Origin of the sequence: Bacillus sp. AR2-1 (genome assembly GCF_008368755.1) — a bacterium.
Lineage (GTDB): Bacteria > Bacillota > Bacilli > Bacillales > Bacillaceae_G > Bacillus_A > Bacillus_A wiedmannii.
In genome coordinates this window covers 1-115,343 of the sequence record NZ_QORY01000028.1, presented here as the reverse complement: position 1 = coordinate 115,343, position 115,343 = coordinate 1, and the positions used below count along the sequence as shown (strand labels likewise).

The following is a 115,343-nucleotide window of genomic DNA, read 5'->3' as shown; positions in this document are numbered from 1 at the left end:
TTAAAAGTTCAAGGTGCTCCTTCAGTATATATAAACGGAAATCTTGCAAACCCTGATTTCGATAGTATGAAGAAGGCGATTGATAAAGAATTGAAAAAGTGATGAGATACTCATCACTTTTTCGACTTTTTTCGATAAAATTCTTGCTTCCGTTTTTTTTACATGCTATACTACTTTACATAAGTTATTCTAATATCTTATATTTATTTCATATTTGCGGGTGTAGTTTAGTGGTAAAACAAGAGCCTTCCAAGCTCTGGTCGAGAGTTCGATTCTCTTCACCCGCTCCAAGTTTTATTAAATGTTTTTCTATAAATTGTGATCAACGCAGTGTTTCGTTTCTAAGATAAACGAGGCATTGCGTTTTTTAATGTTTGAAAAACATAATTGTATGCGAAAATAGAAGTAAAGAATAGTATTCCAAAAGTGAATTGCTAACCAATATAGTCGTTACATAAGGGATGGATTCATCTGAGGAGGCGATTAGGAATGGATTTTGAACAATTAAAGCAAGATGTCATTGCGTATAGTAAAACAATTGGTATAGATAAAATAGGCTTTGCTAGTGCCTCACCATTTGAGGAATTAAAGCAGAGGTTAATCCAGCAACAACAATTAAATTATCAATCGGGATTTGAAGAGTCTGATATAGAAAAGAGAACGAACCCACAGCTTCTACTACCTGGTGCAAAATCAATTATTGCGATTGCATTAGCGTATCCTTCAAAATTAAAAAATGCACCATTAAGTAAGCGCGGAGAACGCCGCGGTATTTTTTGTCGTGCCTCTTGGGGACAAGATTATCATCTTGTTTTACGAGATCGTTTGCAAAAATTAGAAGCATATTTAATCGAAAAACTTCCCGATATAGAAGTTAAGTCAATGGTTGATACGGGTGAATTAAGTGATCGAGCTGTTTCGGAGCGTGCCGGTATTGGATGGAGTGGTAAGAATTGCGCTATTATTACACCTGAATTTGGTTCGTATGTATATTTAGGAGAAATAATTACAAACGTTCCCTTCCCACCAGATCAGCCGATAGAAGATCAATGTGGAAGTTGTACAAAATGTATTGATGTTTGTCCTACAGGCGCTTTAATACAAGGAGGACAGTTAGATTCGAAGAAATGTATTGCATTTTTAACACAAACGAAAGGATTCCTACCGGAAGAATACCGCGACAAAATAGGAAATCGTATTTATGGATGTGATACATGTCAGACTGTTTGTCCGAAAAATAAAGGAATGGATTTTCATAATCATCCTGAGATGGAACCAGATCCTGAGTTAGTTAAGCCGTTATTAACACCACTTTTAACAATTAGCAATCGTGATTTTAAAGAGAAATATGGAATTATGTCTGGTTCATGGAGAGGTAAAAAGCCGTTGCAACGAAATGCAATTTTGGCACTTGCGCATTTTAAAGAGGCATCAGCAATTCCAGATTTAATTGGTGTTATGAAAGACGATCCAAGACCAGTACTTCGCGGAACAGCAGCATGGGCACTTGGGAAAATTGGTGGAGATGGCGTGGGCGAAGCTATTGAAAAAGCGATGCAACGTGAGAAAGATGAAGAGGTTCTTCATGAAATGAATCGCGGACTTGAATTGTTAGCGCAGAAAAAAGAGTAGATAATATCTCCCTTCTTCATATTGTAATATGGGAGGGAGACGAAATGGTTGTAAAAATAAATATTGAAAAGCAAGTACAACAATTTTTAGCATATGTAACAGAGAAACGAACAAATGTAGATGGTATTGCTGAAGATTTATTACAAATAGCACAGAGAAAGAAACAATTGTTTCAAAAGCGTAATGCAGAGATAGTGAAAGCAACTGCGGATGTTTCTTTCATGAGACAATTAAATAATAGCAATCATCAAGAAATTGATTATCAAATACATTTTAAATATTTAATTAAGCATAAAGAATTATTTTATATCGAAGAGGAACAACTAAAACGAAGAGTTTGTTTAAATAATAGTCGGGTAATAGGTGATTATGCTATTGAAGTGCCAGAAGCAGTTGGAATGAGTGAGACGTTAGAAAGGGAAGTTACAAAAGAGAAGTATGGTTCTTATCAGTACAACCGTTTAGAGGCGGTTAAATATGCAGAGCGTTGGTGGGATGATCGAAACCCTGTATATCGTAATTTCCCTGATAATTGTACGAATTTTATTTCTCAATGTCTTCATACTGGAGAAGTACCAATGAATGGATATCCTAATATTCGCAAAGGATGGTGGCAAAGGGAGAATCAGTGGAGTTGGAGCTGGGCTGTCGCACACTCTTTTTATTGGTATTTGTCAGGTGCTACAACAGGGCTTCGAGCTGAAGCGGTAGAAAGGCCAGAGGACCTTATTCTTGGTGATGTCATCGCTTATGATTTCGAGGATGATGGTAGGTGGAATCATACGACGATTGTAGTAGCAAAAGACGCAGATGGTATGCCACTTGTAAATGCACATTCAGCGAATAGCCGTCGGCGTTATTGGAACTATGAAGATTCTAGTAAATATACACCACAAATGAAATATAAATTCTTTCATATTATTAATGGGTAGAGATTTTTCGCTCAAGTGGTATAATACGTAGTAGACAAAAAACAGAGGTGAATATCGCGTGGGAGTACATGTTGTTTTATATCAACCAGAAATTCCAGCAAATACAGGGAATATTGCTCGTACTTGTGCAGCAACTGGAACAGAATTACATTTGATTAGACCGCTTGGATTTTCAACGGATGATAAAATGTTAAAGCGTGCAGGATTAGATTATTGGCAGCACGTGAAAGTTACGTATTATGATTCAATTGAAGAATTTTATGAGAAAAATAAAGACGGTGAATTCTTCTATTTAACAAAGTATGGCGAGAAAGCTCATACAGCATTTGATTATAGCAAACGTGAGAAGGATTACTATTTTGTATTTGGAAGAGAAACAAACGGCTTACCAGCTAATGTAATCGAAGAAAATTTCGATCATTGTTTACGTATTCCAATGACTGATAAAGTGCGCTCATTAAATTTATCTAATACAGCAGCTATTTTAATTTATGAAGCATTCCGTCAACAAAATTATCCGGGATTAGATTTAGAAATTGTTTATTAAAAGTCGCCATATGGCGACTTTTTTTCTAAAAATAAAAATAATATGTAATCATACATTTAAAAAAGGGTACATATTCATATAGAATGGGATATATGAATAAAAATAGATTAGACGGGTTGAGATAAATATGAAGGAACAATATAATAATCAAAATACCTTTTTAAGTATGATAGATATGGATTTAATAAGAAGAGGACTATTACATGCTATTCAAGATTTAGTATTTATTGTGAAAGTTATGGATGAGGAAACCTTTAAATATATTTATGTAAATAAGATAGGTATGGATTATGCGAAGCTAGGCGAAGAATGTTATGGAAAAACGTTTGCTGAAGTATTATCAGAAGATACGGCGGAAATATTGCGAGTGCAATATGCAAAAGTAGCGAGCGAAGCGAAAGCACATACCTTTTGTGATGTAGTTAGTTTACCAAAGGGTGAGTTACATTATGAATCTTCACTTAATCCTGTATTCGACGAAGAAGGAGTATGTCAGTTTATTATTTGTATTACGAGGGATATCACAGCTCAGATTGAGGAAAAGGCAGAGATAGAGGAAAAACAAATGTTGTTTAAGTCGTTATTAGAATATAATAATGACTCCATTATATCTATGGATTCTATAGGTAGAATTACATATGCAAATCCAGCAACGTATGAAATATTTGGATATCGATATGAAGAATTACATAATAAATTTATTTTTGAATTTATTAATAAGGAATATGAAAAAGATTTTCAAATTATATTTAAAGGAGCCCTGCAAGGAAGGGCAAAACAAATTGTTTCAAGGAAATATGTTCATAAAGAAGGGTACGAGCTCTATATTTCTTTGAGAACTATTCCGATTATTGTGAACGCCGAAATTGTTGGGGTATATATTGTTACGAGGGATGTTACAAGGCAAGTATTGAATGAAATGCGAACAGAATATTTAGCTTATTATGACCAATTAACAGGATTAATGAATAGAATTTCATGTGCAAATAAGTTAAATGTTTTTTTAAATGATAATACAGAGTTTGCACTTGTTTTTATAGATTTAGATGAATTTCACCTTATTAATGATACTTTTGGTCATAAAGAAGGAGATAAAGTATTACAAAAAGTTACAGAATGTTTAAGCAGTCTTCAAATAGACGGTATGCACTTATTTAGAGAACACGATGATCAATTTGTTATGTTAATAGAAAATATAACGAAAGAACGTGTAGAGATAGTTGCAAAAAGCATACTAAAAAAGATTAGTGAACATTTTGTAATCGAAGAAGAGGACGTCTATTTAAGTGCGTCAATCGGAATTGTAATGGCTCCAACAGATGGAGAGGATGAAAAAATATTATTCCAAAGAGTTGATGCTGCTTTGGAAAAAGCAAAAGAAAAAGGAAAAGGGCATTATCAGTTTTATTGCAGTGGATTAGATTGTGAGCGTGAACAAAGATTTATAATAGAAAACCAATTGCATCGTGCTATAGAAAAAAATGAATTCTGCTTGTATTATCAGCCACAAATGAATATTGAAACGAAAAAAATAGCGAGTATGGAAGCTTTAATAAGGTGGGAGAATAAAGAATTGGGATTTGTCTCTCCCAATCAATTTATTCCGCTAGCAGAAAGAACAGGATTTATTATTAAGCTTGATGAATGGGTAGTAAATGAAGTGTGTCGGCAAATACGTGAATGGTTAAATAAAGGATATGAAGTTGTCCCGATTGCAGTTAATATTTCAGCCAGGCACTTTCGCTCGATTACATTAATAGAGATGATTACACGGGCGTTACATAAGTACAATGTACCAGCTCATCTATTAGCGATAGAGGTTACAGAAGGAGCCCTTATGCATAAAGACATATCGAAAAGGGTATTGCTACAATTAAAAGAACAAAATTTAAAGATTCATTTAGATGATTTTGGGACGGGATATTCATCTTTAAGTTATTTAAAAACGTATCCAATTGATACGTTGAAAATCGATCGTTCTTTTATGGAAGGTATACATGTGGATGAACGTGATACGAATATTACAGCTGCAATTATTCATTTAGCTCATACTTTGGAATTGAATGTAATTGCAGAAGGTGTAGAAAAGGCGGAACAAATACAATTTTTGAAGGAAAAGAATGTGAAGTTTGTGCAAGGTTATTATTATAGCCGACCTTTATCAAAATATGATGTGGAAAATGTGTATTATAAATGATTGATAAAAAAAGTGATGTGCTAAGAAGCACATCACTTTTTTTGTGTACCGGGTTTATCATTGTAACCAGATGTGAAAATAGCTGTAAGAAATGTGAGTGATACACCTAAAATTAATAATAATTTCATACTAATATCCCTCCTATTTTTCAGTTTACGAATCTTAAATATGAATCAAAATGTATGTAAGGTTCTTGGAAGAAAAGAATTTATTTAAAATGAATAGAGGTGTAAAAACTTTAATACCTATATTATACAGAATTTTCTTTGAATTTTGGAGAGAATTTTATAGCACTACTGTATATTTCATTTTGATTTAAAGAATGTTTAAGGACATCCTAGCATACCTTTTATAATAATCCGATTGAACAAGGAGATGGGGGAGGAGCTATAATGGATATTCTAAAAAAGATTGAACAGCATCGAGCAGCAGAAGAACGGTTACAATGGGAAGGTACGTTTGCGGAGTATTTAGAGCTTGTGAAGGAAAGACCATGGGTGGCTCAAACAGCACACTCTCGCATTTACAATATGATAAAAGATGCTGGAATCGAAGAAGTAGATGGTAGAAGAAAGTATAACTTCTTTAGTAATCAGCTATTTGGATTAGAGGATGCTTTAGAACGTCTTGTGGAGGAATATTTTCATCCATCTGCAAAACGATTAGATGTTAGAAAACGTATTTTATTATTAATGGGTCCTGTTAGTGGCGGGAAATCAACATTAGTTACGATGCTGAAACGAGGATTAGAAACATATTCACGAACAGATCGAGGCGCAATTTTTGCAATTAAAGGCTGCCCAATGCATGAAGATCCACTGCATTTAATTCCGCATCATTTACGGGATGATTTCTTTGGTGAGTATGGAGTTAGAATTGAAGGGAATTTATCGCCATTAAACGTAATGCGTCTAGAGCAAGAATATGGTTCAAGAATTGAGGATGTAGTTGTAGAGCGTATTTTCTTCTCGGAAGATCGCCGTACAGGGATTGGTACATTTAGCCCGTCTGATCCTAAATCACAAGATATCGCCGATTTAACAGGTAGTCTGGACTTTTCAACAATCGCAGAATATGGTTCAGAATCAGATCCACGAGCGTATCGCTTCGATGGAGAATTGAATAAGGCAAACCGTGGGATGATGGAATTCCAAGAGATGTTAAAATGCGACGAGAAGTTTTTATGGCATTTATTATCGCTTACGCAAGAAGGGAATTTCAAAGCGGGAAGATTTGCGCTTATTTCAGCAGATGAATTAATTGTAGCGCATACGAATGAAACGGAGTATCGTTCCTTCATAGCAAACAAGAAAAATGAAGCATTGCACTCAAGAATTATTGTAATGCCAGTTCCATACAATTTACGAGTGAGTGAAGAAGAACATATTTATGAAAAAATGATTCGTGAAAGTGATGTATCCAATGTGCATATTGCACCGCACACACTTCGCGTTGCAGCAATGTTTACGATTTTAACTCGTTTAAAAGATCCGAAGCGTCCAGATATTGATTTAATTAAAAAGATGCGTTTATATGATGGAGAAACGGTAGAAGGCTATAATGCGATTGATGTAGAGGAGCTGCAACGTGAATATCAAGATGAAGGTATGAGAGGTATTGACCCTCGTTATGTTATTAACCGAATTTCTTCTACAATTATTCGAAAAGAGGTACCATCTATTAACGCATTAGATGTACTTAGATCGCTCAAAGACGGGTTGGATCAGCATCCGTCAATTAGTAATGAAGATCGAGAGCGTTATATGAATTTCATCTCATTAGCGAGAAAAGAATATGATGAAATTGCGAAGAAAGAAGTACAAAAAGCATTCGTGTATTCATATGAAGAATCAGCGAAGACACTTATGGATAATTACTTAGATAACGTTGAAGCATATTGCAATAAATCGAAATTACGTGATCCATTAACAGGTGAAGAAATGAGTCCAGATGAAAAGCTAATGCGCTCAATTGAGGAGCAAATTGGAATTTCAGAAAATGCTAAGAAAGCATTCCGTGAAGAAATTTTAATTCGCATTTCTGCTTATGCGCGTAAAGGAAAACGCTTTGATTATAATTCACATGAGCGTCTTCGCGAAGCGATTCAGAAAAAACTATTTGCTGATTTAAAAGATATAGTGAAAATTACAACATCAACGAAAACGCCAGACGAAAATCAGCTTAAGAAAATCAATGATGTTGTTGCACGCTTAATTGATGAGCACGGCTATAATTCTTCATCTGCGAATGAATTATTACGCTATGTAGGTAGTCTGCTAAACCGATAGTTTGATAACAAAACGCTGTCTCTTGTATTTTGCGGGACAGCGTTTTATTATCCATTTATATGTGTAAAGTGTCATACCTTGTCCAAATGTAATAAATTAAGATACAATTTCATGAATTTATTGTCAATTATTTTTACAATATGCATATGATAGAGTAACCAACCATTCATACGAAAAAAGCCAACACAATACAATATGTTGCAAAGTGTAAATGTGTGCAACTATGCATTGTGTTTCTTTCTTATCAACGGCTGAATATTTCTTTCTAGTATGTGAGTGGCAAAATTTTGTTTAGGATGCTCGGAGTATTATATGAAAAACGTTATATATGTTTATGGGATGAATTTCGATGGGCAGTTATCTTTCATTCTAGCTTGCACAGTATAAAACAAAATTTCTAGCTTACTGTTCATAAGGGAAGACAATTACAGTAAGGAGGGAAAGAAATGGGTGAAGAAAACCAACCAAATTATACGATTTCACAGGAAAACTGGTCCCTCCATCGCAAAGGATATGACGACCAACAACGCCATCAAGAAAAAGTACAAGAGGCAATTAAGAATAATTTACCCGATCTTGTAACAGAAGAAAGCATAGTTATGTCTAATGGTAAGGATGTTGTAAAAATACCGATTCGTTCTTTAGATGAATATAAGATTAGGTACAATTATGATAAAAACAAACACGTTGGGCAAGGAAATGGTGACAGCAAAGTTGGTGATGTCGTTGCGAGAGATGGATCAGGTGGTCAAAAGCAAAAAGGACCAGGAAAAGGGCAAGGAGCAGGGGACGCGGCTGGAGAAGATTATTATGAAGCTGAAGTCTCTATTTTAGAATTAGAGCAAGCATTTTTCAAAGAGTTAGAGCTGCCTAATTTAAAGAGAAAAGAAATAGATGAAAACCGGATTGAACATGTTGAATTTAATGACATTAGAAAGACTGGATTATGGGGAAATATCGATAAGAAACGAACGATGATATCCGCATATAAACGAAATGCGATGCGTGGTAAAGCCTCTTTTCATCCGATTCACCAAGAAGATTTAAAGTTCCGTACTTGGAATGAAGTATTAAAGCCAGATTCAAAAGCTGTTGTATTAGCGATGATGGATACGAGTGGATCGATGGGAATATGGGAGAAATATATGGCACGTAGCTTCTTTTTCTGGATGACGCGATTTCTACGAACGAAGTATGAAACAGTAGATATTGAGTTTATTGCCCATCATACGGAGGCAAAAGTAGTTCCAGAGGAAGAGTTTTTCTCAAAAGGAGAAAGTGGCGGAACGATATGTTCTTCTGTATATAAAAAAGCACTCGAGCTAATTGATAATAAATACTCACCAGACCGCTATAATATTTATCCATTCCATTTTTCAGACGGTGATAATTTAACATCAGATAATGCTAGATGTGTAAAGCTTGTCGAAGAGTTAATGAAGAAGTGTAATATGTTTGGATATGGGGAAGTGAACCAGTACAACCGCCATAGTACCCTCATGTCAGCCTATAAAAATATTAAAGATGAGAATTTTAGATATTATATTTTAAAGCAAAAAGCAGACGTATTCCATGCGATGAAGAGCTTTTTTAAAGAAGAAACCGGAGAAAAAATGGCATAACCCCCTTAAAAAGGGGTTATTTTTTTGTTAACTTTTTATTTTTTTAGTTGACATTGATAATGAAAATCATTATCATTTATTCGAGATATGATTACATTTAGATTTATATATTTTGGAGGAGATGTAAAGTTGAAAAAAAATAAAAGAAAACATATAAATGCGATGATTATCGCTGCGGCGTTATCACTTCCATTTGCCACGTATTCAACGCCTGCTTTAGCGGCAGTAGCAATTGAGGCTAATAAAAAGGGCTATGCTTTAGAAGATGGTACATATGATGCTGTTATGAAAGCATATAAAGATAAAACGAATGAGGAGTCTATGGCAGCTGTTTATATAAAGGATCCTAAGTTAACGATTGAGAATGGAAAGAAAATGGTAACGGCAACGTTAAGTGATAGTGATTTCTTCAAATACTTGAAAACAGAAGATATTCATACTCCTGGTGTGTTTCATGATGTAAAAGTAATATCAGAAGATAAAAAGAAAAACGGAACGAAAGTGATTCAGTTTGAAGTAGGAGAATTAGGAAAAAGATATAATATGCAAATGCATATTTATATTCCGACAATGGCCTATGATAATAAATATCAAGTGCAGTTTGAAGTAAATGCTTTAAATTTAGAAAATAATGTTCCAGAAAAGCAAAAGGAAAATAAAGAGGATCAACAGGATGAAGACGGAAATGTAATATTAGATAAGCAATTACAAAGGCATATTAATAAGTATAATTTAAATAGAGAGAATCTAAATACGCCAATAACTAAGGAAGATTTATTAAAAGTTAAATCTTTAATAGTCGTTGAAGCGAAAAGTAAAGGAATACAAGACGTAACTGGTTTAGAATATATGACGAACTTAGAAACCTTAACATTGGAAGAAGTTAAGTTAGAAAATATACAATTTATCTCGAGTTTGAGACAATTGAAATCATTAAGTATAACTTATGGTGAACTTAAAGATATTGGACCTTTGGCTGAGTTAGAACATATCGAAAGTTTAAGCTTGAGAAACAATAAAATCTCGGATTTAAGCCCATTGAGTCAAATGAAGAAGATCAAAATGCTAGATTTAAATAGTAATTATATAAAAGATATTAAACCATTATTTACAGTAACAACTTTAAAGACTTTGACTGTAGCAAATAATCAAATTAGTAATGCTAATCTTGCTGGGATTGAGCAATTGAAGAATGTGAAGAGTTTATCTTTAAGCAACAATGGACTGACTAATATTGAACATATTACACCAATGAAAAAGTTAGTAGAGTTAGATCTTTCTAAAAATGAATTAGAAAACATCGAACCTGTATCAAGATTGTCTACCGTACAATCACTTAATTTAGAAGAAAACTATATCTCAGACATAACGCCACTTAGCCACTTAACAGGTTTATACGATTTAAAGCTAGGGTCAAATGAAATTCGTGATGTTAGACCGGTTCAAGAGTTAGGGAAAAGAATGTACATTGATATTCAAAGACAAAAAATCTTTTTAGATGATGTAGAAAAAGATAAGGAAGTTAAAATACCTATCTATAATTTACAAGGAGAGCCACTCGATACTGTTCAATTAAAGAATGGAGATGGAGTAGTTAATAATGGTTCTGTTAAATGGAGTACTACTGGTGAAAAAACATACGAATTTCTGTTGGATATAAAACCAGAAGAGAATCGTATTAAGTTTAATGGAACAGTAATTCAAAATGTTGTTGAAAGGTTAGATGAAATAAAAGGAAATGATGAACAAAAGGAAAATATAATTCTTGATAAAACTTTACAACAACATATTAATAAAGAGAATTTAGGTAGAGAGAATTTAAACGCTCCTATCACAAAAGAAGATTTATTGCAGATTAAAAAATTAGAGATACTTAAAGAAAAAGGGGAAAATATAAAAGATATAACAGGTTTCGAATATATGATGAACTTAGAAAAACTTACTTTAGAAGGAGTAGGTTTGAAGAATATTGAATTTATCTCAAACTTAGAAAAGTTGAACGATGTGAATGTATCTCATAATCAGATTGAAGATATAACACCACTATCTTCATTAAAAAGTTTACAGTGGTTAAATCTTGCTGATAATCAAATTAAAGATGTTTCAGTTCTTAGCCCAATGTTAGACCTACTCAGTTTAAAATTAGCTGGAAATGAGATTCGTGATGTAAGGCCGTTAATACAATTAGGCCAATGGTTTTCAATTGATGCCGGCAGACAGAAAATCTTTTTAGATGAAGCAAAAGTAAATGAAGAAATTCAAGTTCCTGTATATGATTTAGAAGGAGAAATTATTGAGAATATTAAACTGACAAGTGAGGGTGGAACATTTAATAACCGAGTAATAAAATGGAGTACTCCAGGTGAAAAGGTGTATAAATTTGATTTAGATTCGGATGAAATTAGTATAAGTTTTAACGGAACAGTAATCCAGAATATAGTTGAAAAAGAAGAAGAAAAAGAACCAGCAAAAGAAGTTGAAGAATCAAAAGAAGAGCCAAAAGAACCAGCAAAAGAAGCTGAAGAATCAAAAGAAGAAGTAAAAGAACCAACAAAAGAAGTTGAAGAATCAAAAGAAGAAGTTGAAGAACCAAAAGAAGAAGGGAAAGAACCAACAAAAGAAATTGAAGAATCGAAAGAAGAAGAAAAAGAGCCAACAAAAGAAGTTGAAGAATCGAAAGAAGAAGAAAAAGAGCCAACAAAAGAAGTTGAAGAATCGAAAGAAGAAGAAAAAGAGCCAACAAAAGAAGTTAAAGGATCGAAAGAAGAGGTAAAAGAACCAACAACAGGAGTTGAAGGATCGAAAGAAGAAGAAAAAGAGCCAACAAAAGAAGTTGAAGAATCGAAAGAAGAAATCAATCAATCGGCACCAGTTCAAGAACAAAACGTGAATAATCAAGTTGTGAAAGAAAAAGTAGTAGAGAATCAAAGCATGAAAGAAAATAAACCAGTTGTTAATAAAGAAGAAGAAAGTAAGAAATCGCTAGGAGCAACAGGTGGACAAGCGAATACATCAACTTTACTTTCGGGTGTAGCATTAGTTCTTTCAGCACTGAGTATGTTTGTATTTAGAAAGAGATTATTTAAGAAATAAAAACGTTTTATCTTATTATAATGTAAAATAATTATGTGAGTTTTTGAGAAGACATTATCATGGCGATTTCATTTTGAAATATGCTTATGATGATGTCTTTTTTAGAAGGATATAAATGTAAAAGGTGTAAATATATTAGAGAAGGAGGAGAGGTTATGCATGTCAGTTCTATTTTGAAAACTGAAGAGGTGGCATCATTTATTGCAAGTATGAATAAAGATGCTACTCATTATGTTGGTTATTGTGGAGACGAGAAAGAGGAGTTATTACAGACAATTATCCATGATTTTTCTGATATAGGATGGGAACAATCTTTTGTTGTTACTTATGAAAATAATAAAATAATAGGTGTATTAGGATTTGATGTGGATGAAGTGAAAAAATGTGCAGAAATATGGGGGCCGTTTATTATTGTAGAGAATTGGGAAGAAGTTGCTTTACATATGTGGAAGGAACTTATAGAAAAGATGCCTTTTCATATTGAGAAATTTTATGGTTTTTATCATGTGGAAAATAATAATTGTGCTCGCTTAATGAAGGATTTACATGCTAAAGAACAAGATCGACATAGTATTCTCATTTTAAAAAACATTCCAAGAAAACGTGTTATATGTAATGTAGAAGAGGCTTTACCAAAAGTATTTGAGCAGTTTATCGCTTTACACAATAATGTTTTTCCTAATACATATTATGAAGGAATTGAAATTATCGAACGTTTAAGTGATACGAATAAATTATTTGTAAGTATGAAGAATGATAAGTTAGAAGGTTATGTATATGTTGAAGTAAATCCGGAGTTTCAAGAAGCGAATATCGAATTTATTGCAACGACTGAAAATAGTAGAAGAAAAGGTGTTGGAGAGCGCTTATTACAAGGGGCAATTCAGTATATTTTCTCCTTTCAAGGGATGAGAGAGATAGAACTATGTTTGAATACGAATAATGATGGTACGATGAAGTTGTACAAGAAAGTAGGTTTTGAGGAGAAAGCATGTTTACAACACTATATAATAGAGTAAAAACCCATTCGTATGAAAATTATATTTCATACGAATGGGTTTTATTTAATTTATTTTGCAGCCCTCAGTAATAATGGATTCAGGACTAATCGGAGGACCGAATTCTTCTTTAGGAGAGGTGCTAATCGTTACATAACCTTCTTTATTTTTTGCGGAACTTCTTTTGCTTGTAAATTAACATCTTCTTTTCGAAGCTCCTTAAAGAGCGAAATGACCATAAGAACAACTACGATAGAAAATGGTAGCGCGGCAATTATAGCTGCTATTTGCAGTGCATTTAATCCTCCAGCTTGTAATAAAATAGCAGCAATTATCGCGATTGTTAATCCCCATATAAGCTTTAAACTATTTTTCGGTGATAAGCTTCCGTTACTCGTTTGCATTGAAACAACAAATGTTGCCGAGTCAGCAGAAGTAACGAAAAATGTGGCTACTAAAATTAACCCGATAATTGTTAAAAATGTAGAGAACGGTAGGTGTGAAATAACAGCAAATAATCCAATCTCTGTACCATTTTTTGCGATTTCATCAGCTATACCAAGCGATTGGAACATTTCCATATGGATAGCGGTACCGCCAAATACTGCAAACCAAAATGTACAGATAAGAGTTGGGACTAATACAACTCCAATAATAAATTCTTTTATTGTACGCCCTTTAGAAATACGAGCGATGAATGTACCGACGAATGGAGACCAAGAGATCCACCATCCCCAATAGAAAATAGTCCAGTTTTCAATCCAAGAAGAAGATTTTTCATTAAATGCTCCTAAATTTAATCCCATACTAGGTAAAGCTCCGATATAAGAACCGAGTGTAGATGTGAAATATTTCATAATAAATACAGTCGGTCCTAAAAGTAAAAAGGAGACGAGTAAAATACCTGCAAGAGAGAAATTTAAGTTACTCAAATATTTAATCCCACGATCTAAGCCTGTTTGTGCACTTGTTAAATATAAAACAGCGAAGATGGCGATAAGTACAAGCTGTGTAAGTACAGTGTTATGAATAGAAGGGAATAAATAGCTTAATCCTCCGGCGATTTGTTGAGCACCAATCCCAACAGATGGCACAATACCGAATACTGTGGCTAAAACAGCCAAAATATCGACTGTTTTTCCGATAGGAGAATTTTTCGATCGATTAAATAATGGAGTAACTGTAGCCCCAATTGTGCTACCTTTTTGTTTACGGAATGTGAAATATGCAATTGTTAAAGCAACCATCGCGTATAGTGACCACGGAAAGAGTCCCCAGTGGAAAAATGAATATTGCATAGCGAGTTTGGCGCTTTCCTCTGTACCTGCTTTTCCTGTTAATGGATCTGTAAAATGTGAAATCGGTTCAGTGATTCCATAAAAGAGCAATCCAATTCCCATTCCTGCTCCAAACAACATGGATAGCCAAGATGGATAACTATACTGTGGTTTTTCTCCATCTTTACCAAGACGAATAGAACCGTACTTAGAAAATGCTAAATAAGTGGCTAAAATAATCATTGCGGTCATAAGTAGAGAGTAAAACCATCCAAATTTATTGAGGATAAATGAGTTTAAGGAAGATGTAACACTTTGCAAATCATAGCCTTGTATCCAACTTGCCGGGGTAATTCCCCATATAATGAATAATGTTGTTAGCAAGATGGAGATATAAAATACACTGTTTTCTTTTTTTATCATAGAATCCCACCTTTGTTTAATAAAGTTAACAATTATATTAACTATAACAATTAAAAGGTTAATTGTCAAAAAATTCGATTTTTATCTTGTGTAAAAGGACAGTTTAATCGCTATGGATTCATAATTATTGGAGGTTAGATAAAGGTAAGTCTGTTCACGATATGTACAAAATATAGGAAGAAATAATATGAAATATTGCATTTTATATTGTTGTATCTAGATTTTATGTTAAATTCTTCAAGGGAATATATAAATAGGGGGCAATGATATGAACAAGAAATCAAAGATTAATAAAGTGATGCTTAGTATTAGTACAATGGCGCTATCGTTAGGAGCAATTCAAACGAATGTATCAGCAGAAGAAAAGGTGCCATACAATGTATTGCATTCGAAACCAGTTGGGATTGAAAAACCAGTAGATGAGATTGGACATGTTTCTAAAGCAGAGGAAACATTATCGTTTCAAGAACGTTTAAAAGTAGGAGACTTTTCACAGCGACCAGCATCTATTATGAAGAGCTCAGAAGTAAAGCAAATTAAAGAAAGCTATTCAATGGCTGATTTAAACAAAATGAATAATCAAGAATTGGTTGAAACGCTAGGAAGTATTAAATGGAATCAAATTACAGACTTATTTCAGTTCAATGAAGATGCAAAGGCTTTTTATAAAGACAAAGGGAAAATGCAAGCAGTTATAGATGAATTAGCTCACCGAGGTAGTACGTTTACGAAAGATGATTCAAAAGGAATTCAAACGTTTACAGAAGTGTTACGTTCAGCTTTTTATCTCGCATTTTACAATAATGAATTAAGTGATTTAAATGAGAGAAGCTTCCAGGATAAATGTTTACCTGCTTTAAAAGCAATTGCAGCCAATCCAAACTTTAAGCTTGGTACATATGAGCAAGATGCAGTCGTATCTGCATACGGTAAATTAATTAGTAATGCTTCAAGTGATGTGGAAACGGTTCAATACGCATCGAATATTTTAAAACAATACAATGATAATCTTCATACGTATGTAGACGATCGTATGAAAGGACAAGCTGTATACGATATGATGCAAGGTATTGATTATGATATGCAATCTTATTTATTTGAAACTCGTAAAGAAGCAAAAGATACAATGTGGTACGGGAAAATAGATGGATTTATTAATGAAATAAATCGTATTGCTCTTTTAAATGAAGTAACACCAGAAAATAAGTGGCTCGTTAATAATGGAATTTATTTTGCTAGTCGTTTAGGGAAGTTTCATAGTAATCCAAATAAAGGTTTAGAGGTTGTTACACAAGCAATGCATATGTATCCGCGTTTAAGTGAGCCGTATTTTGTTGCAGTAGAACAAATTACAACAAATTATAACGGAAAAGATTATAGCGGTAATACGGTAGATTTAGAGACGATACATAAAGAAGGAAAAGAACAGTACTTACCAAAAACGTATACATTCGACGATGGATCTATCGTATTTAAAACAGGAGATAAAGTATCAGAAGAAAAAATTAAGAGACTATACTGGGCTGCAAAGGAAGTAAAAGCACAGTATCATCGTGTAATTGGGAATGACAAAGCATTAGAGCCAGGTAATGCAGACGACGTATTAACGATAGTAATCTATAATACTCCAGACGAATATCAGTTAAACAGACAACTGTATGGATATGAAACAAACAACGGTGGCATTTATATAGAAGAAACAGGTACATTCTTTACATATGAGCGTACGCCAGAACAAAGTATTTATAGTTTAGAAGAGTTATTCCGTCATGAGTTTACTCATTATCTTCAAGGGAGATTTGAAGTGCCAGGTTTATTTGGAAGAGGAGATATGTATCAAAATGAGAGATTAACTTGGTTCCAAGAAGGAAATGCAGAATTTTTCGCAGGATCTACTCGTACAAATAATGTAGTACCGAGAAAGAGCATCATTAGTGGATTATCATCTGATCCTGCAAGCCGTTATACAGCAGAGCGCACATTATTTGCTAAATATGGTTCTTGGGATTTCTATAATTACTCGTTCGCATTGCAATCTTATTTATATACACATCAATTTGAAACATTTGATAAAATTCAAGATTTAATTCGTGCAAATGACGTGAAAAATTATGATGCCTATCGTGAGAATTTAAGTAAAGATTCTAAACTAAATAAAGAGTATCAAGAGTATATGCAACAGCTAATTGATAATCAAGATAAATATAATGTACCGGAAGTAGCAGATGATTATTTAGCTGAACATGCACCAAAATCGTTAACAGCAGTAGAGAAAGAAATTAGTGATACGTTGCCAATGAAAGAGGCAAAAATGACAAAACATAGCTCCCAATTCTTTAATACATTTACATTAGAAGGCACATTTACAGGTAGTGTAACAAAAGGTGAATCTGAAGATTGGAACGAAATGAGTAAACGAGTAAATGAAGCACTAGAACAACTGGCGCAAAAAGAATGGAGTGGCTACAAAACTGTTACAGCATACTTCGTCAATTATCGTGTGAATAGTTCAAATGAATTTGAATATGATGTAGTCTTCCACGGTATCGCAAAAGATGATGGAGAAAATAAAGCTCCAACGGTTAATATAAATGGACCTTATAATGGGCTTGTAAAAGAAGGAATTCAATTTAAAAGTGATGGCTCAAATGATGAAGATGGAAAAATTGTTTCTTATTTATGGGAATTTGGAGATGGCAGCACAAGTGCAGAAGTTAATCCAATACATGCATATGAAAGAGAAGGAATTTATAAAGTAGCGTTAAGAGTAAAAGATGATAAAGGTAAAGAGAGCAGAAACGAAACCACTGTTACGATTAAAGATGGAAGTTTAACAGAATTAGAACCAAATAATCGTCCAGAGGAAGCAAATCGTATCGGGCTAAACACTACTATAAAAGGTAGCCTTATCGGCGGAGATCACACCGATGTTTATACATTTAATGTAGCATCAACGAAAAATATCGATATTTCCGTTTTAAATGAGTATGGAATCGGGATGACATGGGTGCTTCATCATGAATCAGATATGCAAAATTATGCCGCTTACGGTCAAGCTAATGGAAATCATATAGAGGCAAAATTTAATGCAAAACCAGGTAAGTATTATTTGTATGTATATAAATATGATAATGGCGATGGAACGTACGAATTATCAGTAAAATAAGTGCTTTTCCAATGTATGTTTAACTTTACTTTTTGTGGAAAATAGTATATTATATAGATATATAATATATCGGTTATTTACTAGGAGGAGCCTGTCACAATAGGTTTCTCCTGTTCTTTTTTAGGGGCCTGTCTTACAGGCCTTTCTTTAAAGGGTAAATAACTGAAAATTAAGAACTATAATCTTTGAAAGAGGTGGGCATACACATAACAAAAAAGGGATTGTTTAAGAGAGGGGGATAAGAAATGGCTTTGTTTGGTTATCCACTTGAAACAATTTATTTATACGGATTTATTATTGCTACTATACTCACTGTTATTTATATCTTTTTTGGAGATATATTTGAATCCATATTTAGTTTTGGAGGCGGATCTGTATCCGTTGTTACTTTATTACTTAGTTTTTTCGCCATGTTATGTGGACTTAGTTATATAGGAGAATATTTATTTTCCTTTAATAGCATTCTTATTTTCGGGTCTGCATTTGCTATATCCTTTATTGGTGTTTTCATAATGAAAATATTAATTTTAAAGCCGATTGCAGAAGCAGAACAAAACACTGTGCAGCGTATGGATGAATTTATTGGTTGTAAGGGAGAGGTCATTACGACTATTCCTACAGAAGGGTTTGGTGAAGTATTAATTTCCTCCCAATTTGGAAACAATGCAATCCTAGCTAAAACAGTTGGAAAGAAAGATATTTCACAAGGAACTGAAGTTATTATCGAGGGAGTCCAAGATGGTGTTCTGCTTGTACAGAACATTGCTTATTCTTTAAAGAAACCAAAATTATAAGGGGGAATTTACATGACGATTCCATTAATTATCGGTGGAGTATTACTCGCAATTTTAATTCTACTCATTTTAGTATTCATTACAAAGTATCGAACAGTTGGACCAGATGAAGCATTAATTGTTACTGGAAACTGGCTTGGTGGCGGGAAAAATGTAGTTACCACTGATGATGGAAAGAAGATTAAGATTATTCGTGGAGGCGGTACTTTCGTAGTTCCGATTATGCAAAGAGCAGAGCCTTTAAGTCTATTAAACTACAAATTAGAAGTGGGAACACGTGATACGTATACGAAACAAGGTGTACCGATTACAGTAAATGGTGTTTCTATTATTAAAGTAGGGTCTACCATTGAAGAAGTTTCTACAGCAGCTGAACAATATTTAGGAAAAGAAACAGAAGAGTTGAAAATAGAAGCAAAAGAAGTTTTAGAAGGGCATCTACGTGCTATTTTATCTTCTATGACAGTAGAAGATGCCTATAGTAATAGAGAGCAATTTGCTCAAAAGGTACATGAAGTAGCTTCTACAGATTTAAAGAAGATGGGACTTCGCATCGTTTCCTTTACAATTAAAGAAATCATGGATAAGAACGGTTACTTAGATGCACTTGGTCAGCCACAAATTGCGATGGTTAAGCGTGATGCAACAGTTGCAAATGCAGAGCGTGAAAAAGAGGCGCGAATTGAAAAAGCTCGTGCTGAGAAAGAAGCGAAAGAAGCTGAGTATCAACGTGATGCACAAATCGCTGAAGCTGAAAAACATAAAGAGTTAAAAGTACAATCTTATAAGAGAGACCAAGAACAAGCTCGCGCAGATGCAGATCTTTCCTATGAATTACAACAAGCAAAAGCGCAACAAGGTGTTACAGAAGAGCAAATGCGCGTTAAAATCATTGAGCGTGAAAAGCAAATTGAATTAGAAGAAAAAGAGATTGCGCGTCGTGAAAAGCAATATGATGCAGAAGTAAAGAAAAAGGCAGATGCAGATCGCTATGCTGTTGAACAATCAGCAGAAGCGGAAAAAGTAAAACAAATGAAAAAAGCAGATGCAGATCAATATAAAATTGAAGCGGAAGCAAGAGCACGTGCAGAAGAAGTTCGTGTAGAAGGTTTAGCGAAGGCGGAAATCGAAAAAGCGCAAGGTCAAGCAAAAGCAGAAGTACAAAAAGCACAAGGTACAGCGGAAGCAGATGTTATCAGATTAAAAGGTTTAGCAGAAGCGGAAGCAAAACAAAAAATTGCAGAGGCATTTGAGTTATATGGCCAAGCGGCGATTATGGATATGGTTCTTAACATGCTTCCAAGTTATGCGAAGGAAGTTGCAAGCCCACTTAGCAACATTGATAAAATTACAGTTGTCGATACAGGTGGCGGTGGTAAAAATAGCGGTGCCGGAAAAGTTGCAGGTTATGCGACTGATTTAATGGCAACGATGCAAGAAACATTAAAAGCTTCTTCTGGCATTGATTTAAAAGAGTTATTAGAAGGATTTGCTGGAAAAGGAGCAGTACAACAATTATCAAACGATAAACCTGTTGTATCTGTAGTAGAAGATGCGAAAAAAGAAGTAGAAAAAGATAAAGAATAGTAAAGCGGGAGGAACCTCTAGTAAGTGAGATACTAGAGGTTCTTCTGTGAATTATAATATTTCGAATAATATACATTTTTATATATTGTTTTAATTATTTAATTTATATAGAATGAAAAAGGTATGTATCAACTCTTCAATAGAGAAAGAGATAGAGAGTCGCATTGATACATTTGAATCGTATGATTTATATAAAGAAATTAAATGTAAAACAATTACATTTAAAACGGTATGGAGGGGTAGAAATATGTTTCAAGGGAAATTAAGGAGTAGTAGTTTAAAAGCAAAGTTACTTGTGTCATTTGTTATCATTTTGATTCTTCCAAGTATTGTAATTGGTTGGACGTCTTATCAGCAAGCGAAGACAAACTTTAATGAGACGATTTCACAATCGGCGAAAGACAATATAAAAATTTTGGATAATGTAATTAATAAAGAATTGGATAGTAAAAAAGTAGATGCAGTTTATTTTACGAAACTATTTACACAATCAAGTTACCAAACGGATCAAATACAAAATATCCAAAATAAACTAGAAGAATATAATAAGTTACATCCAGAACTGGAAGCCATCTATACTGGATCCAGTAATGGACAGTTTATTCAATCACCGTCTATTCAAATGCCAGAAGGATATAATCCTACAGAAAGAGATTGGTATAAAGAGGCAGTGAAAAAAAGTGGAGAAGTAATTATTACAGCTCCATATAAATCAAAAACGACAGGAAATATTGTTATTACAATAGCAAAACAAAATGAGGATAAGAGCGGTGTTCTTGGTATTGATTTAATTATTAATGATATCGTAAACACTTCAAAGATGGTTAATATCGGTAAAAGTGGATATGTAGCAATTTTTGATCAAGATAAAAATGTGGTAGCACATCCAACGATGAAGCCAGGTGATAAGGTAGAAGAGAAACTTGAAAAAGAGTTGTACAAACAAGAAACAGGTGATTTTAATTTCAGATTAGATGGTGAAGATCGTCATATCACTTTTAAAACAAATAAGATAACTGGATGGAAAATAGCAGGAATTATGCCTGCAAAAGAAATTATTGAGGCTGCTGAACCTATTTTCTATAAAACGATAACTGTTATTGGTATTTCATTAATAATTGGCGGGATTTTAATTTACTTCATAATTGCTTCTATTATTAATCCGTTAAAACAACTTGTTATATCGTCGAAAAAGATTAGTGAAGGCGATTTAACAGAATCCATTACAGTTCATTCTAAAGATGAAATTGGACAGTTAGGAGAAAGCTTTAACGAGATGGCAGCATCATTACAGAATGTCATTTCCAATATAAATACTTCAGCAGGTCATGTAGCGGCATCTTCAGAAGAATTAACAGCTAGTATGAAGCAGACGAGTGAAGCAACGGAACAAATTACACAAGCGATAGAGCAAGTGTCGAGTGGAGCGGAAATACAAACGAAAGAAGTCGAAGAAGGCGCAACATTATTAGAAGAAGTTACAGAAGGAATTCAACGTGTGGCAGACAGTTCTTCATTAGTATCCACAGCATCTATGTATACGAAGAAAAAGGCTGAAGATGGTGGGAAGTTAGTTGAACAAACGGTGAATCAAATGCAATTAATCCATGAGTCTGTTTCACAATCAGATAAAGTTATTGTTTTGCTAGATGATAAGTCGAAACAAATTGGAGCAATCCTTGAGGTAATTCAACATATTGCAGAGCAGACAAATTTATTAGCATTAAATGCTGCAATTGAGGCTGCGAGAGCTGGAGAACAAGGAAGAGGATTTGCAATTGTAGCAGATGAAGTGCGAAAGTTAGCAGAACAATCAGGACAGTCTTCTACGGAAATTGGAAAACTAGTAAAAGAGATACAATTTGACATAAAAGAAACAGTAAGCTCTATGAAGCAAGTTGGAACAGAAGTACAATCAGGACTTGTAGTTGCAAATGAAACGAAGCAAAGCTTCGCTGAAATATTGAAGTCTACAGATGATACAGTTGTACAAATTGATAGTATGGTAGAAGTAGCGGAACAAATGACAGTAGATGCAAAACAAGTTAGTGCATCTATTAATGAAATTGCAGCTACAATTGAAGAAAATGCAGCAAGCGTTCAAAATATTGCTGGTTCTTCAGAAGAACAATTAGCTTCGGTAGATGAAATCAATGCAGCAGCAGTTCATTTATCGCAAATGGCAGAAGAATTACAAGAGATGATTGGGAAATTTAAAGTGTAATAAAAAATGTTAAGAAACGAGGTAGTAATTGTACTTCGTTTCTTTTTTTGTGAAGATAAAAATAAAGAAATATAGAGTAACCGTGTTATGATTAGTTGTAATCGCAAAAGACTGTAAATTCATTAAATTCTATCTTTAATTATGTTAGGGGAATGGTTTTGAAATTTAAAAAGTTAAAACTACAACCGAGAATCACAATAACAATTAGTACACTTATTCTAGTCGTACTTCTATTAACAAGTTATTTATTTTATTACATATTGTCTGAAACGGTAGAAGAGCAAATTGGGAAACGGGCTTTGCATGTTGCGAAAACAGTTGCTGCTATACCTGAAATAACGGAAGCTTTTCAAAAAGAAAACCCAGCTTCTATCATTCAGCCAATTGCAGAAAAAATTCGAATTGATACAGATGCTGATTTTATTGTAGTTGGAAACAAAGAGGGGATTCGATATGCACATCCTAAGCGAGATAAAATAGGAGAAGCAATGGTTGGTGGAGATAATAAAGGAGTTCTAGTAGAAGGAAAATCTTATATTTCGAAAGCAACTGGATCATTAGGTCCTTCATTACGCGGCAAAGTTCCAATCCGTAATCAGGAAAATGAAATTATAGGCGTGGTGTCTGTTGGATTTTCAATGGATGATATTCATGGAGCGGTAGAAGTATATGGAAAGCGTGTATTTTGGATTACAGTAATAGGTCTTTTAATCGGGATAATTGGTTCTATATATTTAGCCGGAAGTATAAAAAGAATGATGTTTGGGATGGAGCCAGAAGAAATTTCATCTTTATATGAAGAGCATAGTACAGTGATTCAATCTGTACGTGAAGGGATTATTGTCATTGATTATAATGGCATGATTAGTTTAGTCAATCAAGCGGCTTATGATATTCTTTCGTTAGATGAACAGCGTAATATTATTGGAGAATTTATTTTAAATGTAATTCCTAATTCAACGATACTAGATGTACTTCAAACTGGTGAAGAACAGTTTGATCGTCAATTAAATATAAAAGGGCAGGCTGTTATTGCGAACCGTCTACCTATTAAAGTAAAGAATAAAGTAACTGGCGTTGTATCGAGCTTACGTTTGAAATCTGAAATGGATCAGTTAACAGCAGAGTTATCTCAGACGAAGCAATATACAGAGGCATTACGAGCGCAAACGCATGAATATAACAATTTGTTGTATACGCTTTCGGGGCTTATCCAGTTAGAATCATATGAAGATGCTTTAGAGCTTATTCATAAGGAAACAGCGGTATATCAAGATTTTGTTCAATTTATTATGAAGCGAATTCAAAATCCATGGTTAGGTGGAATTTTAATTGGATTCTATAATAGAGCGCGAGAGTTAAAGATTGATTTTATGCTAGATCGAGAAAGTAGCTTAGATAAATTAAGCCCGCATATTGAGAGTAATTACGTCGTTTCTATTTTAGGAAATTTAATTACGAATGCATTTGAAGCAATTGAAAGAAATGAAGAGAATGATAAGAAGGTAAGGATGTTTGTAACTGATATTGGAGAAGAGATAGTAATTGAAGTGGAAGATTCAGGACAAGGGATTCATGATGAAGTCATTACTAGCATATTTTATAAAGGCTTCTCGACGAAAGAAGGCGGGAAACGAGGATATGGATTAGCAAAAGTGAAAGAGTTAGTAGAAGATTTAAATGGGAGTATTGCAATCGAAAAAGGGGATTTAGGTGGTGCATTATTTATTATTGCATTACCAAAAGAGAGAGGCGAATTGTAATGGGTGAGGAGATTGAAGTATTGATTGTAGAAGATGATATTCGAATTGCGGACATTCATCGTCGTTTTACTGAAAAGATTGAGGGATTTAAAGTAATTGGAACAGCAACGACTGGAGAACAAGCGAAAGAATGGCTAGAGTTTGTGAAGCCACAACTCGTTTTATTAGACGTGTACTTACCTGATATGCAAGGAACCGAACTTGTCACATATATTAGGAATAATTTGCATGATACAGATATTATTATGATTACAGCTGCTTCGGAAACAGATGTAGTGAGGCACGCTCTACGAGGCGGAGTAACAGATTATATCGTAAAGCCACTTATGTTTGATCGATTTAAAGCGAGTTTGGAAAGTTACCAAAAAAAGATTGTGCAGTTAAAAAAAACTAATCAATTATCTATAGAACAAATTGAACATTTATGGTCTCAAAGAGGCGTAAAGGGAAATGAAATAGAATATGCCCCGAAAGGGATAGATCCTTTAACTTTAGCAAAAATAAAAAAGCATATGTTAGCAGTTGATGAAGAAGGTATTACGGCAGAAGTGTTAAGCTCAATGGTTGGGGTAAGCCGATCAACAGCGAGGCGTTATTTAGAGTATTTAATATCTGGAAAGAAAGTTCATGCGGAGCTTATATATGGGAGTGTAGGGAGACCAGAAAGAAGGTATTTTCTTGTTTCTTCATAACAAAAAAACAGTAGAGAATTACATTTCTTCTACTGTTTTTTTACGTCTTATATTGGAATAATTCCGATTACAATTCCCGTAATTAACATCACCATTGTCGTTCCAACAGCCCAAAGTAACGTAAAGCGTTGATGTTCACCAAAATCAACTTTGGCCATTCCGACTAATAAATAAGTGGAAGCGACAAGAGGACTTAATAAGTGAACAGGTTGCCCGAGTAATGAAGCACGTCCCATTTCAGCTGCACTAATTCCGTAAGCAGCGGCAGCTTTCGTTAAAATAGGTAATACTCCGAAGTAAAATGCATCATTGGACATGAAAAATGTGAACGGCATACTAAGAAGAGCTGTAATAATCGGTAATTGTGGTCCAAGAGCGTCTGGTATAAGAGTGACTACACTTTGAGCCATTGCATCTACCATTTTTGTTCCTGATAAAATACCAGTGAAAATTCCAGCGGCAAATACGAGAGAAACAACGGCTAATACGTTTCCTGCGTGAGAAGCAATACGTTCTTTCTGTTGTTCTAAGTTCGGATAGTTAAGCATAACAGCAATGGCGAAAGCGATTGTAAATAAAACAGGTAACGGCATAACTTCTAGTATGAGACAGACAAGTAAGGTAACAGTTAATAAAAAGTTAATCCATAGAAGTTTAGGGCGTTTATGAACGGCAGCTTCTACTGTGGCAGCTTGCTCATCCATCGTTTGCATTTGTTTTAAGTATTGTACATCCATAATTCCTAATCGTTTTCTTTCTTTTTTGCCAAGATAGTAAGCAACGAAAACGACCCAAATTGCACCAGCGATCATTCCTGGTATAAGTGGTGTAAAGAGCTCTGATGCGTCTAGTCCAAGAGCACTCATAACCCGAGCTGTCGGTCCGCCCCACGGTGTAAGATTTGTCACTCCTGCTCCTAACATAACAACCCCAGCTAATATAAGTGGATTCATTCCAAGGCGTTTATATAATGGGTACATTGCGGAAACCGTAATCATATACGTTGTTGTTCCATCCCCATCTAATGAAACGATAATAGTAAGAATCGCTGTACCAACAACAATTTTTAAAGGATCTCCTTTTACAAATTTCAAAATCCTACTAATGACAGGATCGAATAAACCGCTATCAATCATAATTCCAAAATACAAAATAGCAAACATAAGCATAATACCAGTAGGTGCTAGTTTTTGAATTCCTTCTAACATCATAGGTCCCATATTTGCATAAAAACCGCCAATTAATGCGAAAGTAATTGGAATTAATATTAATGCTACTAGTGCTGACATACGTTTCGTCATAATTAAAAACATAAAGACAAATACCATCGCAAATCCAAGTAGTGCTAACATGTAATCTCCCCCTCAAGAATGATTGCGCTTTCAAAATGTAACGAAAATTCAGAAAAAGTGTTTTTTATTTATCATAAAAGCATTCATTCAAATGGTAAATAATTTGAAAAATAACATCATTAGAAGCATAATTTTTATTTTGGTCATTTTGTTCACGGTAGTTAATTTGAATTTTTAAAAAGTAAGCTGCTCTCCGTAAGAATGGTAGAATAAGATGAAAATATTGAAGTGTGAAATAGGGAGTAGATTTTATATGAAAACGAGAATTGAAGAGATTTATAGTTCTTATGAAGGAAAAGTAGAAGAGATTTTTGTTAATGAATCTTCTTACGTATATGAGTGGGAAAATTTAATGATGATCCGAAAAAATAACGGTGAGCTTGAAAAAGTTGCGGTCGGTATTAGTGGAAATATAAGGTTAGTAAATGTAGTTGTTGGTCAGCAAATTAATACAGATACATTATTAGTTAAGTTAGAAGACGATTTATTAATTACAGGTTGTGAATGATGAGAGATGTGTAGAAATGGCTACACATCTTTTTTGGTCTTTATATTACAAAAAGTACATTATTTTTTCACAAATCTCACACAACTTTTTGATATGCTCCTTGTGGAAGATACGGTTAGGGAGGAAGTAAAATGAGAACAAAGTATGTGACACTTGCTATATGCTTATTCTTGGTCTTTACAATAGTAGGATGTGGTAAGAAACAAGCAGAGGCTGTAGCAATTGATGAGAAACATGATAAGTGTGATATTTGCCAAATTGGGGTAATGGATAATCAATTTGCAACAGAAGTCATTTTAGAAAATGGAAAAGCGTTAAAGTTTGATGATATCGGTTGTATGTATAAATGGATGGAGATTAATCCAGGTGAAAAGACGAAAGAAAAATTTGTTCGAGATTATGATTCGAAAGAGTGGATTTCGTTAGAAGATGCGACTTACGTATATGATAAAACAATAACGACACCGATGGCTTATAATGTCATTTCATTTGAAAATAAAAAGGATGCAGAAAACTTTGTGTCTAACTATAAAGGGAAAGTTCTTTCATATAAAGAGCTAGCAGAGCATAAATGGGAAATGAATAAAGAGATGATGGGGAACCCGAAAAAGGGAAATCACGGTGGTCATCATTAATACTAAAAAAGACAACTACATAAGTTGTCTTTTTTAGTATTACTCAGGTGCAAATATAGAAAAGGTGTAAAAATTTTAGAAGAACGGTTACAATGGAATATAGTAACCTAAAGCAATCATTTATGTACTTTTTAGAAATGTATACAAATGCGGTAAAATCGTGCTAAACTAATTGCTTCATAATGTTAATGATGAGGCCATCAGGCACATCATTCCAATAGGTTGAGAAACATAGTATAGGTTTTAAGATAATCCGATTAAAGAAGGAATATAAAGGGCTTATGGATAAATGTACTCAAGAAGAGTTATTGTATGTGATGGAGGAATGGTTAAGAAAACATTATCTTTCATAGGAGCTGTAGTTGTGAGAAAACAAAAAATTTTATTATGTATGTTATTAGGACTTTTAATGACGGTAGTGGCTTGCGATAAGCAAGAGGAGCCAGAATCGAAACCGGTTCATGTGAAAAACGAAAAGAAAAAAGAAAAGCATAAAGAACAGGAAGAACCTAAAGAAGAAAAAAGTATAAATTTAATGGACAAACAGTTGCTACTTTCTGCGACTCTTGGAGACACGGAAACAGCTATGAAGCTGATTCAAGATGGAGCCAATATAAACGTAGAAGGTGACAACGGAGAAACTCCTATCCTTGCAGCAACGTATCAAAATCATGTAGAGACAGTTAAAGCATTAATTGGTGCAGGTGCTAATATTGAAAGGAAAGATGAGAAACAAAGTAATCCATTTCTTTATGCAAGTAGAGAAGGATATACAGACATTGTAAAGCTACTAATTAATGCAGGGGTTAATACGAAAGAAACTACTAAATCAGGTGGAACAGCACTCATTTCTGCATCTGAACGTGGCCATGTAGAGGTCGTAAAAGAGTTATTAGAGCATACAGATATTGATGTGAACTATAGAAATGATCGTGGTGGAACAGCTGTAGTAGAAGCAATCGTATTAGGAAATGGTAGTGAAAATCATAAGAAAGTAATTCAAATGCTTATTGACCACGGGGCAGATGTAAATATGGCCAATAAGGAAAATATTACGCCACTGCAATATGCTGAAAAAAGAGGTTTTAAAGATATTGCAAATATGTTGAGGTTAGCTGGAGCGAATGAAGTCGTACAGCCACAACCACAACCGGTGGAATAACAAGATAAAGAAATAAAAAGTACGAAATAATCTCATTTAGATAGACAGAATGAAGAAGTCATTTAGTATGATGGATTCAGTAATGTGTATTTGAATGGGATTTTTGTTTTGAAAAAATTGTTTGAAGAGAGGGTATAGTAAATAAGGAGGATAAAACAATTTAAGCCGAGATTTTACTTGTTTATAACCAACTAGGAATAATAAAGTGTGTAAATGAACATGGCAATAAGAAAGCCGTATCCCAAAAAAGGATACGGCTTTTTTTACAAGGAGATAAGGGATCAAAAAAATGAAGAAGTCTTATCTCTTTTATATGAGTAAAGGGTCTAGAATGAATCTTGTCCTTTTCATTATTTATTTAACTCCATTGCAACTTGTTTGCCATTTACGAAAACCTCTGCCACCGCTACTACAACTTCCATCACTTTTTTCATGTCTCATCTCTCCTTGTTTTTTGTTTCATTTCTTACTTTTAGTATAAGGAAATATAGCACTTGCAACTATCGAATTGGATGACAAGAGACTTACATTGTTGTAAGGACAATCGTTTTATTTGTAATAAATGTGATTTCGAATATGGATTCAGAAATTTCTGTTGTTTTGAACTATAATTAGAAAGAGAGTGGCTTAGAAAGAAGGGGATAATATGAAAAGAATTCTTGTTATTAGTGATATTCATGGAGAAATAGAAAAGTTCGAACAGTTATTAGAAGAAGCTCAATATGATGCAAGACAGGATCAATTGATTTTATTAGGGGATTATGTAGATCGTGGTCCCAATGCGCGTGCTGTAATTGAAAAGGTAAAAGCGTTAAAAGAAGAGGGAGCCCTCGTTCTAAAGGGTAATCATGAAGATATGATGATTAAAGCGTTAACGACTGATGAAGAACGTTCATGGAACCATTGGGTAAAAAGGAATGGTGGAGATAAGACTTTATACAGCTATGGCTTTGTAGAAGAAGATATTGTGGTTAATGAAGAAGCCTTCCAAAAACCAATTTTACAATCGCATGTTTTAGAGGAACATGTAAAATTTATTCAAGAATTAGATCATTACATTGAAACAGAAGAGTATATATTTGTACATGCCGGTGTTGAGCCATTGAAGCGAGTTTCGGAATGTGAACCATATACGTTAATGTGGATACGTAATGAGTTTCATAGTGGGTATAGTGGTGAAAAGGTTGTTGTATTTGGTCATACGGAAACAAAAACGTTTCATGGTAGTGAGAATTGCGGCGTGTATTTTGGGAGTAATCGTATTATAGGGATTGATGGCGGTGCTGTATATGGTGGCCAGTTAAATTGTTTAGAATTGCCGAGTAAAAAGGTGTACGTAGTAAAAAGTTGAAAGAGATAAGGGGAGTCTTATTTCTTTCAATTTTTTATTAAGAAAAATTTAAGAAAGAATTTTTATAATAAATCATTCAAATTTTATATTGAGAAAAACGTTAAAATATAATTATAAATAGAATTGAACAATATGGTGGAAGGTGAGAATATGCGCTTACTCGTAGTAGAAGATAATGCTTCTTTATTAGAGTCTATTGTCCAAATATTACGCGATGAATTTGAAGTAGATACAGCATTGAATGGGGAAGATGGATTATTTCTAGCGTTACAAAATATATATGATGCCATTTTACTTGATGTGATGATGCCAGAAATGGACGGTTTTGAAGTAATTCAAAAAATACGTGATGAAAAAATTGAAACACCAGTCCTATTTTTGACAGCGAGAGACTCTTTAGAAGATCGCGTGAAAGGCTTAGACTTTGGTGGGGATGACTATATCGTTAAGCCATTTCAGGCTCCAGAGTTAAAAGCGAGAATTCGTGCTTTATTACGACGAAGCGGTAATTTAACAACAAAGCAGACTATTCGTTATAAAGGGATTGAACTGTTCGGAAAAGATAAAGACGTTCAAGTAGATGGACAAAGTACGAAGTTAACATTAAAACAATATGAGCTTCTAGAGTACCTTGTTCAAAATAGCGGAAAGATTTTAATGCGTGAACAAATTTTTGATCGTGTTTGGGGATTTGATTCAGATACGACAGTAGCAATTGTAGAAGTGTATGTACATCATTTACGTAAAAAATTAGAGCCATTCGGTTATCAGAAAGATATTCAAACTGTTCGAGGTATTGGATATATATTAAAAGAACAATGAAAAAGGGAAGCATGTTTCAGAAAACACGCATTCGATTGACTATATTGAATTCATTAGTATTTATTATCTTGATAGGTGTATTAGGCAGTATCATTTATTCATACACATATAATCGTATTTATAATGAAGTAGATAAATCGATAGGAAAATCCGTTCAGCATAGAAAGAATTCAGATGATAAAAAACTACCTAAAAAAATTAGGGGATATCCTCCGATTGGGGATCCAAGGATAACGGAGTTAACTTGGCTTGGAAACACAGTGGAGATAGGTATTGAAAACGGCAAACGCCGTTTTATCTTTGAAGATAATTTGGAAAAGTTTTCTCCAAAGAAATTAGGAACTTTGCAAGATATAGAAGTGCAAGGGCAATATTTTAGAACGTTTGCATTTCAACAAGATACAAAAATAGTTCAAATTGTACGCGATATAACAGCTGAAAAAGAAATGTTAAATACTTTATTTTTAATTCTTGTTATTGGTTGTAGTGTAGGAAGTTTATGTGCAATAGGCATCGGCTTTTTCTTAGCCGGCAGGGCACTCATACCCATTCAAAATTCGTGGGAAAAACAGCAGCAATTCGTTTCGGATGCATCACATGAATTAAGGACACCACTTGCAGTTATTCAATCAAAAACGGATGTGTTATTCCAGTCACCATCTGCGACAATAGAAGAAAAAGCGATGGATATTTCTACGATTTCAAAGGAGTGTAGACGGTTATCTAAGCTTGTAACTAACTTATTATTGTTAGCACGTTCGGATTCTAATCAAATTGAGATGGATAAGAAAACATTTGAAATGGATAAATTGTTAGAAGAAATAGTAGATCCATATAAGGAAATTGCTTCATATCAAGAAAAAGAGATGATATTGAAAGTAGAACATGACATATCATTTATGGGTGATAGAGAGAGAATTCATCAAATGATGGTCATATTGTTAGATAATGCGATGAAGTATACAAATGGGGGCGGACATATTCAAATCGATTGTACGCAAACGAGCAGCTCAATTCATATACGAGTGAAAGATGACGGGATAGGGGTTAAAGATGAGGACATCCCAAAATTATTTGATCGTTTTTATCAAGGTGATAAAGCGAGAAGTGCGTCAGAAGGAGCGGGATTAGGCCTTTCAATCGCAAATTGGATTGTAGAAAAGCATTATGGGAAAATATTAGTAGATAGCAAATGGGGAGAGGGTACTTGTTTTGAAGTGAATTTCCCTAAAAACCAAAGAATATAAGTGAGAAGACGATCTTGTTTTTACAAGGTCGTCTTTTTTTAAGGGAAAGTTAAGAAACTATTTATAACATGTATGATATACAGAAAGTTCGCCCTATGAAGAAGCGATTATAAAAAGGTATTTGAGCAGATTATATCGATCATAATGTTATTTCGATTATGTATAGGGAATGATGGAAAAGAAAGTGTAAGAGGGAGGAATTAATTTTGAAAAAGAAAATGATGACGGTATTCACTATTGGAGTAATGAGCTTAAGCATATTAGGGGGTGCCTCTCCTTCTGAAACATCACAAGGAAAGACAAATTACACGCAGCGCAGTAAAGAACAATTAAATAATGGGAAGATACATGCGGTGCATACAGAAGAAAAGGCGGAGAATCTAGGTATTGAAACGGAAGGGAAAGAACAAATTACGCTAGAAAAAGAAATTCATGAGACGGAAGTAGGAAGAGAAGCTGAACAGTTAGGAATTTCGATTGAAAGAAAAGACGTTGGAACTCTTTCAGAAGAAATCTATGAAACAAAAGTGAAGCAAGAAGCGTTAAAGCTAGGTATATCTATAGAAAATACAACGATTGTAAATTTAATTAATCAAATTAATACGATTAAAATTAATGATGAAGCGGATAAATTAGGCATTTTGACAAATGGAAAAGAAATAGAAGACATTGCGGAAGAAATCTATGGAACGAAAGTAAGAGAGGAAGCAGGGAAGTTAGGTATTTCACAAAAAGGAAAAGAGATAGAAACGTTAGCGCAAGAAGTGTACGAACAAAAAGTGCAGGAAGAAGCAAAAAAATATCATATTGATTTGTATGGTAAAGATATATATCAAGTATTAAGCGAAATTAATGAACAAAAAGTGTTACAAATGGCAGATGAGCTTAATATGGATAAAACGAATATGAACGTTCAAGAATTAGCAGAAAAAATTAAAAAAGATCAGCCTGAAAAAGGAAAAGAACTAAATTTTGTACCGGTGATTCGCACGGATGCTGACGCGTTTTATTCTTATTTAACGAACTAAAAAGGGCGTGAGAGTGATACGGAGATGGAAGTGGTATATATGTATGGCTTTACTAGCTATAGCAGTATGGAATGTATATAAAAATGGCATTACAAAGTATGTGGAGAAGTTAACATTCTTCAATATACAAAGCGGAAAAGAAGCAGATTTTAGTAATAATGATGAAAAGGTCATCTTATCGAATGTACCTTTAATTCAGCAATTACCAGAGCTAGATAGAGGCTGTGAAGTGACTAGCTTAGCGATGATGTTACAATATGCAGGCATTACAGTGGATAAGATGCAATTAGCAAATGAAATAAAGAAAGTTGATTTTATGAACGATGGTGTACGTGGGAATCCGAATGAAGGATTTGTAGGGAATATTTATACCTTTTCTGAATCTGGATATGGTGTATATCACGGACCACTTTTTCAATTAGCGAAAAAGTATTTACCTAATAAAGCTGTGGACTTAACAGGGAAGAGTATAGAAGAACTTTATAAGAGTGTAAAATCAGGACAACCGGTAGTTATGATTACGAATGCAACATTTGCGCCATTAGATGAAGATGAATTTACTACATGGGAAACAAATAGCGGAGATGTTTCTATTACGTATAATGAACATTGTGTAGTACTGATTGGATACGATGAAGAATTTGTATATATTCGGGATCCTCTCGAGGATAGCCTAGATGTAAAAGTGCCGAGAGGAAAATTTGAAAAGGCATGGATGCAAATGGGGAGTCAGGCGATTAGTTATGTGAAAAGCTCTAAATGAATTAGTAAGGAAATAGATGTAAGGAACTGTAAGAGGAGTTTTTGTGGGTGTTTTTTGTTAAGAAATAAGAGAACCTCAGCTTATTATATAAGCTGAGGTTCTCTTATTTTTTATGATTAAATATTTAGAAGTAGTGAATATGTAAAAATGCATAGTTGACAAAAAAGAAATAAGAGAACCTCAGCTTAAGCTGAGGTTCTCTTATTTTTTATGATTAAATATTTAGAAGTAGTGAATATGTAAAAATGCATAATTGACAAAAAAATTACATGTTATCATTATATATTGTTTTATATATGTTACTTGTATAAAATTACACAAGTATCCACATTACATAAAGGAGGATTATTATGCAAAAAATATTTAACTGGGTTAAATGTATGAGTATTAAGAAAAAATTAATCATTTCATTTTTTCTTATTTTAACTATACCAGGACTTATTATCGGTGGTGTTTCATATCAAACTGCCAAAACAAATTTTGAACAACAAATTACAGGTAAAGCAAAGGAGAATATTTCAGTTTTAAATACTGTTATTTTTCAAAATATAGAAGAGAAATTTGTTGATGCGGCGTACTTTGCAGACATTTTAACAGAGGATACATATCCAAACGGACAAGAAGAAATAGTAAGAACGAAGTTAACGCAATATATAAAACTTCATCCAGAAGTAGAAGGTATTTATATTGGAACACAGGCAGGAAAGTTTATAAGAGAACCATTTATCCAAATGGCTGATGGGTATAATCCAACAGATAGATCTTGGTATAAAGAAGCACATGAAAATAAAGGGAAAGTAATTGTTACTGCACCATATCAATCAGCATCTACTAAAAATATGGTAGTGACAATTGCTAAAGAAGTAAAAGATGGTAAAGGTGTTATAGGAATTAACTTAAATTTAGATAACATCTTAAAAATTTCCAAAATGATTAACATTGGTGAAAAAGGTTATGCAGTTATTCTAGATCAAAATAAGCAAATTGTTAGTCATCCATCTAGAAAACCAGGTGCAAAAGTTACTGATCCGTGGATTAAACCAATTTATGAAGAAAAACAAGGAAATGTGTCTTATACAGAACAAGGTGATAAAAAGAATTTAATCTTTGCAACAAATGAGAAAACAGGATGGAAAGTAGTCGGGGTTATGTTCGACGAAGAAATTACCGAAGCTGCGAATCCAGTGTTTTATAAGACTTTGATTGTTATTGCTATAGCTATTGTATTTGGTAGTGTATTAATTTATTTCATTACAAAGTCTATTACAAGACCATTAAGAAAAATAGCTGACTCGGCACATAAAATTAGTAAGGGAGATTTGACAGAGAAAATTACAATCCATTCCAAGGATGATATAGGGAAATTAGGGAATTCATTTAATGAAATGTCTGCCTCTTTACAAGATGTGATTACTCAAATTAGTTTTTCAGCAGAACATGTCGCTGCATCGGCTGAAGAGTTAACAGCGAGCGTACAGCAAGCAAATGATGCGACAGATCAAATTACAATTGCAATGGAACAAGTATCAGGTGGGGCTGAATCACAAAGTCAAGGTGTTGAAGAAGGTGCGGCTACATTACAACAAGTAAATACAGCAATTCAAGATGTAACTGGAAGCGCGGAATCAATTTCTATCTCCTCATTACATGCGAGAGAAAGAGCTGAAGAAGGGGAAGAATTGGTTGAACAAACAGCAAAACAAATGCAGTCTATTTCTAAATCGGTATCCGAGTCAGATGCTATTATTAAACTTCTTGATGAGAAATCAAAGCAGGTAGGAGCTATTTCTGAAGCGATTCAAAACATCGCTACTCAAACGAACTTATTAGCTTTAAATGCGGCTATTGAAGCGGCAAGAGCAGGTGAACAGGGCAGAGGGTTTGCTATTGTAGCTGATGAGGTTAGAAAATTAGCGGAGCAATCAGGAGAATCATCTGGAGAGATTGCAAATTTAATTGCAGAAATTAAGGCGGATATTGAACATACTGTTAAGGCGATGGATAATGTGAATGGAGAAGTTCAACAAGGCCTTGATGTTGTAACAAAAACGAAAGCAAGTTTTACGGAAATTTTAAGTTCTACTACACATATTGTTTCTCAAGTTAATCAAATGGTAGAAACAACGAAGAGAATTGCTGGAGATGCAAATGAAGTGACAAATGCTATTGATGAAATTGCAGCGGCTGCAGAAGAAAATACAGCTAGTATGCAAAGTGTTGCTGCTTCAACAGAAGAACAAGTGAATTCAATGGAAGAAATTAGTTCAGCTTCGCAAAACTTAGCTGGGATGGCCGAAGAACTACAAGCGATGACTAGTAAATTTAAAGTATAATAACAGCAGATAAGTAAGGTGATATTATTTTCACCTTACTTATTTTTCTATTCAGCAATTAGGGGAGTCATTAACGGGATGAAAAAAAGAAAAAGACTATGGAATTTATGGAAAACGATTACATTGTTAGTTTGTACAGTTGTAATTTTTTCTTTACTTGTGACAGATATATTAATTAGTCATAATGTAGAACGGACGACGGAGGATAGCCAAGCAGAGAAAGCAAAAACAATTGCACACATTGTGGCGAATGATTCAATTGTAATCGATGGTTTGATTGGGAAGGCAGATACTTCTGCAATCCAAACGTATACAAATAGAATATTAAAAAATACAGGTGTTCAATTCATTGTAGTTATGGACATGAATGGAATAAGAAAATCACATCCAAATCCTCAAAAAATAGGCTATCATTTTATTGGGGGAGATGAAGGGCCTGCATTGAAAGGAAAGGAACATGTATCGCTGGCAGAAGGAACTTTAGGTATTTCAATGCGAGTGTTTGTACCTGTATTTTCTGAAACAGGTGAACAACTTGGAGCGGTGGCCGTTGGTATTTCAGCAGATAATGTAAAAGAGAGAGTTAGGGAAAGTAGACATATCATTTACATTGGTGTCGGAGTTGGAGTACTAGTTGGAATTATAGGAGCAATATTGCTAGCTAGACATATAAAGAAAAGTTTATTCGGTCTTGAACCTCACAGGATAGCGAAAATTCTTGAAGAAAGAAATACGATGCTACAATCTGTAAAGGAAGGTATTATTGCTGTAGATAAAGAAGCCAATGTAACTTTAATAAATAATGAGGCAAAACGATTGTTTAAGAAAAGTGGACTTGAAGAAGATTTTATCGGTAAAGATGTTGAGTTGTATATGCCTAATTCACGTATAAAAGAAGTATTACAAACGGGAGAGGTACAATTAAACGAAGAACAAAATATTTATGGAATTACGATTGTGACGAATCGTGTTCCTTTATATGTAAAAGGAGAAATAGTTGGTGCAATTGCAACATTTCGTGATAAAACAGAGGTTAGAAAATTAGCAGAAGAATTAACTGGTATTAGACTATATGCGGAAGCATTACGGGCACAATCGCATGAATTTATGAATAAAATGCATGTCGTATTAGGACTTACACACATGAAGCAGTATGAAGAATTACAGAAGTATATAAGCGGTATGGTATCAGAGCATCAATATGAAATTGGTGGGGTTATGGAGAGAATAAAAAGTCCAGTATTTGCTGGTTTTTTACTTGGGAAACTTAGCTATGCTAGAGAGAAAAATATAAAATTAATCATAAGTGAAGATTCTTACATGCCGGAAATAGATGATGAAAGTATTATTCATGAACTAATTACGATTGTCGGAAATTTAATTGATAATGCATTAGAGGCAGTGATGAATTGTAAAAAGAAGCAAGTTGAACTTGAGATACAATATGGGGATACATTAATCATTACAGTACAAGATACGGGGAAAGGTATACCAGAAGAAGAAATAGGGGCATTATTTACGAAAGGTTATTCCACAAAGGGAGATAACCGTGGTTATGGTTTGTATCTTGTAAAAGAAAGTATACAGCGAATAAATGGGGAAATTCATATGCATTCATTAGTAGGAAAGGGAACAACGATAACAATTGAAATACCTAAAGGTAGGGATGAGAGGCAAATATGATTAAAGTTTTAATTGTAGAAGATGACCCGATGGTAGCAATGTTAAATACGCATTATTTAGAGCAAGTAGGAGGGTTTGAACTTGTTCAAGCAGTTAACTCCGTTAAAGAAGCGATAGAAGTATTAGAGGAATTACGAGTAGATTTAGTATTACTTGATATTTTTATGCCTGAAGAAACTGGATTTGAGCTTTTAATGTATATTCGGAACCAAGAAAAAGAAATCGATATTATGATGATTTCAGCTGTACATGATATGGGGAGTATTAAAAAAGCATTACAATATGGTGTAGTAGATTATTTAATTAAACCATTTACATTTGAACGATTTAAAAAGGCGTTAACTATATATCGAGAAAAGCTTACTTTCATGAAAGAACAACAAAAAATTAGTCAATCGGAATTAGATTCGTTAATTTTGCAAAAAGAAAAAAGAGAGCCTACTGTCACTAAAGAGCTTCCGAAAGGATTAACGAAGCAAACGATGCAATTAATTTGGCAAAAGATCGAGTCGCTGAATGGACGAGCGTTTACAACAGATCAAATGGCGCAATTAGTTGGAGTTTCAAGAGTTTCTATTCGAAAGTATGTAATGTTTTTGACTGAAATTGGAGTATTAGAAAACGAAATGGTGTATCAACATGTAGGAAGACCAGTGAGTAAATTAAGATGTATTGACCAAAATAAAATAGAGTTTTACGTATAAGCGACTTATTATAAGTCGCTTATACTTTTTTTAATTACAAAATCAATTACAAAACTTACAAAAACTATTTTTACTATTGAAAGCGTTTTAATATTGTTATTAAGAAAACAAGGAGGTGCCATATGGGAATTCAAAAGAATGTGGAAGCGGTATCATTTTCTGGAGGAAATGAAGTACAAAGAGAATCTTTCGCTTCTAAAATTATGAATGTAAAAATCGGTGTTATACCTTTACCGTTATATGTAGTATTGGCTGCTATTATTTATGGGGCATCTGTATATAATAAATTGCCAGCAGATATGATTGGTGGATTTGCAGTTATTATGATCATGGGTATTTTCTTAGGCGACATTGGAATGAGAATTCCAATTTTAAAAAATATCGGCGGCCCGGCAATACTTTCATTATTTATTCCATCATTACTTGTATTTTTTAACTGGATGAATCCAGCTTCAATGGAAGCTGCGACTATGTTAATGAAAAAATCGAACTTTTTATATTTATATATTTCTTGTTTAGTAGTCGGAAGTATTTTAGGAATGAATCGTAAAGTATTAGTACAAGGTTTCGTTCGTATGTTTATACCTTTAGTAGTAGGGACGTTAGCTTCTGTAGCGGTAGGATTATTGGTCGGTTCACTATTTGGATTTGAAATGAAGCAAACATTCTTCTTTATCATCGTACCAATTGTGAGTGGTGGTATTGGGGAAGGGATTTTACCATTGTCGCTAGCTTATAGTGATATTTTAAATGAATCATCAGCAACGTTTGTATCACAACTTATTCCAGCGGCTATTATTGGAAATATGTTCGCAATCGTGAGTGCAGGGTATATGAAGCGTTTAGGTGAGAAGAAACCGGAGCTTAGTGGTAACGGTGTATTAGTGAAAACAGACAATCAAGCAGAGTTATTAAAAGAACAAAATACAGAGAAGCCAATTGACTTCTCATTAATGGGAGCAGGTTTATTAATTGCGTGTACGTTCTTCATCTTCGGAGGATTTGCTTCTAATTTCATCGGTATTCCTGGGGCAATCATTATGATTTTCTCAGCAGCACTTGTGAAATACTTTAAATTAATGCCAGCAAAAATGGAGCAAGGAGCATTCCATTTATATAAATTCATTTCGAAGAATTTAACTTGGCCGTTAATGGTTGGATTAGGATTGCTATATATTCCGTTAAAAGACGTAGCAGCAGTTCTTTCAGTAGGATATGTTGTTGTGTGCGCATCAGTTGTTCTTACAATGGTAGCATCAGGTTTTCTTGTAGGGAAAGTGATGAAAATGTATCCAGTTGAATCAGCAATTGTAACGGGATGTCACAGTGGTTTAGGTGGAACTGGAGATGTTGCTATTTTATCAGCTTCAAATCGTATGGAATTAATGCCGTTTGCGCAAATTTCAACACGTTTAGGCGGGGCAGCAATGGTTGTAACAGCGACAATTTTATTGAAAATGTTTTCATGATCAAACAAGCTAGCTATATTCATATAGCTAGCTTGTCAATTTAAGGGGAGATTATAAGTATGTTAGATAATCAAATTAATGAAAGATCATTGTTACTGCATAAAGAATTAGTAGGGAAAATTGAAATTACAAGTAAAGTAGAAGTAAATTCAGCGGATGATTTAAGCCTGACATATACACCAGGTGTAGCGGAGTCTTGCAAAGCAATTGCGGCGGATGAAGAAACAGTGTATGACTATACGGCACGCGGTAATATGGTGGCAGTTATCTCAGATGGAACAGCGGTACTTGGTTTAGGGAATATTGGACCGAAAGCAGCTATGCCTGTTATGGAAGGGAAGAGTATTTTATTTAAGAAATTTGCGAATGTAGATGCTTTCCCGTTATGTTTAGGTACGACTGATGTGGATGAAATCGTTACTCTTGTGAAAAATTTAGAGCCTACGTTTGCAGGAATTAACTTAGAAGATATTGCGGCACCACGTTGTTTTGAAATTGAAAAGCGATTAAAAGCAGAAACAAATATTCCTGTATTCCATGATGATCAACATGGGACCGCTATTGTCGTCTTAGCAGCTGTTATTAATGCATTAAAAGTTGTTAGCAAACAAATGGATAATGTGAAAATTGTTATTAACGGTGCGGGTTCGGCAGGAATTGCAATTGGAAAATTATTATTAAAAGCTGGTGCAAAGCGCATTACGTTAGTTAGCTTAGAAGGTATTGTTTGTGAAGGTGAATCATGGATGAACGAAGCACAAATTGAAGTTTCCAAAAAGACAAATCGAGAATATGTGCGTGGAACGTTAAAAGAAGCGATTCATCAAGCTGATATTTTTATTGGCGTATCTGCTCCTAACGTATTAACGAAAGAACTTGTACAAACGATGAATGAGAAAGCAATTGTGTTTGCTATGGCGAATCCAATTCCAGAAATCTTCCCAGAGGATGCATTAGAGGCTGGGGCAGCTGTAGTAGGAACCGGACGCTCGGATTATGCGAATCAAGTAAATAATGTATTGGCGTTCCCAGGGATATTCCGTGGTGCGTTAGATGTGCGCGCGACTGATATTACAGAAGAGATGAAATTAGCGGCAGCATATGGGATCGCTAACATCATTACGGACGAAGAACGTAATGCGAATTATGTAATCCCGAATCCGTTAGATAAAAGAGTTGTTCCAAGTGTTGCGGAAGCTGTAGCGAAAGCGGCCATTGATTCAGGTGTGGCGCAAATTATGAAAATACCAAGTTATTAATAGCTAAAAGCAGTGCCTAAAAAGGCACTGCTTTTTTGAGATAAGAAATCAAAATAATGAAGAAGTGTAAAATTATTTATTTGTGTGTCTTCACTATTTATTTAATTCCATTGCAACTTGTTTACCATTTACTAAAACCTCAGTTACTGCTACGATCACTTCTATCATTTTTTTCATCTCTCATCTCTCCTCATGTCATTTCTTACTTTAAGTATAAGAGAAGGGAGATACTTCAACTATCGAAGTATATGACGTAGAAATTACATTGTTGTAAGAAAGGGTTTTAGTTTTGTCACTTTACTCAGCGGTAATTAAAAACTGATCATAATATTTTTCATTCACATATATATTTAATACCCATAATCCAGATGAAGGTAGTGACATAGTGAGAGGGAGTTCGTTTGTAGTAGAATCAATTGTATTTGAAGTAGTCCAAGTTGGTTTGGAAGTTTCTTGTTGAAAGAGTACGGGTGTTGGAGTTATTGATCCTTGCTTTAGTGCAATAATAGATAGTTTTCCAGTTGGCATTTCAGGATCTAAAAAGTACCACATCATTTCATTTTTTTCATTTGCGATAATAGGGCTATCAGCCATTGCGATTTTTTCTTCGATACCTTTTAAAGGTATTTTTTCTTGTATGAAGGAGGGTGTTTCTTCCCAATTTACATCTTTTAAAACGCTAAGATGAAAGAAGGAAGGTGCATTAACTTGAGTGGATGACGTGGCGATAGCTTCTTTTTTAGGTACTTCTGAATCAGGCTGCGCTTGTGTGCATCCAGCGATGAGAAAGGAGAAAAGTAGCATAGTTCCAATTTTTTTCATGGTGTCACACTCCTAAATTTTATTGTTAGTGTAATTGTATTTGCTAGAAAGCGGGACAATTCCTTTAAAGTATAAAAAGAGGTCGTAAGTTTTGTACGACCTCTTTTGACATTTTCTATATTTGTTCAGTTGAAAAGGTAGGTTCATTCTCTTTTTGTGGCATCGTTAAGAAAATAACAGAAAGAACGATACATACGCCGCCTAATAATTGATATGCTCCAAAGGATTCATTTAGCCAAGCGATTGAAACGATGGCAGCTACAAGTGGTTCAATGCTAGATAAAATGCTCGTTTCTGTTGCTGCTAAATATTTCAGACTACCGATATAAAGGAGGAAAGAAAGAGTGCCACTTATGATGATAAGAATAAGCATAGAAAAAGTTTTTGATGTAAAAGTTTGTGAAAGTTGATTCCATTCAAACGAGCGATTACAAATAAGCAGGGCAATACCGCCAATTAACATTCCCCAGCCAATTACTACAGTTGTTCCGCATTCTTTAATAAGAGAGGCTGGATGAAGGGTATAAAATGCAAATCCAATTGCAGTTAATAGACCAAAAATAATGGCTTCTTTTGATAAAACAATATTTTCAATTGAACCATTTGTAATAATAAAGTATGTCCCCGTTAGTGCTGTTATAATTGCGAGCAGTTGCATAGACGCTGGGAATTTTTTTTGTCCAAATGCGACATAAATGGTAATAAGAACAGGGCCAAGAAATTGAAATAATGTCGCTGTAACGGCGTTACTAATATGAACTGTTTCAATAAAGGCGTATTGCGCACCAAGCATGCCGAGAATAGAGAAAATAATAAGTTGTATAGAATGTCTAGGATGTTTCCAAATTTGAAATATGTTTTGTTTCTTTATAAGTAAGAAAGATAAAATAAATATTCCCGCAAGCAACAAGCGAATTGTTAAAAAATCAATTGAGGATACATTAGTATGCTGAAATAGCCACTGAATCATTGGACCAGATAATCCCCATAATGTAGCCCCTATAATAATCATAATGAGTCCGATACGTCTACCATTGTTCATTATCATGTTTCTCCTCTCCGGTATTTGATTTTTTATGTGTGACATGATAAAAGGAATTATATATAACTTCTGGTACTGTAAAAAGTATCAGATTTTAGTTTTATTAAGGGGTCAGATATTATGTTAGAATTAACGCCTAATTTAAATGTGAATAGTAAAAGAGCATTGTACGTGCAATTGTATGAGTATATAAAAAAAGAGATTAAAGATGGAACGATTCCGGCTTTAACAAAATTACCTGCAAAAAGAAAGCTGGCAAGCTATTTACAAGTGAGTAAGAATACAGTAGAAGCGGCTTACGAGCAATTACTTGCAGAAGGTTATATTGAGTCAGCATCGAGAAAAGGTTATTTTGTATGTAAAGTTGAACAAATGATTTATGTAGAAGGAAGTGAAGCGAAAGTAGAAGAAGTACCGTTTCGGGAGGAGAACTATACATTTGATTTCACCCAAACAGGGGTTGATACGAATACGTTTCCGTTCACTACGTACCGCAAGCTTATAAATGATGTATGGCAACCACATAATAATGAATTGCTTTTTCTTGGACATCCTCAAGGGGAATTGAGCCTGAGGGAGGAAATTGCCAACTATTTGTATGAATCTAGAGGTGTGCGTTGTTCAGCTAGCCAAATTGTATTAGGGGCGGGAACACAAATATTAGTGAAGTTACTGTTTCAATTGTTAAAGGGAAGTAATTATGCTGTTGAAAATCCAGGTTATCATAGGAAAATGGTCGTTTTTGAACAGGGAGAGAAGAAGGTTCAAATGTTGTCTTTAGATAGAGACGGAATTTGTATGGCAGATTTAGAAAATAGCGATGCGAATGTTGTATTTGTAACTCCATCTCATCAATTCCCATATGGAATGATTATGCCTATTACGAGAAGGACGCAGCTTTTACAATGGGCGAAGAAAGAGGAAGACAGGTATATTATTGAAGATGATTACGATAGTGAATTTCGTTATTCAGGAAAGCCAATTCCGGCACTACAAGGTTTAGATACAGATGGGAAAGTTATTTATATGGGGACGCTCTCAAAAGCTTTGTTGCCCTCATTACGGATGAGCTATATAGTATTACCGAAGAATGTAATTGAAAAATATCAAAAGGAATATTTGTTTTATACACAAAGTGTTTCAAGAATGGACCAAGAAGTGATTAGAAAGTTTTTAAATGAAGGCTATTGGGGAAAACATATTCATAAAATGCGCGTCGTCTACCGAAAAAAGAGGGATCGACTTGTTTTTGAAATAGAGAAGTATTTCTCTAATCGTGTTGAAGTGATAGGAGAAGATTCTGGATTACACATTTTATTAAAAGTGCATAATGGAATGCGAGAAGAAGAACTAATTAAAGAAGCTGCAAAATATAGTATTAAAATATATCCTGTTTCTACGTACTATAAAGACGGTACTGCGCCTGAAAATGTAGTTTTACTTGGGTTTGCAATTTTATCAGAAGACGAAATTGCGAAAGCGGTTCAATTATTACATAAGGCATGGTATACAAGAAAGTAAAAAACATCCTCCAGGCATGAGGATGTTTTTTATTATTTATTTTCATCTAAGAATAAGACCATATGCTCTTCGTCCCAATACTGTCCGTTATATTTCAGTGAACGTTCTTGTACACCGAATGTTTTAAAACCTAATGATTCATAAAGTTTCTTCGCACCATCGTTGCCAACAACAACATCAAGCATAACTTGTTCTACTTCTAAAGATTTAGCAAGTTCAAGACATTCTTTAATAAGTGCTTTTCCTGCTCCAAGTCCGCGTGCTTTTGGAGACACATATACAGAACCAATTTTAGCTTTATGTTCTTGTTTTACATATGGTTTCGTTTCCAGCGTTGCAACTCCGATTAATTGTCCATCTTTAAATGCACCTAGCGTATAGTTTTCATCTTGTGCTAATTTTTGTGCTTTATATTCAATCGCACACTCTTTATTAATAATATCTTCATAAGAAGAGCTGAAAGCTTCAGGGTTTTGCTTTAATCCTTCTACACGAAGTTCTAAGTAAATTTCTGCTTCATCTTTTGTTAATACATGGATATCCAATTATATCACCCTCCAAATCTTTGCAAATGTACCTTTACCCCGCTATTTGCGGGCAGTAAGAATCCAACTTTAAAATCCGGCGAATGCGCGGATTTTAGGTGGGAGATAACTGCCCGATTGGTTAAAGTTTTACTTTATTTTATATTGAAATAAGAATAATTTCAAAAGGTTAGCTTATATGAGCTGATTTTATGAACAAAATAACACCAGTAGTGTTTACTACTACTGGTGTTTTCACACGCATCTTATTCAAAAGGTAGCTCGATTCTAAAGTTTGTTCCTACTCCTAATTGGCTTGTTACTAGAATGGAACCGTTATGCAATTCTACAATTTCTTTTGCAACAGCTAGCCCGATACCTTTTCCTCCAGTAGCTCTCGTTCTCGATTTATCAACACGATAAAAACGATCAAAAATATGCGGGATATCTTCTTCAGGAATACCTTCTCCTTCATCGGCTACACTTATTGTAAAAGAATCTGTTTCTGTGAGTACGCGTATCGTAATAGTAGTGTTTTCTGGCGAATGTTGATAAGCGTTGTGTAATAAATTTAACATAACTTGTTCCATACGTCTTTCGTCTATGCAAACTTCTAAATCATCTTTGCAATATACATGGAGTTGCATTTGTTTATTTGTTAATGTTGTTTTTGTTTTTTCAACCATTCGTTCTAAAAATGGTTGAAGAATCACTTTTTGTTTTTTTATAACAAACTGGTGTTGTTCTAATTGCACCAGCATAAATAAATCTTGGACGAGATCGGTTACACTATCTGTTTCATCCTCAATGATTTGTAAGTATTCTTCACGCTCTTCTTTCGTTAAAGAGTCTCTCTTTGCTACCTTCGCATAACCTTTCATATAGGTTAATGGAGTTAATAGTTCATGGGCAACACTAGCGAGAAATTCATTGCGTTCTTTTTTCATATAAGTCAGTTCACTAGATAAATCTTCAATCGTTTTTGCTAAACTTCCAAGTTCATCATTCCGTTTAATACCTAATTGAATTGGCTTATTTAACTTTGACATTTTTTCTGTTGCCTTCTTCATTTTTATAAGCGGTTCTGTAATAACACGAGAAAAAACAAAGACAGAAATAGTCGTTAAAATAATTGTTAAAACACTAATGATAAGAAATTGGTTCATGAGTTTAAGTAACATATTTTCTAAGAAAGATGTTTTTAATAACATATATAACTTTCCTTGAAACTTTGTTGTGTTAAGTTGGCTTACTGTTGTGATGAATTTTGATTTTTTCCAGTTTCTTTCAACGATTAATCCGCTTTCTGGGACAGATTCTGTTTTACAAGTAAGTTGTTTTTGCATTTCTTTTGTTACGGGTTCTGAGGTGGAAATAATTTTGCCGTTATGGTCAGTAATAATGATAGCTATATCGGAGTTAGAAATTGATTCCGATTCAACTAAGTGTGCAGCCGCATTCGCAATATCGAACTCGGGGTACACGGGGCGTTTAGGATTTTTATTGTGTTCAGCGTGTTGCATTTCTTTATAATATTCATCCCGTCTCTCGCGACTTTTAATTTTTTTACTATAGCGATTACCTTTTTCTAAAAGAGCAAGTGTTTCTTCCTCAATCCGCATTGTTGAAATGCTTTTGTAAAAAGAAACGAAAGCAATTGTTTCAATGCATAAAGCTAATATTAAAAAGTATGTCCCGATTTTAAGTGAAAGTTTACTCATTTTCTCACCATACCTTATTCATAATAAAGGGTCAGTGGTACGATATTTTCCACTGACCGAAGTAATTATTCACTTTTCCATTTATATCCGACTTTATAGACAGTTTCTAAGTAATTTTCAACTGGAAATCCTTTTTTGCGTAGTTTATCACGGATATTGCGAATATGTGAATCGATTGTTCTATATTCAATGTCTGTTTCATAACCCCAAATTTTTTCGATTAAATCATCTCGGCTATAAGCACGGTTTGTATTTTGTAAAAATAGTCCAAGTAACGAAAATTCGATAGGAGTTAGTGAGATTTTTCCGTCATATACTGTGACAGTATGTTTCGTTTTATCCCACTCAATACCATTGAAGCTAACGAAGCCGTCTTTCTTTGTACGGCGTAATATAGCCTCGATTCTTGCGACTAATACATGCTCATCAAAGGGTTTTGTAATATAGTCATCCGCGCCCATAGTGAGGCCTTTCACCATATCGTAATTTTGATTACGAGCTGTTAGCATAATGATTGGAACGTTGGAAATTTGACGGATTTGATAGCAAGTATCCCATCCATCCATATTCGGCATCATTACATCTAACAAAATAATATCGAAGTCTTTTTGTTCTATTAACTTTAGTGCTTCAAGGCCAGAGGTAGCTTTCATACAAAAATAGCCACGAGGACTTAAGAACAGATCTAATAATCGTAACATACGTTCTTCATCGTCTACTAATAAAATTTTTACCATAATCTTGTGCACCCCAAACTGTTCATTCTACTTGTATAGTTTACATGAAAATGATAAAAAACTCTTTTTATGTGATTGAGTGGAAGAGTGATTTCTCGCTCAGAGTAATTGACATAAAAAATGCACTAGTTTTGCACAACTATTTTTTATAATAGAAAACGTAGCGACACAAAATACCCTATGTTGCGACATAACGTCATGTCATTTTATTTATAAAATGACAATTCCATTCTATTGTGTATGTGAGATAGAGAGGGTTTTCGTATTCACCTCGCATCGGATAAGAAAAATTTCCTATCTCACACTTTTTTTAAAAGGAGATCATACACATGAATCCAAAAGAAGAAATTTCAAAAAAAGAAAAGCAAGATCGTAATACGGTTGTCATGTGCATTACCGTATCTATGGTTATTATTATAAGTTGTGTAAATAAAATTTTGGGGATTTTATAATATAGAAAAAGCTTATTGCTTCTTAAGAAGCAATAAGCTTTTTTTCGTTATTAGGGGAATAGTTTTATATAATAAACCAAGGTAAAATTGCTAAACCAGAAGTTACAATTGCTGTAGTAAATATTAAAAGCATAGCTCGTTTGTTTTGTTTCATGTCACATTCTCCTTTATATATCAATTGAATGCTATACGTTCATTTCATGATTGGTACCTCACTAATGAAAGTGTCACTTTACCCCGCATTAATGGGCAGTAAGACTTCCATCTAAATATTTAATGGATGCGAAGAAGTTAGATGGAAGATCAACTGCCCATAAAAGCCCGATTGGTGAGGGCTAATACTCAGTGGAGGTAAAGCTTTCCACTGAGTAAAGTTTCACTTTATACTTTTAGTATAATGAATGGAAAGGTTTGGTACGATCGATAAAGGTGACATGAAGATTACATTGTTGTAATGAAAAAAGCACCTTCCTTAATAAGAAGATGCTTTTAAAAAACTATATTGAAGTATTAATCATTTAAGAACAGAACCATATGTTCCTCGTCCCAATATTGCCCGTTATGTTTTAATGAACGCTCTTGTACGCCGTAAGTTTGGAAGCCTAATGACTCATATAATTTTTTTGCGGCATCGTTACCAACTACAACATCGAGCATAAGTTGTTCTACATGTAATTTATCGGCATTTTCGATAATTGCTTTAATTAGAGCTCTTCCTGCTCCAAGGCCACGCGCTTTTGGGGAAACAAAAACGGAACCGATTTTTGCTTTATGTTCTTGTTTAATGAAAGGCTTTGTTTCTAAAGTAGAAATGCCGATTAAATCGTTATCTTTGAAGACCCCTAGAGTATACTTATCCGGATTGCTTAATCGTTTTGCCATAGCAGCTACAGGATCCTCATGTTTAAGAACATCTTCATAAGAAGAGCTAAAAGCTTCCGGGTTCTTCGTTAAACCTTCCATACAAACTTTTAAATATATTTCTGCGTCCTCTGTCGTTAATAAGCGAATTTCCATAGTTATAACCTCCTTGGTCGAAATAAATCCATTACTTCAATAAGATTGTGTATGCGTTTTGTTAACAGTCTCTTTTAATTTGTAAAAGAATGAAAAGATATATGCTACAATGTTTTGTTTTTAATATGTAATGAAATTATATATTAACTTCATTAACTATTCAAGTCTTTAATATATTACGTTTTTATAACTAAAATAACTCCTCAACCGAGGAGTTATTTTAGTTATTCGATTGATAACCATCAATTCGATGTGGATGTGTGTAAATATTGCAAGATTCATTTCTAATAAATCCTACGACTGTAATGCCTAAATCGTGAGCAAGTTGTAATGCTAATTTTGTTGGAGCGGATTTAGATAGAACCATTTCACATCCGATTTTTGAAACTTTGAGTAAAATTTCGGATGAAATACGCCCGCTAAATGCGATGATTTTTCCTTTAACGGATATATCGTTGCGTAAACAATGACCATATATTTTATCTAATGCATTATGTCTTCCAATATCCATTCTTGATAGGAGGATATTGTTTCGATCACATAGCGCGGTATTGTGAACCCCACCGGTTTGGCGAAAGGTAGTGGAAGATTGTTGTAAAGTATTCATTAAGTGAAAGCATTCTTCAGGAGTAATTTTTACATGTATATCATGTAAATCTTTTGCTTTTGCTGCATCGTTAACGAAAATAAAACCTTGTCTACCTTTTCCACAGCAAGAAGTGATGTATCGTTTATTATATAAAGTTTGATAGAGTGGATTTACTTTTGATGATGTTACATGGACAATTCCGTTATCTTTTTGCACCCATAGTTCTTCAACATCTTTATAGGAAGCAATAATTCCTTCAGAAATTAAAAAACCAATTACCATATCTTCAATATAATTTGGTGTGCATACAACTGTTACATATTCTTCACCATTTAATTTAATAGTAATAGGAGATTCTGTAACAATCTCATCCAGTTGTTTTGAAAATGTACCAGATTGATAGCGTACAATTGTATAAGTCTCTTGCGTAGGCCCCATATTTAATTCCCCTTTTATATGTATTTCTCTCCCATATTTATCATAAAACAATGGGGAAATAAAAACACCTATTAGCAAGGAAATCACAGATTATTTTGGTTATTATTGTATATGTACGATATAATAGAACTGTAGAATAGTGATATTTTCAAGCTTTCGTAGTTATACCTTATAACATCTAGAATCGACTTCATAAGAAAAGTATTCGGACAGAGCGTTCAAAAATATGTACAGTAATGCGATTTTGAAAACGGATTCATAATTGTGTTGTACAGTTGGTTGTAAGGAGAGGGGAAACTATGGCAGAACAGACAGTCCGTGTAACCGTGGATGGTAAAGAATTTTCCACATCGGGTGAAAAGACGATACTACAATTATTTAACGAGAGTAATTTGGAACATCCTCAAATTTGTCATGTACCAGAAGTAGATCCAATTCAAACTTGTGATACGTGTATTGTAGAAGTAAATGGGAAGTTATTACGTGCTTGTTCAACGAAATTAGAGAACGGTATGCATATTGAAAGACAGTCCCAGCGTGCAAAAGAGGCACAGACTGAGGCAATGGATCGAATATTAGAGAATCATTTATTGTATTGTACCGTTTGTGATAACAATAATGGTAACTGTAAAGTCCATAACACGGTACATATGATGGGAATTGAAGAACAGAAATATCCGTATGAGCCGAAAGTAAGTGCTTGTGAAGTGGATATGTCACATCCGTTTTATCGGTATGATCCAAATCAATGTATTGCTTGTGGACAGTGTGTAGAAGTATGTCAAAACTTACAGGTTAATGAAACTATATCGATAGACTGGAACTTAGATCGTCCACGTGTTATATGGGATCATGGTGTAAGCATAAATGACTCATCTTGTGTAAGTTGTGGGCAGTGTGTAACAGTATGTCCATGTAATGCGTTAATGGAAAAAACAATGCTAGGTGAAGCTGGGTTCATGACTGGATTAAAACCAGATGTGTTAGATCCAATGATTGATTTTGTAAAGGATGTAGAGCCTGGATATAGTAGTATTTTAGCGGTTTCAGAAGTAGAGGCTGCGATGCGTAAGACGAAAGTTAATAAAACAAAAACAGTTTGTACATTTTGTGGTGTCGGTTGTTCCTTTGAAGTATGGACAAAAGATCGCCATATATTAAAAGTGCAACCTGTTTCAGATGCACCTGTTAATGGTATTTCCACATGTGTAAAAGGTAAATTTGGATGGGACTTTGTAAATAGTGAAGATCGAATTACGAAGCCATTAATTCGCCAAGGAGATATGTTTGTTGAAGCTTCATGGGAAGAAGCATTAGAAGTTGTTGCTTCTAACATGCAGCATATTAAATCTCAATATGGCAGCGATGCATTTGGATTCATTTCTTCATCGAAAGTAACGAATGAAGAAAATTACCTTATGCAAAAACTAGCCCGACAAATATATGGAACGAATAATGTGGACAACTGTTCTCGTTATTGTCAATCTCCAGCGACAGACGGTTTATTTAAAACTGTCGGTATGGGCGGGGATGCTGGAACAGTGAAAGATATAGCTGAAGCAGGCCTTGTTATTATCGTTGGTGCGAATCCAACAGAAGGACATCCTGTACTTGCTACGAGAGTAAAACGTGCTCATAAATTACACGAGCAAAAACTGATTGTAGCAGACCTTCGTAAACATGAAATGGCAGAGCGTGCGGATCTATTTATTCATCCGCGCCAAGGAACGGATTACGTATGGCTTGCAGGTATTACGAAATATATCATTGATCAAGATTGGCACGATAAAAAGTTTTTAGCTGAAAATGTGAAGAACTTTGATGAATATAGCAAAATGTTAGAAAAGTATACGCTTGATTACACAGAAGAAATTACGGGGATTTCTAAAGCTCAGTTAAAAGAAATGGCCCGTATGGTATATGAAGCAGATGGTACTTGTATACTTTGGGGAATGGGTGTAACTCAAAATACAGGAGGAAGTACGACATCAGCAGCAATTTCAAATTTACTACTTGTTACGGGTAACTATCGTCGTCCTGGTGCAGGTGCATACCCATTAAGAGGGCATAATAACGTACAAGGTGCTTGTGATATGGCAACATTACCAAACTGGCTTCCTGGTTATCAAGCAGTATCAGATGATACGCTTCGTGCGAAATTTGAAAAAGCATACGGTACAACTATTCCGAAAGCACCAGGATTAAATAATATTGCAATGTTACTTGCAGCGGAAGAAGGAAAACTACGCGGTATGTATGTCATGGGTGAAGAAATGGCTTTAGTCGATTCAAATGCGAACCATGTGCAACATATTTTATCAAATTTAGACTTCCTCGTTGTTCAAGATATGTTCTTATCAAAAACAGCTCGTTTTGCTGATGTTATTTTACCGGCAGCACCAAGCTTAGAAAAAGAAGGAACGTTTACGAATACAGAGCGCCGTATTCAAAGATTATATGAAGTATTGAAACCGCTTGGTGATTCCAAACCAGACTGGTGGATTTTGCAAAAAGTTGCTCGTGCACTGGGCGGGGATTGGAATTACGAAAGTCCAAGTGAAATTATGGACGAAATCGCATCACTTGCACCGTTATACTCTCAAGCGACGTATGACCGTCTAGAAGGATGGAATAGTTTATGTTGGGGTAGTCATGATGGTAGCGATACACCGCTATTATATGTAGATGGATTTAACTTCCCAGATAAACTTGCTCGTTTATCATTAGATGAATGGGTACCACCGGTTGTAGCGCCAGATGAGTATGATTTACTTTTAAATAATGGTCGTATGCTAGAACATTTCCATGAAGGGAATATGACGAATAAGTCGGCTGGTATTTTATCTAAAGTATCTGAAGTATTCGTTGAAATTTCACCTGAACTCGCTATAGAGCGCAATGTAAAAGATGGTGGTCTTGTAGAATTAGCATCACCATTTGGGAAAATTAAAGTACAAGCGCTTATTACTGATCGTGTAACGGGGAAAGAGCTATATTTACCAATGCATGCAACAGTAAATGAAGAGGCAATCAATATTTTAACTGGGACGGCAACAGACCTTTATACGTGTACACCAGCATATAAACAAACGATGGTGAAAATGCGTGTGTTACGTGAAAAAGGAAATCGTCCGTTACCATCTTCAAACCCGCGAGATAAAAAGCGTAATCCGCAAAATGGTGTTGAAATCGAGCAAAAGTGGCAAAGAAAACAATACGTATCACTTGTGGACTAGGGGGCGGAGATAGTGGCGAAAGAAATTACGTTAATTAAAAAGAAAGTTGTAACAGAGGAAGAACAGAAACAGCAATTAGCAGATGAACTTCTACATGAGCTATCTAATAATCGTGAAGCAGTAGAAGAAACGATGCAGCTTTTAGCACAGTTGCAGAAGGCTGGGATATTAGATGCAGCGATTAGTTTACTTGCTGCGAAGGAAGATGTTTCAAAAATCGCTGTGGAGCAATTAAATCGTGAACCCGTTAAAAATGCACTCAACAATATGATGGGGGCGGGGGAAGCGCTATCTGCAGTTGACCCAGAAGTAACGAAGCAAATCACATCGAGTTTAGTTACTGGATTGCAATTTGCAACAGATGAATTAAATAGTGGTAAAAAAACAAAAGTGATGGATTTCTTTAAAGTGTTAAAAGATCCAGATATCAATAGAGCCATTACATTCGGTTTTAGCTTCTTGAAAGCATTTGGGCAAGGATTAGAGAAAAAATAGGGTAAATGAAAAAGTGATGGGACGTAGCCATCACTTTTTTCATTGTATGTATAAGAGTGTTCATGTTAAGCGGAATATATTATTATTAAAAAGATGGATTAGAAATGGAAATATGGAATCCATCTCAAATACCGTTTTAGAATATGGAGGAATATATGCAACACCGTAAAAGACTATCTATACCAGGAGTAATGAGACATTCCTTTCAAACTGTTAGATTTGCTTTTTGGAATGTGTTAACATTCCAACTTGCTTATAAATTGTTAGCAGCGATTGTGTTTATCCCACTTTTCGGTATTATTTTCAATAAGTTGTTGTACTTTGGTGGGTATGCAAACGCAACAAATGATGAGTTATTAGCATTTTTGAAAACACCATACGGGATTTTGGCGATTTTAATTTTATCTATATTGGCATTGTTTCTTATATTTACAGAGTTTGCAGTACTTATTATCATTTCGTACTTCGCTCATAAAAGGCAAAAGGTGAGACTACGTCCAATTTTGTATAAAACAGTAACGTATTTACCTTCCCTGTTTACATATTGCTTACCCGGATTTGTTTTGTATGCAGTTGTACTATTACCACTATTAAGTATGGGATATAAATCTGCATTGATTCCTGAAATTCAAATTCCTAATTTTATTACAGGTGAACTATTTAAGACAACAATGGGGCAAGTTGGATATTATACTTTCTTTGCTGTAGTTGCCTATTTAAATCTTCGTTGGATTTTTGTTTTACCTATTATCGTTTTAGAGAAGAAGCCGTTCCGTACGGCAGCACGAAAAAGTGCGAACTTAGTAAAAGAAAGCTTCTTTAAAGTATTGTTCTTTTTAGTAGGTTTTTTCATATCTGTAGGAATCGTCTTTCTTTTATGTGTAGGAATTTATTTACTTTGTCTGTGGGGAGTGTATGAATTTACGAACCCAGAAGGGACATTTGCACTACTAGCAGAGTCAACTATTTCAGTCTTCTTAACAAGTACATTGTACCTATTTAGCTTTATTATGACGCCGTTTTATATTATGGCGTTAACAAGATTGTATTTACAAAAGGTTGCGGTCGAAGATGTTTTATTAGAAGAAGGATTAGATTATTCGAAAACGAAAGCAGATAAATGTTTCTTCCAAAAACATCGTTGGAAATTTATTGGCGTATATATTGTAGGAATTATTACTGCTGGAATGGTTGTTGCCTTCATTGTTACCTTTATTACAAACACATATAAAGAACCAATTATTATGGCTCATCGTGGTTATATTTCAAAAGGTGTAGAGAATACGAAAGAAGCTGTGCAGGGAGCTATTGATGCGAAAGCAGACTATGCTGAAATTGATGTACTGCAAACGAAAGACGGTGAACTAGCAGTTATACATGATTTGAAGCTAAAACGTCTTGCTAATGCTAATGTTCATGTGTCAGATTTAACGATGGATGAGTTAAGGCAGCTTACTCTTAGTCAAGACGGATTGTCAGGACAAATCAGTACACTTGATGAGATCATTAAGCTGTCAAAGAACAAAATCAAACTTAATATTGAAGTGAAGCTTCATGGTGGCGAAAAAGATTTCGTAAACAAAGTATTAAAAGTGATTAAAGATAATGAATTTGAGAAACAATGTGTCATTCAAACGCTACACTATCCGCTTATTAAAGAGTTTAAACGTGCAAATCCAAATATAAAAGTAGGATATATACTGTATGCAAGTAGAGCCAACTTAAAGAATGTGAAGGCTGATTTTTATGTAGCAGAAGAATACATGTTAAATAAGAAATTAGTAAAAGAAGCAAGAAAGTTAAACAAGCCGATTTACGTATGGACGGTAAATGATATGGAAAGTTTAAAGGGATATTATAAATTAAACGTAGATGGTATCATTACCGATTATCCTGAAGATGCACGTGAAACAATTAAGATGTTAAAAGAGCAAGAAGCGGAAGAAAGTGATCTGTTTGATAAAATTAGTGAAACAACAGATGATTTATTTTCCAAGTTATTTATAAGTTATCCAGCTGCTGGCTAAATGCCTGCAGCTGTTTTTTTAGGAAAAGAATATATCTCTAAAGTATTGTGTACAGTAATAAGTGTATATGTATACGTCGATACTTAGGTTTCTTACATTGTTACATTATTGTCGAATAATAAATGATTACTTCTTATTTTTAGGGCGTATAATAAAAATAGAGTGATAGATAATGAAATGGCATGAAGATGCTAATAGAATCAATGTTCCATATATTTACACTATTCTAAATATATAAACTTTAAAAAAATAGTATGTTAGCGTTTTCATAACTTTTAAGTTATGCTAGAATAAGGACATAAGTTATTAATTATTACAAAAAGAAAAAAGAATCTCTTTTTTCTGTTAATTATAAGGGGGCATTTCATTATGCGTATTGGGGTACCAGCAGAAATTAAAAACAACGAAAACCGTGTGGCAATGACACCAGCAGGTGTTGTACATTTAATTCGTAACAATCACGAAGTATTCATTCAAAAGGGTGCAGGTTTAGGATCTGGTTTCACAGATGCTCAGTATGTTGAAGCGGGAGCAAAAATTGTTGATACAGCTGAAGAAGCTTGGAACATGGAAATGGTTATGAAAGTTAAGGAACCAGTTGAAAGCGAATACAAACACTTCAGCGAAGGTTTAATCTTATTCACATACTTACACTTAGCTCCAGAACCAGAATTAACAAAAGCATTAATCGAAAAGAAAGTTGTTTCTATTGCATATGAAACAGTACAATTAGAAAACCGTTCTCTACCATTACTTGCACCTATGAGTGAAGTAGCTGGTCGTATGGCTGCACAAATTGGTGCACAATTCCTTGAGAAAAACAAAGGCGGTAAAGGTATCTTACTTGCAGGTGTTCCAGGGGTTAAACGTGGTAAAGTAACAATCATCGGTGGTGGACAAGCTGGTACAAATGCTGCTAAAATTGCAGTTGGACTAGGTGCGGATGTAACAATCATCGACTTAAGTGCAGAACGTCTTCGTCAATTAGATGACATTTTCGGAAACCAAGTAAAAACTTTAATGTCTAATCCTTACAATATTGCAGAAGCTGTAAAAGAGTCTGATCTTGTAATCGGTGCAGTATTAATCCCAGGTGCAAAAGCGCCAAAACTTGTAACAGAAGAAATGATTAAATCAATGGAACCAGGTTCTGTTGTTGTAGATATCGCGATTGACCAAGGTGGTATTTTCGAAACAACTGACCGTATTACAACTCATGATAACCCAACTTACGAAAAACACGGCGTTGTTCATTATGCAGTTGCAAACATGCCAGGTGCGGTTCCACGTACATCAACTCTTGCATTAACAAACGTAACAGTACCATATGCAGTACAAATTGCTAACAAAGGCTACAAAGAAGCTTGCCTAGGAAACGCTGCATTACTAAAAGGTATTAACACATTAGACGGCTATGTAACATTCGAAGCAGTTGCAGAAGCTCACGGTGTAGAGTACAAAGGTGCTAAAGAATTATTAGAAGCAGAAACAGTATCTTGCTAATAGAAGCATTATACAAAACAAAATCGAACAATATATAAAACAACATGAGAAGAGCTAAGAGTGAAGATCTCTTAGCTCTTCTTGGCAAAAGGGGGCATACATCGTGGCCAACCTATTTAAAAAGAAATCCGTTACGCAATTGTTAGGGGAAAGTAAAAGTAAAACTTTAACGAAAACGCTAGGGGCATTCGACCTAACAATGCTAGGGATTGGTGCGATAATCGGTACAGGAGTTCTAGTATTAACAGGATTAGTAGCAGCAAGAGATGCTGGTCCAGCAGTTATTTTTTCATTCATGATAGCAGCAATTGTTTGTGGATTTGCAGCATTATGTTATGCAGAAGTTGCATCTACACTTCCTGTTTCAGGTAGTGTGTACACATATTCATATGCAACAATTGGTGAGTTTGTTGCCCATTTAATGGGATGGACATTGTTATCCGTATATGTCGTAACAACTGCCGCAGTAGCTGGCGGATGGACGGGTTATTTCAATAACTTAGTTAGTGGATTAGGACTTGAAATTCCTAAAGCCTTGTTAACGATTCCATCGCAAGGTGGTATGGTGAACTTACCCGCAATTATCGTTACGTTGGTGATAACTTGGTTATTATCACGAGGTACGAAAGAAAGTAAGCGTGTGAATAACATAATGGTATTAATTAAAATTGGTATTGTTGTTTTATTCATTGCAGTTGGTGTATTCTACGTGAAACCAGAAAACTGGATACCATTTGCACCGTACGGCATAAGTGGAGTTTTCGCCGGAGGAGCAGCAGTATTCTTTGCTTTCTTAGGATTTGATGCATTAGCAACTTCTGCTGAAGAAGTAAAAAATCCGCAACGTGATCTACCGATTGGTATTATTGCTTCGTTAGTTATTTGTACAATCATTTATGTTGTAGTTTGTCTCGTTATGACAGGTATGGTTTCTTATAAGGAATTAGATGTACCTGAAGCTATGGCATATGTGTTAGAAGTTGTAGGACAAGATAAAGTGGCTGGTGTAATTGCTATTGGAGCTGTAATCGGAATTATGGCTGTAATTTTCGCTTACATTTATGCAACAACTCGTGTATTCTTCGCAATGAGCCGTGACGGTTTATTGCCAAAATCTTTCGCGAAAATTAACAAGAAGACTGAAGCTCCAACATTTTCAGTTTGGTTAACAGGAATTGGTAGTGCTTTAATTGCTGGATTTATCGATTTAAAAGAATTGTCGAATTTAGCGAATATTGGAGCGTTATTAACATTCGCCATGGTTGGTGTAACTGTTATCATTCTTCGTAAAACGCATCCGAAATTACAACGTGGATTTATGGTACCACTTGTACCGATCTTACCGATTATTTCAGTTGCATGTTGTCTATTCTTAATGGCAAATTTACCGTTAAAAACATGGATATACTTCGGTGTTTGGTTAGCAATCGGAGTAGTTGTATACTTTGTTTATTCGAAAAAACATAGTCATTTAAAAGACGATGGAAGTTCGCAGGATAATTTAGAACAAGCTAATTAAAAGGGATATAAGTATAGTAAGCCTTGTGCGTCTAGGGAGCGCGCAAGGCTTTTTCTTTTGTGCAAAATGTACATCCTTTTTTGTATGAGGATGTAATGGATGTGGAAAATATGTGTAAGCCTTATTAAAATATGAACAAAATGTTCGGAAAAATGTATGAGATTTCATTGACACATATGAATGGACGCTCATATAATAAGAGTATAAGATATATGAATGATTGTTCATATGTTCAAATGAAGAGGTGAGCTATAATGGCTGGAAATAAAGTAGAAACACCACAAGAGACATGTTCTCAAACGATAATTCATGAAGAAGTTGTTGATCAAGTAAAACAAACAATTCCAACTGATGAAAGTTTAAGTAAAGTAGCAGAACTATTTAAAGTATTAGGTGATCGTACACGTACGAGAATATTACATGCGTTATTTGAAGCAGAAATGTGTGTGTGTGATTTAGCGTATTTATTAGGAATGACACAATCATCTATTTCACATCAGCTTCGTGTGTTAAAGCAAGCGAAACTTGTAAAGAATCGTAAAGAAGGAAAGGTCGTTTATTATTCGTTAGCTGACCAGCACGTAATTCATATCTTCGAGCAAGCGTTTGAACACGTAAACGAGGAAGAATAAAAAGAACGCGAGGAGGGAGAACGATGGCTGAAGCATTAGTGAAAAAGAAACTGGTGTTAGAAGGTTTAGATTGTGCGAACTGTGCAATGAAAATTGAAAAAGGCGTTGGGAATATAGAAGGAGTAAATTCTTGTTCTGTAAATTTCGCGACAAAAACAATGGTTTTAGAAACAGCACAAAATAAAGAAAGCGAAGTTGTTACAGAAGCAAAACAACTCGTTACAAAATTAGAACCGCACATTAAAGTACAAGAAGAAAACAACACAAAAGTAGCGAAAGAAGTATTTATATTAGAAGGTTTAGATTGCGCAAACTGTGCGATGAAGATTGAAAATAAAGTGAAAGAAATGCCCACTGTTTCAGCAGCAACTGTTGATTTCGTATCAAAGAAATTAAGAGTTGAAGTAGCGAATAAAAGAGAATTAGAAGCGACTATAGCAAATATAACAAATGTCGTTCAAAAGTTAGAACCAGATGTAAAAGTTGTTCGTGAAGAAAAAGGTGGTCATGACCACGGACATAGTCACGACCATGGTGAAGCAAATGTGAAAAAGATGGTAGGACGATTAGTGGTCGGCGGAATTTTGACAGCAATTGCTGCATTAGCGGGCTTACCACAAATGATAACAATTCCGTTATTCGTCCTTGCGTATTTATTAATAGGCGGAGATATCGTTTGGAGAGCGGTAAGAAACATAACTCGCGGCCAAGTGTTCGATGAGAACTTCTTAATGGCAATTGCAACACTAGGAGCTTTTGCGATTCAACAATATTCAGAAGCTGTTGCGGTAATGCTATTCTATCAAGTAGGGGAACTATTCCAAAGTATTGCGGTCAATCGCTCCCGAAAGTCAATTACTTCATTAATGGATATCCGTCCTGATTATGCGAATGTGAAGGTTGGAAATGAAACGAAACAAGTATCACCAGAAGATGTACAAATCGGCGATTATATTATCGTGAAGCCTGGTGAGAAAGTACCATTAGACGGAAAAGTAGTTGAAGGAACATCAATGGTAGATACTTCAGCATTGACTGGTGAATCTGTACCACGTGAAGTCGAAGTTGGAAATGATGTATTAAGTGGTTTTGTGAACCAAAATGGCGTATTAACAATTGAAGTTACAAAAGAATTTGGTGAATCAACTGTATCAAAAATTTTAGATTTAGTTCAAAATGCAAGCAGTAAAAAAGCGCCAACAGAAAACTTTATTACGAAGTTCGCGCGTTACTACACTCCGGTTGTAGTTATTACAGCAGCGATCATGGCGTTTATTCCACCACTTATTTTAGAAGGAGCTACATTCTCAGAATGGATTTATAGAGCTTTAGTGTTCTTAGTAATCTCTTGTCCATGTGCGTTAGTTGTATCTATTCCTCTTGGATTCTTTGGAGGAATTGGTGGTGCATCTAAAAGTGGTGTGTTAATAAAAGGAAGTAACTATTTAGAAGCTTTAAATGATGTGAAATATATTGTTTTTGATAAAACAGGAACATTAACAAAAGGTGTCTTCAAAGTTACAAAAATGGAACCAAGCGAAGGTATTACGAATGAAGAATTATTAGAGTATGCAACATTTGCTGAAGTGTATTCTAATCATCCAATTGCACAATCTATTCGAAAAGCATACGGAAAATCAATTGATGAAAAAATAATCGATGAGTATAGCGAAATTTCTGGTCACGGTACAGTCGTAAAAGTACAAGGAAAAGAAATTTTTGCAGGTAATGCTAAATTAATGAAAAAAGAAAACATTACATTTAAGCAACCAGAAACGGTAGGTACATTAGTTCACGTTGCTGTAGATGGGGAATATGCAGGTTATATCGTTATCTCTGATGAGGTAAAAGAAGATTCAAAACAAGCAATTCAAAAATTAAAAGAACTAGGTATTAAGAAGACAGTCATGTTAACGGGTGATGCAAAATCCGTTGGTGAAGCTGTTGGTAAAGAATTAGGTTTAGATGAAGTTCACGCAGAACTATTACCGCAACAAAAAGTCGAAGAGATTGAAAAAATTGATGCGGCGAAGAACGGAAAAGAAAAAGTTGCTTTCGTTGGTGATGGTATTAATGACACACCGGTATTAGCAAGAGCAGATGTTGGTATTGCGATGGGTGGTTTAGGATCAGATGCAGCGATTGAGGCGGCAGACATTGTTATTATGACTGATGAGCCTTCAAAAATTGCAACAGCCTTAAATATTGCAAAACGCACACGACGCATTGTATGGCAGAATATCATCTTTGCATTAGGGGTAAAAGGATTAGTTTTATTACTTGGTGCTTTTGGTATTGCAACAATGTGGGAAGCTGTCTTCTCAGATGTTGGTGTGACACTACTTGCAGTGTTAAATGCAATGCGTGTACTACGAGTGAAAGATTTATAAAAAAGAGGACGCAACCTGCGTCCTCTTTTTTAGGTTATTTTGTTGAAATTGACTCAATAAAATAATAACAAATATTATTTTGTAAATAAATAACGTAATATTAAAATTTATAAATAAAAATATTTGTCGTACTATTTTAATATATTTTCCACAAAGATACATATCGTATTGAAAAAACAGAGAAGGAAAAGCTTCTCTGTTTTATTTTTGTATATTTTTTTCAACTTGTTCTCGAACAGTTTGAATGTAATTCATTTTATGATCCCAACATTCTTGACTTAAATCGACAGGGTACTCTTCGGGATTTAAAGTTCGCATATATTCTTCCCAAAATAGTGCGAGACTCTGTTCATTATATTTTTGAATATCTAATATACCTGGTAGTTCATATGTTCTTTCGCCGTTAATGAAAATGTCTTTATGCAGTTCGCGTGCTTCAAAGTTTGTTACAAATTTACTTATATACGTGTGAACAGGATGAAACATTTTTAAACGTTCTTCTTTTCCTGGCTCTTCAGAATCTAATGCAATATAATCGCCTTCTGCATGATCGTTAACTCGATTGATAATGCGATAAATTCGTTTCAGTCCTGGAGTGGTAATTTTTTCAGGGTTAGATGAAATTTTAATTGTATCATTTAACTTTCCATCAGTATCTTCAATCGCAACTAGTTTATAGACAGCCCCTAACGCTGGTTGTTCAAAGGACGTAATTAATTTTGTTCCAACGCCCCATACATCAATTTTTGCGCCTTGAGATTTCAAATGCATGATTGTGTATTCATCTAAATCGCTAGAAGCAATAATTTTTGTATTTGTAAACCCAGCTTCATCTAGTAGCTTTCTTGCCTTTTTAGATAAATAAGCCATATCACCACTATCAAGGCGAATGCCGTAAAAATCGATACGATCTCCAAACTCCTTCGCGACGCGAATTGCATTTGGAACACCTGATTTTAAAGTGTCGTATGTATCAACGAGAAAGACACATTTTTTATGAGTTTCAGCGTATTTCTTAAACGCGACATATTCATCGCGATATGCTTGAACGAAAGAGTGAGCGTGTGTGCCTGCTACAGGTATTCCGAAGCGTTTCCCAGCTCGTACGTTACTCGTAGATGAGAAACCACCAATAAAGGCAGCGCGTGTGCCCCAAAGAGCTGCATCAAACTCGTGGGCACGTCTTGTACCAAATTCTAAAAGTTCATCATTATTTGCAGCGTGCTTCATACGAGCAGCTTTTGTTGCAATTAATGTTTGGTAATTCACAATGTTTAACAGGGCAGTTTCAATAATTTGTGCTTCACCGAGCGGTGCATCAACACGTAATAAAGGCTCGTTATTAAATACAACTTCACCTTCTTGCATACTTCGAACGGTCCCAGTGAATTTCATATTTTGTAAATACTGAAGGAATTCTTCTTCAAATTGTAATTCTGCTAAATAAGCGATATCGCTTTCGGTAAAGCTGAAGTTTTCTATGTACTCTACAATCTTTTCAAGGCCAGCAAAAACAGCATAACCGTTCTCGAATGGAAGCTTTCGAAAGTATAAATCAAACACCGAGCGGCGATTATGAATACCATCTTTCCAATATGTATAAGCCATATTAATTTGATATAAATCTGTATGTAAGGCATAGCTATCGTCTTTATAATAAGTCATCGCGAAAACACCTCCATAATTTGGTTATAGTATACCAACTTTTTACCGCTCGTAGCAAAGAATGGATATGAAAGTAGAGTCAAGAGGGAAAAAAATGAAATAATGCATATTTTTTAGAAAATTAACATTTATCAATTTATATTTCTCAAGATTTTATGTATTATTAGAGTAATGGGGGTAATGAGAATGGAGGAGGACAATGCAACAAACATTAGAAAAAATAGGCAAACAAGTCTTTTATAAACGGCTACAGCAAAAAATGACACAAGAAGAATTATGTCAGGGCATTTGTTCTGTCTCATACTTAAGTAAAATCGAAAATGGAAAGATCGAGGCATCAGAAGAAATTCTACAATTGCTCTGCACAAGGTTAGAAATTGCCGTGACGGATTTGAGAGATGTAGAAGAAGATGTGAAGGGGAAGCTAGATGAATGGTTGAATGCACTAGTTCATTTGGACAAGCCGCAAGTAGAACGCATATATGAAGAGTTGCAAGGTGAAATGAAGCATGTTTTGGATTTTGAAATTATAAATTATTATAAACTGCTGTATACGCGTTATTTAATTATGAAACGAGATTTTCTGGCTGTTGAAGAAGAATTAGAGAGATTAAAAAAGATGTACAAAAAGTATTCGCCATTTCAGAAATTATTATATACGTATAGTAAAGGTCTATATTATTTTTTACAGCATAAATATAAAACGGCCTTAGATTATTTAGTTCAAACTGAAGTGATGGCGAAAGAACAAGGCTATTATGAAACTGGAATCTATTATAATTTAGCTCTTGTTTATAATGAATTAGAAATAGAACATATGGCTTTACATTTTGCTCATTTAGCTATGGAAGGCTTTAAGAATGAATATAAATTTCGTCATGTGATTAATTGCCAGTTATTGATAGGGTTAAGTTATATACAGAAAAAACAATATAACGAAGCTTTAGGAATTTATAGAAATATTTTAAGAGAGGCTAATTCTTTTGCGGATAAAGATAACATAACAGCGATTGCTCTAAATAACATGGGGTATTTACATTACCATTTAAAGGATTATGCAAAAGCGAAAGAGTATTATTTACAATGTTTACAATACAAGAAGGAAGAAGATTTAGATTACATTGATGCTGTATATGAGATTGCATTGCAATGTATTGAATTGAAGGAATTTGAAGAAGTAAAAGAGTGGATTAATAAAGGGATAGAAGTTGCGAAAAGAGATGAGAAGTATAAAAGTATGTTATATACACTTTTAATACTTCAATATAAATATTTTGAAGAGAAGGGGGTGTATAAAAAGTTTTTAGAAACAGAAGCTTTAACATTTTTTAAGCAAGAGGAAAATAAAAAAGATTTAAAAAAGGTATATTTAGAATTAGCAAAATATCATGAAGAAGTATTAGAATTCCAAGAAAGTAATCGGTATTATAGACTAACTATTAATTTATTAGAAGAAAAGGGAGGAAGATGAATATGAAGAAAATGATTTTTGGTGCACTAGCATTAGTGGCTATATTAGTAGTGTTAGAACCTCAATATGCTTGGACTGGAGATATGTATGGTCAAGCTAAAGAACTAATAGAAGTAATAAATTCTTAATAAAAACCCCTTTCCAATCGGAAAGGGGTTTTTTCAATATTTGTTCCTCAAAATTCTACAAAACTTGAGAAAATAATTATTTGAATTTTTAGTATATTAATAGTGGAAACATAGTGCTACGATAAAACTACTCTTTTTCAAAAAATAATTTATTAGGGGGAAGATTCATGAAAAAGAAAAGTTTAGCGTTAGTGTTAGCGGCAGGAATGGCAGTTACAACGTTTGGAGGGACAGGCTCTGCATTTGCGGATTCTAAAAATGTGCTCTCTACGAAGAAGTACAATGAAACGGTGCAATCACCTGAGTTTATTTCTGGTGATCTAACTGGAGCGACTGGTAAGAAAGCAGAATCTGTTGTGTTTGATTACTTAAACGCAGCAAAAGGTGATTATAAGTTAGGGGAAAAGAGTGCGCAAGATTCTTTCAAAGTAAAACAAGTGAAAAAAGATGCTGTAACTGATTCAACAGTAGTACGTATGCAACAAGTATACGAAGGAGTACCTGTATGGGGTTCTACTCAAGTAGCTCATGTAAGTAAAGATGGTTCTTTAAAAGTATTGTCTGGAACAGTTGCACCTGATTTAGACAAAAAAGAAAAGTTGAAGAATAAAAATAAGATCGAGGGCGCAAAAGCAATTGAAATTGCGCAAAAAGATTTAGGTGTTACACCTAAGTATGAGGTAGAACCAAAAGCGGACTTATATGTATATCAAAATGGTGAAGAAACAACATATGCATACGTTGTAAATCTAAACTTCTTAGATCCAAGCCCAGGAAACTACTACTATTTCATTGAAGCAGAAAGCGGTAAAGTATTAAATAAGTTTAATACAATCGATCATGTGACGAATGATGATAAGTCACCAGTTAAACAAGAGGCTCCTAAGCAAGATGCAAAAGCAGTTGTAAAGCCTGTAACAGGAACAAATAAAGTAGGAACTGGTAAAGGGGTATTAGGAGATACGAAATCGCTTAATACAACGTTATCTGGATCATCTTACTACTTACAAGATAATACACGCGGGGCAACGATTTTCACATATGATGCGAAAAATCGTTCAACATTACCAGGAACATTATGGGCAGATGCAGATAATGTTTTCAATGCAGCGTATGATGCAGCAGCGGTAGATGCTCATTACTATGCAGGTAAAACATATGATTACTATAAAGCTACATTTAATAGAAATTCTATTAATGATGCAGGAGCGCCGTTAAAATCAACAGTTCATTACGGAAGTAATTATAATAATGCATTCTGGAACGGATCACAAATGGTATACGGAGATGGTGATGGTGTAACGTTTACTTCATTATCTGGTGGAATTGATGTAATTGGTCATGAATTAACGCATGCGGTTACGGAAAATAGCTCGAATTTAATTTATCAAAATGAATCAGGAGCATTAAATGAAGCAATTTCTGATATCTTTGGTACATTAGTAGAGTTCTATGATAACCGTAATCCAGATTGGGAGATTGGTGAAGATATTTACACGCCTGGTAAAGCAGGAGACGCACTTCGCTCTATGAGTGATCCGGCGAAATATGGTGATCCAGATCATTATTCTAAGCGTTACACTGGTTCAAGTGATAACGGTGGAGTTCATACGAACAGTGGTATCATTAACAAACAAGCTTATTTATTAGCAAATGGTGGTACACATTCTGGTGTAACTGTAACTGGTATTGGTAAAGATAAGTTAGGTGCAATTTATTACCGTGCAAATACACAATATTTCACGCAATCTACTACATTTAGCCAAGCTCGTGCTGGTGCAGTACAAGCTGCAGCTGATTTATATGGTGCGACTTCTGCGGAAGTAGCAGCAGTGAAGCAATCATTTAGTGCTGTTGGTGTAAACTAAGGGTTTAAGAGAGTATTATTAATAAAATACTTCAAAAATAAAGAAGGAGCCTATGCTCCTTCTTTATTTTTTTCTCCATTTTTTCCACAAATAAAACAATCCAACACAACCCGCTATTGTTACAATCCACTTCGCTTCATTCGTTCCATTCATGACATGATAGGCAGAATATACTTCGATTAACAAAGCCGGTATTTTACCTATTGTGCTGGCAATACTGAAAGAGAGTAATGACATTTTGCCTAGAGCGGCAAATAAAGTAACGATACTTGATGGGATGAAAGGTATGAATCGAAACGATAGAACGAGTAGAAAGGCCTCTCTACCTTCTACATAAAGTAGGCGTTCTACCTTTGGATACTTATTTGCTTTGTTGTGAGTGAATTTCTGAAGGCCTATACGATAAATATAAAACGAGATAATAGCCCCTAATGCCTCACCTGCGATCGAAATAATGGTCCCGTTTGTTACACCAAAGAGCTGTATGTTAATAGCGGTCAAAAAAATACTAGGGATAAAACCTAAAAGACTGATGATGATATTAATTAAGATACTAAGTGGAATTGCGATTGAATAATAGTCTGTTAAGAAGTTTTGAATTGTTTCAGCCATTGTTTAAAATCCTTTATCTTTTTTTGCATTACACCATATTTCTATTGTGTAGGCAAGTGCAAATTTACATAATGTAGGAAACTGTTGATAAAACACCGTTTATATACCTTATATAGGTATAGGGTATATAAAATGAGGGGTATATTTTTCTGGTTTGGAAAACACCGGATAAATCCTGTATTTACAGAGTTTATTCGGTGTTTTAAGTGGTGTTTTAAGTCGGGAAATAATCGAAAAAATATAGGGGTATATTTCGGATAGGGTCCAAAATAGTAGTTTGATGAAACTAGGGTGGTAATATGGCAAAATTGATGAGGAATTTTAAAAATGTATATGTTTTTTCGTTGTGAAATTGACTTTTAGTGAAGTTACGATAATAATCATGGAAGAGGTGATATGATGAAACGAATAAGTAGTCTTTTCTTGAGTAGTTTATTGGCATTAATGCTGATCTTAAGTGGATGTGCAGGAAAAGAACAAAAAACAGAGAAACAAACAGGGAATCAATCGACATCAGTAGAAAAAATTAGTGATAATATTTTAGATGAAATGGAAGGGCCACCTAAAAATGGTCATACGATTGAAAGACATGTAGGAAAATCAGAAGAGGATTTGAAGAATCGCTTGAAGACAGATAAAGTATCAGCGGCAAGTACATACTATGATAAGGAAACAGCGACGAAAGCTGTAAAAGATAGTTTGAAGCAGCATGATAAGGAAATTCAAGATTGGTTAAAAAATTCTAAAGAGGCTCGTCTCGTATTAAATACAACTCATTCATTCCCAGTTGGAAAAACGGTAATAAAGAAAAATATGAATGTAAAAGACAAGTTAGTAAAAACTGTTACTGTTTTGGCGAGAGATAAGTCAGGAGATTTAGGATATAAGATCATTACTTCTTATCCATCTGATAAATAAGAAGGGGGAGTAAATATGTATACGACATTACAATATTTTCTCAAATCGTATTGTACGTTAAGTATCCATGAGGATGAAATAGTAGGCGTGATGGAAGAGTTTATAGAGCAAGAAGATGAAGAAATTGTTTTGAAATTACGCAATGAATTATTATATATGAAGAAAAAAAACGCTTGGGAAGAGGCGTGTGTATTAGCTGCGAAGCAAGGAAATCGCATGTGGTCTTTAGAAGAAACGAAAGACCATCTTGAAGCTTTTTTACTACTATTGCAAACAAAAAAGGCGTGAATAGATCACGCCTTTTTTGTTTGCCAATTTGATGGTGTCTCATTGTGTTGGGGCACTTTTATATACGCTTTTTGAAATTTGTCCATTTGATACTACTTCACCGTTTTGTGTTACTTTTTTATACGTAACCGCTGTTATTTTATCACCAGTTCTACTAACTACTTGAGAAGAAACTTCAACATTTTTACCAGTATTTGTACCAAAAATGCGAGTAGTAATACTACCGCCATTTGAAAATGCTTGAATATAAATATGATTGCCTGTATTGTTTTTAAATTTTAAATCCGGACCATAATCTGCCACTGCTGCATCTTGCCCAAGTGGTAAATAATTTACGGGCATAGAATGATTGCTTCGAGAAACAATTCCTAAATCTGCTCTTAAAGCTGCGCTATATAAAGTGCTACTAACTTGGCAAACGCCTCCGCCTGCACTTTGTATAACTTTACCTTGTGAAAATACTGCTGCGGATTTATAACCATGGGCAGCATCCGTTACGCCAACACGGCCATTAAAACTAAACGTTTCATCAGGTGCGACAATAACTCCACTTAAAGTATTAGCTGACTTATTTACGTTATAGGACTGGTTTCCATTCCGACCAGCCATTGGAGTTGAATATTCAGCAATTACTTCTTTAATCCCCATTTTCTGTATATCTTCTGTAGAACGCTCAGGTTTTAAGAGTGTAACTGGTAATGTAACGTCCGATGAGCCAGAAGTAATGGCCTGCTGCGTTAAATCAGTTAATTTTCCTTTATCAATTTTTTCTCCATTTTGACTTTGGCTAATATTTACTGTAGAGCCTTCAACACTTAATTCTGCATTAATAGGATTTTTTAATGTTTCATTATATTTATCCTTCATAAAGCTTTCATAAGCAGTTGTATTTAATTGAGCTGTTAATTTATAGTCACGTTTTAATTCACCGTTTTCGGCCTGCTTCCGCATTTGATAACGATTCATTGCGTTTCCTTCTTGTTCTTTAAAGATTTTGTCAATAATATCTTTTTCCTTATAATTTATCCCTAAATCTTTCCATGTGTACGTTTGTTTATCATTTTGGAATATGTAGGTAAGAGATTTTTGATCTAATTCAGTTACCTTTTGATTAATAATTGCTTGAATATCTTTTTTATTTTTTCCATCGAGAGAAATACCTTCAAATGTAGTATTTGGTAATGCAGTAGTATCTAATTGATTATTTAGTTTGGATACATATTGATATCCACCAACACCGCCTACACAAAGTAATATGCCCCCAGTAATTGCAGAACCGATCAGTATTTTACTTAGCTTCATTTATTTCCCCCCAGAAATTTTTGTATAAATATATGTATTACATTTTTTGTATAAAAATGATGAAAATAACATTATGTACGTACTAGTATACTATTATTTCCACTATGTGTGTAATGTTTTTATAAAAAACGTTACACTGTTGTAATAATTGTATCTTTTTGTCACAATATGTACGAGAAATATGTTGAAAATTATAATAAAAAGGCTGTCTAGAAAGATCTAGCAGCCTTTTTATTATAATTTTTTATGTTCATTTTTATTCGTAACACCGAGATGTTCTTGTAGTGTTGTCGAAATATTATTGACGCTTTTTTCATTTGGAACGTAATAATAAATACCACCTATATATTTATCAGTACCTTCTACTTGCATTTTGTCCATTTTCAAATTGGAATCCATTGAATTTTTGGCAATTGTCATCATATCATCAAAAGTTAAATTTGTTTTTAAGTCTTTATCGACAGCGTCTAATAGGCCACCGATTTTATTAATGGAATTAAGAGATAGTGCTTTTGCAGCAATAGCTTCTAGAACAAGCTGTTGTCGTTGACCGCGCATATAATCACTGTCGATATGGCGAGTTCTAGCTAGCGCTAATGCCTCTTCTCCATTTAAATGTTGACGTCCTTTTTTCAGATGAATAGCATCTGCTTCGTCTTTACTATTTTGTTCTGAAAACTCAACCGGAACATCGACAGTAATACCACCAAGAGAATCGACAATTTTGATAAATGATTTAAAGTTGAATTTTACATAGTAATCAACTGGAACATCTAAAAATTTCTCCACTGTATCAATTGTGCTATCCACACCACCGAATACGTGCGCATGTGTAATTTTATCGTATTTATCACGTGATTTAATGTAGACACGTGAGTCACGTGGAATACTCACAAGTTTAACAGATTTATCGTTTTTATTAATTGTTGCAAGTAATAGCGCATCCGTACGAGTTGCTTTTCCATAACTCTTGTCCCTAATATCACTTTCATCAACACCCATAATAAGTACGGAAATGTTGTCAGTCATAGGTTTCACAGCTTTTTCACGTTTGCTGGATTTATCCCCGCGGCCCAGTTCAGAATAGGCATTACTTAATACAGACTTTGCTTTACTGTATATATGGAAGGAGTAACCTCCTGCTCCAAGTGCTATAATCAGTAATGGAATAAGAAGGAACCAGAGTAGGCGTTTTTTCTTTGAGTTTCCTTTTTTGGCTCGGGTGTCTTTGTTCATATCGGATTTCATCATTTTTCTCCTTTAAAACTATCAAAGTGTATACATCTAGAAGCGCATTCAAACACATAAAAAATATTGTACGCTAAATAAAAGCGATTGTACATGTATAAAAAATAGATGTCTTGATTATTTATAAGACACCTATTCGTTATTGTATACAAAAGATAGGGATAAGAAAATGATAAAATTTTACCTAATTACAACATAATGCTTACGATAATTGCAGATAAAATGCTAACGAGAGTAGCTCCATATAGTAATTTAAGGCCAAATCTGGCAACGACGTTTCCTTGTTCTTCGTTTAACCCTTTTACTGCACCTGAAATAATGCCGATAGAAGAAAAGTTGGCAAAAGAAACGAGGAAAACAGAAATGATCCCCACTGTACGGGGAGAAAGGCTATTAGAAAGTTTACTAAGGTCCATCATTGCCACAAATTCATTCGTTACAAGCTTCGTTGCCATAATGCTACCAGCTGTGACAATTTCAGAACTTGGTACACCGATAAGGAATGCAACAGGCGCAAATACGTAGCCGATTAATTGCTGGAAAGTAATGCCGAATATAATGAGGAATAGGTCATTAATGCAGCTAATTAATGCGACGAATCCGATGAGCATAGCGCCGACAACGATGGCTACGCGAAAGCCATCTAGAATGTATTCTCCAAGCATTTCAAAAAAGCTTTGCTTTTCGCCTTTAATTTCTAAAATATCTTCGTCATCTTTCACGTCGTAAGGATTGATGATGAGTATGATAATAAAACCACTAAATAAATTGAGAACGAGTGCGGTTACTACATATTTAGGCTCGATCATTGTCATATAGGCACCTACGATAGACATAGATACGGTTGACATGGCAGAAGCACAAAGTGTATAAAGACGGTGTTTTGGAATTTGAGCTAATTGCTTTTTAACTGTAATAAAAACTTCTGATTGGCCGACAATGGCAGAGGCGATAGCGTTGTAAGATTCTAATTTCCCAAGACCATTTATTTTGCTAAGGAAGTAACCGATCCAATGAATAAAAAATGGTAGTATTTTGAAATGTTGTAGTATACCAATTAAGACGGAAATGAAGACAATCGGTAATAATACAGTAAGGAAAAATGACATTTCACCTTTATTGGCAAGACCGCCAAATACAAAGTTTATACCATCAGCAGCATACTCGAGTAGCTTTGTAAACAGACTGGAAATGACCCGAATAAGTATGAGGCCGATTTCTGTATTTAATAATAAATAGGTTAAAATCAACTGTATAATAAGCATGATGAAAATTGGTTTAAATTTAATATGTTTCTTATTGTTGCTAGCAATATAAGCAAGGAAGAAAACAACGATAAGTCCCACGAAAAAAGTAATAAATTTCATAGTAAACCCCCTAAAAGAGATATTCTGCTATATATGATTTTCATTTCAAGGGAGAATATGCATCTTTGGTAAAGAAAGGAATAGAGAGAGCATGAATATATGTAGAGTGCACCACGTTGCAATTATTTGTTCGAATTATGAACTGTCAAAGGATTTTTATACTCGGATATTAGGTTTTAAAGCGATAAATGAAGTATATAGAAAAGAACGAGATTCTTATAAGTTAGATTTATGTGTAGGGGAAGAGTATCAAATTGAATTATTTTCATTTCCTAGTCCACCTGAGCGCCCGAGTTTTCCAGAAGCAGCTGGACTTAGACATTTAGCATTTGCTGTTACAAATATAGAAGAAGCTGTAAACCATTTAAAACAATACGGTGTGGAGACTGAAGCGATACGTATGGATGAAATTACGGATAAAAAATTTGTCTTTTTCCAAGATCCTGATGGCTTGCCTTTAGAATTGTATGAGGCTTGAAATTGGTGAATTTTATACAGGGTTGCTTTCAAATAAATGAAGAAACTAAAGTGAAACTTCTTTTTTAAAGGAGGTGTAACTTTAGCTAAGAAAGCTAAAGGACATATGTGGATATTTTAAAATTACTGATGGTAGTTATCCTTATTGCGTTAACAGCATTTTTTGTAGCTGTTGAGTTTGCAATTATTAAGGTACGTAGCAGTCGTATTGATCAACTCGTTAGTGAGAAACGACGAGGAGCATTGGCAGCTAAAAAAGTAACTTCGAATTTAGATGAGTATTTATCAGCATGTCAGTTAGGTATTACAATTACTGCTTTAGGGCTTGGGTGGTTAGGAGAGCCCACTATAAAACATATAATCGAGCCGTTGTTTTTAAAACTACACCTATCTCCTGCAATTGCAAGTACAGTTTCATTTATTATTGCCTTTGCAGTTATTACGTTTTTACATGTTGTCATTGGTGAACTTGCTCCGAAGACGCTCGCTATACAAAGGGCAGAACAAGTTAGTTTATTATTATCGAAGCCAATTATTTACTTTTACCGAGTAATGTATCCGTTTATTTGGGCTTTAAATGGTTCTGCAAGGCTTGTGACAGGGTTATTCGGATTACATCCGGCTTCTGAACATGAAGTTGCTCATTCGGAGGAAGAATTACGATTAATCTTATCCGAGAGTTATGAGAGCGGAGAGATTAATCAAAGGGAATTTAAATATGTAAATAATATTTTTGAATTCGATAATAGAGTCGCAAAGGAAATTATGGTACCTCGTACGGAAGTTGTAGGTTTATATGAGGACGAACCATTTGAAACACATATTAAAATAATCGCACAAGAAAAGTACACGAGATATCCCGTATTTGGTGAAGATAAAGATGAAATTATTGGGATGGTTAATGTAAAGGATTTATTTATTCGTTATATGGATGGTAATCGAGACGAGGGGTGCTCGATTAAGCCATATACAAGACCAGTTATTGAAGTGTTAGAAAATATTCCTATTCATGATTTGCTATTACAAATGCAAAGAAAACGAATTCCATTAGCTGTATTATATGATGAATATGGTGGTACAGCGGGGATCGTTACACTAGAAGATATTTTAGAAGAAATTGTTGGAGAAATCCGAGATGAATACGATGAAGATGAACACCCGCCTATAGAGCATATAAGTGAAGGCTATAAAATCGTAGAGGGAAAAGTGCTTATTAGTGAAGTAAATGATTTATTTGGCCTACACTTAATCGCTGCTGATGTAGATACAATTGGTGGCTGGATTATGGTACAAAAGCAAATCGTTGCTGAAGGAGATATTATTGAAAAACACGGCTTTTCTTTTAAAGTTCTTGAAAAGGATATGCATCAAATTAAACGAGTGGAAATAAAGAAGGTAGAAGAATGATTTTCTATAAATTTTTATCAAGCTATTTGTGGGCAGTAAGACCCCTACTTCAAAATTCAGCGAAAGCGAAGAAGTTAGGTGGGGGATCAACAAAACCCCCACTGATTAAAGTTTCACTTTATAAAAGGTATATATAGAAAAATAAATGTTTGCGCTTTCAAAAAAGGTACTATATAGTGAAGGTGGATACTGAAAAATTCTTCTGAATGATACTCGTTTTTTTAGAGGCGAATTTTTTAGATAAGGATTTAGAATGAAAAGTATAGGTGATGAAAATGATAGCAACGAAGGATATACGTATAGAGAAAGATTTTTTAGGTGAAAAGGAAGTACCGAGTGTAGCTTATTATGGGGTACAAACATTACGTGCTGTAGAAAACTTCCCGATTACAGGATATCGCATTCATCCGTCACTCATTACGGCAATGGCAATTGTGAAAAAAGCGGCGGCACTTGCAAATATGGATACTGGTTACTTAGCTAAAGACATTGGATATGAAATTGCAGAGGCAGCGCAAGAAATTGTTGATGGGAAATTCCATGATCAATTTATCGTGGATCCAATCCAAGGCGGTGCTGGAACTTCTATTAATATGAATACAAATGAAGTAATCGCTAATCGAGCTTTAGAACGTATGGGATGTGAAAAAGGCGAGTATGTGAAAATTAGCCCAAACACGCATGTGAACATGGCTCAATCAACGAATGATGCGTTTCCAACGGGAATTCATATTGCAACTCTTATGATGTTAGAAGAACTTCTTATTACAATGGAAGAACTTCATGCTGCTTTCCGTGAAAAAGCAAAAGAGTTCGACCACGTCATTAAAATGGGACGTACACATTTACAAGATGCTGTTCCGATTCGTCTTGGACAAGAATTTGAAGCGTATAGCCGAGTGCTTGAACGTGATATAAAAAGAATTAAACAGTCTCGCCAACATTTATATGAAGTGAACATGGGGGCGACAGCTGTTGGTACGGGATTAAATGCAAACCCTACGTACATTGAACAAGTGGTTAAACACTTGCGAACATTTAGCGGATTCCCACTTGTTGGTGCAGAGCATTTAGTTGATGCAACGCAAAACACAGATGCATACACAGAAGTATCTGCGGCATTAAAAGTATGTATGATGAATATGTCTAAAATTGCAAATGATCTTCGTATTATGGCATCTGGTCCACGTGTTGGATTGGCGGAAATTCAATTACCAGCTCGCCAACCAGGTTCATCTATTATGCCAGGTAAAGTAAATCCTGTTATGGCAGAAGTAATTAATCAAGTTGCTTTCCAAGTAATTGGTAATGATCATACAATTTGCTTAGCATCAGAAGCAGGACAATTAGAGTTAAACGTAATGGAGCCTGTACTCGTATTTAATTTAATTCAATCTATTAGTATTATGAATAACGGATTCCGTGTATTCCGTGAATATTGTATTAAAGGAATTACAGCAAATGAAGAATTGCTGAAGCAATATGTAGAGAAAAGTGTTGGAATTATTACAGCGGTGAACCCTCATATTGGTTACGAAGTAGCATCTCGTATTGCACGTGAAGCAATTGAAACAGGAAAATCTGTTAGGGAGCTATGTTTAGAACATGGTGTACTGACAGAAGAAGAATTGGATATTATTTTAGATCCATTCGAAATGACGCATCCTGAAATTGCTGGAGCTTCTTTATTAAAGAATAAGAAGATGTAATATGAATAAAACACCGATCCATTTGGATCGGTGTTTTATTTTTAAAAGATATTAAATACAGCGTTTAATTGAAGTAAGCTAATAATAGCTAAGAAGATTAAACTGTATTTCATCGCTGTTTTAAATAGGGCAGACTCTTTACCAACTAGTCCAACTGCTGCACAAGCAACGGCTACAGATTGTGGTGAAACCATTTTTGCCATTGTACCACCTACTACGTTTAATGCAACAAGAGTAGAAGGAACGATGTTTAATTGATCTGCAGTTACTGCTTGAAGCGGTGCGAATAATGAACCACTTGATACTACTGAACCTGTAATGAATACGCCAATCCATCCTAAGATTGGAGAAAGAACTGGGAATGCATTACCAGTAGAAGAGAATGCCAGTCCAAGTGTAGATGACATACCAGAGTAGTTCTCTACGTAAGCTAAAGCGATAACGCTACAGATTGTATATACTGGAGCTTTTAGTTCTTTCATTGTTTCTACTATTAATTCTTTAACCATTTTACCTTTTACGCGGTAAACGATAAGTGAAACAATAATTGCTAATACGATTGCAGTAGTTGTAGATGAGAATACATCAAACTTGAAAACAGCCGCGAAAGGTGTATCAGCTTTTGTAATTGGTGTAGTTTTCATAACAGCATTATGAAGACCAGGGAACTGAATGTTAAATACTAAGTTTGCTAGTGCGCCATCCGGAGCAAATAAAGCTTTAATTGGTTTTAAATTAAAGATTGTTACGAATGCAGTTAAGAATACGAATGGAGACCAAGCATATAAAATTTGATTGAATGTATGAGATTCTTGTTTTTCTTGTTTTTCTTCTGTAGAAGAAGATTTTGGTTGCCAAACACGTAAGAATAATGCTAGAGAAACCATACTTACAACGGCTGCGAAAATATTAGTAAGTTCTGCACCTAAGAAGTAAGTCACAAGGAACTGAGTTATAGCGAAAGAAAAACCACTTACAAGAATACCTTGCCAAGTTTCTTTAATACCTTTAATTCCATCAACCATTGAAACAAGTAAGAAAGGTAAAACAATACTAATGAATGGTAAAATAAGAACAGTTTGACGACCGATAGTTAATGCGTCTAGCTCAGTTAATTGTGCTGGTACTGTAACTGGGATACCCATAGCACCCATAGCACCACCAGCGATGTTAGCTACTAAACAAATACCTGCTGCTTTTAATGGATTAAAGCCCATACCCACAAGTAATGCAGCTGTAATAGCAACTGGAACCCCTAAACCAGCTGCGCCTTCTAAGAAAGCACCGAAAGAATAAGCGATTAATAATACTTGTAAACGTTGATCATTTGTAATGCTTGAAATACTATCACGAATGATGTTGAATTGCTCTGTTTTAACAGTTAATTTGTAAAGGAAAATTGCTGCGATAACGATAGTACAAATTGGATAAAATCCAGATAAAACACCGAATCCGGCAGATGCTACAGCTACGGTTGCTGGCATTTTATAAACGAATATAGCAAGAATAATAGCGACAATCACACTGTAAAGACCAGCCATATAACTTTTCATTTTCAGTCCCATTAAACAAATGATGAAGCAGAAAATTGGAAGTGCTGCGATTAGTGCAGATAACCAAATATTGTTTAATGGGTCATAAATTTGTGTCCAAGTACTCATAATAATGACAACTCCTATCTATTTTATGTGAAGAAATTCACATTATTTGTGAAACAATTCACAATCAACTTACATGCTTAGTATATTCTCCTTCAACACTATTGTCAACGTAAAAAAGTATAATTATTCCATAATAGTATTAAAAGAAATGCTTTGTTCATAAAGTAGACAAAAAGCAAACTCAAATAGATTTGAGTTTGCTTTTTGAAGTTATTTCTATATTGTTTTATTTGTTCGTATATCATTAATCTTATATGTTAGATGACGTCTTTGCATTAAGTATATAGGATGTTGAAATTTGATAGGTGTCACATGCTGGTCTAAGTTGATCTAGTAAGAAAGAGAAACCAAATGCATTTAATAGGAAGTTTTGAATAACAGTCTGAGCAAGTACAATACGAATTAAAACAACAATAAGTCAATTTTTAATATTACATTATCTTTTTTTACTGAAAATTCCTTTTAGCATAACAAAGAGGTTAAATATAACCCGAATACGTTACGATAGGTTATCAATTATAGACGGTATTTTACAATATCGTTACTGTACGTTGCAGTGAGGTGAAAATATAACAAAAAGCTTGATAAAACAACGTTTGTAAGCAAAGTATTCATAGCCCTTACTTTTGCTTTTTCATTATATCATATAGTATAATATTCAAAATCAGCAAGGAATTTTTCCTGAATTCTTTCCTGATAAAGGTGGAAAAAATTTTCAGCATTATAGGTTGATAAAGTTATGTCGTAACAGGAAATATAAGAACAGATATATAAATAAATAAAAAGAAAATAAAAACGAAAATGAGGGGAACTTTATGAGCCAAAATCAATTCGAATGTCGTATTTCAGAAGAAGATGTACAAATGTTAAGAGCGTTAGCGCATCCGTTACGTTTACGCCTAGTAATGGAACTAATGCAACGTGGAACTTGTAATGTAACACAATTACAGGAAGTGTTAGAAATTCCACAATCAACGGTTTCGCAACATTTAACGAAATTAAAACAAAATAAAGTAGTGCGCTTTGAAAGACGAGGACTAGAAGTGTATTATCAAATTCATAATGATAAAGTAAGTGAAGTTGTAAAAACATTATTTTCTTAAAATTTGAATATTATGGAAAAAGACGTGTGGGATATACGTCTTTTTTTATTTGTCAGAAAGGTGATATGAGAGTAAATGTTAGCATGTAAGGAAGAAAAGGCTACGAATTAACATGCTACTGTATGGAATATATTCTAAAGGGAAAAGAAAAGATAGAAAGGAGTGTAGTAAGTAAAAGGAGGAATAGTAGTATGGATGTAAAACGTGTGAAACAAATCTTATCTTCTTCAAGTAGCATTGACGTTACATATGAGGGCGTACCAGTATGGATTGAGAGCTGTGACGAGCAGAGTGGAGTTGCTCAAGTGTATGATGTATCTAATCCTGGGGAAAGCGTTCACGTGAACGTGACGGCTTTAGAGGAGAAATGATAAAAAAGACGCTTCTAATTTTAGAAGCGTCTTTTTATTTCCTATTCCATCATATGTGCAATTTTCTTAGAGAACATAAGAAGTACTAATCCTAGCACGATTACGATAACACCGATGCTTGCGAATACTTCTAAATAGCCTAAAGATTGAGTGAAGGCAGCTAATTGTCCTGCTAATAAGTTTGCGAAGCCAGTACCAGCTAACCATACACCCATTAATAATGATGCTAATTTAACCGGAGCGATTGCACTTACCATAGATAATCCGATTGGTGATAAGAATAATTCACCGATTGTATGGAACATGTAAGTGAATACAATGAATAGTAAGTTTGCTTTCATTGCAATATTACTTTCATCGCTACCAGTTTTTAATACAGCTAAAGTTAGAACTAAATATCCAATCCCTAGTAAAATCATACCAAATGCCATTTTTGTTGGGATTTTTAAGTCACCATTTTTCGTTTTTGAAAGTTTAATCCATAATGCAGAAACAGGTAATGCTAGTAAGATAATGAATAGTGGGTTTACAGATTGGAACCAAGGTGTTGGAATTGTAAATCCACCAATTGTACGATCCACGAACTTATCTGTGTAAAGTGTTAAAGAACTACCAGCTTGTTCAAATCCTGCCCAGAAGAATACAACGAAACAAGTTAAAATTAAAATTGCAGTAGTACGTTTTTTCTCTTGTGTTGTTAAAGGTTTTTTCTCAATTGCTTTTGCATTTTTTTCTTTAGATTTTTTCCCTACAACAGTTGTTCCGATTGATCCTAAGTAACGAGGTGCTAATAAGTTAAATATAATCTGTCCAATAACCATACCGATACAAGCTGTTAAGAATCCATATTTATAATCTGCGAAATAACCGCAAATGATTGGAGCAATAAGAGCCCCTAAGTTAATTCCCATGTAGAAGATAGTGAAGGCACTATCACGGCGAGAATCATTTTCGCTATATAATTGACCTAATAAAGTCGAAATATTTGGTTTGAAGAATCCGTTACCAATAACTAATAATCCTAATCCTAAGAAAACTCCAGTTTTCGTGTTCATTGAAAATAGTACGAAGTTACCAATTGCCATAATGATACCACCAATAGTAATGGCGTGACGTTTCGATATGAAATGGTCAGTTAGCCAACCGCCGATAATCGGCGTGAAGTATACTAACATTGTGAAAATACTGTAAATTTGTACTGCAGTTGCTTTATCAAATCCTAAACCGCCACTTATTAAGCTCGTTGATAAATAAAGAACTATTAAGGCACGCATTCCGTAATAGCTAAATCTTTCCCATGCCTCTGTAAAGAACAACAAGTATAACCCTGGTGGATGTTTTTTTGGTGATTGTTGCTCTCCAGCTTTGTCTAATTTTAAAGCTGCATCCATTTTTGTTTCCCCCTAATCCTGTATAACGGATATTTATGTAATCATTTTAATTTACAAAATATTTAGAAGTCAATAGAATTATATGGAAATAGAAAGAAAATTTCTAAAAAAGTTCTATTTTCCTTCAACCGTTATTGTATTTTGCCCTGAAAACTCGATAATAAGCGTTTTCAAATGTAGTAATTGAATTCTAAACGAATTCAAAATAGTGATTAATCAGAAAATTTAGATTAAAATATATATTTCGGTATAAAGAAAATATATACTATTTATTTTTATAATATAACATATTGGGAATAAAAATACAAAATGAAATAATGTGACATTTAAGTGAATTGAAAAATAACCAGCTCCATAGAAGGGGAGCTGGTTAAGGAAATATTATTTAACAAAGCGTTTTTCGATATCATCTAATAGTAGGTTAGCAGCCATTACACCACCAGCTGTATTCCAAATAACGTCATCAACTTTGTATGCTTTACCATTTTTCACTGCATTTAAATTTTTAAATAGCGGATCATTGATATATTCTTTTTCTAATTCAGAGCCTTTTTTCTCATTTCCTTTATCGAATGTGAAGTAGAATAATACGTCGCCATCCATTGCAGAAATACGTTCTTTAGACACGTTACGCTCTGCAAAGTCGTCTTTATTTTGGTCACCAGGGCGTTTAAATCCAAGCTCTTTTAAAATAACACCAGAGAATGTATCACCATGATAAATACGAACATCACCAGGCATGAAGCGAACCATAGAGATTTCTTGATTTACTTTATCGCCTAGTTTAGCTTTTAAATCTTGCATACTTTTATCGTAATCAGCTAAAACCTTTTGACCTTCTTTTTCTTTATTTAATGCTTTTGCATAAAATTTGAAGTTATCTTTCCATTCACCACGTAGCGTCTCAGAGAACACAGTAGGTGCAATTGCTGTTAGTTGCTCGTACACTTTTTCGTGACGCATTTTGTTACCGATAATTAAGTCTGGTTTTAAAGAAGCGATTGTTTCCACGTTCACTTGTCCCTCATCACCAACAACTTTTACATCTTTCATTTTATCTTTAATATGTGGATACCATGGATCCCCAGTCCAAGATTTTACAGCCCCAACTGGTTTCACACCTAGTTCAAGTAAAGCTTCAGTTCCTTCATTTGTTAAAATGACTACACGTTTTGGATTAGCAGGAACTTCTGTTTTACCCATTGCGTGTTCCACCGTAATCATTTCTTTTTTTGTATCTTCTTTTGTTTCCTCTTTCGTATTTGATTTTCCACAAGCACTTAAAAGTAATGAAAAGGCTAGTAAAAATACAAATACTGTAAACGATTTCTTTCGTGTTAAATTCATTATGTACCCCCTACATACTGAGAAGTTTTTTCAATAGCAAGCATGATATTAAGCTTTTATCTTTTGATTGTCAATACATATCAATGAAAATAGTTCTCATTATCGTTGACAATGAGAATTAAGTTGAAATACACTTACAACGTATCATTATACATTGAAGGGGAAACGCTGCATGTTATTAAAAACAAATCAAGCAAAATGGATTGGATTATTTGTTGGAATCATTGCAGTCATTATTTGTATTTGGGGAAGTATTATTTTCGGATATACAAATACGAGCTGGAAATTAGCGTTAGATGCTTTTTTTCATTTTAATGGTTCCAATGAACATATTATTATTCAAAATGTGCGTTTACCAAGGGCATTAATTGCAGCTAGTGTTGGTGCTAGTTTAGCCATTGCCGGTTGTCTTATGCAAACTTTAACGAAGAATCCACTTGCTTCTCCAGATTTTATTGGATTAAATTCAGGTGCTGCTTTCTTCATAGTTGTAGCAATTGTTATTTTTTCCGTGACATCATTATCAGCTTTCACGTGGATTGCCTTTTTAGGGGCAGCAATTGCAGCTGTGCTCGTATTTGCTTCTAGTTCTTTAGGAAAAGAAGGGACGACGCCTCTTAAGTTAACGTTAGCAGGGGTCGCAATTAGTGCGTTATTTTCATCATTAACACAAGGATTACTTGTGTTAAATGAAAAAGCGCTTGAAGAAGTACTGTTTTGGCTTGCCGGATCTGTGCAAGGAAGAAAGTTAGAAATTTTACAATCTGTATTCCCATATTTATTAGTAGGCTGGATCGCATCTCTTATGATGGCAGGGAAAGTAAATACAATAATGATGGGGGAAGACGTTGCAAAAGGACTTGGACAAAGAACGATTTTAATGAAATCATTCGTACTATTTATTATTGTCCTGTTGTCTGGTGGTTCAGTTGCAGTCGCTGGTCCGATTGGATTTATTGGTATTGTTACTCCGCATTTTGCCAGATTTCTTGTTGGAGTAGATCACAGGTGGAGAGTACCGTATAGCGGATTGTTAGGTGCAATACTATTAATCTTAGCTGATATAGCAGCAAGATATGTCATTATGCCACAAGAAGTACCAGTAGGGGTTATGACAGCGTTTATCGGGGCACCATTCTTTATTTATATTGCACGTAAGAGAGGGCTTAGCAAATGAAGAAGTATATTCCGTTTCGTATAGGAAAAGGTGGGCTCTCGTTTTTAATGTATAAACGAGCTTGTCTCGTCTTATTCAGTTTACTAGTTGTTTTAATAGGAGTATTTTTTGCGAGTGCAGGTATGGGAGACATGAAAATTCCTCCGTATGATGTATGGCAAGCGATTACTGGAAATGGCGATGCAATGTCAAATATGGTTGTAAACAAGTTTCGTATGCCGCGTATTTTGATTGCCATCCTTGTAGGAATCGCACTTGCTGTAGCAGGATGTATTTTACAGGGTCTCGTTCGAAATCCACTGGCTTCTCCTGATATCATCGGGATTACAGGTGGTGCAAGTGTTGCAGTTGTATTATTTTTAGCTATATTCAGTGATAAAAATAATGCGCTAACCGTAAGCATTCATTATATGCCGTTAGCAGCCTTCGCTGGGGCAACGATTGTAGCGCTTTTTGTATATTTATTTGCATGGAGAAATGACGGATTATCACCGATTAGTCTTGTTTTAATTGGTGTTGGTTTTTGGGCATTAACGAAAGCGGCAACGACTTTGTTTATGTTGTTAGCGCCAATTTATCAAGCGAGTCAAGCGAATGTATGGATTACAGGTACTGTTTACGGCTCTTCATGGCAAAACGTTATGGTGCTTGCGCCGTGGGTTCTCATTTTAACGGTAATATCATTTATAGCTGCTAGACATTTAAATGCACAAGAGCTAGGGGATGATATTGCGGTAGGACTTGGTGTTCCTTTAACGAAGTCACGCGTATTCATGTTATTACTGAGTACAGCTTTAATTGGTGGCGCAGTTGCCTTTGCCGGAGGAATTGGGTTTGTCGGTTTAATGGCACCTCATATTTCACGAAGACTAGTTGGTTCTTTATACGGTGCATTACTCCCGGTTGCGGCTATTGTTGGTGCAATTTTAGTACTTGCTGCAGATTTAATTGGGCGTACAGTTTTCACACCACTTGAAATTCCAGCAGGGGTATTTACATCAGCAATTGGTGCACCTTATTTTATTTATTTACTTTATAAAAGTCGGAATTCATAAAGGGAGATGAATATGCAAAGAGCATTGGAGACGAAACGTTTGACGTTGTCTTATGGTGAAACAATTATTATTGATGAGTTGAATTTAGAAATTCCAAAAGGCGAAATTACAATCTTTATCGGTTCTAACGGTTGCGGGAAATCAACTTTATTACGTTCACTAGCTAGATTATTAAAGCCAACAACTGGTGACATTTTGTTAGATAATCAAGCCATTCAAAGTATGCAAACGAAGCAAATTGCTCGTCAAATGGCAATTTTACCGCAAGGACCGCAAGCGCCAGAAGGACTTACAGTATTGCAGCTTGTAAAGCAAGGGCGTTATCCATATCAAACATGGCTGAAGCAATGGTCAGAAAAAGATGAAGAAATGGTACAAAAAGCACTTGCAGCAACAGGTATGACAGAATTTGCTGAGCGTGATGTGCATGCTCTTTCAGGTGGACAACGTCAACGTGCTTGGATTGCAATGACGCTTGCACAAGATACAGATATCATTTTACTGGATGAGCCTACTACATATTTAGATATGACTCACCAAATTGAAGTGCTAGATTTATTATTTGAATTAAATGAAACAGAACAAAGAACAATTGTTATGGTATTACACGATTTAAATTTAGCATGCCGTTATGCAGACAATATTGTAGCCATTCAAGATAAACAAATATATGCACAAGGTAAGCCAGAAGAAGTAGTAGATGAGAAGCTAGTACGTGATGTGTTCCGAATGGAATGTCAAATTAGTACGGATCCGTTATTTGGGACGCCACTTTGTATTCCACATGGAAAAGGAAGACGTGTACGTAAAGAGGTTGCTCAGGCAATGAGATAATAAAAAAGTCGATGATGATTCATCGTCTTTTTTATTTTTCGCAAGAGAATAGTAGGAAGAGGGGAATTCGTAAACGTCGTTCATATTCTTCTTCGCTCTGAAAATAAGTTTGATTTGGTGTAGCTTCTTTTATATTTGTAATCGTAAATCTAGCTTGTTGTAATAATGTAAAATATTCTTCCGTTGTACGATGATATTTAATAACTTCTTGATCAATCCAAGGTTCAACGCGTTTTCCCATTTTAAAATAATCATCGACGAGCCAGCTTGTTCTTTTTCCGCTCGTTTGCAAGCTTTCAAATGAAGAAGTAATAACAGGGTGTTGAACACTAAAAGTAAAGAGTCCATTTGTTTTTAAAGCTTCGTACACATTTTGAAAAATGATAGGAAGATGTTCAATATAATGTAAGGCGAGTCTAGACGTTACTAAATCAAAAGTAGAAGGAGGGTATGTGTAGTCTTTGAGGTTTAAACAATGGACGGTTCCATTTTTATTTTCTAGTTGTTTTTTAGCTTTTTCATACATAAGTTCGGAGCCTTCAATACCAGTGTAAGAGTGGCAGCCATTCTCTAATAATTCCTCGCCAAACTTGGCGTCACCGCAGCCTAAATCGAGGATTTTCTTTCCTTTCACATCACCAATGAGTTGAAAGAAGGCTGGTTTTTCAAGTGATTCATTTGGGCTATTTTCTCGGTATCTTCGTTTCATATATTGTTCAAAAAATGCTTCGTTATTATATACATCAGATTCAGTAAATGCCATGATTGAAGCCCCCTTAAATATTTTTTTATTCTACCAAATATGAAAAGTAAATGATAGATTTCTTGTAATGAATCATATATAATCTAGAATTGTAAGCGGTTACTTTAAACTATTTTTCTATAATAAATTCTAAAAACGTGTTAAGCTAGTAGAGGGATTATTAGAACTATTAAGACAATAATCCGCTTACATGAACGATGGGAGGCTTCACAATGTCTAGTAAAACACTTGCAAAATTTTTAGAAGAAAATTTAGAGGATTTAAAATCAAAGGGGCTTTATAACGTAATTGATCCGCTTGAGAGTTCAAATGGACCGATCATTACAATTGGCGGAAAAGAATATATTAACTTATCTTCAAACAACTATCTTGGATTAGCAACAGATAGCCGTTTGCAAGAAGCAGCAATTGGTGCAATTCATAAGTACGGCGTTGGAGCAGGAGCTGTTCGTACAATTAACGGTACTTTAGATTTGCATATTAAATTAGAAGAGACAATTGCAAAGTTTAAACATACAGAAGCAGCAATTGCTTACCAATCAGGATTTAACTGTAATATGGCAGCGATTTCAGCCGTTATGGATAAAAATGATGCGATTCTTTCAGACGAATTAAACCATGCTTCTATTATTGATGGTAGTCGTTTATCAAGAGCGAAAATCATCGTTTATAAACATTCTGATATGGAAGATTTACGCCAAAAAGCAATCGCAGCGAAAGAATCAGGTCTTTACAATAAATTAATGGTAATTACAGACGGTGTCTTCTCAATGGATGGAGATGTTGCAAAATTACCAGAGATTGTTGAGATTGCAGAAGAATTAGATTTAATGACATATGTAGACGATGCACACGGTTCAGGGGTACTTGGAAAAGGTGCAGGAACTGTAAAGCATTTCGGTCTATCTGATAAAGTTGATTTCCAAATTGGTACATTATCAAAAGCAATTGGGGTAATTGGTGGATATGTAGCAGGGAAACAAAACTTAATTGACTGGTTAAAAGTTCGTTCACGTCCATTCTTATTCTCCACAGCATTAACACCAGCTGATGCAGCTGCATGTATGCGATCAATTGAAATTTTAATGGAAAGCACAGAGTTACATGATTGTCTCTGGGAAAATGGCCGCTATTTAAAACAAGGGTTAAAAGAACTTGGCTTTAACATTGGAGAAAGTGAAACGCCAATTACACCTTGTATTATTGGTGACGAAGTATTAACACAAGAATTTAGTAAACGTCTAAATGAAGAAGGCGTATATGCAAAATCTATCGTGTTCCCAACTGTAGCTAAAGGAACAGGACGCGTTCGTAATATGCCTACAGCAGCTCATACGAAAGAAATGTTAGATGAAGCAATTCGTAAGTATGAAAAAGTAGGGAAAGAAATGGGCATCATTTAAGTAAAGACATCTTTTGAATAGCTTGCAAATGAGGAGTGGGGAAAATGAAAAAAATTCTAGTAACCGGTTCTTTAGGGCAAATTGGTTCTGAATTAGTAATGAAACTTCGTGATGTATACGGTGCATCAAATGTTATTGCAACAGATATTCGTGAAACAGATAGTGAAGTAGTAACGTCTGGTCCATTTGAAACGTTAGATGTAACAGATGGACAAAAACTACATGATATCGCAAAGCGTAATGAAGTAGATACAATTATTCATTTAGCAGCTTTACTTTCAGCAACAGCAGAAAAAAATCCGTTATTTGCTTGGAATTTAAATATGGGTGGACTTGTAAATGCATTAGAAGCAGCTCGTGAATTAAACTGTAAGTTTTTCACGCCAAGTTCTATCGGTGCATTCGGTCCATCAACGCCGAAAGATAATACGCCACAAGATACAATTCAGCGTCCTACTACGATGTATGGGGTAAACAAAGTAGCAGGAGAATTACTATGTGATTATTATCATCAAAAGTTTGGCGTTGATACGCGCGGTGTACGTTTCCCTGGTTTAATTTCTTACGTAGCTCCTCCAGGAGGCGGAACAACTGATTATGCGGTTGAAATTTATTATGAGGCGATTAAAAAAGGCACATACACCTCATACATTGCAGAAGGAACATACATGGATATGATGTACATGCCAGATGCTTTACAAGCGATCATTTCATTAATGGAAGCTGATCCAAGTAAGCTTGTGCATAGAAATGCGTTCAATATTACAGCAATGAGCTTTGAGCCAGAGCAAATCGCAGCATCAATTCGTAAACACATCCCGACGTTTACAATGGATTACGCTGTAGATCCTGCTCGTCAAACAATCGCTGATAGCTGGCCAAACTCTATTGATGCAACAGCAGCAATGAAAGAGTGGGGCTTTAAAGCAGAATACGATTTAGACAAAATGACAACTGACATGTTGGCTAAGTTAAAAAAAAAGCTCACAGCTGAGTTAGTGATAAATTAATAGGAAGGGTCGATTCTTAGGAATTGGCTCTTCTTTATTTTTTGAGGGAGAGAAGTCTTATGCAAAGAGTTGACGTCGTATATGCACTAATACATGATGAAGAAACAGATAAAATATTAATGGTACATAATATAGAACAAAACGTTTGGTCACTGCCGGGTGGGGCTGTTGAAAAAGGTGAAATATTAGAGGAAGCACTAATAAGAGAAGTGAAAGAAGAGACAGGTTTAACTGCCGTGACAGGTGGACTTGTTGCGATCAATGAAAAATTCTTTGAAGAATCAGGGAATCATGCGATACTTTTTACATTCCGAGCAAATGTAGTAAAAGGTGAACTGATTGCGGGAGATGAAGAAGAAATTTCTGCAATAGAGTGGGTGAATCGAACGATCGCAAATGAACGATTCCCATTCTACGATGGCGGATTCGAGGCATTATTAGAAGTAGCCATTCCATATAAGTTTCAATCAGAAACAAAGTGATTGAAAGAAAAAACAGGAGCGACAACGCTCCTGTTTTTCTATTCAATCGTCTTCAGTAGTAACTTTTTCAATAGTGGTTTAATCTTCAGACGTAAATCTTCAGCATGATTTGCAACTAAGAAGTGATGGTTATAAATGTTCTTCATTAATTGATAAGTGGCTTCTTTCGCTTCGCCTTCTTCTATGAAGATTCCGATTACTTCCATACCACTTTTACGAGCAAGTTTGACAGCTTCATGCGTATCTAAAATACCGTCTTGTTGATAGTCTAGCGCAGAAGGCTCACCGTCTGTAAAGACAAGTAAGAATTTATGTTTTTCTGGTCTTTTTGCAAGCTTTTCAGAAACGATACGAATAATATATCCGTCGCGGTTATCTTCTTCTTCGCGAAGCTGCATAATTTCTGGACCGACGTTTGGTAACGTTGAGTTTTTATACGTTACAACTTCATGGATAACGTTTGGCTTATCCTCAGGCTTAGCACTAGAAGCATCTTCCCAAAATCCACTAATGGCGTGCGGGATTTTTAAAGATTTCAATGCTTCATGGAATAGGACCACACTCTTTTTCGTTTCTTCCATTTTGTTATACATAGAACCAGAGCAGTCCACTAGTAGTTGGAATGCAACGTCAAGTTCTTGTGATTCTTGTCCTTTTTTATAAAACATGCGCGGCTGCTTTTCAGTATAAATACGAAGGAATTTCTTACGAAGTCTTCCGTAATATTTATCACTATTTGCATTCGTTTTATTTTCAATCGTTTTTTCGATAATTTTCTTTAATTCTTTTACATCTTTATTAACGACTGATTTGATAGCTTGGTAATCCTTTTTTTCATCAGGATTTGATTTGCGAGCTTCTTTAAATATATGAGAAGCACCAACGTTATACTTACCGTATGCACCCTCGTTTTGGCTAGAAGCGTGTGAAGCTCTTGCTTCTTCTGTATCAGCGCCATCAAAGTTGGATTGTGTACTCTTTTGAGAAGTACCTTGTACAGAACCAAGTGCTTGGTCGCCATCTTCTGATTCACGAGCAGTATCGCCCATCATGTTTGTTTTTGTTCCGCTTTCTAATTCAAAGCGTAAAAAATTCTCGTTTTCGTTATTTTTATTTTCACGATGCCATGTGGAGAAACTTTCATCCATTTTGTTTTTATTTTCATCGTCATCTATGAGCTGCGTATCATCATTTGCTAAATCTTCGACGCGACAGTTCTTTTCGTCTGCAATGACAGATAAATAAAGCGGAGCATGTCCGAAATAATTATTAAGCATATCACTTTCAAGAAGTCCTTCTAAACGATAGCGAATTTTTTCAACGATATACATAATGTCTTCTGTATTACGAGCTTGGAATGTTTCATGCAAAATTGCTTCAATTTGCTCGAAATATTCATTATTAAACATTTCATATTTATCGCTCGTTAATGAAAGATAGCAGAGACAAAATAGACGATCACCGTGATAGTTACGAACACGATTGATTTCATTTTGTGAACCAAAGTAATTGCGATACATTTCTTTTCTTCTTTTAAAAACATGCTTTGTGCCAGGGCGTAAGTTTTTTACGATTTCCTCAACACGTAAATCTTCTAATAGAACAAATAATTGTGTTAAAAACTTTTTTAAGGGTGATTCTTGTAATTCAATCGCATAAGAACGAATTAAAGTCATGTCCGAGTAATGTTTATTACCAAGTGCTTTTAAAAACACTTCGCTTTTTAATCCGATTACTGTATCCTCTTCTTTTCGATCATCCCAAAAGTGACTAATGACAACCTTTTTTTCAATTTCGTCGTAGTATGCTTTATAGCCATACTCAAGGTAGGCATCGTCTTCTTTTAGAAGAGCATACATTAAGTTTTCCATTTGTAGAAAAAGCGACGCATCAATTTTTTTGTCACTAAAAATTTGTCTCATGAATTATCCCTCAAAGAAATAACTTTCTGCTAATTCACGGACAGTCATTTGTTCTGTTTCATCGTTTAATTTTGCGATAATACTACGTTCAATTGCACGCATAACAGGAATATATACACCTAAATCACATGCGTCGATAATGCCACGAATACTTGCTGCTTCTTCACTTACACGTCCGTCACGAGCTAAAGGCATAAGGTCGCTTGCAAATGCAACGAACTTTTCAATTGTTGCAACATCATTTAATTTTGATTCAGATAGTAATAGTTCTTTTAATGTGTCACCTTGAATGTATGGAACTTCAATAATAACGAAACGGTTTTTTAATGCTTCGTTTAGTTCACTTGTTCCAACGTAACCTTCATTAATTGCTGCAATTACACGATACTCGTCATCGCCATATACAACCTCTTGTGTAAATGGATTTGTAATCATTTTACGGTAATCTAATGCACCGTGAAGAAGTGGTAACGTTTCAGGTTTTGCCATATTGATTTCATCAATATATAGGAAATGACCGTTCTTCATTGCTTTCATAAGAGGGCCGTTAACGAATGTAACTTCAGATGCGCCATCTTTCGTTTGTAGTGTGTTGTATCCTAAAATACCTTCTACATCTAGGTCAACAGAACAGTTAATGCTATGCATTGGTTTTTGGAATAAAGAAGAAAGAGTTTCAGCTAGTACTGTTTTACCACTACCAGTCGGCCCTTTTAATAGAATGTTTTTGCCAAGAAGAAGTGCTGTAATAGCATCTTCAATAATGCTGTTATCAGATGCTTTATATATTTTCTTTCCAATTAAATGTGCATTTTCACCAGCTTCTTGTTTATTTTTTTCGTGAATGGTTGAGAGCTGTTGTTTTAAATCAGCATGTATATGAAATTGTTCTAACATGTATTTCCCACCTAACATTATTTTCATAAAGTAATACATCTTATGATAACTTGTTTTAATATGGTATGCAAAGAAAAGGAGAGAGGGGAAATGGAAAAGAAAAAGCAATCAATGTTACATTGATTGCTTACAGTAAAGGAGAAATGAGTCGCATGAAAGACTCTAATATTCGTTTTTTGATACTTCTTTTTTGGAATGCGTTCCATTTAATTTCAGTGGAATGCTTAAAGTCGTCTTCAAAATCATGTTTAATATCATGAACGGTTTCTGATTCATATAGTACGCTAATAAGTTCATAATTTAATTCAAAGCTGCGTACGTCCATATTTGCCGTTCCAATTGTCGCGATCTTATCATCAACGAGTACAATTTTTGCATGCATAAAACCATCTTTATAACTATAAATGGAAGCACCAGCTTTTAAAAGCGGAGTGAAGTAGGACTGAGATGCTTGATCACTAATAATACTATCACTTTTACCAGGATATAAAATGCGTACATCTATGCCAGATATTGCACTTAAACGTAATAATGTTAAAGTTTCTTGATCTGGAATAAAGTAAGGTGTAGCGATCCAAATCGATTTTTTTGCAGATCCCATAACAGCTAATAATGTATTGCGAATGCTTTTATCATCTGAGCTTGGTCCGCTCGCTACAATTTGCACAGCACCTTCTGCATTTGAAATTTCTTTACCTGGGAAGTATTGTCTATTCATAAATTGATCCCAAGAATAAGTATTCAACCCACTAGATGCATAGAGCCAATCCTCTAGAAAGATTGCTTGTAATTTATATAACGCTTTCCCTTCTATTTTTAAATGGCTATCACGCCAAATGGGGAATTTTTTTGAACGACCAAGGTATTCATCACCGACGTTGAGTCCACCAGTAAAACCGATTTCTCCATCTACAATAACGATTTTACGGTGGTTACGATAATTGACTGTTTCAAGTAACCAAGCTGAAAAAATAGGGTCAAATTCTACAATTTCGATCCCAGCTTCTTTCATAGGTTTTAAAAAGCGTCTTCTTAAAGTGTTACTTCCGAGTCCATCATAAAGAAAGCGTACAATAACACCAGATTTTGCTTTTTTTATTAAAGCATCTCGAACTTTCGTACCAATCTCATCAGATTTATAAATATAGTATTGAATATGTATGTGATGTTTTGCTTGCTCGATAGCTTGCAAAATTTCTGAGAATGTTTGATCTCCATTTGTTAAAAGTTTTGTCGTCGTTCTATCTGCGGCAGGCCCGCCTCCAAATTTTTGTACGACTTCTGTTAAATGTACAGAACGTTCATGTAAGGGGACTGTGAGTGCTAATTCTAGTCGTCTTCCTTCTAATATTTCACGGAATAATTTTCTTTGTTCTTCTGAACGATGGAGATGTTTTTTTCTTCTCCAACGGCTACGACCGAAAATAGAGTATAAAAGCACCCCTATAACGGGAAGAAGTGCTAATACTAAAAACCACGCTAAGGTGCTTTGAGGAGACCTATTTTCGATGAAAATAACGAATGAAATTCCTATGATTGTGATGGACCAGAGAGCGCCGACAAATGTATATAACGAAATAAATGATGTATTTAATAGGAAAAGAACGATAGATATAATTACAAATATTGATAGTAATTGAACGATAGGCTTCTTCATTTCTATAAAATTCCTCTAATCTTTCTTAAGTATAGACTTCTTATATAAAAAGGTATAATCCGACATTCTTATTATAAAGTGTTTTGTTTTTTTTACAAAATATAGACATTTTCCCCATGCTTTCCGCATTTGTCCTACATACATTATATTGTGACGTTATTATCCAGCTATTTGCTGGTTAATAAACAGTGTAGGAGGGACAAAACCCTTGCCCTTTATATAGGAAAGGGGATAACCATATCATGGATTTGTAGCAGGTGCATGATGAAGACCAGGATATAGTTATCTTTATTACGCGGATTCTTCTTAATTATATAGGTTACTAACAAGGTCCGTACTATCCATACAATACCTATTAAGATGAGAAAATGGAAAAGGAGAGGGGAAACATGAATTATATAGAAAATAACGGATTGTATTATCGTAATCATCATCCTCATGGAGGGCACAACCATAACGGCGGACATCACCATCATGGAGGGCACAATCACTATGATCATCACCACCATCACGGAGGTGGATGGGGCTGGGGTGGCGGCTCATGGGGCGGTGGATTTTTCCCAGGAAGTTTTGCTGGAGGCGTGTTAGGTGGACTTACAGCTGGTGCATTAACGGGTGCAGCAAGTGGAGGATACTATCCGGCACCGTACCCAGTAACTTATCCAGCGCCATACCCAGCACCATACCCAGCACCATATCCAACTCCATATCCGGGGTATCAGCAAATACCATATCCGTATTAAACTAAAAAAGAGGCTTTCCTCTTTTTTTAGTTTAATAAAGTATTTATAAAATATTTCCAAAATAAAGGTAAAAATATGTTAATATTTTGTTATTGTAATTCAAAAACATATATACTAATTTTAACTTTTATATTATTATCCGTGAATAGTTGTATAGTGTGCTCGAAATTCTATTTCGCTAGTAAAGTAAAGAGGTTAGGTATGAGCGGGATTAATAGGGAATAGGCATTGTATAGAGCTAGCTATAAAGGAATGTAAGAGAATGAATTATAATAAAGTAAGCTAATTATAGCGATAAGAAACTACTATTTATAATTGAAACGGTATTATATTGCTTTTTATTACAAATAATATTATGTTATTTTAATCGGCATATTTCAAAATGTGATGAATGCAAATAGCTATTATTAAGAAATGAAATATCTCTATTTCTATGAAGAGAAACAAGTTGTGTTTTAGTCAGATAGGAAGCAAGGAGAGATGCGCATGCTAGAACAAAGAGGTCATGCATTATATGACTCTTCATTGCGAGATTTAAAGTTAGCATTAGATGAGTCTTCAATTGTTGCGATTACAGACCGAAATGGTCTTATTACATATGTAAATGATAAGTTTTGTGAAATCTCCAAATATACACGAGAAGAGTTAATAGGGAAAGATCATCGTATTTTAAATTCAGGGTATCACCCGAAAACATTTTTTCAAATTCTATGGAAGCGCATTTTGAACGGAAAAGTATGGAGAGGTGAGATTCGAAATCAAGCAAAAGATGGGACGTATTATTGGGTTAAAACAACAATTGTTCCGTTTTTAAATGAAAAAGGAGAGCCGTATCAATTTATCGCGATCCGAAATGATATTAGTAGTAGGAAAGAAGCAGAACAGAGGTTGCGGTTAAGTGAAAGTCGTTATAGGGAGCTTGCGTATCATGATGCTTTAACGAGTTTACCGAACCGATTGCAGCTAATAACGACTGTAAACGAGATGATTGCAGGAAAAAAAGAATTTGGTATGATTTATTTTGATTTGGATCGTTTTAAATTAGTAAACGATACGCTAGGTCATATGATAGGGGATTTACTTTTAAGCGAAGTTGCTTCACGGTTGCATTATGTGCTAGGAGAGAAAGACGTTCTGGCTAGGCTGGGTGGCGACGAATTTGTGCTGTTAACAAAAAATCATAAACAAGATGAAATGAGGCAGTTAGCAACATCTGTGTTGTCATGTTTTCAGGCCCCATTTATGCTTGAAGGTCATGAAGTATACATTTCAGCTAGTCTAGGACTGTGCGCATATCCGCAAGACGGACAAGATGTAGAAACTCTATTGAAAAATTCGGATTTAGCCATGTACAGTGCGAAAGAACAAGGCAGAAATGCCGCGTGTTTCTTTACAGATGAGTTACGTGCGAAAATAAATCGTAGAATGAAAATTGAATTCGCTTTGCAAAAGGCAATCCGTGATGAAGAATTAGATGTGGTACTGCAGCCTATTATTGATTTGAAAACGAAGAAATATACCGGTATTGAGGCTTTAGCACGTTGTTCGACAGAAGAAGGGCCTATTTCGCCAGGCGAATTTATTCCAGTAGCTGAAGAATCTGGACTTATTATAAAATTAGGAGACTGGGTATTAGAAAAGTCATGTCGCTTGTTTAAAACATTGCCAGATTACGAAGAAGGACTAAAGTTATCTGTTAATTTATCCATACAACAATTAATGCAAAAGCGTTTTATTATATCTGTACGTAGCATTTTAAGGAGAACTGGCTTTCCACCGAATCGTTTAATTTTGGAAGTAACGGAAAGTATCGCTGTTCGCCATTTTGATTATATTATTGCTACATTACAAGAATTAAGAAATATGGGTATTTTAATTGCTTTAGATGACTTTGGAACAGGTTATTCTTCCTTATATTATTTAAAGCAACTGCCACTGGATATAGTGAAAATTGATCGTAACTTTATTCGTGAATTTCATTATGATCACGCACAGCCAGAGCGAACGATTGTAAAATCTGTTATTGAAATTGCCCATAGCTTAAATTTAGCAGTAGTTGCTGAAGGAGTAGAAACAGTAGAGCAAGAAAGTTTATTACAATCTATGGGCTGTGATTACGTCCAAGGATTTTATTATGCGAAACCTTTATCTGTAGGAGAGTTAAAAGAAAAGTTAATTACAGATTTTTAATAAAAAAGAGAAGCTGGTAGCTTCTCTTTTTTTAATTCGTTTTTTGTGAGTTTTTCATTAGTACTGGATAAAGAATAAGACCTAATACGAACAATCCAATTCCTAAGAAGAACGTTTTTAAATCAGCAGTTCCGGTTTTGATAACCCAAATAGAGTATACAAATGCTAATGTGGTAATGATCCCATCCTTTATTCGAGAGCCAGGCATTATATCATACGTTTCTCCTGTAATAACCAATTTGAATTGGTACAGCGTAGAAACAAGGTATGGAATTAAATAAGCTAATGTTGCTACAACGATAGCGAAATTATAAGCTTCTGATACGGTACCAGAAATCGTTGAGAATAAGAAAATTTGCGTCATCACATTTGTAATAAATAATGATTTTGAAGGACTACCTTTTTTATTTGTTTTCGCGAAAAACTTAGGGAAAAGTCCATTCTTGGCTGCCTGGTAAGGTACTTCTGAACTAACAACGATCCAGCCAACTGTAGATCCAAATAAAGATACAAGTGCAAGTAAAGCCATGATATAGGCACCTTTATTGCCAATTGCTAAATTTAATGCGTCTACTAATGGTTTTTGAGATTCTTTTAAAGCATCTTGCGAGAGAGCTCCCATTGTAAGTAAAGTAATTGACATGTAAATAAGAAGAGCGATAATCAACCCGAAAATGGTAGCTTTTTTTACATCGCGCTGAGATTTTGCACGGTTAGAAAGCATTACAGCAGATTCAATACCGATAAATGCCCAAAGTGTTGCGATAGCAGCTGAATTGATTTGTCCACCTAACGAAATTGATTGTCCTGCTTCATTCATAAATGTTTGACCGTCTCCGAAATTAGAGGCATTGAAAATGAATAATGTGATTACAATAAACATTGTAAATCCAATAATTTTTGCAATGGTAGCAAGAAGATTCATATTTCCAGCTCGGTCAATATTTTGAGAAAGAATATATTGAATTCCCCATAGCATAAGGCTACATACGAGGAAAGTTAGTCCTTTTCCGAGTTCTAGTGAAAATCCGTTCGTAGAAAAGAGAATTTGCTTACTTTGTAAAACTGGAAAGAATGTTGATAAATATCCAGCAAAGGAAATAATAACAGATGCTGTTGCAGCCCAGTTCGCAGCCCAATACCCCCATGCCATACTATATCCTGCAACTTTACCCGCTTTTTTTGAAGGGAACATCGCTTGAGCATAACTTTGTGGTCCAGCTTTTAATTCTGGTTTTCGGATTGCTAAATTTCCAAATACGAGTGCAATCATAAATACGCCAAGACCTGTAATACTCCATGCAAGTGTAGAACCCATTGGACCTGATACGTGTGCTAAATTTGCTGGGAGCATAAATACGCCACCGCCAACCATATTTCCGATTACAAAAGCTGTTAAAATCCATAATCCCCATTTTTTCGTTTCCATTTTTGTTAACTCCTTTGTAGTAAGTTTTGCTTAAACATCATTTTTTACTAGCTTTTTGGCAATAAAAAAAGAGCCATGTAGATAAAAAATACCTACATGGCTCTTCGCCTAACGTAGGTACAACGGGAATAACCCTTGTACCTACGCGTAATTTTTCCGCTAGGTTTCAAGGGTTACGTATGATGATGATGTTTTTGTGCAAATGTAACTACAATTGTTGTATAAGTAAGCATAGTTCTTTGCTCCCTTTCTCCTCTGATTTTGAAGTTAGTATACTACATGTTTTTTTGAATGAAAAGAAAAATATAAAAATTTTTATAAAAATACGTTTTAGAGATTAAATATTTACCTGTATTTTTCCTATACTGGAAAATAAGTGAGAGATTGGCAGAAGAGTGTAGCATGGTATAATACATATAGAATTAGAAGGTGACAAGGGGCTATTGTAGATGATGAGTAAGTATGAACAAATTTATACAGAAATCAGTAAGTCTATTGATAATAAGCGATTAAAAGAGGGATGCAAAATCCCATCCGAAACTGAATTAATGAAGCAGTATGAAGCAAGCCGCGGTACGGTAAGAAAAGCTGTAGATTTATTACAAGAGCGTGGATATGTTCAAAAAATACATGGAAAAGGTGTTTTTGTTTTAAAGCGAAAAAACATTGAATTCAACTTTGGTGGTATTGTAAGTTTCCAAGAAGAAAATGAACGTTTAGGACGCCATTGTATTACAGAAGTCGTGGAAATGGAGAAAGTAAAAGCGACAAAAGAAGTTGCAAAGCTATTAAATGTGAAAGAGAAAACAGAAATAGATCATATTAAACGAGTACGAAATATTGATGGAGAAAAAGTAATTTTGGATATTAATCATTTTGTATCGGAATATATTCCTGGATTAACGAGTGAAATTGCAGCGGAATCCATTTATAAATACATTGAGAAAGAATTAGGTCTTCATATTAGTTACTCACAGAGGGTAATTGAAGTGCAGCCATGTACAGAGGACGATAGAGAGTATTTAGATTTAAATGGAACAGACTATGTTGTCGTTGTGAAAAACTTTACGCATTTTTATGATGGAAGTCAGTTCGAATATACAGAATCACGCCATCGTTTAGATATTTTTCATTTTTCGGATGTGGCGCGGAGAAAATAAGGAGATGGAACGAAATAACGTTTCATCTCTTTTTTTTATAAAAAAATCACAAACTCGTATATACGAGTGTTGACTAACTTATATATACGAGTTAATATGTAATTGTAAACGGTATCAAAAAAAGAAAAGAGGGACGGGAATATGGGGAAAGACTATCGTCAAACAGCAGAGGAAGTGTTGCAGTATATTGGTGGAAAAGACAATATTGAACAAGCTGCACATTGTGTAACGAGGCTCCGTATCGCTTTAAAAGATGAAAGTAAAATAGATAACGATAAATTACAGTCTGTTTCATTAGTGAAGGGAGCGTTTCATAACGCTGGAGTATTTCAAATTGTAATCGGTCCAGGAGATGTTGATCGAGTTTATGCCGAATTGATAACGCTTGCAGGTATGAAGGAAGCGACAGTAGCTGATGTAAAAGATTCTGGAAACCAAAAGTTAAATCCAGCTCAAAAGTTTGTAAAGGTATTTTCAGATGTATTTATGCCGATATTACCAGCCATCGTAACAGCTGGTTTACTAATGGGAATTAACAATCTATTAGGGGCAAAGGACTTATTTTTTGAAGGTAAAAATTTATTAGATGTGTATCCAAACTTAAGTGGGCTTTGGGATTTAATTAATATGATGGCGAATACAGCATTCGTATTCTTACCAGCACTTGTCGGTTGGTCAGCAACGAAGCGTTTTGGTGGTAGCCCGATATTAGGGATTGTTATGGGATTAATGCTTGTGCATCCAGCCTTATTAAACGCGTGGGATTATGGAAAAGCAGCGACTGGTTTAGATGGACAAAAGATTGAGTACTTCGATATTTTAGGATTATTTCAAATTGAAAAGGTAGGGTATCAAGGTCAAATTCTACCGGTTTTAGTAGCAGCATTTGTATTAAGTAAAGTGGAAATCTTCTTAAAGAAACATGTACCAAATGCAATTCAATTATTAGTTGTACCAATTACAACGATTGTCGTAACAGGTGTGTTAGCATTAGGAATTATTGGTCCAGTTACACGTCATATTGGAGATTTATTAACAGTTGGATTAGTAGGTGTATATGAAACAGTACCAGTAGTTGGAGCAATATTGTTTGGAGCATTATATGCACCGCTTGTAATTACAGGTATGCATCATATGTTTATTGCTATCGACTTACAATTAATTGCACAGCACGGTGGTACATTCATTTGGCCAATGATTGCTCTTTCTAACATTGCGCAAGGTAGTGCGGCACTTGCGATGTTCTGGATTTCTAAAAATCAAAATGATAAAAGCATGGCATCTACATCAGCAATCTCAGCATATTTCGGTATTACAGAGCCAGCTATGTTTGGTGTAAACTTACGAAATAAATTCCCGTTCTATGCAGCGATTATAGGATCGGCTATTGCAGCTATATTTATTACGTTAAATGGTGTATTAGCACCTGCTATTGGAATTGGCGGATTACCAGCATTTATTTCTATCATTCCGAAATCGATTCCAATGTTTATTGTAGGAATGATTATCGCGATTGTAATCCCATTTACGTTAACATGGTTATTTGCAAAACGAGTAAAACAGAAGTAGGAGGAAGTTAAACATGAAGGATTGGCATAAAAGTGTAGTTTATCAAATTTATCCGAAGAGCTTTAATAGCTATTACAATAAAGAAACCGGTGATATAAAAGGAGTTACAGAGAAACTAGATTATTTAAAAGAACTCGGAGTAGATTATATTTGGTTAACACCGATATACCAATCACCACAAAATGATAATGGATACGATGTAAGTGATTACTACAGTATTGATTCATCTTACGGAACGATGGAAGAGTTTGAAGAGCTTTTAGAAGAAGCAAAGGCACGTAACATTGAAATTATGCTCGACATTGTTGTAAATCATAGTTCTACGGAGCATAAGTGGTTTAAGGAAGCAAAGGAAGATAAAAATAGTCCATATCGTAATTACTATATTTGGCGTGATGAAAAAAATAATTGGCAATCTAAGTTTGGTGGGTCTGCTTGGAAATATGATGAGAAGACAGAGCAATATTTTTTACATCTATTTGATGAGACACAAGCTGATTTAAATTGGGAAAATAAAAAACTTCGTGAAGAAGTATATGATATGATGCGTTTTTGGCTTGATAAAGGGGTAACTGGATTCCGATTAGATGTTATTAATTTAATTTCAAAAGATCAACAGTTCTTAAATGATGACGGAAGTACGGCGACAAGCGATGGGCGTAAATATTATACAGATGGCCCGCGCGTTCATGAATATTTACAAGAGATGAACCGAAAGGTTTTTGAAGGGAAAGATGTAATTACAGTTGGAGAAATGTCATCTACGACAATTGATAATTGTATTAAATATTCAAACCCTGAGCGTAATGAATTAAGTATGACGTTTAGTTTCCATCATTTAAAAGTAGATTATCCGAATGGAGATAAGTGGACGCAAGCTGATTTTGATTTCATTAAATTAAAAGAGATTATGTCTAATTGGCAAATTGAAATGCAAAAGGGCGGAGGATGGAATGCGTTGTTCTGGTGTAATCATGACCAGCCTCGTATTGTGTCACGCTTCGGTGATGATAGAAAGTACCGAAATGAATCTGCGAAAATGTTAGCGACAGCTATGCATATGTTGCAAGGAACACCTTACATTTATCAAGGCGAAGAAATCGGTATGACGAATCCTAAATTCGAGTCCATCGAGCAATATCGCGATGTGGAATCGTTAAATATACACGATATAAAGCTAGAAGAAGGATTATCAAAAGAAGAGATTATCGGGATTTTAAAACAAAAATCTCGTGACAACTCTCGTACTCCGATGCAGTGGAATGAAAAGGTGAACAGTGGTTTTACAACAAGTACACCTTGGATTTCAGTTGCTGAGAATTATAAAGAGATTAATGTAGAAAAAGCATTAGAAGATAAAGAGTCTGTATTTTATCATTATAAAAAGTTAATAGAACTTAGAAAAACGTATGATGTAATTACAGAAGGAGAATATGCTATTTTAGATGAAAATCATGCTAAGATTTGGGCATATACTCGTACTACAGAGAGTGAAGTGCTACTTGTTATTAATAACTTCTATGGAGAAGAAATAACGTACTCTGTACCAGCTCATGTTCAATTAGATGGGATGAAGCAAGAAGTACTACTGTCGAATTATAAAGATTTCAGCAAGGATATTACAAAACTTAACTTAAGACCATATGAGGCAATTGTCTATCGATATACGAAATAAAAGGTTGTATGCCCGCGTGGCATACAACCTTTTATTTTAAGACACCGCTATACAAAATGCTTACCTCTACCTCAGGCTTAAATTTTACTTTTGCATAATCTTTATTCCAATTTTTTTTCTTCCATAAGTCAGGGTGATAAGCGATAAGATGTCTTCCAATACCGAAAGCATCACAATTTGCTTTTTGTAACTTTTTCGTTATCTTTTTAGCTTCTTTCGTAAGCTGTTTAGACAATTCTTTGTTTAGTTTGGCTCTTTCATCCATTTTGTAAAGATTATCTCTCGGAGCTTCAAGCGCTATAACTTTTAATTGAAGCTTAATGTGAGCATAAACATTTCCTTTTTTATCCGTTGTTATTTTTAAGTCTCGTTTTAACTTTCGATTGCTAATTTCCATTGTTAAATAATCAGATGTCTTCTCTGATTCATCGCTAGTAAGTTTTTGGGTTATACGGGCACTTGTTCCCATTTTTCCGGTTAATAACACGAATAAAACAGAATGTTTCAAAGGTAAATGCCCAGTTAATTTATCATTATTAAATAAAGCTAACCCGTTTGTAATTACTTCTTTTCCTTTTATTTTTATAGACGGGAGGGTGAAATCTTTCCCGGGATCTAACATTTTTGTAGCAGCTGTTTCTAAAGTTTCTTTTGGAAATACACTCATATCTTCTAAGCTTTTCACTTTTTTCTTTAGAAAATCTCCAATTAGTAAATTTCCTACTTTCTTTTTTTCGAGTATCTCGGACGTTTCACCATCTACTGCAATAAGTTTTACTAAAGCAGTTGGGTTTGTTGGGTCACGAAAGCTGACATCTAAATAGGGTAGTATACCTTTTTTTAGAATTTTGGTTCCTAGTAATTGAACACCATATTTGAAATAGCGAATATTCCCAGTCACATTTTTTTTTAGGGCATCGCTTGTATCCCTTATGTTATGCCCGGTTGCTGAATGTATTTCATTTTCGAATGAAGATTGCTCTCCGCTCGAACTTTTTACGAGCTCGATTGTTTGCTGGAGTTTATTCTCTTCCGTAATATCAGATCCAATACTATAAGCTAACCTTGCTTCCCTTAATGGTTCTTGATCCCAACAGCCAGAAAGGAGGGAACTAGTACATAATATAAAAAGTAATTTAAATCTTTTTTTGAACATACTGTTCTCCTTTCTTCTTTCTTATTACTGAATAGAGTAGAAATAAAAGAGGGAGGACAACGATGAAAATATAGGTGAACTTATCAGTGAAAGTTGCAATTACTTTTAATTCTTCAGGTGTATCTATAAATAGGGCTACACTAAAAGCAATAATACCAACGATTGGAACAGCCTTTTTATGATTAGCAAGATTGAAGATATGTCTAATTCCGATTGAAGCAGCGCAATAATAACTCGCAATAGAAGCCACAACTGTTATCATCCATATTGGAATGAATAGTAAATCAGTCCGGTCTATAATCCCGATATGCAAGGAGCGTAATAAGTAAGCAACTGGCTCTGGGATAAGTTCAATTTGTTTTGGACTAAATACGATAAAGCAAATCCAAACAGTAAAAGTATAAAAAAGAGTTACAAATCCATTAGCGATAGAAATGGCCTTCAGTTTTGCCACAGAATTCCCATTTACTTTTGGGAAAGCGATAAGAATAATTTCAAAACCATACATGGCTGTAATTGTTTCTTTCGATGCTTGAATAATATTCCACCATCCAGCCTCTGTAATGGGAAAAATATAAGAAAAATCAGCTCGGGAAAGCCCTAGGGCAATTAAAAGCGCCATAGGTAAAATGAGAATAGAGGCCATGACATAAAATCGTACCATGACTTTAAACGTATTATAAGCTACATAACAACAAGCTATTGTAAATAACATAAGAATGGCATACCACGGAGTTGCTTGTAATATCCAAACTTTAACGACATTACAAACATTCAACATAACCGTCATACCGATAAGGGTAAAATAAAAAACATAAGCAAAACCTAATAGTTTTCCAAACTTATTACCAAATAGCATACAAACACTTTCATACATATCTGCATCAGGAAATCGTTTTAAGAAAAGCCACATAAGTAAAATGATAAGTTGAATTGCAAGTCCAGCGATGAGTGCAGAAATCCATCCACCACCTTTAGCAATTGGGTGAAGACGGTTAGGGAGAGAAAGTATACCAACTCCGATTTGGCATTGAATAACGAAAAAGGTAAATTGAACTAGCGAGATTTTACTTTGCGTGTTTGTCACCGTCCTCATCCTCTCTCGTTACATGTTGTCGTTGCATTTTTTTCGGTTTTGGATCATGTGGTCGTTCCCAAAATGACCAAATTGGTAGTCTTACGAAAGAATCTTTCATATCTTTAATCCGCATCGGGGCAACAGGAGAAAGATATGGTGTATGAAAAGAATGAAGCTGACATAAGTGAACGAAAGTTATAATTAGACCGAATGATATTCCAATATATCCGAATATAGCAGCAAGGAGCATTAATGGAAAACGAAGAATTCGAACTGCTGAACTCATATCGTTTGATGGAACGAGAAAAGATGAAATTGCAGTTAAAGCTACAACGATAATCATTGTGTAAGAAACAAGTCCAGCTTTTACAATTGCATCACCAATTACTAAACCACCTACAATACCGATTGTTTGTCCAACGCGGCTCGGCAAGCGAATACCAGCTTCTCGTAACAATTCAAAGATTAATTCCATTAAGAGAGCTTCAAAAATAGGAGGAAGCGGTACTTTCTCTAATGAAGCTTTAATTGTATACACAAGTTCGAGCGGCAACACATCGGGATGAAAAGCGACAGTTGCAATATAAAAAGCTGGCAAGAGAAAGGCAATTAAAAAACTTACTAAGCGAATCATTCGGATAAAAGAACCGACAATCCAGCGGTTATTATAATCATCTGGTGATTGATAAAAAGCGAATAACGTAACAGGTACGATGAGCACTGTTGGATCTCCGTCAGATAAAATAGCAACTCGTCCTTCCATTAAATTTGCTGCGACTCTATCTGGACGCTCTGTATTTAATTGCTGCGGAAATGGCGAGAAAGACGTATCCTCTATAAATTCTTGTATGTATCCTGGTGGCATAAGTGCATCCGTTTTAATTGTTTCTAATCTTCTTTTCACTTCTGTAACTAAATCGTCATTCGCTATATTTTGCATATAAGCAATTGCTACTTTCGTGTGCATTTCTTCACCAATTGTAAAATACTTAACAACTAAATTTGAACTCTTAATGAGTTTACGAATAGAGGTTAAATTAGTTGCTAGGTCCTCTACAAAACCAGTATGTGGACCGCGCACAACCCCTTCATTATCAGGCTCTGCTATATCTCTCTTTAAAGATAAAGCTGTTTCGAAAATACAAAAACTAACGACATGTTCATGAAAATATAATGATTTACCTTGTAATAAAAGTTGTATCCCATAATTTAAATTCGTTTCTTTTTTCATATTTAACGTAGAAAAAGCTTTATCTAATGATAAATCCGACCGCGTTAATAATGGCTCAAGAGCTAATTGATGAATTAGATTTGGAGCTGCTAAAGATTCAATATATATGATCGTTCCTTTTCCGTTTTGAAAAGGGACATCTAATTTTTTTATATCATCTGAGTGACAGAGCTTATTTTCAATGTAATTAATATTTTCCGGAAGTGATGGAAACATATGCTTTTTGCTATTATTTTGTTGTGAATTTTCCTGTTCAGTCATAATTTCCACCTCTATTAGAATAAAGTCACTCCTGTTAATTTTTGCTTTTTGTGAGAAATTTATGCTTGGATTATTTGGAAAAAAATCTTGAAAGTTACGTTACGTCATCTTTTATACTTAAGGAAATACGGAGTAGAGGGATGGTGTATATGATTTTGAAAAATATGTGGGGATGGAAAGAAATTTTATATTTATTAGTTTTCGTATTTCTAATTGTCCCAGTAACAGTTGAATCTCTTTTTTATAACTATGCTTTAAAAATAATAGGGAACTCATTATATGCCGGAGTATTAATGGGATTTATAATGGCAGTGATATTTACTACTGTAGTTTATCTTTTTTGTATAAAAAGATATCAACTATCTTGGAAAGATATTGGAATCCGAAAGCTTTCATGGAAAGATTTTTTATGGACGGTTATAGCATTGATTACCTTAATTGTAGTTAGTGTTGCTGTATTAATGATAATGGAGAAAATGGGTATTTCTTTTGAAAATAGTAAAACGGAGACGGTCCAAAATAATAAATCAATATATTCGTTCTGTATCGCGGTAATTGGAGCAGCAGTTATATCACCAATTTATGAAGAGATTTTATATCGAGGTGTTTTTTATACATTTTTTCGTGATAGATATGGTATATGGGGTGGAGTGCTTATAAGTTCTATAATATTTACCGTTGTTCATATTCCAACATATAACACATTACCAGTGAATTTCTTAAGTGGAGTAGTATTTGCGTGGTTATATGAGAAAACAAATTCTATTTTATCAGCTATAATTGCCCACGCACTATTTAATTTCATAGCAGTACTTTTAACATTTGTGTCGAATTAAGAAGATATATAGGAGGGATACATATGGAAATAGCTGTAGAACGTGTTTTTACAAAAGAGGTTTTAAAAAGAGCAGCGAGTTTGTTTCATGTAACAGTGGAAGAGAAGCCACTTGGAGATTTTGAAAATTATATTTTTAAGGCGAAGGGCGATCGTGGTGAAGATTACGTATTACGTTTAACTCACTCTTCTCATCGTTCTAAAAAGGGAGTCGAAGCTGAACTAGATTTTTTACGATATGTCGCGGAGAATGGGGCAAAGGTAGCAGGACCTCTTTATTCAACGTCTCAAAATCTTGTAGAAGAAATTAGAGCAGAGGATGAAACTTTCTTTTTCGCTTCCTTATTTACATATGCAAAAGGTGAGCAAGTAAAAGGAGAAGAATCTCCTTATTGGGGAGAGACTTACTTTGAAGCATGGGGAAAAGCGATTGGCCAACTGCATCGCCTAACAATGAACTATCCTAAAACAGACTATCGTGATACGTGGGAAGAAGACGAAAGTGGGATTGTTAATGAATTAGAAGATGATCAAGTGAAAAAGATTGCAGCGGTATTAATGGATGAAATAAAGGCTCTTCCAATTGAAAGAGAAACGTTCGGCCTTATGCACGGTGATATCCATCCCGGTAATTTTCATTATGATGGTAAAGAGCTAACAATCTTTGATTTTGATGATGCGGCTTATAATTACTTTATACATGATTTAGCGATGGTTCTCTATTACTCTGTTCTATTTACACCGTGGACAGCGGAAGAGAAGACAGACTTTGCTCGTAAACAGCTACAAGTGTTACGAAAAGGCTATGAGTATGAGCACAGACTAGCGGATAGTTGGTACGAATCGTTACCGTTGTTTTTACGTCTACGTGATGTTGGTTTATACGGTACACTTCAAAAGAAGTTTAAGGGGAAAGATATGCCAGATAACTTCCGAGAATTATCAGAAGAGCTATATGAAAGAATTATAAAAAGAGAAGCAATTGTGAATATATAATACATTTTTGTGAAAACAAAGTATACAGAATAAATGTATGCTTTGTTTTTTTATACAAAAATATGTTTGTTTTATTAAAATAATATTGTTATAGATTCGGTATACACTTATAATTTTATATATATTCTGAATATTCTTTATAAAGGAGGAGGGGGAATGTTGGAAGCTTTCGTAAATTGGTTAAATAATATTGTTTGGAGTCCAGCACTTGTTTATTTATGTTTAGGAGTAGGTTTATATTTTTCCATTCGAACGAGGTTTTTACAAGTAAGGCATGTAGGCGAAATGGTGAAGCTGACATTTCAAGGTGAAAAATCAGAGGCTGGTGTTTCTTCATTCCAAGCGTTAGCACTTTCGTTATCAGGGCGCGTCGGGACAGGGAATATAGCTGGGGTAGCAACAGCGGTTGCATTCGGTGGACCAGGAGCTGTATTTTGGATGTGGGCAGTGGCCTTTTTAGGAGCAGGATCAGCTTATGTAGAATCTACATTAGCACAAATATATAAGACGAAACATCAAGGGCAGTTTCGTGGTGGACCTGCTTATTACATTGAAAAAGGTTTAGGTGTGAAATGGTATGCATTAGTATTCGTTGCAGCGACAATTCTTGCAACGGGGCTTTTACTACCAGGTGTGCAAGCAAATAGTATTGCTGTAAGTTTAGAAACAGCTTTTGGAATTAACACTACCGTATCAGGGGCTTTATTAGTTGTTGTATTAGCTCTTATCATCTTCGGTGGAGTAAAGCGAATTGTTAACGTGGCACAAGTTGTCGTACCGTTTATGGCAGTAGGTTATATTTTAGTAGCTTGCGTTATTGTTGCTATGAATATTGAAAAGTTGCCAGAAGCATTTATGTTAATTATAAGAAGTGCTTTTGCATTAGAGGCGGCTTTCGGTGGTATTATCGGTTTAGCAATTTCTTGGGGAGTAAAACGTGGTATTTATTCCAATGAAGCAGGGCAAGGAACTGGACCACATGCAGCAGCTGCTGCGGAAGTATCACATCCAGCTAAACAAGGTTTAGTGCAAGCATTTTCCGTTTACATTGATACATTATTTGTTTGTTCAGCAACAGCATTTATGATGATTATTACAGGCATGTATAACGTATTTGATGCAAGCGGAAAAAACTTTATCGTAAATAAATTAAATGGTGCTCAGCCAGGACCGGGATATACACAAGCTGCGGTAGAATCTGTTTTCCCTGGATTTGGAAACGGTTTCGTTGCAATCTCGTTACTATTCTTTGCATTTACAACAATTATGGCGTATTACTACATTGCAGAAACGAATATCGCATACTTAAATCGTGATAAAGACCGTCCTTGGCTGTCTATGGTACTAAAATTTGTATTTTTAGGAGCTGTATTCTACGGTTGTATAAAAACAGCAGCAACGGCGTGGGCTTTAGGTGACATCGGTGTAGGAATTATGGCATGGGTAAATATCATTGCGATTTTACTATTACAAAAACCTGCATTAGTTGCATTAAAGGATTATGAAAAGCAGAAAAAAGAAGGAAAAGATCCGGTATTCGATCCAGGGCCATTAGGAATTAAAAATGCTGATTTCTGGGAGCATGAATACGGGAAAGATAAGAAAGAAGAAGTATCTTAATAGAATAGAAATGAAGAAGCAAAGGGAAATCCCTTTGCTTTTTTTATGGACAAAATGAGGCTGGAAGTTATTTTTTTGCCTATTTTTGAATATAAAAAGAATGTACATGCTTTGTTAGGGGAAGGAGGGGGAGAGTATGTTGATAGAGTTTCGTAATGTAAATAAATATTATGGCAACTTTCAAGTTTTAAAAGATATTAATGTGCAAGTGAAAAAAGGTGAAGTGGTAGTAGTTGTTGGTCCTTCAGGATCAGGAAAAAGCACGTTGCTTCGGTGTATAAATCAGCTAGAGACAATTACAGATGGAGAGTTACTTGTACAAAATACGGAGGTACACAATACAAAAACAGATATGAATGAATTACGCCGGAATATTGGGATGGTCTTTCAACATTTTTATTTATATCCACATAAAACGGTTCTTCAAAATATTACACTAGCACCGATTAAAGTAAATAAAGTTTCAAAAGAGGAAGCTGAGCAAACAGCGATGTTTTATTTAGAGAAAGTAGGAATTCCGGAGAAGGCTAGTGTATACCCGCATCAATTATCCGGAGGACAACAGCAAAGGGTAGCGATTGCTAGGGGATTGGCAATGCAGCCGGAAATTATGCTATTCGATGAGCCTACGTCTGCTCTTGATCCGGAGATGATTGGGGAAGTACTTGATGTTATGAAAACACTAGCTAAAGAAGGAATGACAATGGTCGTTGTCACGCATGAAATGGGATTTGCGCGAGAAGTAGCAGATCGGATCTTATTTATGGATGATGGTCAAATTATTGAAGATACGACACCAACACAATTTTTTGCAAATCCTGAACAGGAAAGAGCTCGTCTATTTTTAAGCCGAGTGTTAAATCATTAAAGGAGGAATTTCATGCTTAAAATGAAAAAGCTGTTTACGTTAATCGTATTCTCATGTTTATTCGTACTTGTCGTTGCCGGATGTGGAAGTAAAAAAGATGAGGCGAAAGAAACGAATACGAAGCAAGGTGGGGCTGTTGAGCAAATTAAAAAGCGCGGGAAACTAGTAGTTGGGGTGAAGAATGATACGAACTTATTTGGATTAAAAAATCCTTCCACTGGGCAGGTAGAAGGATTTGATGTTGATGTCGCGAAAGCACTTGCGAAAAAAATTCTCGGAGATGAAAAGAAACTAGAATTAAAAGAAGTAACATCTAAAACGCGTATTCCACTATTGAAAAACGGTGATATTGATGCAATTATCGCAACAATGACAATTACAGAAGAACGTAAAAAAGAAGTGGATTTTTCAGATGTATATTTTAAAGCGGGGCAATCGTTACTTGTGAAAAAAGGGAGCGATATTAAAAGTATTGATGATGTGAAAAAGGGTGTGAAAGTGTTAGCTGTAAAAGGTTCAACGTCTACAAATAATATTCGTCAAAAGTCACCAGAAGCGACTGTATTAGAATTTGAAAATTACAGTGAGGCATTTACGGCGTTAAAAGCGGGGAAAGGCGATGTTTTAACGACAGATAATGCGATTCTTTACGGCATGGCAAAACAAGATTCAAATTATGAAGTTGTAGGGAAAATTTTTACGGATGAACCGTACGGAATTGCAGTGCAAAAAGGTGCAGATGATTTGACGAAAGAGATTAATAGCTTACTAAAAGATATGAAAGCGAATGGGGAATACGATAAATTGTATGAAAAATGGATTGGACAAAAACAAGAGAAGTAAAGTGAAACTTTAATTAGTGGGGCTTTATTTCTAGTGAATAGTAACAGTGAGAGGATGAGGGATGCTCATCCTCTTCTTGTAAAGAAAGAGGGGAGAATATGTGCCTGATTTTTCTATATTAACGAATAACATTGATATGTATTTAGAAGGCTTTAAGTATACAGTTATGTCTAGTGTAATTGCATTAATAGGAAGCTTTATTTTAGGAGTAATTTTGGCTGTAATGCGTATTGCACCTATTCGTATTTTAAATTGGATAGGATCAGTTTTTGTGGAGTTTGTAAGAAATATTCCACTTGTATTAATTGCATTTATATTCTATTTTGCTTTACCTGTAATAGGAATTACTTTAAATGGGTTTGTAGCAGGAACAGTTACGCTTACCGTATATACGGCAGCGTTTATTGCGGAAGTTATTCGCGCTGGTATTTTATCAGTCGCAAAAGGTCAAATGGAAGCAGCACGTTCCTCAGGATTGACTTATACGCAAGCAATGTACCATATCGTTTTACCCCAAGCGATGAAAATCGTAATTCCTCCTCTAGGAAATCAATTTCTCAATTTAGTAAAAAACTCTTCCATACTCGGAATTATCGCTGGTACGGATTTAATGTATCAAGGAGACTTAATTTCAACGAAGACATTGGTTACGTTCGACGTCTATATATTTGTCGGGATGTTTTATTTAATATTAACAATTCCGCTCAGTATGCTAGTGCGTTATTTAGAAAAACGCTTAGCAAAGGAGGCGGTGTAAATGGATTTTAAGGGAGCAATTACAGGAGATCATATTCTGTTTTTATTAAAAGGATTACTTATAACGCTAGAGGTAGCGCTCGTAGCGATTGTACTTAGCTTTATTATTGGTAGTGTAATAGGGATATTGCGGTATATGAAAATACCTATCGTCTCACAAGTATTAGGAATTATCGTTGAAGTAATTCGAAATTTACCACTACTTTTAATTATATTTTTCACGTATTTTGCACTTCCAGAAGCAGGCTTGAAATTAGAAATTATAACAGCTACAATTGTTGCTTTAACAATATTTGAAGCAGCAATGATATCTGAAATTGTTCGAAGTGGTTTATTATCTATTGAAAAAGGACAGATTGAGGCTGCAAGATCTTCAGGATTAACGTATGTTCAAGCGCTTTGGCACATTATTTTACCACAAGCATTAAGAAGAATGGTCCCGCCGCTTGTTAGTCAGTTTATTTCATTGCTGAAAGATACATCATTAGCAGTTGTTATATCACTGCCAGAGCTTATGCATAATGCTCAAATTATTAGCGGACAGAATGTGAATTATATGATTCCAACGTTTATAGTAGTAGCTTGTATGTACTTTATCATAAATTATAGTTTATCAATTTTATCGAGAAGATTAGAAATCCGTTAACCTTTACAATATATGTAAGGGTTTTTCCTAGTTTCTCCTTATTTTCCTTTAATTATAATCTAAATCTCGCGATAATTCGATTTTTTATATTGTTTTATCAGAAAAGTTTTAATTTTATATAGAAATTGTAATCGCTTTCGTGTATATTTTTATTATCAGAAAATTTTAACAAGATATAGGGGTATCGGTAGGGGGAGGATTTAGATGCAGCAATCAACGAATGAGAAATTACATCGTACGATGAAGAGTAGACATTTATTTATGATCGCACTAGGTGGTGTAATCGGGACTGGTTTTTTCTTAGGTTCAGGTTATACCATTAATCAGGCTGGACCAGGGGGAGCCATCCTTTCATATTTAGTGGGCGGATTTATTATGTATTTAACAATGCTTTGTCTTGGAGAGTTAACGGTAGCAATGCCGGTTTCAGGTTCTTTCCAAAAGTATGCGACGAAGTTTATTGGGCCAGGAACGGGCTTTATGATTGGCTGGCTATATTGGCTTGGTTGGGCAGTGACAGTAGGACTAGAATTAACGTCAATCGGTTTAATGATGAAAAGATGGTTTCCGAATGTTGATGTTTGGGTATGGTGTCTCGTATTCGGCGTTATTCTATATGCGTCAAACGCAATTTCGGCGAAAAGTTATGCTGAATTAGAATTCTGGTTCTCTAGTATTAAAGTAGTGACAATTCTTGCGTTTGTTGTTCTTGGTGGTGGTGCATTATTAGGGTTTATATCATATGACGGAAAAGAAGCAGCACCTCTTTTCTCTAACTTTGTAAGCGATGGTGGATTATTCCCGAATGGACTAGCTGCCGTATTACTTACAATGATTACGGTTAACTTCTCATTCCAAGGAACAGAGTTAATCGGGATTGCAGCGGGAGAAAGTGAAAATCCAGAAAAAACAATTCCACGTGCAATTCGTAATACAGTATGGCGCATTATGTTATTCTTCATTTTAACAATGACGATTTTAGTAGGATTAATTTCTTGGAAAGAAGCAGGGGTAATTGAAAGTCCATTCGTAGTCGTATTTGATAAAATCGGTATTCCATACGCAGCTGATATTATGAACTTCGTTATTATTACAGCGTTACTATCTGTAGCGAATTCAGGATTATATGCGGCAACTCGTATATTATGGTCACTTGCAAATGAAGGAATGGCACCAACATCGTTCCAGAAAGTAAATAAGCGTGGTATTCCAATTACAGCACTGGTTGTAACGATTGCAGTAGCTGGCCTTTCTTTATTCACAAGTTTCCTTGCAGAAGATACAGTATACATGTACTTATTATCTATAGCTGGTTTATCAGCTGTTTCAAGTTGGATCATTATTGCTTTATCGCAACTTCGCTTTAGAAGTCAGTATATAAAAGGCGGAGGAAAGTTAGAGGACTTAAAGTATAGAACACCGTTATATCCAATTGTTCCTATTTTAGCTTTAATTACAAATAGCATCGTTGTTATTAGTTTAGCGTTTATTCCAGAACAAAGAATGGCGTTATACTGTGGTATTCCATTTATCATTTTCTGCTATATATATTATTATATGAGTAAGAGACGGAAGAAACCGATGAAAGTGGAGATGGAAGCGAAGTATGAAAATAAAAATTAAGCATGATGGTATAGAGGCAGATTTATCGTATGGTCCATTAGCAATTGGAAAAGAAAATGGGTATTCACCGTTACAATTACTCGTTTCTTCTATCGCAGGATGTAGTGCAATTGTCTTTCAAACAATTTTAGAAAAGAAACGTATTACATACGATACGTTTACAATCGAAACGGAAATTGGTAGAAGTGAAGCTTTATCAAAACCAGTTGAAAGTGTTCATTTGCACTATAAAATTAAAGCACAAAACGTTACAGAAGAGCAATTGGACAAGGCACTACAACTTGCAGTGAAAAATTGCACGATTGTTCAATCGGTAAAAGATAGTATAAAAGTTACGGAAACAATTGAACTAATAAAGTGAAACATAAAAACGTGAGAATACGGCTCTCACGTTTTTATGTTTTAGAGAGAGGAGAAAGTGTAATGGAATGTTTAGGATGTAAATTAGCCAACGAACAAGAAATTATATATAAAATATATGAAGATGACTATGTAACATGTTTTTTAGATCATGAACCTTTTTATCCAGGTCATACTTTAATTGTGCCAAAGCAGCATGTTGTAGAAGTGGACGAATTGGATGATATTGTAGCGAAATCGATTATGGATGCTTCCAAGTTTATTGCAAAAGCGATTAAGCTATTATATAAACCAGATGGCGTTACAATTTGTCAAAATGGTGGAATCTTTAATGAGTTAACGCATTATCATATGCATGTCGTACCGAGATATAAAGAGCGCTCGTTTGCCGAGTTTTATACGGTACAACTAGGAGAAAAGAAGAATTATAACTTGGAAGAGACAAAGCATTTGTTGCAAGAAGCGATAGAGCAAATGCTGTTTACTGAAAAGGCGTAAGAGGGATTTTCTTAAGGGAACAGTCAGTAAAATTCTAATAAACAAAAGCCCAATTTC

93 protein-coding genes, 1 tRNA gene and 2 pseudogenes (1 of these 96 running past the window's edge) are annotated in these 115,343 nt (G+C 34.8%); 71 read left to right on the top strand and 25 right to left on the bottom strand.

Translation table 11 applies throughout. The features are described from left to right. From DT250_RS26465 to DT250_RS26420, 10 genes are all read left to right on the top strand, one after another. Positions 1-102 carry the final stretch of a DsbA family protein gene (locus tag DT250_RS26465; protein WP_000841323.1) on the top strand. 549 nt of this gene lie to the left of the window's left edge, so only the last 102 of its 651 coding nucleotides appear in the window; its start codon lies off the left edge, out of view; the stop codon is at positions 100-102. 114 nt (positions 103-216) lie between these two features. Next, a tRNA-Gly gene (locus DT250_RS26460) sits at positions 217-290 on the top strand. 199 nt (positions 291-489) lie between these two features. Continuing rightward, the gene (gene queG / locus DT250_RS26455; RefSeq protein WP_048541846.1) at positions 490-1,632 is read left to right on the top strand and encodes a tRNA epoxyqueuosine(34) reductase QueG; all 1,143 of its coding nucleotides are present in this window, start codon (positions 490-492) and stop codon (positions 1,630-1,632) included. A 44-nt stretch (positions 1,633-1,676) separates the two neighbouring features. Then, on the top strand, positions 1,677-2,564 hold the full coding sequence (locus DT250_RS26450) for an amidase domain-containing protein (protein WP_000260555.1): 888 nt from the start codon (positions 1,677-1,679) through the stop codon (positions 2,562-2,564). A 58-nt stretch (positions 2,565-2,622) separates the two neighbouring features. Further along, a complete protein-coding gene (gene trmL, locus DT250_RS26445; RefSeq protein ID WP_000538149.1) occupies positions 2,623-3,111 on the top strand; it encodes a tRNA (uridine(34)/cytosine(34)/5-carboxymethylaminomethyluridine(34)-2'-O)-methyltransferase TrmL in 489 nt (162 codons plus the stop codon). A 127-nt stretch (positions 3,112-3,238) separates the two neighbouring features. After that, on the top strand, positions 3,239-5,308 hold the full coding sequence (locus DT250_RS26440; protein WP_088610253.1) for a sensor domain-containing protein: 2,070 nt from the start codon (positions 3,239-3,241) through the stop codon (positions 5,306-5,308). Positions 5,309-5,700: 392 nt separating this feature from the next. After that, positions 5,701-7,596 (top strand): PrkA family serine protein kinase, encoded by a 1,896-nt coding sequence (locus tag DT250_RS26435; RefSeq protein ID WP_000353275.1) that lies wholly within the window; start codon positions 5,701-5,703, stop codon positions 7,594-7,596. A 446-nt stretch (positions 7,597-8,042) separates the two neighbouring features. Further along, positions 8,043-9,218 carry a sporulation protein YhbH gene (yhbH, locus tag DT250_RS26430; RefSeq protein WP_046957378.1) on the top strand — a complete coding sequence of 392 codons (1,176 nt, stop codon included), beginning with the start codon at positions 8,043-8,045 and terminating at the stop codon, positions 9,216-9,218. 129 nt (positions 9,219-9,347) lie between these two features. After that, the gene (locus tag DT250_RS26425; protein WP_149213946.1) at positions 9,348-12,311 is read left to right on the top strand and encodes an NEAT domain-containing protein; all 2,964 of its coding nucleotides are present in this window, start codon (positions 9,348-9,350) and stop codon (positions 12,309-12,311) included. Between the two features lie 155 nt (positions 12,312-12,466). Continuing rightward, complete coding sequence (locus tag DT250_RS26420) at positions 12,467-13,330, top strand: GNAT family N-acetyltransferase (RefSeq protein ID WP_088061758.1); 864 nt, start codon at positions 12,467-12,469, stop codon at positions 13,328-13,330. A 128-nt stretch (positions 13,331-13,458) separates the two neighbouring features. Here DT250_RS26420 and opuD read toward each other — a convergent pair whose 3' ends face one another. Then, the gene (gene opuD / locus DT250_RS26415) at positions 13,459-15,009 is read right to left on the bottom strand and encodes a glycine betaine transporter OpuD (RefSeq protein WP_046956767.1); all 1,551 of its coding nucleotides are present in this window, start codon (positions 15,007-15,009) and stop codon (positions 13,459-13,461) included. Between the two features lie 268 nt (positions 15,010-15,277). On the opposite strand from opuD, the gene colA reads away from it, so the two are divergent. From colA to DT250_RS26385, 7 genes and pseudogenes are all read left to right on the top strand, one after another. Continuing rightward, positions 15,278-18,175, top strand: coding sequence for a collagenase ColA (gene colA, locus DT250_RS26410; protein WP_149213945.1), 2,898 nt, complete (start codon positions 15,278-15,280; stop codon positions 18,173-18,175). A 245-nt stretch (positions 18,176-18,420) separates the two neighbouring features. After that, positions 18,421-18,969 carry an NfeD family protein gene (locus DT250_RS26405; RefSeq protein ID WP_001173145.1) on the top strand — a complete coding sequence of 183 codons (549 nt, stop codon included), beginning with the start codon at positions 18,421-18,423 and terminating at the stop codon, positions 18,967-18,969. 12 nt (positions 18,970-18,981) lie between these two features. Further along, on the top strand, positions 18,982-20,556 hold the full coding sequence (locus DT250_RS26400) for a flotillin family protein (RefSeq protein WP_000154996.1): 1,575 nt from the start codon (positions 18,982-18,984) through the stop codon (positions 20,554-20,556). Positions 20,557-20,668: 112 nt separating this feature from the next. Beyond that, positions 20,669-21,838: pseudogene (locus tag DT250_RS32735) on the top strand (HAMP domain-containing protein); the annotation flags it as partial. Then, positions 21,833-22,780 (top strand): methyl-accepting chemotaxis protein, encoded by a 948-nt coding sequence (locus DT250_RS32730; RefSeq protein ID WP_370458318.1) that lies wholly within the window; start codon positions 21,833-21,835, stop codon positions 22,778-22,780. The pseudogene DT250_RS32735 and the gene DT250_RS32730, both read left to right, overlap by 6 nt. Before the next feature lie 152 nt (positions 22,781-22,932). Next, entirely contained in the window at positions 22,933-24,543 is a 1,611-nt protein-coding gene (locus tag DT250_RS26390) for an ATP-binding protein (RefSeq protein ID WP_087983451.1), read from the top strand. Further along, positions 24,543-25,235 (top strand): response regulator, encoded by a 693-nt coding sequence (locus DT250_RS26385; RefSeq protein WP_088061768.1) that lies wholly within the window; start codon positions 24,543-24,545, stop codon positions 25,233-25,235. Before DT250_RS26390 ends, DT250_RS26385 begins: the two co-directional genes overlap by 1 nt. A 47-nt stretch (positions 25,236-25,282) precedes the next feature. Here DT250_RS26385 and DT250_RS26380 read toward each other — a convergent pair whose 3' ends face one another. Continuing rightward, positions 25,283-26,587, bottom strand: a complete 1,305-nt coding sequence (locus DT250_RS26380) for a CitMHS family transporter (protein WP_000880452.1) — start codon at positions 26,585-26,587, stop codon at positions 25,283-25,285. A 253-nt stretch (positions 26,588-26,840) separates the two neighbouring features. Here DT250_RS26380 and DT250_RS26375 point away from each other — a divergent pair, with 253 nt between their 5' ends. From DT250_RS26375 to DT250_RS26315, 14 genes and pseudogenes are all read left to right on the top strand, one after another. Then, complete coding sequence (locus DT250_RS26375) at positions 26,841-27,095, top strand: hypothetical protein (RefSeq protein WP_087983445.1); 255 nt, start codon at positions 26,841-26,843, stop codon at positions 27,093-27,095. A gap of 131 nt (positions 27,096-27,226) precedes the next feature. Beyond that, complete coding sequence (locus DT250_RS26370) at positions 27,227-27,730, top strand: nitrous oxide reductase accessory protein NosL (protein WP_149213944.1); 504 nt, start codon at positions 27,227-27,229, stop codon at positions 27,728-27,730. Between the two features lie 289 nt (positions 27,731-28,019). Then, positions 28,020-28,892 (top strand): ankyrin repeat domain-containing protein, encoded by an 873-nt coding sequence (locus DT250_RS26365; protein WP_097857531.1) that lies wholly within the window; start codon positions 28,020-28,022, stop codon positions 28,890-28,892. Between the two features lie 646 nt (positions 28,893-29,538). After that, on the top strand, positions 29,539-30,243 hold the full coding sequence (locus DT250_RS26360; protein ID WP_048562841.1) for a metallophosphoesterase family protein: 705 nt from the start codon (positions 29,539-29,541) through the stop codon (positions 30,241-30,243). Between the two features lie 150 nt (positions 30,244-30,393). Continuing rightward, positions 30,394-31,065, top strand: a complete 672-nt coding sequence (locus DT250_RS26355) for a response regulator transcription factor (RefSeq protein ID WP_088061772.1) — start codon at positions 30,394-30,396, stop codon at positions 31,063-31,065. Next, complete coding sequence (locus tag DT250_RS26350) at positions 31,062-32,312, top strand: sensor histidine kinase (protein WP_088061774.1); 1,251 nt, start codon at positions 31,062-31,064, stop codon at positions 32,310-32,312. The genes DT250_RS26355 and DT250_RS26350 overlap by 4 nt, the downstream gene beginning before the upstream one ends. A 206-nt stretch (positions 32,313-32,518) precedes the next feature. Beyond that, positions 32,519-33,340, top strand: a complete 822-nt coding sequence (locus DT250_RS26345; RefSeq protein ID WP_149213943.1) for a transporter — start codon at positions 32,519-32,521, stop codon at positions 33,338-33,340. Between the two features lie 13 nt (positions 33,341-33,353). Continuing rightward, on the top strand, positions 33,354-34,103 hold the full coding sequence (locus DT250_RS26340; RefSeq protein ID WP_116442942.1) for a C39 family peptidase: 750 nt from the start codon (positions 33,354-33,356) through the stop codon (positions 34,101-34,103). A gap of 350 nt (positions 34,104-34,453) precedes the next feature. Further along, positions 34,454-35,497: pseudogene (locus DT250_RS32840) on the top strand (HAMP domain-containing protein); the annotation flags it as partial. Further along, positions 35,489-36,436 carry a methyl-accepting chemotaxis protein gene (locus tag DT250_RS32835; RefSeq protein WP_438285567.1) on the top strand — a complete coding sequence of 316 codons (948 nt, stop codon included), beginning with the start codon at positions 35,489-35,491 and terminating at the stop codon, positions 36,434-36,436. The pseudogene DT250_RS32840 and the gene DT250_RS32835, both read left to right, overlap by 9 nt. A gap of 78 nt (positions 36,437-36,514) precedes the next feature. Continuing rightward, on the top strand, positions 36,515-38,119 hold the full coding sequence (locus tag DT250_RS26330; RefSeq protein ID WP_149213941.1) for a sensor histidine kinase: 1,605 nt from the start codon (positions 36,515-36,517) through the stop codon (positions 38,117-38,119). Then, a complete protein-coding gene (locus tag DT250_RS26325; RefSeq protein WP_088061782.1) occupies positions 38,116-38,823 on the top strand; it encodes a response regulator in 708 nt (235 codons plus the stop codon). The genes DT250_RS26330 and DT250_RS26325 overlap by 4 nt, the downstream gene beginning before the upstream one ends. 122 nt (positions 38,824-38,945) lie before the next feature. Then, the gene (locus DT250_RS26320; protein ID WP_149213940.1) at positions 38,946-40,292 is read left to right on the top strand and encodes a 2-hydroxycarboxylate transporter family protein; all 1,347 of its coding nucleotides are present in this window, start codon (positions 38,946-38,948) and stop codon (positions 40,290-40,292) included. A gap of 59 nt (positions 40,293-40,351) precedes the next feature. Continuing rightward, complete coding sequence (locus DT250_RS26315) at positions 40,352-41,551, top strand: NAD(P)-dependent malic enzyme (protein WP_088608950.1); 1,200 nt, start codon at positions 40,352-40,354, stop codon at positions 41,549-41,551. Positions 41,552-41,848: 297 nt separating this feature from the next. On the opposite strand, the gene DT250_RS26310 is transcribed toward DT250_RS26315, so the two are convergent. Then, complete coding sequence (locus DT250_RS26310) at positions 41,849-42,373, bottom strand: DUF4871 domain-containing protein (protein WP_075310643.1); 525 nt, start codon at positions 42,371-42,373, stop codon at positions 41,849-41,851. A 115-nt stretch (positions 42,374-42,488) separates the two neighbouring features. Beyond that, complete coding sequence (locus DT250_RS26305) at positions 42,489-43,415, bottom strand: DMT family transporter (RefSeq protein WP_149213939.1); 927 nt, start codon at positions 43,413-43,415, stop codon at positions 42,489-42,491. A gap of 120 nt (positions 43,416-43,535) precedes the next feature. On the opposite strand from DT250_RS26305, the gene pdxR reads away from it, so the two are divergent. Next, a complete protein-coding gene (gene pdxR, locus DT250_RS26300; protein ID WP_149213938.1) occupies positions 43,536-44,936 on the top strand; it encodes a MocR-like pyridoxine biosynthesis transcription factor PdxR in 1,401 nt (466 codons plus the stop codon). A 32-nt stretch (positions 44,937-44,968) separates the two neighbouring features. On the opposite strand, the gene DT250_RS26295 is transcribed toward pdxR, so the two are convergent. The 3 genes from DT250_RS26295 to DT250_RS26285 form a co-directional block, all read right to left on the bottom strand. Beyond that, a complete protein-coding gene (locus DT250_RS26295; RefSeq protein ID WP_000351216.1) occupies positions 44,969-45,481 on the bottom strand; it encodes a GNAT family N-acetyltransferase in 513 nt (170 codons plus the stop codon). 245 nt (positions 45,482-45,726) lie between these two features. Then, positions 45,727-47,181 carry a HAMP domain-containing sensor histidine kinase gene (locus DT250_RS26290; protein ID WP_088608953.1) on the bottom strand — a complete coding sequence of 485 codons (1,455 nt, stop codon included), beginning with the start codon at positions 47,179-47,181 and terminating at the stop codon, positions 45,727-45,729. Between the two features lie 65 nt (positions 47,182-47,246). Then, positions 47,247-47,918: a response regulator transcription factor gene (locus DT250_RS26285; RefSeq protein ID WP_088121252.1), complete on the bottom strand. Its 672-nt coding sequence runs from the start codon at positions 47,916-47,918 to the stop codon at positions 47,247-47,249. A gap of 329 nt (positions 47,919-48,247) precedes the next feature. Between DT250_RS26285 and DT250_RS32405 the strand changes: the two genes are divergently transcribed. Beyond that, positions 48,248-48,370 carry a hypothetical protein gene (locus DT250_RS32405; RefSeq protein ID WP_080492832.1) on the top strand — a complete coding sequence of 41 codons (123 nt, stop codon included), beginning with the start codon at positions 48,248-48,250 and terminating at the stop codon, positions 48,368-48,370. 510 nt (positions 48,371-48,880) lie between these two features. Here the strand turns inward: DT250_RS32405 and DT250_RS26275 are convergent. Further along, a complete protein-coding gene (locus DT250_RS26275; RefSeq protein ID WP_000405878.1) occupies positions 48,881-49,387 on the bottom strand; it encodes a GNAT family N-acetyltransferase in 507 nt (168 codons plus the stop codon). Between the two features lie 220 nt (positions 49,388-49,607). Further along, positions 49,608-50,414, bottom strand: coding sequence for a formate dehydrogenase accessory sulfurtransferase FdhD (fdhD, locus tag DT250_RS26270; RefSeq protein ID WP_088608954.1), 807 nt, complete (start codon positions 50,412-50,414; stop codon positions 49,608-49,610). 299 nt (positions 50,415-50,713) lie between these two features. Between fdhD and fdhF the strand changes: the two genes are divergently transcribed. The 7 genes from fdhF (at position 50,714) to DT250_RS26235 (ending at position 62,216) form a co-directional block, all read left to right on the top strand. Next, positions 50,714-53,650: a formate dehydrogenase subunit alpha gene (gene fdhF / locus DT250_RS26265; protein ID WP_000840694.1), complete on the top strand. Its 2,937-nt coding sequence runs from the start codon at positions 50,714-50,716 to the stop codon at positions 53,648-53,650. Between the two features lie 12 nt (positions 53,651-53,662). Then, positions 53,663-54,145 carry a helical membrane plugin domain-containing protein gene (locus DT250_RS26260; RefSeq protein WP_048541641.1) on the top strand — a complete coding sequence of 161 codons (483 nt, stop codon included), beginning with the start codon at positions 53,663-53,665 and terminating at the stop codon, positions 54,143-54,145. A 155-nt stretch (positions 54,146-54,300) separates the two neighbouring features. Next, entirely contained in the window at positions 54,301-56,172 is a 1,872-nt protein-coding gene (locus tag DT250_RS26255; RefSeq protein ID WP_088061797.1) for a glycerophosphoryl diester phosphodiesterase membrane domain-containing protein, read from the top strand. A 369-nt stretch (positions 56,173-56,541) separates the two neighbouring features. Then, the gene (gene ald / locus DT250_RS26250) at positions 56,542-57,675 is read left to right on the top strand and encodes an alanine dehydrogenase (RefSeq protein WP_048541645.1); all 1,134 of its coding nucleotides are present in this window, start codon (positions 56,542-56,544) and stop codon (positions 57,673-57,675) included. Between the two features lie 103 nt (positions 57,676-57,778). Then, a complete protein-coding gene (locus DT250_RS26245) occupies positions 57,779-59,194 on the top strand; it encodes an amino acid permease (RefSeq protein WP_098133106.1) in 1,416 nt (471 codons plus the stop codon). 254 nt (positions 59,195-59,448) lie between these two features. Next, positions 59,449-59,826 carry an ArsR/SmtB family transcription factor gene (locus DT250_RS26240; RefSeq protein ID WP_000918377.1) on the top strand — a complete coding sequence of 126 codons (378 nt, stop codon included), beginning with the start codon at positions 59,449-59,451 and terminating at the stop codon, positions 59,824-59,826. A 23-nt stretch (positions 59,827-59,849) separates the two neighbouring features. Then, positions 59,850-62,216: a heavy metal translocating P-type ATPase gene (locus DT250_RS26235; protein ID WP_048541649.1), complete on the top strand. Its 2,367-nt coding sequence runs from the start codon at positions 59,850-59,852 to the stop codon at positions 62,214-62,216. 201 nt (positions 62,217-62,417) lie between these two features. On the opposite strand, the gene DT250_RS26230 is transcribed toward DT250_RS26235, so the two are convergent. After that, the gene (locus tag DT250_RS26230; protein WP_149213937.1) at positions 62,418-63,881 is read right to left on the bottom strand and encodes a nicotinate phosphoribosyltransferase; all 1,464 of its coding nucleotides are present in this window, start codon (positions 63,879-63,881) and stop codon (positions 62,418-62,420) included. Between the two features lie 199 nt (positions 63,882-64,080). On the opposite strand from DT250_RS26230, the gene DT250_RS26225 reads away from it, so the two are divergent. The 3 genes from DT250_RS26225 to DT250_RS26215 all read left to right on the top strand — a co-directional run bounded on the left by DT250_RS26225 (position 64,081) and on the right by DT250_RS26215 (position 67,348). After that, the gene (locus tag DT250_RS26225) at positions 64,081-65,352 is read left to right on the top strand and encodes a helix-turn-helix domain-containing protein (protein ID WP_088061805.1); all 1,272 of its coding nucleotides are present in this window, start codon (positions 64,081-64,083) and stop codon (positions 65,350-65,352) included. 2 nt (positions 65,353-65,354) lie between these two features. Next, positions 65,355-65,480: an NprX family peptide pheromone gene (locus DT250_RS26220; RefSeq protein WP_131933998.1), complete on the top strand. Its 126-nt coding sequence runs from the start codon at positions 65,355-65,357 to the stop codon at positions 65,478-65,480. 167 nt (positions 65,481-65,647) lie between these two features. After that, complete coding sequence (locus DT250_RS26215) at positions 65,648-67,348, top strand: M4 family metallopeptidase (protein WP_088061807.1); 1,701 nt, start codon at positions 65,648-65,650, stop codon at positions 67,346-67,348. Positions 67,349-67,411: 63 nt separating this feature from the next. Here the strand turns inward: DT250_RS26215 and DT250_RS26210 are convergent, their stop codons facing one another. Then, positions 67,412-67,960: a TVP38/TMEM64 family protein gene (locus DT250_RS26210; protein ID WP_088061808.1), complete on the bottom strand. Its 549-nt coding sequence runs from the start codon at positions 67,958-67,960 to the stop codon at positions 67,412-67,414. Between the two features lie 399 nt (positions 67,961-68,359). Between DT250_RS26210 and DT250_RS26205 the strand changes: the two genes are divergently transcribed. After that, the gene (locus tag DT250_RS26205) at positions 68,360-68,878 is read left to right on the top strand and encodes an RNase A-like domain-containing lipoprotein (RefSeq protein ID WP_000822712.1); all 519 of its coding nucleotides are present in this window, start codon (positions 68,360-68,362) and stop codon (positions 68,876-68,878) included. Positions 68,879-68,893: 15 nt separating this feature from the next. Further along, on the top strand, positions 68,894-69,166 hold the full coding sequence (locus DT250_RS26200; RefSeq protein WP_149213936.1) for a hypothetical protein: 273 nt from the start codon (positions 68,894-68,896) through the stop codon (positions 69,164-69,166). A 39-nt stretch (positions 69,167-69,205) separates the two neighbouring features. Here DT250_RS26200 and DT250_RS26195 read toward each other — a convergent pair whose 3' ends face one another. The 3 genes from DT250_RS26195 to DT250_RS26185 form a co-directional block, all read right to left on the bottom strand. Continuing rightward, positions 69,206-70,468: a VanW family protein gene (locus DT250_RS26195; RefSeq protein ID WP_088121263.1), complete on the bottom strand. Its 1,263-nt coding sequence runs from the start codon at positions 70,466-70,468 to the stop codon at positions 69,206-69,208. A gap of 234 nt (positions 70,469-70,702) precedes the next feature. Further along, positions 70,703-71,719, bottom strand: a complete 1,017-nt coding sequence (locus DT250_RS26190; protein WP_304488583.1) for an LCP family protein — start codon at positions 71,717-71,719, stop codon at positions 70,703-70,705. Positions 71,720-71,904: 185 nt separating this feature from the next. Further along, on the bottom strand, positions 71,905-73,083 hold the full coding sequence (locus DT250_RS26185; protein ID WP_088121265.1) for a NupC/NupG family nucleoside CNT transporter: 1,179 nt from the start codon (positions 73,081-73,083) through the stop codon (positions 71,905-71,907). Between the two features lie 91 nt (positions 73,084-73,174). On the opposite strand from DT250_RS26185, the gene gloA2 reads away from it, so the two are divergent. From gloA2 to aspA, 3 genes are all read left to right on the top strand, one after another. Beyond that, positions 73,175-73,561, top strand: a complete 387-nt coding sequence (gene gloA2 / locus DT250_RS26180) for an SMU1112c/YaeR family gloxylase I-like metalloprotein (RefSeq protein WP_149213934.1) — start codon at positions 73,175-73,177, stop codon at positions 73,559-73,561. Between the two features lie 107 nt (positions 73,562-73,668). Then, positions 73,669-74,967: a hemolysin family protein gene (locus DT250_RS26175; RefSeq protein WP_149213933.1), complete on the top strand. Its 1,299-nt coding sequence runs from the start codon at positions 73,669-73,671 to the stop codon at positions 74,965-74,967. A 275-nt stretch (positions 74,968-75,242) separates the two neighbouring features. After that, positions 75,243-76,676, top strand: coding sequence for an aspartate ammonia-lyase (gene aspA / locus DT250_RS26170; RefSeq protein ID WP_149213932.1), 1,434 nt, complete (start codon positions 75,243-75,245; stop codon positions 76,674-76,676). A 41-nt stretch (positions 76,677-76,717) separates the two neighbouring features. Here the strand turns inward: aspA and DT250_RS26165 are convergent, their stop codons facing one another. Next, positions 76,718-78,337, bottom strand: coding sequence for an L-lactate permease (locus DT250_RS26165; RefSeq protein WP_000109124.1), 1,620 nt, complete (start codon positions 78,335-78,337; stop codon positions 76,718-76,720). Between the two features lie 815 nt (positions 78,338-79,152). On the opposite strand from DT250_RS26165, the gene DT250_RS26160 reads away from it, so the two are divergent. Both DT250_RS26160 and DT250_RS26155 read left to right on the top strand, forming a co-directional pair. Next, positions 79,153-79,440, top strand: a complete 288-nt coding sequence (locus tag DT250_RS26160) for an ArsR/SmtB family transcription factor (protein ID WP_000081429.1) — start codon at positions 79,153-79,155, stop codon at positions 79,438-79,440. 191 nt (positions 79,441-79,631) lie between these two features. Next, positions 79,632-79,811, top strand: coding sequence for an acid-soluble spore protein H (locus DT250_RS26155; protein WP_000382688.1), 180 nt, complete (start codon positions 79,632-79,634; stop codon positions 79,809-79,811). 41 nt (positions 79,812-79,852) lie between these two features. On the opposite strand, the gene DT250_RS26150 is transcribed toward DT250_RS26155, so the two are convergent. Further along, complete coding sequence (locus DT250_RS26150; RefSeq protein WP_149213931.1) at positions 79,853-81,202, bottom strand: peptide MFS transporter; 1,350 nt, start codon at positions 81,200-81,202, stop codon at positions 79,853-79,855. 381 nt (positions 81,203-81,583) lie between these two features. Next, positions 81,584-82,549 carry an ABC transporter substrate-binding protein gene (locus tag DT250_RS26145; protein WP_149213930.1) on the bottom strand — a complete coding sequence of 322 codons (966 nt, stop codon included), beginning with the start codon at positions 82,547-82,549 and terminating at the stop codon, positions 81,584-81,586. Positions 82,550-82,721: 172 nt separating this feature from the next. On the opposite strand from DT250_RS26145, the gene DT250_RS26140 reads away from it, so the two are divergent. From DT250_RS26140 to DT250_RS26130, 3 genes are read left to right on the top strand one after another with little or no spacing between them, the layout of a single operon-like run. After that, positions 82,722-83,726, top strand: coding sequence for a FecCD family ABC transporter permease (locus DT250_RS26140; RefSeq protein ID WP_088061827.1), 1,005 nt, complete (start codon positions 82,722-82,724; stop codon positions 83,724-83,726). Then, complete coding sequence (locus DT250_RS26135; RefSeq protein ID WP_088061829.1) at positions 83,723-84,781, top strand: FecCD family ABC transporter permease; 1,059 nt, start codon at positions 83,723-83,725, stop codon at positions 84,779-84,781. Before DT250_RS26140 ends, DT250_RS26135 begins: the two co-directional genes overlap by 4 nt. Positions 84,782-84,793: 12 nt before the next feature. Continuing rightward, the gene (locus DT250_RS26130) at positions 84,794-85,615 is read left to right on the top strand and encodes an ABC transporter ATP-binding protein (RefSeq protein ID WP_149213929.1); all 822 of its coding nucleotides are present in this window, start codon (positions 84,794-84,796) and stop codon (positions 85,613-85,615) included. Between the two features lie 31 nt (positions 85,616-85,646). On the opposite strand, the gene DT250_RS26125 is transcribed toward DT250_RS26130, so the two are convergent. Next, a complete protein-coding gene (locus DT250_RS26125) occupies positions 85,647-86,378 on the bottom strand; it encodes a class I SAM-dependent DNA methyltransferase (protein ID WP_149213928.1) in 732 nt (243 codons plus the stop codon). 212 nt (positions 86,379-86,590) lie between these two features. Here DT250_RS26125 and DT250_RS26120 point away from each other — a divergent pair, with 212 nt between their 5' ends. The 3 genes from DT250_RS26120 to DT250_RS26110 are packed head-to-tail and all read left to right on the top strand — an operon-like array spanning position 86,591 to position 89,273. After that, positions 86,591-87,781: a glycine C-acetyltransferase gene (locus DT250_RS26120; protein ID WP_098133111.1), complete on the top strand. Its 1,191-nt coding sequence runs from the start codon at positions 86,591-86,593 to the stop codon at positions 87,779-87,781. Positions 87,782-87,825: 44 nt separating this feature from the next. Beyond that, a complete protein-coding gene (locus DT250_RS26115; protein ID WP_000723138.1) occupies positions 87,826-88,791 on the top strand; it encodes an L-threonine 3-dehydrogenase in 966 nt (321 codons plus the stop codon). Positions 88,792-88,850: 59 nt separating this feature from the next. Next, the gene (locus tag DT250_RS26110) at positions 88,851-89,273 is read left to right on the top strand and encodes an NUDIX hydrolase (RefSeq protein ID WP_149213927.1); all 423 of its coding nucleotides are present in this window, start codon (positions 88,851-88,853) and stop codon (positions 89,271-89,273) included. Positions 89,274-89,311: 38 nt separating this feature from the next. Here DT250_RS26110 and DT250_RS26105 read toward each other — a convergent pair whose 3' ends face one another. The 3 genes from DT250_RS26105 to DT250_RS26095 form a co-directional block, all read right to left on the bottom strand. Beyond that, entirely contained in the window at positions 89,312-91,195 is a 1,884-nt protein-coding gene (locus DT250_RS26105; protein WP_088608964.1) for a vWA domain-containing protein, read from the bottom strand. Positions 91,196-91,198: 3 nt separating this feature from the next. Then, positions 91,199-92,092 (bottom strand): ATP-binding protein, encoded by an 894-nt coding sequence (locus tag DT250_RS26100; RefSeq protein ID WP_000892965.1) that lies wholly within the window; start codon positions 92,090-92,092, stop codon positions 91,199-91,201. 127 nt (positions 92,093-92,219) lie between these two features. Then, positions 92,220-93,749, bottom strand: coding sequence for a cardiolipin synthase (locus DT250_RS26095; RefSeq protein WP_060487013.1), 1,530 nt, complete (start codon positions 93,747-93,749; stop codon positions 92,220-92,222). A 368-nt stretch (positions 93,750-94,117) separates the two neighbouring features. On the opposite strand from DT250_RS26095, the gene DT250_RS26090 reads away from it, so the two are divergent. Both DT250_RS26090 and DT250_RS26085 read left to right on the top strand, forming a co-directional pair. Next, positions 94,118-94,492, top strand: a complete 375-nt coding sequence (locus DT250_RS26090; RefSeq protein ID WP_141555367.1) for a cobalt transporter — start codon at positions 94,118-94,120, stop codon at positions 94,490-94,492. A 486-nt stretch (positions 94,493-94,978) separates the two neighbouring features. After that, a complete protein-coding gene (locus DT250_RS26085; protein ID WP_087983374.1) occupies positions 94,979-96,682 on the top strand; it encodes a putative bifunctional diguanylate cyclase/phosphodiesterase in 1,704 nt (567 codons plus the stop codon). Between the two features lie 31 nt (positions 96,683-96,713). Here the strand turns inward: DT250_RS26085 and DT250_RS26080 are convergent, their stop codons facing one another. Continuing rightward, complete coding sequence (locus tag DT250_RS26080) at positions 96,714-98,111, bottom strand: amino acid permease (protein ID WP_000448430.1); 1,398 nt, start codon at positions 98,109-98,111, stop codon at positions 96,714-96,716. A gap of 449 nt (positions 98,112-98,560) precedes the next feature. Between DT250_RS26080 and treR the strand changes: the two genes are divergently transcribed. The 3 genes from treR to treC all read left to right on the top strand — a co-directional run bounded on the left by treR (position 98,561) and on the right by treC (position 102,515). Next, on the top strand, positions 98,561-99,271 hold the full coding sequence (gene treR, locus DT250_RS26075) for a trehalose operon repressor (RefSeq protein WP_088061842.1): 711 nt from the start codon (positions 98,561-98,563) through the stop codon (positions 99,269-99,271). 141 nt (positions 99,272-99,412) lie between these two features. Beyond that, on the top strand, positions 99,413-100,840 hold the full coding sequence (treP, locus tag DT250_RS26070) for a PTS system trehalose-specific EIIBC component (protein WP_149213926.1): 1,428 nt from the start codon (positions 99,413-99,415) through the stop codon (positions 100,838-100,840). Between the two features lie 13 nt (positions 100,841-100,853). Continuing rightward, a complete protein-coding gene (gene treC / locus DT250_RS26065; protein WP_149213925.1) occupies positions 100,854-102,515 on the top strand; it encodes an alpha,alpha-phosphotrehalase in 1,662 nt (553 codons plus the stop codon). Positions 102,516-102,546: 31 nt separating this feature from the next. On the opposite strand, the gene gerKC is transcribed toward treC, so the two are convergent. From gerKC to gerKA, 3 genes are read right to left on the bottom strand one after another with little or no spacing between them, the layout of a single operon-like run. Beyond that, positions 102,547-103,671 carry a spore germination protein GerKC gene (gene gerKC / locus DT250_RS26060; RefSeq protein ID WP_000474009.1) on the bottom strand — a complete coding sequence of 375 codons (1,125 nt, stop codon included), beginning with the start codon at positions 103,669-103,671 and terminating at the stop codon, positions 102,547-102,549. Further along, positions 103,652-104,758 (bottom strand): GerAB/ArcD/ProY family transporter, encoded by a 1,107-nt coding sequence (locus DT250_RS26055; RefSeq protein ID WP_060487006.1) that lies wholly within the window; start codon positions 104,756-104,758, stop codon positions 103,652-103,654. The genes gerKC and DT250_RS26055 overlap by 20 nt, the downstream gene beginning before the upstream one ends. Further along, the gene (gene gerKA, locus DT250_RS26050; RefSeq protein ID WP_149213924.1) at positions 104,739-106,241 is read right to left on the bottom strand and encodes a spore germination protein GerKA; all 1,503 of its coding nucleotides are present in this window, start codon (positions 106,239-106,241) and stop codon (positions 104,739-104,741) included. The genes DT250_RS26055 and gerKA overlap by 20 nt, the downstream gene beginning before the upstream one ends. Positions 106,242-106,390: 149 nt before the next feature. On the opposite strand from gerKA, the gene DT250_RS26045 reads away from it, so the two are divergent. The 10 genes from DT250_RS26045 to DT250_RS25995 all read left to right on the top strand — a co-directional run bounded on the left by DT250_RS26045 (position 106,391) and on the right by DT250_RS25995 (position 115,286). After that, positions 106,391-107,077 carry a CPBP family intramembrane glutamic endopeptidase gene (locus DT250_RS26045; protein ID WP_088121278.1) on the top strand — a complete coding sequence of 229 codons (687 nt, stop codon included), beginning with the start codon at positions 106,391-106,393 and terminating at the stop codon, positions 107,075-107,077. Positions 107,078-107,100: 23 nt separating this feature from the next. Beyond that, positions 107,101-108,072 (top strand): phosphotransferase enzyme family protein, encoded by a 972-nt coding sequence (locus DT250_RS26040; RefSeq protein ID WP_088061850.1) that lies wholly within the window; start codon positions 107,101-107,103, stop codon positions 108,070-108,072. 159 nt (positions 108,073-108,231) lie between these two features. Next, positions 108,232-109,692 (top strand): alanine/glycine:cation symporter family protein, encoded by a 1,461-nt coding sequence (locus DT250_RS26035; protein WP_000387178.1) that lies wholly within the window; start codon positions 108,232-108,234, stop codon positions 109,690-109,692. A gap of 136 nt (positions 109,693-109,828) precedes the next feature. Continuing rightward, a complete protein-coding gene (locus tag DT250_RS26025) occupies positions 109,829-110,560 on the top strand; it encodes an amino acid ABC transporter ATP-binding protein (protein WP_048541716.1) in 732 nt (243 codons plus the stop codon). 12 nt (positions 110,561-110,572) lie between these two features. Beyond that, positions 110,573-111,403, top strand: a complete 831-nt coding sequence (glnH, locus tag DT250_RS26020; protein ID WP_000916483.1) for a glutamine ABC transporter substrate-binding protein GlnH — start codon at positions 110,573-110,575, stop codon at positions 111,401-111,403. Between the two features lie 100 nt (positions 111,404-111,503). Next, positions 111,504-112,160 carry an amino acid ABC transporter permease gene (locus DT250_RS26015; RefSeq protein WP_088080421.1) on the top strand — a complete coding sequence of 219 codons (657 nt, stop codon included), beginning with the start codon at positions 111,504-111,506 and terminating at the stop codon, positions 112,158-112,160. Continuing rightward, positions 112,161-112,805, top strand: coding sequence for an amino acid ABC transporter permease (locus DT250_RS26010; protein ID WP_048541720.1), 645 nt, complete (start codon positions 112,161-112,163; stop codon positions 112,803-112,805). A gap of 204 nt (positions 112,806-113,009) precedes the next feature. Further along, complete coding sequence (locus DT250_RS26005; protein WP_149213923.1) at positions 113,010-114,428, top strand: amino acid permease; 1,419 nt, start codon at positions 113,010-113,012, stop codon at positions 114,426-114,428. Beyond that, positions 114,412-114,789 carry an OsmC family protein gene (locus tag DT250_RS26000; protein ID WP_149213922.1) on the top strand — a complete coding sequence of 126 codons (378 nt, stop codon included), beginning with the start codon at positions 114,412-114,414 and terminating at the stop codon, positions 114,787-114,789. The genes DT250_RS26005 and DT250_RS26000 overlap by 17 nt, the downstream gene beginning before the upstream one ends. Before the next feature lie 62 nt (positions 114,790-114,851). Then, entirely contained in the window at positions 114,852-115,286 is a 435-nt protein-coding gene (locus tag DT250_RS25995; RefSeq protein ID WP_149213921.1) for an HIT family protein, read from the top strand. Positions 115,287-115,343 lie beyond the last annotated feature (57 nt).

Coding starts and splice junctions, on each gene's coding strand:
- queG (WP_048541846.1), top strand. CDS start 490: ATGGATTTTGAACAATTAAAGCAAGATGTCATTGCGTATAGTAAAACA.
- DT250_RS26450 (WP_000260555.1), top strand. CDS start 1,677: ATGGTTGTAAAAATAAATATTGAAAAGCAAGTACAACAATTTTTAGCA.
- DT250_RS26440 (WP_088610253.1), top strand. CDS start 3,239: ATGAAGGAACAATATAATAATCAAAATACCTTTTTAAGTATGATAGAT.
- DT250_RS26435 (WP_000353275.1), top strand. CDS start 5,701: ATGGATATTCTAAAAAAGATTGAACAGCATCGAGCAGCAGAAGAACGG.
- yhbH (WP_046957378.1), top strand. CDS start 8,043: ATGGGTGAAGAAAACCAACCAAATTATACGATTTCACAGGAAAACTGG.
- DT250_RS26420 (WP_088061758.1), top strand. CDS start 12,467: ATGCATGTCAGTTCTATTTTGAAAACTGAAGAGGTGGCATCATTTATT.
- opuD (WP_046956767.1), bottom strand. CDS start 15,009: ATGATAAAAAAAGAAAACAGTGTATTTTATATCTCCATCTTGCTAACA.
- colA (WP_149213945.1), top strand. CDS start 15,278: ATGAACAAGAAATCAAAGATTAATAAAGTGATGCTTAGTATTAGTACA.
- DT250_RS26405 (WP_001173145.1), top strand. CDS start 18,421: ATGGCTTTGTTTGGTTATCCACTTGAAACAATTTATTTATACGGATTT.
- DT250_RS26400 (WP_000154996.1), top strand. CDS start 18,982: ATGACGATTCCATTAATTATCGGTGGAGTATTACTCGCAATTTTAATT.
- DT250_RS32730 (WP_370458318.1), top strand. CDS start 21,833: ATGGCAGCATCATTACAGAATGTCATTTCCAATATAAATACTTCAGCA.
- DT250_RS26390 (WP_087983451.1), top strand. CDS start 22,933: ATGGTTTTGAAATTTAAAAAGTTAAAACTACAACCGAGAATCACAATA.
- DT250_RS26385 (WP_088061768.1), top strand. CDS start 24,543: ATGGGTGAGGAGATTGAAGTATTGATTGTAGAAGATGATATTCGAATT.
- DT250_RS26380 (WP_000880452.1), bottom strand. CDS start 26,587: ATGTTAGCACTACTTGGATTTGCGATGGTATTTGTCTTTATGTTTTTA.
- DT250_RS26375 (WP_087983445.1), top strand. CDS start 26,841: ATGAAAACGAGAATTGAAGAGATTTATAGTTCTTATGAAGGAAAAGTA.
- DT250_RS26370 (WP_149213944.1), top strand. CDS start 27,227: ATGAGAACAAAGTATGTGACACTTGCTATATGCTTATTCTTGGTCTTT.
- DT250_RS26365 (WP_097857531.1), top strand. CDS start 28,020: ATGTACTCAAGAAGAGTTATTGTATGTGATGGAGGAATGGTTAAGAAA.
- DT250_RS26360 (WP_048562841.1), top strand. CDS start 29,539: ATGAAAAGAATTCTTGTTATTAGTGATATTCATGGAGAAATAGAAAAG.
- DT250_RS26355 (WP_088061772.1), top strand. CDS start 30,394: ATGCGCTTACTCGTAGTAGAAGATAATGCTTCTTTATTAGAGTCTATT.
- DT250_RS26350 (WP_088061774.1), top strand. CDS start 31,062: ATGAAAAAGGGAAGCATGTTTCAGAAAACACGCATTCGATTGACTATA.
- DT250_RS32835 (WP_438285567.1), top strand. CDS start 35,489: ATGTCTGCCTCTTTACAAGATGTGATTACTCAAATTAGTTTTTCAGCA.
- DT250_RS26330 (WP_149213941.1), top strand. CDS start 36,515: ATGAAAAAAAGAAAAAGACTATGGAATTTATGGAAAACGATTACATTG.
- DT250_RS26325 (WP_088061782.1), top strand. CDS start 38,116: ATGATTAAAGTTTTAATTGTAGAAGATGACCCGATGGTAGCAATGTTA.
- DT250_RS26320 (WP_149213940.1), top strand. CDS start 38,946: ATGGGAATTCAAAAGAATGTGGAAGCGGTATCATTTTCTGGAGGAAAT.
- DT250_RS26315 (WP_088608950.1), top strand. CDS start 40,352: ATGTTAGATAATCAAATTAATGAAAGATCATTGTTACTGCATAAAGAA.
- DT250_RS26310 (WP_075310643.1), bottom strand. CDS start 42,373: ATGAAAAAAATTGGAACTATGCTACTTTTCTCCTTTCTCATCGCTGGA.
- DT250_RS26305 (WP_149213939.1), bottom strand. CDS start 43,415: ATGAACAATGGTAGACGTATCGGACTCATTATGATTATTATAGGGGCT.
- pdxR (WP_149213938.1), top strand. CDS start 43,536: ATGTTAGAATTAACGCCTAATTTAAATGTGAATAGTAAAAGAGCATTG.
- DT250_RS26290 (WP_088608953.1), bottom strand. CDS start 47,181: ATGAGTAAACTTTCACTTAAAATCGGGACATACTTTTTAATATTAGCT.
- DT250_RS26285 (WP_088121252.1), bottom strand. CDS start 47,918: ATGGTAAAAATTTTATTAGTAGACGATGAAGAACGTATGTTACGATTA.
- DT250_RS32405 (WP_080492832.1), top strand. CDS start 48,248: ATGAATCCAAAAGAAGAAATTTCAAAAAAAGAAAAGCAAGATCGTAAT.
- DT250_RS26275 (WP_000405878.1), bottom strand. CDS start 49,387: ATGGAAATTCGCTTATTAACGACAGAGGACGCAGAAATATATTTAAAA.
- fdhD (WP_088608954.1), bottom strand. CDS start 50,414: ATGGGGCCTACGCAAGAGACTTATACAATTGTACGCTATCAATCTGGT.
- fdhF (WP_000840694.1), top strand. CDS start 50,714: ATGGCAGAACAGACAGTCCGTGTAACCGTGGATGGTAAAGAATTTTCC.
- DT250_RS26255 (WP_088061797.1), top strand. CDS start 54,301: ATGCAACACCGTAAAAGACTATCTATACCAGGAGTAATGAGACATTCC.
- ald (WP_048541645.1), top strand. CDS start 56,542: ATGCGTATTGGGGTACCAGCAGAAATTAAAAACAACGAAAACCGTGTG.
- DT250_RS26240 (WP_000918377.1), top strand. CDS start 59,449: ATGGCTGGAAATAAAGTAGAAACACCACAAGAGACATGTTCTCAAACG.
- DT250_RS26235 (WP_048541649.1), top strand. CDS start 59,850: ATGGCTGAAGCATTAGTGAAAAAGAAACTGGTGTTAGAAGGTTTAGAT.
- DT250_RS26230 (WP_149213937.1), bottom strand. CDS start 63,881: ATGACTTATTATAAAGACGATAGCTATGCCTTACATACAGATTTATAT.
- DT250_RS26225 (WP_088061805.1), top strand. CDS start 64,081: ATGCAACAAACATTAGAAAAAATAGGCAAACAAGTCTTTTATAAACGG.
- DT250_RS26220 (WP_131933998.1), top strand. CDS start 65,355: ATGAAGAAAATGATTTTTGGTGCACTAGCATTAGTGGCTATATTAGTA.
- DT250_RS26215 (WP_088061807.1), top strand. CDS start 65,648: ATGAAAAAGAAAAGTTTAGCGTTAGTGTTAGCGGCAGGAATGGCAGTT.
- DT250_RS26210 (WP_088061808.1), bottom strand. CDS start 67,960: ATGGCTGAAACAATTCAAAACTTCTTAACAGACTATTATTCAATCGCA.
- DT250_RS26205 (WP_000822712.1), top strand. CDS start 68,360: ATGAAACGAATAAGTAGTCTTTTCTTGAGTAGTTTATTGGCATTAATG.
- DT250_RS26200 (WP_149213936.1), top strand. CDS start 68,894: ATGTATACGACATTACAATATTTTCTCAAATCGTATTGTACGTTAAGT.
- DT250_RS26195 (WP_088121263.1), bottom strand. CDS start 70,468: ATGAAGCTAAGTAAAATACTGATCGGTTCTGCAATTACTGGGGGCATA.
- DT250_RS26190 (WP_304488583.1), bottom strand. CDS start 71,719: ATGATGAAATCCGATATGAACAAAGACACCCGAGCCAAAAAAGGAAAC.
- DT250_RS26185 (WP_088121265.1), bottom strand. CDS start 73,083: ATGAAATTTATTACTTTTTTCGTGGGACTTATCGTTGTTTTCTTCCTT.
- gloA2 (WP_149213934.1), top strand. CDS start 73,175: ATGAATATATGTAGAGTGCACCACGTTGCAATTATTTGTTCGAATTAT.
- aspA (WP_149213932.1), top strand. CDS start 75,243: ATGATAGCAACGAAGGATATACGTATAGAGAAAGATTTTTTAGGTGAA.
- DT250_RS26165 (WP_000109124.1), bottom strand. CDS start 78,337: ATGAGTACTTGGACACAAATTTATGACCCATTAAACAATATTTGGTTA.
- DT250_RS26160 (WP_000081429.1), top strand. CDS start 79,153: ATGAGCCAAAATCAATTCGAATGTCGTATTTCAGAAGAAGATGTACAA.
- DT250_RS26155 (WP_000382688.1), top strand. CDS start 79,632: ATGGATGTAAAACGTGTGAAACAAATCTTATCTTCTTCAAGTAGCATT.
- DT250_RS26150 (WP_149213931.1), bottom strand. CDS start 81,202: ATGGATGCAGCTTTAAAATTAGACAAAGCTGGAGAGCAACAATCACCA.
- DT250_RS26145 (WP_149213930.1), bottom strand. CDS start 82,549: ATGAATTTAACACGAAAGAAATCGTTTACAGTATTTGTATTTTTACTA.
- DT250_RS26140 (WP_088061827.1), top strand. CDS start 82,722: ATGTTATTAAAAACAAATCAAGCAAAATGGATTGGATTATTTGTTGGA.
- DT250_RS26135 (WP_088061829.1), top strand. CDS start 83,723: ATGAAGAAGTATATTCCGTTTCGTATAGGAAAAGGTGGGCTCTCGTTT.
- DT250_RS26130 (WP_149213929.1), top strand. CDS start 84,794: ATGCAAAGAGCATTGGAGACGAAACGTTTGACGTTGTCTTATGGTGAA.
- DT250_RS26125 (WP_149213928.1), bottom strand. CDS start 86,378: ATGGCATTTACTGAATCTGATGTATATAATAACGAAGCATTTTTTGAA.
- DT250_RS26120 (WP_098133111.1), top strand. CDS start 86,591: ATGTCTAGTAAAACACTTGCAAAATTTTTAGAAGAAAATTTAGAGGAT.
- DT250_RS26115 (WP_000723138.1), top strand. CDS start 87,826: ATGAAAAAAATTCTAGTAACCGGTTCTTTAGGGCAAATTGGTTCTGAA.
- DT250_RS26110 (WP_149213927.1), top strand. CDS start 88,851: ATGCAAAGAGTTGACGTCGTATATGCACTAATACATGATGAAGAAACA.
- DT250_RS26105 (WP_088608964.1), bottom strand. CDS start 91,195: ATGAGACAAATTTTTAGTGACAAAAAAATTGATGCGTCGCTTTTTCTA.
- DT250_RS26100 (WP_000892965.1), bottom strand. CDS start 92,092: ATGTTAGAACAATTTCATATACATGCTGATTTAAAACAACAGCTCTCA.
- DT250_RS26095 (WP_060487013.1), bottom strand. CDS start 93,749: ATGAAGAAGCCTATCGTTCAATTACTATCAATATTTGTAATTATATCT.
- DT250_RS26090 (WP_141555367.1), top strand. CDS start 94,118: ATGGAAAAGGAGAGGGGAAACATGAATTATATAGAAAATAACGGATTG.
- DT250_RS26085 (WP_087983374.1), top strand. CDS start 94,979: ATGCTAGAACAAAGAGGTCATGCATTATATGACTCTTCATTGCGAGAT.
- DT250_RS26080 (WP_000448430.1), bottom strand. CDS start 98,111: ATGGAAACGAAAAAATGGGGATTATGGATTTTAACAGCTTTTGTAATC.
- treR (WP_088061842.1), top strand. CDS start 98,561: ATGATGAGTAAGTATGAACAAATTTATACAGAAATCAGTAAGTCTATT.
- treP (WP_149213926.1), top strand. CDS start 99,413: ATGGGGAAAGACTATCGTCAAACAGCAGAGGAAGTGTTGCAGTATATT.
- treC (WP_149213925.1), top strand. CDS start 100,854: ATGAAGGATTGGCATAAAAGTGTAGTTTATCAAATTTATCCGAAGAGC.
- gerKC (WP_000474009.1), bottom strand. CDS start 103,671: ATGTTCAAAAAAAGATTTAAATTACTTTTTATATTATGTACTAGTTCC.
- gerKA (WP_149213924.1), bottom strand. CDS start 106,241: ATGACTGAACAGGAAAATTCACAACAAAATAATAGCAAAAAGCATATG.
- DT250_RS26045 (WP_088121278.1), top strand. CDS start 106,391: ATGATTTTGAAAAATATGTGGGGATGGAAAGAAATTTTATATTTATTA.
- DT250_RS26040 (WP_088061850.1), top strand. CDS start 107,101: ATGGAAATAGCTGTAGAACGTGTTTTTACAAAAGAGGTTTTAAAAAGA.
- DT250_RS26025 (WP_048541716.1), top strand. CDS start 109,829: ATGTTGATAGAGTTTCGTAATGTAAATAAATATTATGGCAACTTTCAA.
- glnH (WP_000916483.1), top strand. CDS start 110,573: ATGCTTAAAATGAAAAAGCTGTTTACGTTAATCGTATTCTCATGTTTA.
- DT250_RS26010 (WP_048541720.1), top strand. CDS start 112,161: ATGGATTTTAAGGGAGCAATTACAGGAGATCATATTCTGTTTTTATTA.
- DT250_RS26005 (WP_149213923.1), top strand. CDS start 113,010: ATGCAGCAATCAACGAATGAGAAATTACATCGTACGATGAAGAGTAGA.
- DT250_RS26000 (WP_149213922.1), top strand. CDS start 114,412: ATGAAAATAAAAATTAAGCATGATGGTATAGAGGCAGATTTATCGTAT.
- DT250_RS25995 (WP_149213921.1), top strand. CDS start 114,852: ATGGAATGTTTAGGATGTAAATTAGCCAACGAACAAGAAATTATATAT.